This is a genomic window from Pseudomonas sp. DW-iso17, assembly GCF_058725345.1.
Window position 1 is genome coordinate 230,687 of sequence record NZ_JBZXEA010000032.1, and the last position, 115,343, is coordinate 346,029.

97 protein-coding genes and 1 pseudogene (2 of these 98 running past the window's edge) are annotated in these 115,343 nt (G+C 59.9%); 49 read left to right on the top strand and 49 right to left on the bottom strand.

Annotation, left to right across the window (positions count from 1 at the left end; genetic code table 11):
• Together AC4PS6_RS19215 and AC4PS6_RS19220 are read right to left on the bottom strand one after the other, a co-directional pair.
• On the bottom strand, positions 1-50 hold the beginning of the coding sequence (locus AC4PS6_RS19215) for a hypothetical protein (RefSeq protein WP_336826417.1). It extends 364 nt beyond the left edge of the window; the window shows 50 of its 414 coding nt (coding positions 1-50); its start codon is at positions 48-50; the stop codon falls past the left edge of the window.
• 90 nt (positions 51-140) lie between these two features.
• Positions 141-553: pseudogene (locus AC4PS6_RS19220) on the bottom strand (DUF4822 domain-containing protein).
• A gap of 415 nt (positions 554-968) precedes the next feature.
• Here AC4PS6_RS19220 and AC4PS6_RS19225 point away from each other — a divergent pair.
• Positions 969-2,246, top strand: coding sequence for a serine/threonine transporter (locus AC4PS6_RS19225; RefSeq protein WP_014718329.1), 1,278 nt, complete (start codon positions 969-971; stop codon positions 2,244-2,246).
• A 52-nt stretch (positions 2,247-2,298) separates the two neighbouring features.
• Here the strand turns inward: AC4PS6_RS19225 and AC4PS6_RS19230 are convergent, their stop codons facing one another.
• The 5 genes from AC4PS6_RS19230 to acnB all read right to left on the bottom strand — a co-directional run bounded on the left by AC4PS6_RS19230 (position 2,299) and on the right by acnB (position 8,913).
• The gene (locus tag AC4PS6_RS19230) at positions 2,299-2,877 is read right to left on the bottom strand and encodes an acyl-homoserine-lactone synthase (protein WP_072434521.1); all 579 of its coding nucleotides are present in this window, start codon (positions 2,875-2,877) and stop codon (positions 2,299-2,301) included.
• A 28-nt stretch (positions 2,878-2,905) separates the two neighbouring features.
• Positions 2,906-3,631 carry an autoinducer binding domain-containing protein gene (locus AC4PS6_RS19235; protein ID WP_020301512.1) on the bottom strand — a complete coding sequence of 242 codons (726 nt, stop codon included), beginning with the start codon at positions 3,629-3,631 and terminating at the stop codon, positions 2,906-2,908.
• A 117-nt stretch (positions 3,632-3,748) separates the two neighbouring features.
• Entirely contained in the window at positions 3,749-5,020 is a 1,272-nt protein-coding gene (locus AC4PS6_RS19240; protein WP_336826675.1) for a glycosyltransferase, read from the bottom strand.
• 25 nt (positions 5,021-5,045) lie between these two features.
• The gene (locus tag AC4PS6_RS19245) at positions 5,046-5,939 is read right to left on the bottom strand and encodes an alpha/beta fold hydrolase (protein WP_073453281.1); all 894 of its coding nucleotides are present in this window, start codon (positions 5,937-5,939) and stop codon (positions 5,046-5,048) included.
• 364 nt (positions 5,940-6,303) lie between these two features.
• Positions 6,304-8,913, bottom strand: a complete 2,610-nt coding sequence (gene acnB / locus AC4PS6_RS19250; protein ID WP_003190828.1) for a bifunctional aconitate hydratase 2/2-methylisocitrate dehydratase — start codon at positions 8,911-8,913, stop codon at positions 6,304-6,306.
• Between the two features lie 395 nt (positions 8,914-9,308).
• On the opposite strand from acnB, the gene AC4PS6_RS19255 reads away from it, so the two are divergent.
• Positions 9,309-9,776 carry a DUF1289 domain-containing protein gene (locus AC4PS6_RS19255; protein WP_003190830.1) on the top strand — a complete coding sequence of 156 codons (468 nt, stop codon included), beginning with the start codon at positions 9,309-9,311 and terminating at the stop codon, positions 9,774-9,776.
• A 134-nt stretch (positions 9,777-9,910) separates the two neighbouring features.
• Here AC4PS6_RS19255 and AC4PS6_RS19260 read toward each other — a convergent pair whose 3' ends face one another.
• Positions 9,911-10,774 (bottom strand): universal stress protein, encoded by an 864-nt coding sequence (locus AC4PS6_RS19260; protein ID WP_014718336.1) that lies wholly within the window; start codon positions 10,772-10,774, stop codon positions 9,911-9,913.
• A gap of 149 nt (positions 10,775-10,923) precedes the next feature.
• Here AC4PS6_RS19260 and AC4PS6_RS19265 point away from each other — a divergent pair, with 149 nt between their 5' ends.
• A complete protein-coding gene (locus tag AC4PS6_RS19265) occupies positions 10,924-11,526 on the top strand; it encodes a MiaE family protein (protein ID WP_014718337.1) in 603 nt (200 codons plus the stop codon).
• Here AC4PS6_RS19265 and AC4PS6_RS19270 read toward each other — a convergent pair.
• Positions 11,482-12,681: an MFS transporter gene (locus AC4PS6_RS19270; RefSeq protein ID WP_336826425.1), complete on the bottom strand. Its 1,200-nt coding sequence runs from the start codon at positions 12,679-12,681 to the stop codon at positions 11,482-11,484. The two genes, AC4PS6_RS19265 and AC4PS6_RS19270, sit on opposite strands and share 45 nt — an antisense overlap.
• 157 nt (positions 12,682-12,838) lie before the next feature.
• Between AC4PS6_RS19270 and AC4PS6_RS19275 the strand changes: the two genes are divergently transcribed.
• Both AC4PS6_RS19275 and AC4PS6_RS19280 read left to right on the top strand, forming a co-directional pair.
• Positions 12,839-13,546: a response regulator gene (locus tag AC4PS6_RS19275; protein ID WP_014718339.1), complete on the top strand. Its 708-nt coding sequence runs from the start codon at positions 12,839-12,841 to the stop codon at positions 13,544-13,546.
• A complete protein-coding gene (locus AC4PS6_RS19280) occupies positions 13,547-14,824 on the top strand; it encodes an ATP-binding protein (RefSeq protein ID WP_014718340.1) in 1,278 nt (425 codons plus the stop codon).
• Between the two features lie 136 nt (positions 14,825-14,960).
• Here the strand turns inward: AC4PS6_RS19280 and AC4PS6_RS19285 are convergent, their stop codons facing one another.
• From AC4PS6_RS19285 to AC4PS6_RS19295, 3 genes are all read right to left on the bottom strand, one after another.
• Positions 14,961-15,752 carry a MipA/OmpV family protein gene (locus tag AC4PS6_RS19285; RefSeq protein ID WP_069868452.1) on the bottom strand — a complete coding sequence of 264 codons (792 nt, stop codon included), beginning with the start codon at positions 15,750-15,752 and terminating at the stop codon, positions 14,961-14,963.
• 16 nt (positions 15,753-15,768) lie between these two features.
• A complete protein-coding gene (locus AC4PS6_RS19290) occupies positions 15,769-17,592 on the bottom strand; it encodes a serine hydrolase domain-containing protein (protein WP_020301506.1) in 1,824 nt (607 codons plus the stop codon).
• A gap of 116 nt (positions 17,593-17,708) precedes the next feature.
• Complete coding sequence (locus AC4PS6_RS19295; RefSeq protein ID WP_492180920.1) at positions 17,709-18,608, bottom strand: LysR family transcriptional regulator; 900 nt, start codon at positions 18,606-18,608, stop codon at positions 17,709-17,711.
• A gap of 284 nt (positions 18,609-18,892) precedes the next feature.
• Between AC4PS6_RS19295 and AC4PS6_RS19300 the strand changes: the two genes are divergently transcribed.
• The 8 genes from AC4PS6_RS19300 to dctM all read left to right on the top strand — a co-directional run bounded on the left by AC4PS6_RS19300 (position 18,893) and on the right by dctM (position 27,613).
• Positions 18,893-19,711: an HTD2 family dehydratase gene (locus AC4PS6_RS19300; protein WP_336826431.1), complete on the top strand. Its 819-nt coding sequence runs from the start codon at positions 18,893-18,895 to the stop codon at positions 19,709-19,711.
• Positions 19,712-19,739: 28 nt separating this feature from the next.
• Positions 19,740-20,903, top strand: coding sequence for an acyl-CoA dehydrogenase family protein (locus AC4PS6_RS19305; protein WP_020301504.1), 1,164 nt, complete (start codon positions 19,740-19,742; stop codon positions 20,901-20,903).
• 10 nt (positions 20,904-20,913) lie between these two features.
• On the top strand, positions 20,914-22,263 hold the full coding sequence (locus tag AC4PS6_RS19310) for an MmgE/PrpD family protein (RefSeq protein ID WP_019820158.1): 1,350 nt from the start codon (positions 20,914-20,916) through the stop codon (positions 22,261-22,263).
• Positions 22,264-22,273: 10 nt separating this feature from the next.
• On the top strand, positions 22,274-23,467 hold the full coding sequence (locus AC4PS6_RS19315; protein ID WP_130174957.1) for a CaiB/BaiF CoA transferase family protein: 1,194 nt from the start codon (positions 22,274-22,276) through the stop codon (positions 23,465-23,467).
• 14 nt (positions 23,468-23,481) lie between these two features.
• Positions 23,482-24,297, top strand: coding sequence for an HpcH/HpaI aldolase/citrate lyase family protein (locus tag AC4PS6_RS19320; RefSeq protein WP_014718348.1), 816 nt, complete (start codon positions 23,482-23,484; stop codon positions 24,295-24,297).
• A gap of 218 nt (positions 24,298-24,515) precedes the next feature.
• Complete coding sequence (gene dctP, locus AC4PS6_RS19325) at positions 24,516-25,499, top strand: C4-dicarboxylate TRAP substrate-binding protein DctP (RefSeq protein ID WP_014718349.1); 984 nt, start codon at positions 24,516-24,518, stop codon at positions 25,497-25,499.
• A 201-nt stretch (positions 25,500-25,700) separates the two neighbouring features.
• Complete coding sequence (locus AC4PS6_RS19330) at positions 25,701-26,333, top strand: TRAP transporter small permease (RefSeq protein WP_019820154.1); 633 nt, start codon at positions 25,701-25,703, stop codon at positions 26,331-26,333.
• On the top strand, positions 26,333-27,613 hold the full coding sequence (gene dctM / locus AC4PS6_RS19335; RefSeq protein ID WP_014718351.1) for a C4-dicarboxylate TRAP transporter large permease protein DctM: 1,281 nt from the start codon (positions 26,333-26,335) through the stop codon (positions 27,611-27,613). The genes AC4PS6_RS19330 and dctM overlap by 1 nt, the downstream gene beginning before the upstream one ends.
• Positions 27,614-27,660: 47 nt before the next feature.
• Here dctM and AC4PS6_RS19340 read toward each other — a convergent pair whose 3' ends face one another.
• Positions 27,661-29,295, bottom strand: a complete 1,635-nt coding sequence (locus AC4PS6_RS19340) for a methyl-accepting chemotaxis protein (protein ID WP_019820153.1) — start codon at positions 29,293-29,295, stop codon at positions 27,661-27,663.
• 226 nt (positions 29,296-29,521) lie between these two features.
• Between AC4PS6_RS19340 and AC4PS6_RS19345 the strand changes: the two genes are divergently transcribed.
• Both AC4PS6_RS19345 and AC4PS6_RS19350 read left to right on the top strand, forming a co-directional pair.
• Positions 29,522-30,352, top strand: a complete 831-nt coding sequence (locus tag AC4PS6_RS19345; RefSeq protein ID WP_014718352.1) for an undecaprenyl-diphosphate phosphatase — start codon at positions 29,522-29,524, stop codon at positions 30,350-30,352.
• The gene (locus AC4PS6_RS19350; RefSeq protein ID WP_014718353.1) at positions 30,349-30,732 is read left to right on the top strand and encodes a DUF1294 domain-containing protein; all 384 of its coding nucleotides are present in this window, start codon (positions 30,349-30,351) and stop codon (positions 30,730-30,732) included. Before AC4PS6_RS19345 ends, AC4PS6_RS19350 begins: the two co-directional genes overlap by 4 nt.
• On the opposite strand, the gene AC4PS6_RS19355 is transcribed toward AC4PS6_RS19350, so the two are convergent.
• Both AC4PS6_RS19355 and AC4PS6_RS19360 read right to left on the bottom strand, forming a co-directional pair.
• Entirely contained in the window at positions 30,721-31,077 is a 357-nt protein-coding gene (locus AC4PS6_RS19355) for an MmcQ/YjbR family DNA-binding protein (RefSeq protein WP_014718354.1), read from the bottom strand. The genes AC4PS6_RS19350 and AC4PS6_RS19355 overlap by 12 nt on opposite strands.
• Positions 31,074-31,982, bottom strand: a complete 909-nt coding sequence (locus AC4PS6_RS19360; protein WP_014718355.1) for a LysR substrate-binding domain-containing protein — start codon at positions 31,980-31,982, stop codon at positions 31,074-31,076. The genes AC4PS6_RS19355 and AC4PS6_RS19360 overlap by 4 nt, the downstream gene beginning before the upstream one ends.
• A 125-nt stretch (positions 31,983-32,107) precedes the next feature.
• Between AC4PS6_RS19360 and AC4PS6_RS19365 the strand changes: the two genes are divergently transcribed.
• Positions 32,108-32,719 carry an FMN-dependent NADH-azoreductase gene (locus tag AC4PS6_RS19365; protein ID WP_336826439.1) on the top strand — a complete coding sequence of 204 codons (612 nt, stop codon included), beginning with the start codon at positions 32,108-32,110 and terminating at the stop codon, positions 32,717-32,719.
• 191 nt (positions 32,720-32,910) lie between these two features.
• Positions 32,911-33,948: an alpha/beta hydrolase gene (locus AC4PS6_RS19370; RefSeq protein ID WP_122301297.1), complete on the top strand. Its 1,038-nt coding sequence runs from the start codon at positions 32,911-32,913 to the stop codon at positions 33,946-33,948.
• On the opposite strand, the gene AC4PS6_RS19375 is transcribed toward AC4PS6_RS19370, so the two are convergent.
• The 4 genes from AC4PS6_RS19375 to AC4PS6_RS19390 all read right to left on the bottom strand — a co-directional run bounded on the left by AC4PS6_RS19375 (position 33,942) and on the right by AC4PS6_RS19390 (position 39,178).
• A complete protein-coding gene (locus AC4PS6_RS19375) occupies positions 33,942-35,114 on the bottom strand; it encodes an MFS transporter (RefSeq protein WP_336826444.1) in 1,173 nt (390 codons plus the stop codon). The two genes, AC4PS6_RS19370 and AC4PS6_RS19375, sit on opposite strands and share 7 nt — an antisense overlap.
• A 419-nt stretch (positions 35,115-35,533) precedes the next feature.
• Entirely contained in the window at positions 35,534-37,120 is a 1,587-nt protein-coding gene (locus AC4PS6_RS19380; RefSeq protein WP_003191057.1) for an ABC-F family ATPase, read from the bottom strand.
• A 142-nt stretch (positions 37,121-37,262) separates the two neighbouring features.
• Complete coding sequence (locus AC4PS6_RS19385; RefSeq protein ID WP_336826446.1) at positions 37,263-38,501, bottom strand: MFS transporter; 1,239 nt, start codon at positions 38,499-38,501, stop codon at positions 37,263-37,265.
• 290 nt (positions 38,502-38,791) lie between these two features.
• A complete protein-coding gene (locus AC4PS6_RS19390; protein WP_019820134.1) occupies positions 38,792-39,178 on the bottom strand; it encodes a TIGR03067 domain-containing protein in 387 nt (128 codons plus the stop codon).
• A 340-nt stretch (positions 39,179-39,518) separates the two neighbouring features.
• Here AC4PS6_RS19390 and AC4PS6_RS19395 point away from each other — a divergent pair, with 340 nt between their 5' ends.
• On the top strand, positions 39,519-40,844 hold the full coding sequence (locus tag AC4PS6_RS19395; RefSeq protein WP_014718361.1) for a Wzz/FepE/Etk N-terminal domain-containing protein: 1,326 nt from the start codon (positions 39,519-39,521) through the stop codon (positions 40,842-40,844).
• A gap of 263 nt (positions 40,845-41,107) precedes the next feature.
• Positions 41,108-42,007 (top strand): lipid A hydroxylase LpxO, encoded by a 900-nt coding sequence (gene lpxO / locus AC4PS6_RS19400; RefSeq protein ID WP_014718362.1) that lies wholly within the window; start codon positions 41,108-41,110, stop codon positions 42,005-42,007.
• A gap of 18 nt (positions 42,008-42,025) precedes the next feature.
• Here lpxO and ligD read toward each other — a convergent pair whose 3' ends face one another.
• Both ligD and ku read right to left on the bottom strand, forming a co-directional pair.
• Entirely contained in the window at positions 42,026-44,545 is a 2,520-nt protein-coding gene (gene ligD, locus AC4PS6_RS19405; protein WP_336826449.1) for a DNA ligase D, read from the bottom strand.
• 24 nt (positions 44,546-44,569) lie between these two features.
• A complete protein-coding gene (gene ku / locus AC4PS6_RS19410) occupies positions 44,570-45,409 on the bottom strand; it encodes a non-homologous end joining protein Ku (RefSeq protein ID WP_014718364.1) in 840 nt (279 codons plus the stop codon).
• Positions 45,410-45,594: 185 nt separating this feature from the next.
• Here ku and AC4PS6_RS19415 point away from each other — a divergent pair, with 185 nt between their 5' ends.
• On the top strand, positions 45,595-45,903 hold the full coding sequence (locus AC4PS6_RS19415; RefSeq protein ID WP_014718365.1) for a hypothetical protein: 309 nt from the start codon (positions 45,595-45,597) through the stop codon (positions 45,901-45,903).
• A 12-nt stretch (positions 45,904-45,915) separates the two neighbouring features.
• Positions 45,916-47,073 (top strand): PQQ-dependent sugar dehydrogenase, encoded by a 1,158-nt coding sequence (locus tag AC4PS6_RS19420; protein WP_014718366.1) that lies wholly within the window; start codon positions 45,916-45,918, stop codon positions 47,071-47,073.
• 176 nt (positions 47,074-47,249) lie between these two features.
• On the opposite strand, the gene AC4PS6_RS19425 is transcribed toward AC4PS6_RS19420, so the two are convergent.
• The gene (locus tag AC4PS6_RS19425) at positions 47,250-47,729 is read right to left on the bottom strand and encodes a nuclear transport factor 2 family protein (RefSeq protein ID WP_019820128.1); all 480 of its coding nucleotides are present in this window, start codon (positions 47,727-47,729) and stop codon (positions 47,250-47,252) included.
• 54 nt (positions 47,730-47,783) lie between these two features.
• A complete protein-coding gene (locus AC4PS6_RS19430; RefSeq protein WP_014718368.1) occupies positions 47,784-48,347 on the bottom strand; it encodes a TetR/AcrR family transcriptional regulator in 564 nt (187 codons plus the stop codon).
• A gap of 123 nt (positions 48,348-48,470) precedes the next feature.
• On the opposite strand from AC4PS6_RS19430, the gene pssA reads away from it, so the two are divergent.
• Complete coding sequence (pssA, locus tag AC4PS6_RS19435; RefSeq protein WP_019820125.1) at positions 48,471-49,814, top strand: CDP-diacylglycerol--serine O-phosphatidyltransferase; 1,344 nt, start codon at positions 48,471-48,473, stop codon at positions 49,812-49,814.
• Between the two features lie 71 nt (positions 49,815-49,885).
• Here pssA and efeO (AC4PS6_RS19440) read toward each other — a convergent pair whose 3' ends face one another.
• From efeO (AC4PS6_RS19440) to efeU, 4 genes are read right to left on the bottom strand one after another with little or no spacing between them, the layout of a single operon-like run.
• A complete protein-coding gene (efeO, locus tag AC4PS6_RS19440; protein ID WP_198833154.1) occupies positions 49,886-50,701 on the bottom strand; it encodes an iron uptake system protein EfeO in 816 nt (271 codons plus the stop codon).
• Between the two features lie 25 nt (positions 50,702-50,726).
• Positions 50,727-52,031: an iron uptake transporter deferrochelatase/peroxidase subunit gene (gene efeB / locus AC4PS6_RS19445; protein ID WP_060766477.1), complete on the bottom strand. Its 1,305-nt coding sequence runs from the start codon at positions 52,029-52,031 to the stop codon at positions 50,727-50,729.
• A gap of 14 nt (positions 52,032-52,045) precedes the next feature.
• On the bottom strand, positions 52,046-53,248 hold the full coding sequence (efeO, locus tag AC4PS6_RS19450) for an iron uptake system protein EfeO (protein WP_073453303.1): 1,203 nt from the start codon (positions 53,246-53,248) through the stop codon (positions 52,046-52,048).
• 10 nt (positions 53,249-53,258) lie between these two features.
• Positions 53,259-54,104 (bottom strand): iron uptake transporter permease EfeU, encoded by an 846-nt coding sequence (gene efeU, locus AC4PS6_RS19455; protein ID WP_014718373.1) that lies wholly within the window; start codon positions 54,102-54,104, stop codon positions 53,259-53,261.
• A 168-nt stretch (positions 54,105-54,272) separates the two neighbouring features.
• On the opposite strand from efeU, the gene AC4PS6_RS19460 reads away from it, so the two are divergent.
• Positions 54,273-55,289, top strand: coding sequence for an AraC family transcriptional regulator (locus AC4PS6_RS19460; protein ID WP_019820116.1), 1,017 nt, complete (start codon positions 54,273-54,275; stop codon positions 55,287-55,289).
• 86 nt (positions 55,290-55,375) lie between these two features.
• Here AC4PS6_RS19460 and AC4PS6_RS19465 read toward each other — a convergent pair whose 3' ends face one another.
• Genes AC4PS6_RS19465 through mexE form a run of 3 tightly spaced genes read right to left on the bottom strand, consistent with a single transcriptional unit; the run spans position 55,376 to position 61,224 of the window.
• A complete protein-coding gene (locus tag AC4PS6_RS19465; RefSeq protein ID WP_336826459.1) occupies positions 55,376-56,791 on the bottom strand; it encodes an efflux transporter outer membrane subunit in 1,416 nt (471 codons plus the stop codon).
• Positions 56,788-59,967 carry an efflux RND transporter permease subunit gene (locus AC4PS6_RS19470; protein ID WP_003191086.1) on the bottom strand — a complete coding sequence of 1,060 codons (3,180 nt, stop codon included), beginning with the start codon at positions 59,965-59,967 and terminating at the stop codon, positions 56,788-56,790. The genes AC4PS6_RS19465 and AC4PS6_RS19470 overlap by 4 nt, the downstream gene beginning before the upstream one ends.
• Before the next feature lie 15 nt (positions 59,968-59,982).
• Positions 59,983-61,224, bottom strand: coding sequence for a multidrug efflux RND transporter periplasmic adaptor subunit MexE (mexE, locus tag AC4PS6_RS19475; protein WP_492180923.1), 1,242 nt, complete (start codon positions 61,222-61,224; stop codon positions 59,983-59,985).
• 388 nt (positions 61,225-61,612) lie between these two features.
• Between mexE and AC4PS6_RS19480 the strand changes: the two genes are divergently transcribed.
• Positions 61,613-62,068: a hypothetical protein gene (locus AC4PS6_RS19480; RefSeq protein ID WP_019820112.1), complete on the top strand. Its 456-nt coding sequence runs from the start codon at positions 61,613-61,615 to the stop codon at positions 62,066-62,068.
• 2 nt (positions 62,069-62,070) lie between these two features.
• Here the strand turns inward: AC4PS6_RS19480 and AC4PS6_RS19485 are convergent, their stop codons facing one another.
• From AC4PS6_RS19485 to AC4PS6_RS19540, 12 genes are all read right to left on the bottom strand, one after another.
• The gene (locus AC4PS6_RS19485) at positions 62,071-62,967 is read right to left on the bottom strand and encodes a LysR substrate-binding domain-containing protein (protein ID WP_019820111.1); all 897 of its coding nucleotides are present in this window, start codon (positions 62,965-62,967) and stop codon (positions 62,071-62,073) included.
• An 87-nt stretch (positions 62,968-63,054) separates the two neighbouring features.
• On the bottom strand, positions 63,055-64,398 hold the full coding sequence (locus AC4PS6_RS19490) for a TolC family outer membrane protein (protein WP_014718378.1): 1,344 nt from the start codon (positions 64,396-64,398) through the stop codon (positions 63,055-63,057).
• Positions 64,399-64,420: 22 nt separating this feature from the next.
• Positions 64,421-65,938 carry a DHA2 family efflux MFS transporter permease subunit gene (locus AC4PS6_RS19495; RefSeq protein WP_060766467.1) on the bottom strand — a complete coding sequence of 506 codons (1,518 nt, stop codon included), beginning with the start codon at positions 65,936-65,938 and terminating at the stop codon, positions 64,421-64,423.
• On the bottom strand, positions 65,935-67,002 hold the full coding sequence (locus tag AC4PS6_RS19500) for an HlyD family secretion protein (protein ID WP_014718380.1): 1,068 nt from the start codon (positions 67,000-67,002) through the stop codon (positions 65,935-65,937). Before AC4PS6_RS19500 ends, AC4PS6_RS19495 begins: the two co-directional genes overlap by 4 nt.
• Positions 67,003-67,031: 29 nt before the next feature.
• Entirely contained in the window at positions 67,032-67,847 is an 816-nt protein-coding gene (locus AC4PS6_RS19505) for a DUF3050 domain-containing protein (protein ID WP_103451302.1), read from the bottom strand.
• A 46-nt stretch (positions 67,848-67,893) separates the two neighbouring features.
• Positions 67,894-68,853, bottom strand: coding sequence for a fatty acid desaturase family protein (locus tag AC4PS6_RS19510; protein WP_014718382.1), 960 nt, complete (start codon positions 68,851-68,853; stop codon positions 67,894-67,896).
• 10 nt (positions 68,854-68,863) lie between these two features.
• A complete protein-coding gene (locus tag AC4PS6_RS19515) occupies positions 68,864-69,691 on the bottom strand; it encodes an SDR family NAD(P)-dependent oxidoreductase (RefSeq protein ID WP_014718383.1) in 828 nt (275 codons plus the stop codon).
• Positions 69,688-70,830: an acyl-CoA dehydrogenase family protein gene (locus AC4PS6_RS19520; RefSeq protein ID WP_336826469.1), complete on the bottom strand. Its 1,143-nt coding sequence runs from the start codon at positions 70,828-70,830 to the stop codon at positions 69,688-69,690. Before AC4PS6_RS19520 ends, AC4PS6_RS19515 begins: the two co-directional genes overlap by 4 nt.
• A gap of 3 nt (positions 70,831-70,833) precedes the next feature.
• On the bottom strand, positions 70,834-71,277 hold the full coding sequence (locus AC4PS6_RS19525) for a type II toxin-antitoxin system RatA family toxin (RefSeq protein WP_019820107.1): 444 nt from the start codon (positions 71,275-71,277) through the stop codon (positions 70,834-70,836).
• 15 nt (positions 71,278-71,292) lie between these two features.
• Positions 71,293-72,552 carry an aspartate aminotransferase family protein gene (locus AC4PS6_RS19530; RefSeq protein WP_019820106.1) on the bottom strand — a complete coding sequence of 420 codons (1,260 nt, stop codon included), beginning with the start codon at positions 72,550-72,552 and terminating at the stop codon, positions 71,293-71,295.
• Positions 72,549-73,613 carry an SDR family oxidoreductase gene (locus AC4PS6_RS19535; RefSeq protein WP_336826472.1) on the bottom strand — a complete coding sequence of 355 codons (1,065 nt, stop codon included), beginning with the start codon at positions 73,611-73,613 and terminating at the stop codon, positions 72,549-72,551. Before AC4PS6_RS19535 ends, AC4PS6_RS19530 begins: the two co-directional genes overlap by 4 nt.
• 182 nt (positions 73,614-73,795) lie before the next feature.
• A complete protein-coding gene (locus tag AC4PS6_RS19540; RefSeq protein ID WP_019820103.1) occupies positions 73,796-74,524 on the bottom strand; it encodes an AraC family transcriptional regulator in 729 nt (242 codons plus the stop codon).
• Positions 74,525-74,738: 214 nt separating this feature from the next.
• Between AC4PS6_RS19540 and AC4PS6_RS19545 the strand changes: the two genes are divergently transcribed.
• From AC4PS6_RS19545 to AC4PS6_RS19555, 3 genes are all read left to right on the top strand, one after another.
• Positions 74,739-74,915 (top strand): DUF3606 domain-containing protein, encoded by a 177-nt coding sequence (locus tag AC4PS6_RS19545; protein WP_005788478.1) that lies wholly within the window; start codon positions 74,739-74,741, stop codon positions 74,913-74,915.
• A gap of 204 nt (positions 74,916-75,119) precedes the next feature.
• Entirely contained in the window at positions 75,120-76,112 is a 993-nt protein-coding gene (locus tag AC4PS6_RS19550) for a DUF2971 domain-containing protein (protein WP_336826475.1), read from the top strand.
• Between the two features lie 286 nt (positions 76,113-76,398).
• Positions 76,399-77,352, top strand: coding sequence for a hypothetical protein (locus AC4PS6_RS19555; protein WP_102666173.1), 954 nt, complete (start codon positions 76,399-76,401; stop codon positions 77,350-77,352).
• A 259-nt stretch (positions 77,353-77,611) separates the two neighbouring features.
• Here the strand turns inward: AC4PS6_RS19555 and AC4PS6_RS19560 are convergent, their stop codons facing one another.
• Positions 77,612-77,968: a type II toxin-antitoxin system RelE/ParE family toxin gene (locus tag AC4PS6_RS19560; protein WP_102666174.1), complete on the bottom strand. Its 357-nt coding sequence runs from the start codon at positions 77,966-77,968 to the stop codon at positions 77,612-77,614.
• A 2-nt stretch (positions 77,969-77,970) separates the two neighbouring features.
• Positions 77,971-78,261, bottom strand: coding sequence for a type II toxin-antitoxin system ParD family antitoxin (locus AC4PS6_RS19565; protein WP_032891975.1), 291 nt, complete (start codon positions 78,259-78,261; stop codon positions 77,971-77,973).
• A gap of 302 nt (positions 78,262-78,563) precedes the next feature.
• On the opposite strand from AC4PS6_RS19565, the gene AC4PS6_RS19570 reads away from it, so the two are divergent.
• The gene (locus tag AC4PS6_RS19570; protein WP_166406210.1) at positions 78,564-79,547 is read left to right on the top strand and encodes a 5'-nucleotidase; all 984 of its coding nucleotides are present in this window, start codon (positions 78,564-78,566) and stop codon (positions 79,545-79,547) included.
• Positions 79,548-79,860: 313 nt separating this feature from the next.
• Here AC4PS6_RS19570 and AC4PS6_RS19575 read toward each other — a convergent pair whose 3' ends face one another.
• The gene (locus AC4PS6_RS19575) at positions 79,861-80,178 is read right to left on the bottom strand and encodes a hypothetical protein (protein ID WP_166406193.1); all 318 of its coding nucleotides are present in this window, start codon (positions 80,176-80,178) and stop codon (positions 79,861-79,863) included.
• A 232-nt stretch (positions 80,179-80,410) separates the two neighbouring features.
• On the opposite strand from AC4PS6_RS19575, the gene AC4PS6_RS19580 reads away from it, so the two are divergent.
• The 3 genes from AC4PS6_RS19580 to AC4PS6_RS19590 are packed head-to-tail and all read left to right on the top strand — an operon-like array spanning position 80,411 to position 87,598.
• Positions 80,411-85,567 carry an AAA domain-containing protein gene (locus AC4PS6_RS19580; RefSeq protein ID WP_492180927.1) on the top strand — a complete coding sequence of 1,719 codons (5,157 nt, stop codon included), beginning with the start codon at positions 80,411-80,413 and terminating at the stop codon, positions 85,565-85,567.
• A complete protein-coding gene (locus AC4PS6_RS19585; RefSeq protein ID WP_336826484.1) occupies positions 85,509-86,582 on the top strand; it encodes a hypothetical protein in 1,074 nt (357 codons plus the stop codon). The genes AC4PS6_RS19580 and AC4PS6_RS19585 overlap by 59 nt, the downstream gene beginning before the upstream one ends.
• A complete protein-coding gene (locus AC4PS6_RS19590) occupies positions 86,579-87,598 on the top strand; it encodes a hypothetical protein (RefSeq protein ID WP_336826486.1) in 1,020 nt (339 codons plus the stop codon). Before AC4PS6_RS19585 ends, AC4PS6_RS19590 begins: the two co-directional genes overlap by 4 nt.
• Positions 87,599-87,925: 327 nt before the next feature.
• Here the strand turns inward: AC4PS6_RS19590 and AC4PS6_RS19595 are convergent, their stop codons facing one another.
• Positions 87,926-88,840, bottom strand: coding sequence for a LysR family transcriptional regulator (locus AC4PS6_RS19595; protein WP_032903409.1), 915 nt, complete (start codon positions 88,838-88,840; stop codon positions 87,926-87,928).
• A 268-nt stretch (positions 88,841-89,108) separates the two neighbouring features.
• Between AC4PS6_RS19595 and AC4PS6_RS19600 the strand changes: the two genes are divergently transcribed.
• The 4 genes from AC4PS6_RS19600 (at position 89,109) to pgm (ending at position 96,162) form a co-directional block, all read left to right on the top strand.
• Positions 89,109-90,131 (top strand): zinc-dependent alcohol dehydrogenase family protein, encoded by a 1,023-nt coding sequence (locus AC4PS6_RS19600; protein ID WP_014718390.1) that lies wholly within the window; start codon positions 89,109-89,111, stop codon positions 90,129-90,131.
• Between the two features lie 705 nt (positions 90,132-90,836).
• Positions 90,837-92,261 carry a hypothetical protein gene (locus AC4PS6_RS19605; protein WP_172832665.1) on the top strand — a complete coding sequence of 475 codons (1,425 nt, stop codon included), beginning with the start codon at positions 90,837-90,839 and terminating at the stop codon, positions 92,259-92,261.
• Between the two features lie 36 nt (positions 92,262-92,297).
• Positions 92,298-93,701: an aminotransferase-like domain-containing protein gene (locus AC4PS6_RS19610; protein ID WP_198833145.1), complete on the top strand. Its 1,404-nt coding sequence runs from the start codon at positions 92,298-92,300 to the stop codon at positions 93,699-93,701.
• Positions 93,702-94,518: 817 nt separating this feature from the next.
• Complete coding sequence (gene pgm / locus AC4PS6_RS19615; RefSeq protein WP_336826490.1) at positions 94,519-96,162, top strand: phosphoglucomutase (alpha-D-glucose-1,6-bisphosphate-dependent); 1,644 nt, start codon at positions 94,519-94,521, stop codon at positions 96,160-96,162.
• A gap of 72 nt (positions 96,163-96,234) precedes the next feature.
• On the opposite strand, the gene AC4PS6_RS19620 is transcribed toward pgm, so the two are convergent.
• Positions 96,235-96,930: a pirin family protein gene (locus tag AC4PS6_RS19620; protein ID WP_014718393.1), complete on the bottom strand. Its 696-nt coding sequence runs from the start codon at positions 96,928-96,930 to the stop codon at positions 96,235-96,237.
• Positions 96,931-97,147: 217 nt separating this feature from the next.
• On the opposite strand from AC4PS6_RS19620, the gene AC4PS6_RS19625 reads away from it, so the two are divergent.
• Complete coding sequence (locus AC4PS6_RS19625; RefSeq protein ID WP_032903413.1) at positions 97,148-99,610, top strand: UvrD-helicase domain-containing protein; 2,463 nt, start codon at positions 97,148-97,150, stop codon at positions 99,608-99,610.
• Positions 99,611-99,874: 264 nt separating this feature from the next.
• Here AC4PS6_RS19625 and AC4PS6_RS19630 read toward each other — a convergent pair whose 3' ends face one another.
• On the bottom strand, positions 99,875-100,147 hold the full coding sequence (locus tag AC4PS6_RS19630) for a DUF1652 domain-containing protein (RefSeq protein ID WP_014718395.1): 273 nt from the start codon (positions 100,145-100,147) through the stop codon (positions 99,875-99,877).
• Between the two features lie 257 nt (positions 100,148-100,404).
• On the opposite strand from AC4PS6_RS19630, the gene AC4PS6_RS19635 reads away from it, so the two are divergent.
• The 5 genes from AC4PS6_RS19635 (at position 100,405) to AC4PS6_RS19655 (ending at position 104,835) form a co-directional block, all read left to right on the top strand.
• The gene (locus AC4PS6_RS19635; RefSeq protein ID WP_198833142.1) at positions 100,405-101,214 is read left to right on the top strand and encodes a helix-turn-helix domain-containing protein; all 810 of its coding nucleotides are present in this window, start codon (positions 100,405-100,407) and stop codon (positions 101,212-101,214) included.
• A 49-nt stretch (positions 101,215-101,263) separates the two neighbouring features.
• Complete coding sequence (locus AC4PS6_RS19640; protein ID WP_020301485.1) at positions 101,264-102,670, top strand: NAD(P)/FAD-dependent oxidoreductase; 1,407 nt, start codon at positions 101,264-101,266, stop codon at positions 102,668-102,670.
• Between the two features lie 26 nt (positions 102,671-102,696).
• Entirely contained in the window at positions 102,697-103,038 is a 342-nt protein-coding gene (locus tag AC4PS6_RS19645; RefSeq protein ID WP_336826495.1) for a cupin domain-containing protein, read from the top strand.
• A gap of 60 nt (positions 103,039-103,098) precedes the next feature.
• Positions 103,099-104,178, top strand: a complete 1,080-nt coding sequence (locus AC4PS6_RS19650; RefSeq protein ID WP_014718399.1) for a polyamine ABC transporter substrate-binding protein — start codon at positions 103,099-103,101, stop codon at positions 104,176-104,178.
• Between the two features lie 189 nt (positions 104,179-104,367).
• Entirely contained in the window at positions 104,368-104,835 is a 468-nt protein-coding gene (locus tag AC4PS6_RS19655) for a M10 family metallopeptidase C-terminal domain-containing protein (protein WP_014718400.1), read from the top strand.
• A 2-nt stretch (positions 104,836-104,837) separates the two neighbouring features.
• On the opposite strand, the gene AC4PS6_RS19660 is transcribed toward AC4PS6_RS19655, so the two are convergent.
• Positions 104,838-105,623, bottom strand: coding sequence for a helix-turn-helix transcriptional regulator (locus AC4PS6_RS19660; protein WP_014718401.1), 786 nt, complete (start codon positions 105,621-105,623; stop codon positions 104,838-104,840).
• Positions 105,624-105,822: 199 nt separating this feature from the next.
• Between AC4PS6_RS19660 and AC4PS6_RS19665 the strand changes: the two genes are divergently transcribed.
• The 8 genes from AC4PS6_RS19665 to eprS form a co-directional block, all read left to right on the top strand.
• Positions 105,823-107,187: an APC family permease gene (locus AC4PS6_RS19665; protein ID WP_014718402.1), complete on the top strand. Its 1,365-nt coding sequence runs from the start codon at positions 105,823-105,825 to the stop codon at positions 107,185-107,187.
• A 9-nt stretch (positions 107,188-107,196) separates the two neighbouring features.
• Positions 107,197-108,300 (top strand): DmpA family aminopeptidase, encoded by a 1,104-nt coding sequence (locus tag AC4PS6_RS19670; RefSeq protein WP_032903421.1) that lies wholly within the window; start codon positions 107,197-107,199, stop codon positions 108,298-108,300.
• Positions 108,301-108,669: 369 nt separating this feature from the next.
• Positions 108,670-110,103, top strand: a complete 1,434-nt coding sequence (locus AC4PS6_RS19675; RefSeq protein ID WP_336826501.1) for a serralysin family metalloprotease — start codon at positions 108,670-108,672, stop codon at positions 110,101-110,103.
• A gap of 48 nt (positions 110,104-110,151) precedes the next feature.
• Positions 110,152-110,520, top strand: coding sequence for an AprI/Inh family metalloprotease inhibitor (locus AC4PS6_RS19680; protein WP_014718405.1), 369 nt, complete (start codon positions 110,152-110,154; stop codon positions 110,518-110,520).
• 100 nt (positions 110,521-110,620) lie between these two features.
• Positions 110,621-112,372: a type I secretion system permease/ATPase gene (locus AC4PS6_RS19685; protein WP_014718406.1), complete on the top strand. Its 1,752-nt coding sequence runs from the start codon at positions 110,621-110,623 to the stop codon at positions 112,370-112,372.
• Complete coding sequence (locus AC4PS6_RS19690) at positions 112,369-113,682, top strand: HlyD family type I secretion periplasmic adaptor subunit (RefSeq protein WP_014718407.1); 1,314 nt, start codon at positions 112,369-112,371, stop codon at positions 113,680-113,682. The genes AC4PS6_RS19685 and AC4PS6_RS19690 overlap by 4 nt, the downstream gene beginning before the upstream one ends.
• Before the next feature lie 2 nt (positions 113,683-113,684).
• On the top strand, positions 113,685-115,025 hold the full coding sequence (locus tag AC4PS6_RS19695) for a TolC family outer membrane protein (RefSeq protein ID WP_003191155.1): 1,341 nt from the start codon (positions 113,685-113,687) through the stop codon (positions 115,023-115,025).
• Positions 115,026-115,167: 142 nt separating this feature from the next.
• A protein-coding gene (gene eprS / locus AC4PS6_RS19700) for an autotransporter serine peptidase EprS (protein WP_038450070.1) crosses the window boundary here: on the top strand, positions 115,168-115,343 show its 5' portion. The gene runs 2,782 nt beyond the window's last position; the window shows 176 of its 2,958 coding nt (coding positions 1-176); the start codon lies at positions 115,168-115,170; its stop codon lies off the right edge, out of view.

Genomic DNA, 115,343 nt, shown 5'->3' on the forward strand with positions numbered 1-115,343 from the left:
TGTACCGTGGTTGCGCTGGGCAACAGTACGGCTACCAGCAGTGCAGGCATGAATAGATATCTGAATGAAGCGTATGGATTCATCACAAGTGCCTCGTTTGTTATTGGTTTTTTATGGCTGGATATAAATAGGGTGTTTAACTAGTTTGACATCTGAGTCTTTATTGGTCCCGTGTAAGGCGCATGTACCACATAGATTCTAACGGGAGGGTTGGTCGCTACCATGTCGCGAGGGACTTCACGAGAATAGGTGAATTCGGTGTTGTCCAATTTTTCCAGCCTTCTGACGATGGTGCGATGCGGGCCAAGGTCGGGCATCAGGATGTGGGTCTGCTTGTCGCCAGTGACCAGGAAATAACCGCCCCCGCCACGCCGGGGTATTTGGCCTTGACGTCGTTTTCTGGCTCGCCCTCTATATAAACCTTGGTGGTCAACCATTGAGGCGAAGAGGCCAGGGCACGAACATCAGCCTCAACCGGTTTCGCGTAACTTGACGGCGCGCCTAATAAACCCGCGAAAAACAGGCCGGTAAAAGCAAGGGTGAATCTTCGCATTATCAAACTCCTTACTGGTTGGTTAAGTGTTGTTATCGTCTTTGTCGGTCAGTGCGCGAAGATATTAGTGTGTGAATTTACGCGTGCTCAATAGCTATGTATGGTCCTGTAACAGTTGAGGGGTTGTATGACTAAGAATATGATTTTGAAGCGGGCTGCTTCTGAACTTGTTGTCGGACTCTTCTCGCAATAGGTGGCCTATTAAAACTTAGACGTAATGTTTGTACGACGTTTCAGCCATCCAAAACCTTCACGGGGGCGGCCACTTGACCAGCTGCTCCGCCTAACCATTCCTCAGCTAAGTCTTTGCTTCTCCAAGAGAATCCCGGACAATCCGGCCCTTGTTTCGGCCAGGGCGCTGCCTGTCAGGTTTTTCTGACTCGTGCTGGCCGTGTGAATGCGGAGATCCCACCGGATGAATGATCAGGCCAATAGCGTCGACGAACGCTATGCAACGACACCTGCAACGCTCACAAGCTGGAGCCGCCAGGACACTACCTGGATGCTCGGGCTATTCGGTACCGCCATTGGCGCCGGTACTTTGTTCCTGCCTATCAACGCGGGCCTGGGGGGCTTCTGGCCGCTGGTGATCCTGGCGTTGCTGGCCTTCCCGATGACGTTCTTTGCCCATCGCGGGCTGACCCGTTTCGTGCTGTCCGGCCGTGAAGGTTCCGACATTACCGACGTGGTTGAAGAGCATTTCGGTATCAAGGCCGGTGCACTGATCACCTTGTTGTACTTCTTTGCGATCTTCCCGATCCTGCTGATCTACAGCGTGGCGCTGACCAATACCGTCAGCAGCTTCATGGAGCACCAGCTGCATATCCTGCCGCCGCCCCGGGCCATCCTGGCGTTTGTGTTGATCTTGGGTCTGCTGGCCGTGGTGCGTTGCGGTGAGCAAGTGATCGTCAAGGCCATGAGCTTGATGGTGTACCCGTTTATTGTGGCCTTGCTGTTCCTGGCGGTGTACCTGGTACCGCACTGGAATGGCGGCATTCTCAGCACCGCCAGCGAAGTGCCGGCACCCTCGGCGCTGCTCAACACGCTGTGGCTGGCGATTCCGGTGATGGTGTTCTCGTTCAACCATTCACCGATCATCTCGGCCTTCGCGGTGGACCAGAAGCGCCAGTACGGCGCACACGCCGACGAGCGCAGCTCGCAGATCCTGTCCCGCGCGCACTTGCTGATGGTGGCGATGGTGCTGTTCTTCGTGTTCAGTTGCGTGCTGACCCTGTCGCCCGCGCAGTTGGCCGAAGCGAAAGCGCAGAACCTGTCGATCCTGTCGTACCTGGCCAACCACTTCGATAACCCGACGATTGCCTTTGCCGCACCGTTGATTGCGTTCGTGGCGATTGCCAAGTCGTTCCTGGGCCACTACATCGGCGCCAGCGAGGGCCTCAAGGGCCTGGTGGTCAAGACTGGCCGCCGCCCGGCACCCAAGACCCTGGACCGCATGACCGCCGCCTTCATGTTGGTGGTGTGCTGGATCGTCGCCACGCTCAACCCGAGCATCCTTGGCATGATCGAGACCCTGGGCGGGCCGATCATCGCGTCGATACTGTTCCTGATGCCGATGTACGCGATCCGCAAGGTCCCGGCCATGGCCAAGTACCGGGGGCAGGCCTCGAATGTGTTCGTGACGCTGGTCGGTCTGGTGGCCATTTCCTCACTGATTTACTCGCTGATTCCCTGAGGCGTTCGCAGCCGATGCCCCGGCTTTAAGCACAGGTGGGGATCACCCATCGCTAGGCAACGGCCGACTCTGCGTGTAACGCGATTTGGCCGTTTTTCTGCCAGGCCGGAAAACTCAGCGCTACCACATGGTCTTTATTCACGCGTTGCGGAGAACCGAGGCGGCTCAACTGCACGCCATGCCTGAGAAAATAACGTTCCAGCGCGGGTGTGGTCACCGCCACTACCCGATTGGCGCCCTGGCTCCAGGCATGGTTCAGGCTGTTCCACCAGACGCGCATCGGTAAGGTGCCTTCCTCCAGCGCGCGCGCGGCAAAACGCGACACCTCCCAGGTGTCGCTGCTTCGCGGGGTTGGCTGGTCGCACAGAAAACCGAACACTTGCGCCAGCAGATAAGGTTGCGTGGTCGGCAAGAGCCGCGCGCAACCGCAGACTTGGTGCTCGGCATCCAGGGCGAGGATATGACGAGCATCCGCGTGGTCGAACTGGTCGAATTCGCGTTGGGGCCGGGCGTGCGTGGAATTCAGTTGCCAGCCCAATTGCTGGATGAAAACTTCGTGTCGGTAGCGGCCCAGGTCGTCCTCAAGCGTTGCAGACAGTTCATGGTGACGACGGGTGATGATGCTGATCATTGGACGTCCTTATCGCAATTGTCGGGCCCTAGATAAGGCCCTGTGCAGCGGCGTAGGCTGCCGCCAGTGTTTTGTTGCCAGCCCCGAATTTCTTCTGAATGGCTTTGAGGTGAAAGTTTACGGTGTTGACGGAAATAGTGAGGATCAGCGCGATTTCTCCTGAACTCTTGCCGTCGGCGGTCCACTGCAGGATCTCCCGCTCACGCCGGCTCAGGCAGACCAATTGGTGGGCGCGTTCGCTATAAGCCAGGTCTGTCAGGCGCAGTGTCACCCGTTCAAGGATGCAGCGCAGGCGCACTTGAATTTCGTTGTTTTCAGCCTGCGAAATAATGTCTTGGCGCCGAGCCACGGACAGTACCCGCAGTGAACGGTCGTGGCTTCGAATCGGCAGTGTGGCGCCGATGCACAAGCCCCAGTCCCGAGCTTCCTGCCACAGCGTGCGGCTGTTATCAAACAGTGCGTCGTTCCATACCACCATCTCGGTAGAGCGCAAGCCACTAAGGATTGACGGATCGACAGCCGCGTAGTTTTGCTTCTCGTAATGTGCCAGCCAGCTTGCGGGGTAGGACCCGCATATCTCGGTTCTGGGGCGTGTAAAAGGGGTCAGGTGACGTACGCCATAGGCGTAGTACTCGAACCCCAGTTGCAACACTTCACGCTCCAGAAGCGCTAACACTTGAGTCTCATCCTGTTGCTTGCACATCTCGATGCGTAAGCAATCCCACCAACGAATGAGGTCGTTTTCCTTCTCCATGGACAGTCGCCTCGATTACTGCATTCTTGGCAATCTAGCCCACAAGCTATTTCTGTCAAACTTTGCCGAGGCTTCCCGACCGCTCTGGCACGGTGCTTACACTTGGACGTTCGTGGTTTATGAGGCCTGGCGCAGGCGAGGCATTGAATGCCGCGCGTGGCACTGCTCAATGGCGTTGACCGCTGTTTCACAAGAGGCAGCGTCGCAGGGCATCAGGCTGCTCGCTCGACGACAGGCCGTTTGCAGCCGGCTGTCGTGCAAGAGCGTTGTGATCGCATCGTCCAGGTCCTGTTTGTTTAACGGTAGGGCAAGGCGTATGCCGCATCCCATGCGCACCAGGCGTTCGGCGTTATCGAACTGGTCATGAGCGATAGGCAGCACAATCTGCGCAATGCCGGCCGCCAGCGCCTGGCTCATGGCGCCAATGCCGCCGGGGTGGACCAGACCGGCCGCGTGGGGCAACAGCGAACTCATCGGCAAAAACGGGCGCTGTATCACGGTGGGCGGCAGGTCCGTGAAGAGCGGTCGATCACCGGTCAGAAAAATGCCGCGGGCACCGACCCTGTGCAGCGCTGCCAGGGCGAAACGATAAAACTGCTGGTCAAAGTGCTCAGTGGAGCCTTGAGTGAAGACAATAGGGGGCGCTCCGGTAACCAGAAAGGCTCGTGTGGGCTCATCGAGCCCAGGGGCGCCACCGTCGAACAGAGGGAAACCGGCCATGTGCAAAGGCTGTGGCCAGTCTTTCTGTGCGGGGGCGAACCATTCGGGGAACAGGCATATCACCCCTTGGGGCGCATGCATCCATTGACTGAAGATGTTCTTCACCACGCCTGGTAGCCCATGTTTGTGGCGTAGTGCGTTGATTTGGGGAGCACAGGTACGGTCCAGGCTCAGGTATTCGATCCCGCGCCAGAGCAGCTTGCGCAGAGTCAATGGCAAGCGCCGCGACACATTGAAGGTGGGGTGCACGGGCGGCAAATGTGCAGAAAGCAACGTGGATGGCGACACTTGGACGGACAGATAAGGGATGCCGTATTTTTCATGGGCGATACGTGCACCCAAGGCCCATAGTGAGCCGACAACCACCGTATCGTCGGTATTGTGAGTGGTTACATAGTCGTAGACGGGTTCCAGCAGGCCGGCGATGGCTTGCCACAATACGGCGAATGAGGTCTTCGGGTCCCACAATAGGGGATCGCCCATGGCGGCGCTGTAGGTCGCCTCATCGCATAACGGCACGAAGTTCAGCCCCTGCGCCTCAATGGCGCGCTGAAACGTCGGCATGCTGCACAAGGTGACCTGATGACCGCGCACAGTCAGGGCAGCCCCCAGGCCGATAAAGGGAAAAACGTCACCGGCCGAGCCGATGGCAACCATGATTACTCGCATCATCCACGTCCTTGTTGAAAAGTATTTAGGCAAAGCTCAGCCGCGCTCGTTGAGCCGACTGCTCGCAAAACGCCCCTGGCTGGGCATCGCATGCCCTCAGCAAATGCCCGAGCAACGCGCGGTGCACGCCGTTGGCCGCGGCCTTGGACTCCAGGTCCAGAAAATGTCCGCTGCTCTGGGCAATGGAGAAGCTGCAATCGCGGATGTACTGCTTGAAGGACTGCACGTCCATGGCGCTGGTGTATTCGTCCCAGGCGCCATTCAGGAAGTGCACATGACTGTCAATGTTCGAGAGTTGCGGCAAGTAGGCCCCTTCATTGAGCTTGAGTGCCTGTTCGATATGGAAGCGCGCTTGATGCTGCTCGGCGTTGATCAACTGCGCCATATGCTGTTGATTGGCGGTCTTGAGTCGAGCCGGGAGATGCTTGCCCAGCGTCTGGTTGAGCAAATGGCCGATCCCTGCGTTGTCATCCCGGGCCATGAGTGCCTGCGCCCCGCTGACGTAATCGAGCATCGGCGCGTTGAGGCCAGGCGCAAACGACATCACCACTGAGCTTTCAACGCTGTCTGGATTTTTGGCAAGTGCCAGCAGGGTGGACAGGCCACCCCAGGACACGGAAACCAAGTGGTGAATGTTGAAGCGCTCGATCAATGCCAGCAGGATCTGGACTTCGTCGTCCTTGGTCACCAGGCACCGGTCAGGGTTGTGAGCGCGGGAGTTTCCAGCGAACGGCAAGTCAAACAGCACCACGTTGAAGTGTTCGGCCAGGCATTTACTGGTACGGGCAAAGGCCGACGTCGTGGCCATGGCGCCGTTGACCAACAGGACGTTCTTTCTATCAGGCGCATCGCCGATGTGTTCCACCGACACCGAATAATGCTTGAAGATTTTCTTGATCACATATTGGCTACGCGACATAACACACCTCCAGTCAGCACAAAAAACAGGCGAGAGCGCCCCTGGCACCGGGCTTGGGTGTCGAGGGCAGGGTTTGTTTTTTTTATTAAGGGGTACGGCTTACAGCGCGAAGTACATCCAGAGCTGGTGGGTTCCGTGATACAGGCGTCAGGGTGTAGAGAGTTTTAGCCTTCAAGGCGTAGAGGGACAACTACCTGATCTGGTAGGTCGTCGTGCAAAGGTTGTCGGCGGCCAGTACTTTTCAGTCTGATACAACTCTTTAAGGGGGAGCGGGAGCCTGGATTGACATCCGTTACCCTTTTGGCGCACGCAAAAAAACGCCGCGTACCTTGCGATACGCGGCGCCTTTCACATCAACACACCGTTAGGCTTGAATCACCGGGATGTTGGCGCTTGCTGCGATCTTGCGGAACTCAGCGATCTGGTCGAAGTTCAGGTAGCGGTAGACGTCACTGGCCATGGTGTCCAGTTTCGCTGCGTAGCCCATGTACTCTTCGACGGTCGGCAGGCGACCCAGAGTGGAGGCGACTGCCGCCAGCTCAGCCGATGCCAGGTAGACGTTTGCACCATCACCCAGGCGGTTCGGGAAGTTACGGGTCGAGGTCGACACGACGGTGGAGTTCGGCTCAACGCGTGCCTGGTTACCCATGCACAGCGAGCAGCCTGGCATTTCCATACGTGCGCCAGCCTTGCCGTAGATGCCGTAGTAGCCTTCTTCGGTCAGTTGGTGCGCGTCCATCTTGGTCGGCGGCGACAGCCACAGACGGGTAGGCAGCTGGCCCTTGACCTGCTCCAGCAGCTTACCGGCAGCGCGGAAGTGGCCGATGTTGGTCATGCACGAACCGATGAACACTTCGTCGATCTTCTCGCCAGCGACGCTGGACAGCAGACGGGCGTCGTCCGGGTCGTTTGGCGCGCAGAGGATCGGCTCGTTGATTTCCGACAGATCGATTTCGATGATTTCGGCGTATTCGGCGTCGGCATCGGCTTCCATCAACTCCGGGTTGGCAACCCAGGCTTCCATCGCTTGGGCGCGACGTTCCAGGGTGCGTGCATCGCCGTAGCCTTCGCCGATCATCCAGCGCAGCAGGGTGATGTTGGAGTTCAGGTACTCGGTGACGGACTCTTTGGACAGCTTGATGGTGCAACCGGCAGCCGAACGTTCAGCCGAGGCGTCGGACAGCTCGAAAGCCTGTTCCAGCGTCAGGTCGTTCAGGCCTTCGATTTCCAGGATGCGGCCAGAGAAGGCGTTCTTCTTGCCTTTCTTCTCTACGGTCAGCAGGCCAGCCTGGATCGCGTAGTAAGGAATGGCATGCACCAGGTCTCGCAGGGTGATGCCAGGTTTCATCTTGCCTTTGAAGCGCACCAGAATCGATTCCGGCATGTCCAGCGGCATGACGCCGGTGGCGGCGGCAAACGCGACCAGGCCAGAACCGGCTGGGAACGAGATGCCCATCGGGAAACGGGTGTGGGAGTCACCACCGGTACCGACGGTGTCCGGCAGCAGCATGCGGTTCAGCCAACTGTGGATGATGCCGTCGCCTGGACGCAGCGATACACCGCCACGGGTCATGATGAAGTCAGGCAGGGTGTGGTGGGTGGTCACGTCGATCGGCTTGGGGTAAGCCGCGGTGTGGCAGAAGGACTGCATCACCAGGTCGGTCGAGAAGCCCAGGCACGCCAGGTCTTTGAGTTCATCACGGGTCATTGGGCCGGTGGTGTCCTGGGACCCCACGGTGGTCATCTTCGGCTCGCAGTAGGTGCCTGGACGAACGCCTTTGCCTTCTGGCAGGCCACAGGCCTTGCCGACCATTTTCTGCGCCAGGGTGAAGCCCTTGCCGGTGTCGACAGGCGCTTCAGGCAGCTTGAACAGGTCGGTAGGGCCCAGGCCCAGCTCAGCGCGTGCCTTGTCGGTCAGGCCACGGCCGATGATCAGCGGGATACGGCCGCCGGCGCGAACTTCGTCCAACAGCACCGGGGTCTTCATTTCGAAGGTGGTCAGGACTTCGTCGGTGCCGTGCTTGCAGACTTTGCCAGCATGCGGGTACAGGTCGATCACGTCGCCCATGTTCATGTTGGTAACGTCGAATTCGATTGGCAGTGCGCCAGCATCTTCCATGGTGTTGTAGAAGATCGGAGCGATCTTGCTGCCGAAGCAGAAACCGCCAGCACGCTTGTTCGGCACGTAAGGCACGTCGTCACCGAAGAACCACAATACCGAGTTGGTTGCCGACTTACGCGACGAACCGGTACCGACCACGTCACCGACGTAGGCGATCGGGAAGCCTTGGCCGCGCATCTCTTCGATCTGCTTCATCGGGCCGGTCTTGCCTTGCTCGTCCGGCACGATGCCTTCACGCGCCATTTTCAGCATGGCCAGGGCGTGCAGCGGAATGTCAGGGCGGGACCAGGCATCAGGCGCAGGCGACAGGTCGTCGGTGTTGGTTTCGCCGGTGACCTTGAAGACGCGCAGGCTGATCTTGTCGGCCAGGGTAGGGCGGTTGCGGAACCACTCGCCGTCAGCCCAGGACTGGATCACGCCTTTGGCGTGCTCGTTGCCGTTGCGGGCTTTTTCGGCGACGTCGTGGAACGCATCGAACATCAGCAGGGTGTGCTTGAGTTGGGCGGCCGCGACGGGTGCCAGTTCGGCGTCGTCCAGCAGCTCGACCAACGTCACGATGTTGTAGCCGCCTTGCATGGTGCCGAGCAGTTCAACAGCGCGTTTCTTGTCGATCAGGGGGGAAGTGGCTTCGCCCTTGGCCAGGGCAGACAGGAAACCGGCCTTGACGTAAGCGGCTTCGTCAACGCCTGGTGGAATGCGGTTGGTGATCAGGTCAACGAGGAATTCTTCTTCGCCAGCCGGAGGATTTTTCAGCAGCTCGACCAGGCCTGCGGTTTGTTCGGCGTTAAGCGGCTGGGGAACGATACCCAGTGCTGCACGCTCTTCGATATGTTTGCGGTAGGCTTCAAGCACAGTTATTACCCTCATCAGTGGTCCCACGGGACGCTCATCCAGAAATGAACGGCACGCATGCGCTCGGGGGCTTTTTGGGCCGCAAAGCCAGCGCTGCCGGCATTCCTTACAGAAGCTGCTTTCAAAGTTTTACGCCTGCAGAACGGAGCTGATGAGGGTTGGCGCGGGCTCTGACCTACCGGGTCGAACCTGCGCCAACACCGTTCTGAAGGAACGACTGTGCTCGTGACGCTTTGAAAACAGCTTCCAGCGGATTATTGGCGCCTTACAAGGCCGGGTGATTCTACGGCAAAAAAAATCTAAAGGTAAGTTGCCTACTCAAGTTTGCTGGGTGATCAACCTTAGACAAAGGGCTAACATGGCGCACTGTTTCGCTGATTTGCGTGTTGCTGCCCATGCCCAACCAAACCATCAAGACCCCCTGCGTCGGCCTGTGCTCTACGGTCTACGGCGATCTCGTGTGCCGTGGATGCAAGCGCTTTCACCATGAAGTGATCCAGTGGAACGGCTATAACGAAGAAGAAAAGCGTGCGGTCTGGCTCAGGCTTGAGCAGCTGTTGGTGCAGGTCATGGCCGGCAAAGTGGAGGTTTTCGACCCCAAGACACTGCGCGGGCAGTTGGAGCAACGCAAGATTCGCTTTGTGCCACACCAGTCCGAGTATTGTTGGGCCTACCAGTTGATCGCCCGTGGGGCCCGGGTGATCAATAACCTGGAGGCGTACGGCATGGTGCTGTTGCCGGAGTTTCGCGACTGGGCGCTGCCTGAACTGCGCGATGCCATTGATCGCGAGTTCTTTATCCTGTCCGAGGCGCATTACCAGCGCTATATCGCGCCTGGGTTCTTGAAAGATGCGCTGGGTTAATTGACTGGCGAGGTCAATGTGGGAGCTGGCTTGCCTGCGATAGCGGTGTATCAGGAGCAAATGCGCCAGCTGACCCACCGCAATCGCAGGCAAGCCAGCTCCCACATTTGATCCACATTGCCTGAAGGTCGGTGTCAGGGCTTGGTCGCCAGCTCTTGCAGATGGTCCATGAGCGTCTGCGGTTTAAGCACCAGCACATCGCTTTGCACCGCATCCAGCACCACCTCCGCCGTATTGCCGATCAACGCGCCGGAAATCCCCGTGCGTGCCACCGTGCCGATAATGGTCACCGCCGCCTGCAAGCGATGGGCAATATGGGGGATCAGCACATCGGCGGGGCCTTCCTCGATATGCAGGTGCCTGTCGTCCACGTCGAACTCGGCCTGGAAGGCCTTGCATTGCTCGCGATAGCGCGCCTCGATGGTTTCCTTGAGCTGAAAGGTCGGGTCTGCCGCCGACAGCATGGGCGAGGGGTGAGCACTGATCACATGCAACTGCGCTTTGGCGAGGCTGGCGATATCAAAGCCATGGTCGATGATCGAATTATGCAGCGAGCGGTGTTCGCCGTCGGCGTTGCCCACATCGATGGCCGCCAGGATCACGCCGCCTGCCCAAGGGGTGGCGGTCTTGACCAGCAACACCGGCGTCGGGCAATAGCGCAGCAACTTCCAGTCCGCCGGGGTCAGCAGGGCTTTTTTCAGAGGGTTGTCGGGGAAGTGCTGTTTGATCACCAGGCCACAGCCTTCGGCTTGCTGCACATCGATGATGGTTTCATGCAGGCTGTCGTTCCAGGCCTGCTCGGTGGTGACGCTGTAGCCGTCTTCTTTCAAGCCTTCCTTGAGCAGGCTCAGCAGCGCCGAATGCTCGTGCTTCTTGTCACAGACCAGCAAGTGCAGGTGCGCGTCGGTCACTTTGGCAATCAGCTTGGCACGCTTGAGGGCCAGGCTTTCCGAATGCTCGGGTTCGATGACCACCAGGATGCTGCGGATGGCTTGCATGGTCGGGATCTCCAAAAGGGCGGGCGTTGGATAACTATAGTTGCTGGCCGGCAGCCGTCATGTTGATACACATCAAGGCCGGTGGCTGGTGGTCTGCGACGGGGTCGGTATAATCGGCGCCCTTTTGTGATCCTTTGCCCGTGAGCCCGATGAACCTGCCCGAAATCCATGAATTCCTCGGCTGCCGCACCCCCGATGCCTGGGTCCAGGCCGCGTTGGCCGATCAGGAAACCCTGCTGATCGACCACAAGAACTGCGAATTCAAAGCCGCCAGCACCGCCTTGAGCCTGATGGCCAAGTACTACGGCCACGTTGACCTGATCAACATGATGTCGCGCCTGGCCCGCGAAGAGTTGGTGCACCACGAGCAGGTCATGCGCCTGATGAAAAAGCGCAAGGTCGAACTGCGTCAACTGCACGCCGGCCGTTATGCCTCGGGTTTGCGCAAGGTGGTGCGCAGCCATGAGCCGGTCAAGCTGGTAGACACCCTGGTGGTGGGCGCCTTTATCGAAGCACGCAGTTGCGAGCGTTTCGAAGCGCTGGTGCCGCATTTGGACGAAGAACTCGGCAAGTTCTACTTCGGCTTGCTCAAAAGCGAGGCGCGGCACTTCCAGGGTTACTTGAAGCTGGCTTACCAGTACGGCGACGCCAAGGACATCGCCCAGGTGATCGACCGGGTGCGAGCCACCGAGCAAGACCTGATCGAATCACCCGACGTCGAGTTCCGCTTTCACAGTGGCGTGCCAGCCTGAGGCCACGGCCACACCGATCAACGCGGTGATCCCCGCCAGCAGCAGGATCACCGTTGGCGTGCCAAAGGGTGCTGCCAGCACGGCAATCATCAAGCCCGCCAAGGGCTGGGCCAGGTTGTTGAGCAAGGTCATCACACCGACTGTCTTGCCGAAGTCCTGCACCGGAATCACCCGTTGTCGGGTGCTGCGCAGGTACACGTTGAACATCTTGTCAAAGCCGGTCAGCAGCAGGAACCCCACCGCGTAGGCCCACACGCCGGGGCTGAGCGCTGTGATCAGCGCGCCGACGGTGATCATCGAGTACGACAACCCGCCCAGTACCTTCAGCTTCAGTGATGAATGCGCCAGGTAGAACAGAATCGCGATGGTCACCAGCGCCCCGGCGGCTTGCAGCAGGGCATAGGTGTCTTTGCCCGCTGCGTAGTGGCCGGTGACCATGGCAGCCGAGGTGGCCAGCGTCACGCCGACTATCAGGTTCACGCCGACCGCCAGGACGATGATGCGCTTCAACTCCACCCGGTTGAGGATGTGGCCAAAAGCGGTGCGCAGGGGTTGCAGCCAGTTACCCGGCTGTTGTTCATGGATGTGCAGGTCCACCGTGGTGTGGCGCTGCCAGATCAGCATCGCCAGGTCCGCCAGCACAAACAGCACGGCGACCCCCAGCACCACCCAAGGCCACGCCCAGACTTCCAGCATCAGCGCCGCCACCAATGGCCCGAGCACCAGCCCGCTCTGGTCGGCGATCTGCGAATAGGACAAGGTCTTGGCGTAGGTGTAATGCTCGAAGATATGCGGCATCACCACTTCCCGCGCCATGATGCCCTGGGTGGTCAACACGCCGCACAACGCGGACAGCATGACCAGCCACTCAATACCGTCGAACAGCCCATACAGCGCCATCGCCACCACGCAGGCCACGGCCCGATACACCTGGCTGATATGCAGGATACGCACCGGTGAAAACCTGTCGCACAATGCCCCGCACACCGGAAAAGCCAGGTAGCGCGGCAGTGACTCGACAAAAAACGCCAGCCCCGCCCACGACACGCTTTGAGTGGTCTGGAATACGATCAGGGGCACGATAAACAGCAAAACCTGGTCGGCCAGCCGTGAAAGGAACAGCGAAATGAAGAACGCCAGGTAATCCTTGCGCATAGAACTCCCTGTCAATGGCGTTAAAAAGTGCAGGCTATTTGTTAAAAACTCTTAAAAGCATGAAGCTTCGTCGCTGTGGACTGGTCAGCCACCTCTGTCGGCCAGCTTGCCACCTATAATGGCCCCATTTCAATCCGCGCATCCACACTGAGAACTTATGGAAAACCTGGGTCTGGGCAAGGTCTTGCTCGTTGAGGACGATGAAAAGCTGGCAGGGCTGGTCTCGCATTTTCTGTCGCAGCATGGTTTCGAGGTACGGGTGGTGTACCGGGGTGATGAAGCCTTGGCGGCGTTCCTGGATTTCAAGCCGAAGATCGTCGTACTCGATCTGATGCTGCCGGGTCAGAGCGGGCTGCATGTCTGCCGCGAGATTCGCAACGTGTCGGACACGCCCATCGTGATCCTCACCGCCAAGGAAGATGACCTGGACCATATCCTTGGCCTTGAGTCCGGTGCTGACGACTACGTGATCAAGCCGATCAAACCGCCGGTGTTGTTGGCGCGCCTGCGTGCGCTGCAGCGCCGTCAAGTGCCCGAGCCCACCGTGCGCGGTGCCCTGGAATTTGGCCGCTTGTCGATTGATCGCAGTTGCCGGGTGGTCCGCCTGGGCGGCGAGACCATTGACCTCACCACCATGGAATTCGAGTTGCTGTGGTTGCTGGCCAGCAGCGCGGGCAAGATTCTCTCTCGCGACGACATCCTCAACCGCATGCGCGGCATCGCTTTTGACGGCCTGAACCGCAGCGTAGACGTGTACATCAGCAAACTGCGCGGCAAGCTCAATGACAACCCCCGCGAGCCGGTGTGCATCAAGACCATCTGGGGCAAGGGCTACCTGTTCAATCCGTTCGCGTGGGAGGTGTAGATGCTGCGCTTGTATCTGCGCCTCTATCTGATTCTCGCGCTCGGTCTGGCCGGGTCGATCTGGTTGGTCAACTACGGCCTGGACGCCTACATGCCCGAGTCCAACGAAACCTATAACCGTGAAGCCCTGCGCGGCCCGGCCTGGGCCCTGGTGGAGCAACTGCGCCCCGTGCAGGCAGAGGCACGCCAGGCACGCCTGGACGAGCTGCAACCGCATTACGGCTTGCGGCTCAAATTGGTGCAGCGCGACACCCAGGATTTGAGCGAACGGGAACAGAAACTCCTGGCGGCTGACCAGGTGGTGGTGCGCGAAGACTTCATGAAATTTCTCGCGCCTATCGACGACGGCCCGCAACTGCTCGAAATCAGATTGCCGGAAGAACCCAAGTGGTTATACCTGTGGGCCTATGGCTTCCTGGGCGTGAGCCTGGCCATCGTCCTGTATTTCTGGGTGCGTCCACACTGGCGCGACCTGGAGCACATCCGCCTGGCAGCGCAACGTTTCGGTGACAATGACCTGGGCTCGCGCATCTTGCTGCCGAGTCGCTCCACCGTGCGCTCGCTGGCCGGGCACTTCAACCAGATGGCCGAGCGCATCGAAGGTTTGATCGCCAACCAGCGCGAACTCACCAACGCGGTCTCCCACGAATTGCGCACGCCGATTGCGCGGCTGTCATTCGAGCTGGACCAGCTCAGGCAGCAGAGTGACCCACGGCAAAGCCGAGCGTTGATCAACGACATGTACGCCGACCTCGGTGAACTGGAAGAAATGGTCTCCGAGCTGTTGACCTATGCCAGCCTTGAGCCAGGCGCTACCCAGGTCACCCGCGAGCAAATCGAGGCCCACAGTTGGCTCGACAGTGTGATCGGCAGCGTGGCCCTGGAGGCCGAAGCAGAAGGGGTGCAGTTGTCGTTGCGCACCTGCGAGGTGGACGTTATCCAGATCGAGCCACGCTTTATGGCGCGGGCCGTGATCAACCTGCTGCGCAACGCGATTCGTTATGCCGATCGTCGCGTGGAAGTGTCGCTGGTCAAGTTTGGCAGCGGTTACGAAGTGCGGGTCAACGACGATGGGCCGGGGGTACCGCTGGAGGGTCGCACCAAGATATTCGAACCCTTCCTGCGCCTTGACGCCAGCCGCGACCGCCGCACAGGCGGATTTGGCCTGGGCCTGGCGCTGGTCAAGCGTGTCAGCCAGTGGCATGGCGGGCAGGTGGAAGTGCAGGATTCGGAGTGGGGCGGGGCGTCGTTTCGAATGACGTGGGCCTATGCAGAGTAAGGCGGCTTGCCCCATGCCATCCTGTAGGAGCGAGCTTGCTCGCGAAGAACCTCAACGATAACGCGTGTTTTCTGGATAAACGCGGCGCCTGCGAGTTTTTCGCGAGCAAGCTCGCTCCTACAGAGGGCAAGTCAGATCAGAAGGTGTACTGCAGCTCCCCCAACACCGACGCCTGCAGCCGCTGCTCCACAATCGGGCTCTTGCCTGCTTCATTCGCCAGGTATTGCACATCGAGCAAGGTCGAGAACTGCGTGTGTTCGTTGATCGGCACGCTCCATGAGAGGTTCATGCCATTGCTGATATTGCCGGCACTTGCCTTGTATTCCTTGAAGCGGCTGCGGGTGGCCTGGTCGGCAGTCACGCCGTACCAGGTTTGCAGGTAGTTGCGGTCACCGAAGTGGCTGTTGATGGCGGCATCGACGGAGCCGTAGCGGCCTTCATAGAGATGGGTACCCAGGCTCAACTCCAGGTGGGTAAAAGCCTTGCCGGTTTCCTTGTGTTTATCTTCTTCAAGCGCATGTTCCAGGGTGGCGCCGATGATCACACCGCCGAGGTTGTAGGCGGTACTTACCCCCAATTGCGGACGTGACTTGATCTCGCCCATGCCTTTGAGGCGTTTGGAGCCGGCATGCATGCTTTCATTTTTATCCTTGCGCGAATCGCTTGCGCCAACGTATGCGCTGAAGCTCAGGGCATTGCCTTCGTAACCCCAGCCCAAGCCCGTATCAGTGTCGAGGAAGACGCCCCAGGGGCTGATGATTTTGCCGCCGAGCACAGGCGCCGTCATACGTTCGTCGCTGCCACTGTAGCGGGGTGCGTTGGCCATGCCGGCCTTGAGGCTGTATTGCCAGTCTTCGGCAAGCGCCGTATCGGCGGCGGCGAGCAGGCACAGTGAGGTCAATGACAGGCACAGGTTTTTTGAGTGCATCAGGGTGTTTTCCTGGTTAGAGGTTCAAGGGTGTGTGGGGTGAATGGGTGCGTTTGAACGAGTAGCCCGAAGCACTCAGGCCGTTGACCTGGCGGCTGACGGTATCGCCCAGGCCGTAGCCGTTGCCGGCCAGCACCGCATGGGCGTTGTCGATGGGCAGCAGGATGTAGTCGGTCAGCGGCTCGCCGTTTAATTGGCCGCGAATCACCAGGAAACCGTCCTCCTGGCGCACGCTGATGCCACTCAATGGCGCGTCGGGTTCATGGCTGCTGAGCACCTGGTAGGTGCCGACCGTGTTGGCCCACGCGGCGGACAAGGGCGGCGGCTCGATGCGCTCGCCGATGGCAATGCGTTGGCCGTGGCTGCGGGCGGTGAGCATTTGGCGGCCTTGTACCGTGAGCACATCCAGCTGCACGCGGCCCAACTCGCCGAGGTCCTTGCGCCAGAACCCCAGTATCTTTTTCTGCGCCCGCAGCCAGCCTTGCTCATCACGCAATAGCTGGAAATCGTAGCCGGCCAGTTCACCGCTCAAACGGGCATGCTCATCCCTGATGCGGAACACGCCCCAGGCGGTCGCGTAGAAGCCGGCCAGGCGCTTGCGATCCACCGCCGCCGGTACATGGCGCAGCTTGAGGCCGTGGCTGGGGGCCTGGCAGTCGTCGGCGCATACGGGCTTGCCGGTCTGAGCCTGGAGCATCAGGCGCAGGCTGTCGGTGGTCAGCGACACCACCATGTCTTCGGCGTTGCTGTCGTTGGCCATGATGACCACGGCCAGTTGCTGATCCGGCAGCAGGGTCAACTGGGCCACGAAGTCGTCGCCGCCACCGCTGTGCTGGTAGGTGCGCACACCGGGGCCGATGGGCTCGTCACCACAGGGCGCCAAGAACCAGCCCAAGCCCATCTGGCAGTCGAAATCCAAGGCGTTGCCGGTGTTTTGCTGGGTAAACATGGCATCGATAGAAGCGCTGCCGAGGATCTGACTGCCCTTGTAGGTGCCCTTGGCAAACAGCATGCGCACGTAGCGGCTGAGGTCTTTGGGGCTGGTCCACAGGCCACCGGCGGCGAGGTCACGCACCTGGGGGTCGGTGCTGGCCTTGCCATCCTCGTAGCCGTGGGCGCGATAGCTCATTTGCGCACCGGTACCCAGGAAACTGGACTGGTTCATTCGCAAGGGTGTGAGCAGGCTGCTTTGTAACTGGGCTTCGAAGCTTTTGCCGCTGCTACGCTCAATGGCGGCGCCCACCAAGGCATAGCCAAGGTTGGAATACGCCACCTGGGAGCCCGGTAGGCTGCTCAGCCACACACCCGACACACGCATCGGCATTTGCCCCATGGCATAGGTGCTGCGCAGGTCGCGCAGGTGCTCGCTGGGCAAACCGGATTGATGGCTGAGCAAGCGCCGCAAGGTGATCGCTCGATCCGCCTCGGCCTGGTCGCTGTGAAAGCGGGAGCGTACGTAGAACTCACGCAGGGTCTGCTGGATCGGCGCATCCAGCGCCAGGTGTTGCTGCTCCACCAGTTGCAGCGCCGCCGTGGCGGTCAGCAGCTTGGAGATGCCACCGGCGCGAAACGCGGTATTGGGCGTGACCGGCACCCCCAGGTCTTTGTCAGCCAGGCCAAAGCCGCGGGCCCAGATCAGCTCCTGGCCATTGACCAGGGCAATCGACAATCCCGCCACATTGTCCCGCGCCATCTCCTGGGGAATGCGGGTTTGCAGGTAGCGGATGATTGCGCCGTAATCACCTTTTTGAATCGGCGGCGGGGCAGGCGGTTGCGAGTGGCAACCGATACTGCCCAACAGGCAACCCAATAGCGGAATACCGCGCAGTCTGCGAAACATCAAGAGCACCCGAATGATGATTTGGATGCTGGAATGCTAGGGCGGCGGGTGCTGAGAATCTTTGAGTGCTTTGTCGGGAAACTGTCAAAGACTGTTAACGGCCGCTTATAAAAACATCAGGATTTGCCCAGGGGGGCAGGCATCAACGTGGCGATCAGGGCGCGTATGGTCCCCGGCAGCGCTTCCAGCTCGCGTACCAGGATGCTGCGCTCGCGAATCGCCCAGGGCTCGTCCAGTTTCACCGTCACCAGCTGCATGATGCGGCTGTGACGCAGGGCGGCGGACTCTGGAATGATGCCAATGCCCACGCCGGCCTCGACCATCCGGCAGATCGCCTCGAAGCTCGAGACCTGGATACGCAGCGACAATTGCTTGCCCAGACGCTCGACGTGTTCACGCAGGAAACTCAACAGCGTGCTGCCTTCATGCAGGCCGATATGCTGATACGCCAGGGTCTGCTCGAGGGTGACCGAAGGCAGTTCGGCCAAGGCATGCCCGACGGGCACCATCAGCACCAGTTCATCGGTGCTGAAATGCAACACTTGCAGGCCGGAGGCTTCCACGGGGCCGGCGATGATACCCATGTCACTGGTGCCATCGAGCACCCCGCGCACGATGTCTCGTGACAGGCGTTCCTGCAGGTCGACGGTGACGCCCGGGCGCTGTGACAGAAAGCCTGCCAGGACTTCCGGCAAAAACTCGGTGACCGCCGTGGTGTTGGCGAAGATACGGATATGCCCGGCCGAATCCACGCCGTATTGGGTGAACTCGCTTTTGAGGTAATCCACCTGGCGCATGATCAACCGCGCATGGTGTAACAGGCGCTCGCCTGCCGGAGTGATTTCCACGCCCCGGCTGTCGCGGTACAACAGGCGCGTGTCGAGCTGTCCTTCCAGGGCCTTGATCCGCGCACTGGCGGCAGCCGGCGACAGGAAGGCGCGCTTGGCACCCTGAGTGAGGCTGGGGGATTCGGCGATATGGATAAACAGGCGCAGGTCGGCGAGATCGAAGTGCATGCAAAACTCCCGGACAACAGGTTTCCTGTGGGAGCGGGCTTGCTGTGGCGAGGGAGCTTGCTCCCGCTCGACAGCGCAGCTGGAGCCGGCTTTTTTGGGGGCGCTACGCACCCCAGCGCAAGCAAGCTTGCTCGCCACAGCAAGCCAGCTCCCACATTGGTTCACGGTGTGGCTGTAAGCGTTCAGCATAACCGAACGCTGGTTTATTGAAATGCAAATTCTCAGAACGGGCTGGCCCTTGCATGATCCTCGGCAGACACCCACTGCCTGAGGACCTGCACCCGATGAGCGCCACTGATTGGATCGGCCGAAGTGAGACCGCCTACGACCACCTGAGCCATAACCTGCTCAAGCGCATCGCCGCCACATTAGGTGAAGAGGTGCCTGCCGACGGCGACGCTGTGCCTGCGTTGTGGCAATGGTGCTTTTTCCAGGACCCGCTGCCGGAGGTGGCGTTGGGCAGCGACGGCCACCCGGCACGCGGCGGGTTTCTGCCGCCGGCCGATAACCGCAATCGCATGTGGGCCGGTGGGCGTCTTGAATTTCTGCACCCACTGCGGGCTGGCGAGGCGGCTACGCGCGTGTCGACCATCACCCAGGTCGAAGAAAAGACCGGGCGCACCGGCTCACTGCTATTTGTCACCGTGCGTCATGACTACTCCCAGGAAGGGCGCCTGGCCATCCGCGAGGAGCAGGACATCGTCTACCGCGAACCCACGCCACCCAAGCCTGGCAGCGGCGACGCGCTGGCCCGGGCCGAATGGACAGAGGCCGTCGAGCCGACGCCGACCCTGTTGTTCCGCTACAGCGCCGTCACGTTCAACGGCCACCGCATCCACTACGACTACCCCTATGTCACCGGCACCGAAGGCTATGCCGGCCTGGTGGTGCATGGCCCGCTGATCGCCACCTTGAACCTGCGTGCGTTCTGCCGAGCGCACCCTGAGGCGACCTTGCGCCGCTTTGCCTATCGCGGCGTGCGCCCACTGATTGCGCCACAGCCTTTTCAGGTCGGCGGGCGCATCACCGCCACCGGCGTCGCAGAACTCTGGGCTGGCGACACTGAAGGCCTGGCGCAGACCGCCCAAGTGCATTTCGAATAACCCGATAACAACAGGCGGAGAGCCGTAAATGAATGCCCATGACAACGAAGAACTCAATGCGATCCGCGACGGCGTGCGCGCCTTGTGCGCCGAGTTCGATGCCGCTTACTGGCGCAAGATCGATGAAGAAAAAGGCTTCCCCGAAGCCTTCGTCAAGGCCCTGACCGACGCCGGTTGGCTGTCGGCAATGATCCCCGAGGAATACGGCGGTTCCGGCCTGGGCCTGGCCGAAGCCTCGGTGATCCTTGAGGAAGTCAACCGCTGCGGCGGCAACTCGGGCACCGTGCACGGCCAGATGTACAACATGTTCACCCTGCTGCGTCATGGCAGCGAGGCGCAAAAACGCTACTACCTGCCCAAGCTGGCCAGCGGTGAATTGCGCTTGCAGTCGATGGCCGTCACCGAACCCACTACCGGCACCGACACCACCAAGATCATGACCACGGCGATCAAGCGCGGCGACAAGTACGTGATCAACGGCCAGAAAGTCTGGATCTCACGGGTACAGCATTCCGACCTGATGATTCTGCTGGCACGCACCACGTCCTTGGCCGACGTAAAGAAAAAATCCGAAGGCATGTCGATCTTCCTGGTGGACCTGCGCCAGGCCATCGGTAACGGCCTGACCGTGCAGCCCATCGCCAATATGGTCAACCATGAGACCAACGAGCTGTTCTTCGACAACCTGGAGCTGCCCCTGGACAGCCTGATTGGCGAGGAGGGCAAGGGCTTCAAATACATCCTTGATGGCCTGAATGCCGAGCGCACGCTGATTGCCGCCGAGTGCATCGGTGACGGCCGCTGGTTCATCGAAAAGGCCAGCGCCTATGCCCGCGACCGTGTGGTGTTTGGCCGGCCCATCGGGCAGAACCAGGGTGTGCAGTTCCCGATTGCCGAGGCGCATATCGAGATCGAAGCGGCCGACCTGATGCGCTGGCGTGCCTGTGAGGAATACGACAGCGGCAAGAACGCCGGGGCCAGTGCCAACATGGCCAAGTACCTGGCGGCCAAGGCGTCCTGGGAAGCGGCCAATGCCTGCCTGCAAACCCACGGCGGCTTCGGCTTTGCCTGCGAGTACGACGTGGAGCGCAAATTCCGCGAGACCCGCCTGTACCAGGTGGCGCCGATCTCCACCAACCTGATCCTGTCCTACGTGGCCGAGCATTTGCTCGAACTGCCACGCAGCTTCTGAGGGCCTGAGCATGAGCCCTACCCAAGCCCTTTGCCGGTTCCTGGCCGAGCTGACGTACTCACAATTGCCCGAGCCCGTGCTGGCGCGCACCGAAGAACTGTACCTGGATTGGCTCGCATCCGCCTTGGCCAGCCAAGGCGCGCACCCGATCCCCCTGTTTGAACGCTACGCGCAGAAGATGGGCCCGAGCAGCGGCCCGGCCCAGGTGATCGTCAACGGCACCGGCACCAGCGCGTATTTTGCCGCACTGGTCAACGCCGCTTCCTCACATCTGGTGGAGCAGGATGACCTGCACAACAGCTCCGTGCTGCACCCGGCCACCGTGGTGTTTCCCGCTGCATTGGCGGCTGCCCAGGACCTCGGCAAGTCTGGCCGTGAGCTGTTGCTGGCTTCTGTAGCCGGCTATGAGGCGGGGATTCGCATCGGTGAGTTCATGGGCCGCTCCCACTACCGCATCTTCCACACCACGGCCACGGTCGGCACCCTGGCGGCGGCGGTCGCGGTGGGCAAGTTGCTCGACTTCAACGAAGAACAATTCATCAACCTGCTCGGCAGCGCCGGCACCCAGGCTGCCGGGCTGTGGGAGTTTCTGCGCGATGCCGCCGACTCCAAGCAACTGCACACGGCCAAGGCGGCGGCGGACGGCTTGCTGGCGGCTTACCTTACGGCCGATGGGCTGACCGGCGCGCGCAATATCCTTGAAGGTGAGCAAGGTTTGGCGGCCGGGATGTCCAGTGATGCCCAACCGGGCAAATTGTCTTCCGAGCTGGGCAGCCGTTGGGCGCTGGTGGAAACCTCGTTCAAATTCCACGCCTCCTGTCGCCACACCCATCCTGCTGCCGATGCGCTGCTGGACGTGATGCAGCGTGAAGGCCTGAGCGCTGCGCAGATCTCCCAGGTGCAAACCCACGTGCACCAAGGCGCCATTGACGTACTCGGCCGAGTGACGGTGCCGACCACCGTGCACCAGGCCAAATTTTCCATGGGCACGGTGCTTGGGCTGATCGCTGTGCATGGCAAAGCCGGTTTGCCTGAATTCCATGAGCTGGCGTTGACCGATCCTGCGGTCGCGGCGTTTCGCGACAAGGTCTGCATGAGCCTGGACCCCGAAGTCGACAACGCCTACCCGCAACGCTGGCTGGGCCGCGTTACCGTCACCACCACCGATGGCCGCACGCTGCACGGTGCCATTGATGAACCCAAGGGCGACCCGGGCAACACCCTGAGCCGTGCCGAGCTGGCGGACAAGTTCCAGCGCCTGGCCGACTTCAGCGGCGCCCGCACCCCGGCCCAGGCCAACCGCCTGATCGAGCAGGTGTGGAACCTGCGAACTACCGCGTCCATGGCCCATTGGCTTTGAGGGATTTGTCATGACTGAACAACGACCGCTGGACGGCATCACCGTCGTCAGCCTGGAACACGCGATTGCCGCGCCGTTCTGTACACGCCAACTGGCCGACCTCGGTGCCCGGGTCATCAAGGTAGAGCGCCCCGGCACCGGCGATTTCGCCCGTGGCTATGACGAGCGGGTGCGTGGCCTGGCGTCACATTTCGTCTGGACCAACCGCTCCAAGGAAAGCCTGACCCTGGACCTCAAGCAGGACGAGGCGGGCGCCATTCTGGATGCGCTGCTGGCCGATGCCGATGTGCTGGTGCAGAACCTTGCCCCCGGCGCGGCGGCGCGCATGGGCTTATCGTTCGAGGCGCTGCACGTACGTTTTCCACGCCTGATCGTCTGCGATATTTCCGGCTATGGCGAAGGCGGGCCCTACGAGAAAAAGAAAGCCTACGACCTGCTGATCCAGAGCGAAGGCGGCTTCCTCTCGGTGACCGGTGGCCCAGGTGAAGAGCAGATGGCCAAGGCCGGTTGCTCCATCGCGGATATCTCCGCCGGCATGTACGCCTACAGCGGCATTCTGTCGGCGCTGCTGCTACGCGGCAAAACCGGCCAGGGCAGCCGCATCGATGTAAGCATGCTCGAAAGCCTGGTGGAGTGGATGGGCTACCCGATGTATTACGCCTTCGACGGCGCGGCGCCGCCACCGCGTGCGGGTGCCGCGCATTCGACGATTTACCCCTACGGGCCGTTTCCCACCGGGGGCGGCGGCACCGTGATGCTTGGCTTGCAGAACGAGCGCGAATGGGCGGCGTTCTGCGACAAAGTGCTGCTCACCCCGGCGCTGGCCATGGACGAACGCTTCAGCGCCAATTTCAAGCGCTCGGCCAACCGCGAGGTGCTGCGCCAGATCATCGTGGAGCGCTTTGCCCAACTGGGCGTCGAGGCGGTGATCCAGCGCCTGGAAGACGCGCAAATTGCCAGCGCCCGGGTCAACGATATGCAAGGCGTGTGGGACCACCCGCAACTCAAGGCCCGCGACAGCTGGCGCGACGTCGACAGCCCGGCGGGGCCGTTGCCGTCGCTGCTGCCACCGGCCCGTAACGCCGCGTTTACCCCGCGCATGGACGGCGTGCCAGCGCTGGGGCAACACAGCCAAGGCATCCTCGATCAGCTGGGTTACTCCGTTGAGGCCATTAACCACCTGCGCGAGCGCGGCGTTATCTAATCAGGAATCAAGTGATGCCAAAGCCTTTAGTACGTTCTGCGCTGTTTGTGCCGGGCAGCCGCCCGGAGCGGTTTGCCAAGGCCCTGGCCAGCGGCGCCGACGCAGTGATTGTGGATTTTGAAGACGCGGTGGAAGAACCGCTCAAACGTCAGGCCCGGGATAATCTGGGAGCATTCCTGTGCGCCCATCCCGAGGCCCAGGTATGGGTGCGCATCAACGCGCCGCAACATGCCGAACATTTTGAGGACGTGGCCTTCTGCAAGGCCCATGCAAATGTCGCCGGGGTATTGCTGCCCAAGGTCGAAAGCGCGGCCCAGGTGGCTGTGGTGGCCGCTACCGGCAAGGCTATCTGGCCGATTATCGAAAGCGCACGCGGTTTGCTGGCACTGGCGCAGATTGCCCAGGCGCCCCAGGTAGAGCGCCTGTCGTTCGGTGGCTTGGACCTGGCGCTGGACCTGAACCTGAGCAGTCATTCCCGTGCCGCCGAATTGGCCCTCGACCAGGCGCGCCTGGCGTTGATCGTGCATTCGCGCGCGGCGGGCCTGGCGGCGCCGCTGGACGGCGTGCACCCGGCCATCGACGACCCCGAAGGCCTGCACCGCTCGATCCGGCACGCTTATGAAATGGGCTTTGCCGGGGCATTGTGCATTCACCCCAAGCAAGTCGCGGTGATCCATGCCGCGCTGGCGCCGAGCGCTGAAGAGCTGGCCTGGGCCAGGCGGGTGGTGGAGGCGGGTGCTGATGGGGCAGGGGCTTATCAGATTGATGGGCAGATGGTGGATGCGCCGGTACTGCTGCGCGCGCAACGGCTGCTGGCCGCGCAACTGTAACTGACAAAACCGGGAACGAAGTGTGGGAGCTGGCTTGCCTGCGATAGCGGCAGAACAGTCAATGTCTGTGTTGCCTGACACACCGCTATCGCAGGCAAGCCAGCTCCCACACTGGGCGCGTTCGGCCAGGCCGAACGCAGGTATCTAAAATTCGAAATTCTCGACACGCGTTACATCAGGCACCTTGCCTTAAACACAACAATAAGAAGGTGATTCCCATGCTCAAGCTTTCCCGGGCGCTGCTGTGCGCCGCCACCTTGTTTACCGCTGGCCTGGCCCAGGCGGCAGACCCGATTGTGATCAAGTTCGCCCACGTGGTGGCCGAAAACACCCCCAAAGGCCAGGGCGCGCTGCTGTTCAAAAAACTTGCTGAAGAGCGCCTGCCCGGCAAGGTCAAGGTTGAGGTGTACCCGAACTCGTCGCTGTTTGGCGATGGCAAGGAAATGGAAGCATTGCTGTTGGGTGACGTGCAAATGCTGGCGCCGTCCCTGGCCAAATTCGAGCACTACACCAAGCAAGTGCAGATCTACGACCTGCCGTTCCTGTTCAACGACCTGGCCGCCGTCGACCGTTTCCAGGCCGCTCAGGGCAAGCAACTGCTGACCTCGATGCAGGATAAGAACATCCTCGGCCTGGCCTATTGGCACAACGGCCTCAAGCAACTCTCCGCCAACAAGGCCCTGCATGAACCCAAGGACGCCCGTGGCCTGAAGTTCCGCGTGCAGGCCTCCAGTGTGCTCGAAGAACAGTTCAAGGCGATCCGCGCCAACCCGCGCAAGATGAGCTTTGCCGAGGTTTACCAGGGCCTGCAGACCGGTACCGTGAATGGCACCGAGAATACCTGGTCGAACTATGAAAGCCAGAAGGTCAATGAAGTGCAGAAGTACTTCACCGAGTCCAACCATGGCCTGATCGACTACATGGTGATCACCAACGCGAAGTTCTGGAATGGCCTGGCGCCGGATGTGCGCAGCACCCTGGAACAGATCATGGCCGAGGTCACCGTGGAGGTGAACAAGCAGGCCGAAGCGCTGAACCAGTCGGCCAAGCAGAAGATCGTCGACGCCAAGACCAGCGAAATCATCGAACTGACCCCCGAGCAACGTGCGCTGTGGCGCGAAGCCATGCGCCCGGTGTGGCAGAAGTTCGAAGGCGAGATTGGGGCTGACCTGATCAAGGCGGCGGACGCTTCCAACCAGTAAACCTCTGTGGGAGCGGGCTTGCCCGCGACTGATCGTTCCCACGCTCCGCGTGGTAATGCATCCCGTGACGCTCCGCGTCGCCTTACGCACGGCGTGATACAGGACGTGGAACGTCCGGGGCGGCATTACCACGCGGAGCGTGGGAACGATCTAGCAGGTTGACCTGGCTTTTTACCTATCTCTGCCACGCGAGGTTTTGCCATGCAAACGCTAAGGCGCGTCTGGGAGCACCTGGAGGAAGGCTTCATTGCTTTCCTGCTGGCCGCCATGACCCTGGTGACATTCGTCTACGTCATGCTCAACAACGTCTACACCCTGTTTTTTGCCCTGGCCGACAAATGGGCCTGGAGCAGCGCCTTCTTCAATGCCCTGGGCGACGGCACCATGGCCTGGGCCCAAGAGATGACCTGGAGTGTGGCGCTGACCAAGGCCATGTTCGGCTGGTTGATTTTCTTCGGCATTTCCTACGGGGTGCGCACCGCTGGCCACCTGGGCGTGGACGCGCTGGTGCGGCTGACCCGGCGCCCGGTGCAACGCCTGCTCGGCATGCTCGCCTGCCTGTGCTGCCTGGCCTATGCCGGGCTGTTCATGGTGGCCAGCTACAAGTGGGTGAGTGCGGTGATGACCGCGCATATCGGCGCCGAAGACCTCGACCAGTTCGGCATCGATGTCGGCGACATCGTGGTGATCGTGCCCATTGGCTTTGCCTTGGTCTTGATCCGCTACCTGGAAATTTTCTACCGCATCTTTACCCACCGCCAGGTCGGGTTGGGCCTGGCCGACGAGGCCGGCGAGGCCAGCAAGTTGGCCGGCAGCCATGAGGAGCGTCACTGATGGCCGTGCTCTGTCTGTTTCTCCTGTTGTTCGTGTTCATGTTTCTGGGCGTGCCAATTGCGATTGCCCTGGGGTTGTCCGGTGCGGTGTCGATCCTGATGTTCAGCCAGGACTCTGTGAGTTCCCTGGCGATCAAACTGTTTGAAACCAGCGACGCCTATACCTTTCTGGCGATTCCGTTTTTCCTGTTATCCGGCGCCTTCATGACCACCGGCGGCGTGGCCCAGCGGCTGATCGACTTTGCCAACGCCTGTGTCGGGCATATCCGCGGTGGCCTGGCGATTGCGGCGGTGCTGGCGTGCATGCTGTTTGCGGCGCTGTCCGGCTCATCACCGGCCACGGTGGCAGCGGTGGGCTCGATTGCCGTGGCGGGCATGGTGCGTTCCGGTTACCCCAAGGAGTTTGGGGCGGGCATCATCTGCAACGCCGGGACCTTGGGCATTCTGATTCCGCCGTCGATCGTGATGGTGGTGTATTCGGCGGCGACCGAAACCTCAGTAGGCAAATTGTTCATGGCCGGGGTGATTCCGGGCTTGCTGCTGGGCCTGATGTTGATGGTCGCGATCTACATCGTCGCCCGTATCAAGAAGCTGCCGGCGCAACCCCGGGCGACATTCCGTGAGTGGCTGAGTTGTGCACGCCGAGCGTTCTGGGGGCTGTTGCTGCTGGTGATCATCCTCGGCGGCATTTACAGCGGCATGTTCACCCCGACCGAAGCGGCGGCAGTGGCAGCCGTGTATTCAGCATTCGTCGCGCTGTTCGTCTACAAGGACATGAAGCTGCGCGACTGCCCCAAGGTGCTGCTGGAGTCGGGGCGCTTGTCGATCATGCTGATGTTCATCATCGCCAACGCCATGCTGTTTGCCCACGTGCTGACCACCGAACAGATCCCCCAGCAAATTACCGCGTGGGTAATCTCGGAAGGGCTGACGCCGATTGGCTTTTTGATCATGGTCAACGTGGTGCTGCTGATTGCCGGCAGCTTTATGGAGCCTTCGGCCATTGTGCTGATCCTGGCGCCGATCTTTTTCCCGATTGCGATGAAGCTCGGGATTGACCCGATTCATCTGGGGATTGTGATGGTGGTGAACATGGAAATCGGCCTGGTGCACCCGCCGGTGGGGCTGAACCTGTTCGTGACCTCGGCGGTGACGGGGCTGACTCTAGGGCAGACCATTCGCGCCGCGATGCCGTGGCTGATGATTCTGTTGGTGTTCCTGATCATGGTCACCTACCTGCCGTTCATTTCCCTCGCGCTGCCGCAGTGGCTGGGGATGTGAGGCCGCTAGACGGTGGGAGAGGGCAGCCCTCCCACCGCTGAGGGATGTCAAACCTTGAACTGACGCAAAAGCCCATCAAGCTGTTCACTCAAGCCACGCAACTGTGCACTCGCCACGCTCGATTGCTCCGCCGCCAGCGCGGTGCTGTGGGACAGCCCGGCCGCTTGGGTGACGTTCTGGTTGATGTCTTCCACTACGTGGGCCTGTTGCAGGGTGGCGCTGGCGATCGAGGCGTTCAGGCCGTTGAGGTTGTGCAGCGCCTGGCCGATGGCGGTGAGGCTTGCGCCCGCCTGGCCGGCTTGTTCGATGGTCAGTTGCGAGGCGCTGTGGCTGTCGCTGATGACCTTGACCGCCGCTTCGGAGTGGCCTTGCAGGCGCTCGATCATCACCTGGATCTCGGCGGTGGATTTCTGCGTGCGTTGGGCCAGCAGGCGCACCTCATCAGCGACCACCGCGAACCCACGGCCTTGCTCCCCGGCACGGGCGGCTTCGATGGCGGCGTTGAGGGCGAGCAGGTTGGTCTGGTCGGCGATGGAGCGGATCACCTCCAGTACCCCGCCGATCTGCGTGCTCTCGCTGGAGAGCGTGCGGATCACCTCCACGGCCTGGCTGATAGTGGTGGAGAGCTGGTCGATCTGCTGCAAGCTGCCGTCGATATTGACCTGGCCCTGTTGTGCCTGGGCCTGGGCATCGCGCATTTCGCTGGCGGCGTGCTCGGCATTCTTGGCCACGTCCTGCACGCCGTAGGTGACTTCGTTGATGGCGGTGGCCACCAGTTCCATCTGCTGGGACTGCTGCTGGCTGCGGTCGTGGGCCTGGCTGGCGTTGTGGCCCAGCTCGCTGGACGACTGGCCCAGGGCGTTTGCGCACACCTGCAACTGGCCGACCACCTGGCGCAGCTTGGCGGTGAAGCTATTGAAGTGCTGGGCCAGTTGCGTCAATTCGTCACGGCCGTGGGTATCGAGGCTGTGGGTCAGGTCACTTTCGCCACTGGCAATATTGCCCATGGCATTCACCGCGGCCTGCAACGGCTGCACGATGCTGCGGGCAATCAGCACCACCAGCACGGCCATCATCAGCGCAATGCCCAGGCCAATGGCCGAGGCTTTCCACACCTGGCCCCTGAATTCGGCCTGCACATCGTCCACGTAGACCCCGGAGCCGATAATCCAGCCCCAGGGTTCGAACAGTTGGATGTACGAGGTTTTCTCTACCGGCGCTTCGGCGCCGGGCTTCGGCCAGCGGTAGTTGACGATGCCGGCGCCCTTGGCCTTGGCCAGGCTCACGAATTCGTTGAACACGGCGAAACCGTCCGGGTCGCGAATCGCCGAAAGGTTCTGGCCGTCGAGCTTGGGGTTGGCCGCGTGCATGATCATCACGGGGGTGAGGTCGTTGATCCAGAAGTAGTCATCGTGGTCATAACGCAGCCCGCGCACCGCGCTCAGGGCCTGTTGTTGCGCGGCGTCGCGAGTCAGTACGCCGGTTTTTTCCAGGCTCTGGTAATAGCTGAGTACGCCACTGGCGGTCTGCACCACGTGCTGGGTCTGCTGGCGCTTGGCCTGGTAGAGGTCGCCGTGGATCTGGTTGAGCATTAACAGCCCCAAGGCCAGCAGCATCAACACGGCGACTATCAGGATCAGCCAAAGGCGGCGGCTGATCGACATGCTGCGCAAACTGTTCATCGTCCTGTCACTCCCTGCTCTTTATAATTGTGGTGCTGCTTCGAGATTTCCGGCGTGTCTGATAGGCTTTCGGCCCGGAATCGAAAAACCTGAGTACTGCCTGATTTTTCACGGAATTTTTGCAGACCGGCGTTGAGAATCAACTGCGGGCGCTTGTGTGCGCTCGTCGTCAGTGAACTTAAAAAAGACTAAGAGGCATGCCACGCGCATGACCTTTGGAGACAGCATGGATTTTTGGACCGCCATACAGGCATTGATTCTCGGCATCGTCGAGGGGCTTACGGAGTTCTTGCCGATCTCCAGCACTGGCCACCAGATCATCGTCGCCGACCTGATCAATTTTGGCGGCGAGCGTTTCGAAGCCTTCAACATCATCATCCAGCTGGGCGCGATCCTGGCGGTAGTCTGGGAGTTTCGGCGCAAGATCTTTGACGTGGTCATCGGCCTACCGACCCAGCCCAAGGCCCGGCGCTTTACCGTCAACCTGATCATCGCCGTGTTGCCGGCGGTGGTATTGGGGGTGATTTTTGCCGACCTGATCAAGCACTACCTGTTTAACCCGATCACTGTAGCGACTGCCCTGGTAGTGGGTGGCGTGATCATGTTGTGGGCCGAGCGCCGCCAACATGCAGTGCGGGCTGAAACCGTCGACGACATCACCTGGAAAGACGCCCTCAAGGTCGGCCTGGCCCAGTGCCTGGCGATGATCCCGGGCACTTCGCGCTCCGGTGCAACGATCATCGGCGGCCTGTTGTTCGGCCTGTCGCGCAAGACGGCCACCGAATTTTCATTCTTCCTGGCCATGCCGACAATGGTTGGGGCGGCGGTGTACTCGGGTTACAAGTACCGCGATCTGTTCCAGCCGGCGGATTTTCCAGTGTTCGCCATTGGTTTTGTCACCTCGTTCATCTTCGCGATGATTGCGGTCAAGGGCTTGCTCAAATTCATCGCCAGCCACAGCTACGCGGTGTTTGCCTGGTACCGGATTGCCTTTGGCCTGGTCATCCTGGCGACCTGGCAGTTCGGCTGGATCGACTGGACTGCGGTCAAGCCATGACTATCCAGCACCCACGCCTGAAGGCGCTGATCTTTGTACTGCTGTGTGCCGCGCCGCTGCTGGGCTCGGCCTTGCTGTGGTATCGCGGCGAAACGGCGATTCCGTTGATGGCCTACGGCGTGGTCAGTGTGGTGGCGTTCTTTCTTTATTGGAGCGACAAGCGCAAGGCGCAGACCGAAGGCTGGCGCACCCCGGAAAACATCCTGCATGCGGTGGAGCTGGCGGGCGGTTGGCCGGGGGCGTTGATTGCCCAGCAGGTGTTCCGGCACAAGACGCGCAAGGTGTCTTACCAGGTGCTGTTCTGGGTGATTGTGCTGTTGCACCAGGTGTTCTGGCTGGACCAGCTGTTTCTTGGCGGCACCTTGCTGTCAATCCTCTAGCCACAAGCCAATCTGTGTGCGCTTGGGCAGCTTGCTCACCACCAACTGGTGGGAGCGCTGCAACAAGCCACGCAGTTCCTCTGCGCCCAAAGGATAGGGCGTGTTCATGATGACCCACTGCGCCCTCGCCAGGTAAGGCGCCGGGTGAATGCCCGGGCGGTCGACGTGACCCAGGAACAGTTCTTTGTCGACCTTGAAGGCCAGCGACTCACCGCGCAGGTTCTGCAAGGCGAACATCTTGTTGCCAGCAACCGAGAACACCCGCACGCCGCCCCATTTATAGTCTTCCCGTGCGCCTGGCAGGCTCAGGCAAAAACGTGCGACTTGTTCTTCCGTCATGCTCATAACAGCCGATCTCCACAGCCTTTGAAGCCTTCTTCCAGGTAGTCGATCCAGGCCCGGATGGCCGGCAGCACGCCGCGCCGGTGCGGGTAGACCGCTTGCAGCCAGCCGCCTGGTAATGACCATTGCGGCAGCAGTTGCACCAGGCGGCCGCTGGCCAGTTCTTCTTCGCAGTACATCATTGGCAGCACCGTAAAACCCACGCCCATCATTGCGCTGGCCTTGCGCACGATAAAGTCTTCGATGCCCAGGCGCGCCTCCATCACTAGCTCGTGCATGTTGCCCTGAGGGTCGATGATGCGTTGGTGCACCATTCGGTCCGCCTCGAGTGCGCCAAGGATTGGCAACTGCTTGAGGTCTTCCAGGGTTTCGACCCGCCGCTCACGCATGAAAACGGGGCTGGCCACCAGCACGGTATGCGCCTGGCGCAGGCGTTTGGTGACCAGTAACGGGTCTTCGTCGCCCAGTTCGCGTACGCGCAGCGCTACATCAATGCCTTCGGCTACCAGGTCGACGCGGCGATTCACCAGGGTCATGTCCAACTGCACCAACGGGTGCGCGGCCAGAAAACCGGCTACCAGCTCTGGCAGAATTTGCTGGGCCAGCCCCACCGGGCAACTGACTCGCAGCCGCCCACGCGGCTCGCTGGACATGCTGGCTACGGCCTCGTCGGCCATTTCCGCCTCCAACAGCATGGCTTGGCAGTGGCGCAAGTAGCGCTCGCCCACGGCGGTGAGCGTCAGTTGCCGGGTGGTGCGTTGCAGCAGGCGTGCACCCAGGCGGTCTTCCAGCTCGGCAATGCGCCGCGACAGCCTGGATTTGGGAATCCCGAGTAGCCGGCCAGCCGCAGCAAAACCGCCGGCTTCGACGACTTTGGCGAAATAGTAGAGGTCGTTGAGGTCTTGCATGGTGGGCCTATCGTCCTGTCAGTGGGACAAACTATCGCATTTCAGGCGGCTTATCGACCATTGGTTTCATGCGTAGCATCACCACCATCTGATCGCCACTGTCGATCCCACCTCGGAGATCCATCATGAAACTCTTGCACATCGATTCCAGCATCCTCGGCGACAACTCGGCCTCCCGCCAGCTCAGCGCGGGTGTGGTCAAGGCATGGCAAGCCGCCCAACCGGGCGTGGAAGTGACTTACCGTGACCTCGCCAGCGAAGGCATCAACCATTTCTCCGGCGCTACCCTTGGCGCATTGGGCACTGCCGCTGAACTGCGTGATGCGGCGCAAAAGCACGAGGCTGAACTGAGTGCATCGTCCCTGGCTGAGTTCCTCGCCGCCGATGCCGTGGTAGTCGGTGCGCCGATGTACAATTTCACCATCCCCACCCAGTTGAAAGCCTGGATCGACCGCATCGCGGTAGCCGGCCAGACCTTCCGCTACACCGAAGCCGGCCCTGAAGGCCTGTGCGGCGACAAGAAAGTCATTATTGTTTCCACCGCCGGTGGCCTGCATGCCGACCAGGCCTCGGGCGCTGCCCACGAAGGCTACTTGAAGCTGCTGTTCGGTTTCCTGGGCATCACCGACATCGAGATCGTGCGCGCTGAAGGCCTGGCCTACGGTGACGAAGTGCGCAGCAAAGCCATGAGCGACGCCAACGTGCGCATCAACGAGCAACTGTTCGCCGCTGCGTAAGGCTTATGTAAATGTGCCCTGTCCTCGGTTTCATTCTGAAACCGAGCGCCTAAACTCTGTATTCTGATCGCCTGAACGCGAGCGGAGTACGGAGTTTTTTCGTTGTGGCCCAGGTTATGCAGACATCCATTCGATACCCTGGACTTTTTATTCGACAGGCCGGTTCTTATGCAGCAAAGGTGGACATCCCCATGATGCGTCTTTGTGCTGTTTTGGTTCTTTCGCTGTTGGGCGGCGTGGTTTCAGTGCACGCCGCACCGGCACCGCACCCCCATTGGAGTGTGGGGTTTCATCGCATGAGTGTGCTCGACCCGCTGGATTCGCAGCCGATGAAGGCCATCGCGTTTTACCCCTCCACCGATACCGAACGCACCACGCCGCTGGGCGCCTATCAGGTCGCGGCCAGTGAAGATGCCAAGGTTGCTATCGGCCGTTTTCCGATGCTGATGCTGTCCCACGGCAACACCGGCACGCCCCTGGCCCTGCACGACCTGGCTACGTCACTGGTGCGTAAGGGGTTCGTAGTGGTGGCGGTCCTGCATCCCGGCGACAACTATAAGGACCACAGCCGCCTGGGCACCGTGAGTAATCTGTATGGCCGGCCGATCCAGATATCCCAGGCGATCACCGCCACCCTGGCCGATCCGATGCTGTCGCCCTTTGTCGATGTCGATCAGATCGGCGTCATCGGTTATTCCGCCGGTGGCGAAACGGCATTGATCCTGGCGGGCGCCAAGCCGGATTTCGAACGCCTGCGCCGCTACTGCCAAGAGCGCCCCGAAGACCGCGACGCGTGCACCACCAAGGGCGAGTTGGTGGTCGATCGCGACGACTTGCAACCCCAGGCTGACCCGCGTATCCATGCTTTGATGCTGATGGCGCCGCTGAGCTTGATGTTCGGCCGCCACACTCTGGCGGATGTGCATGTGCCGGTGCTGCTCTACAGTGGCGATGGCGACCAGTTGGTGGCAGTGGACAAAAACGCCGCCGCCCTGGCGCGCAAACTGCCAGAGCCGCCGGACTTCAAGCTGTTGGCCGGGGCAGGGCACTTTGTATTCATGGCCCCGTGCGACAGTGATCAGCTGGCGACAATGCCAGGCATCTGCACCGATGCCGATGGTGTCGACCGTGAAGGGATTCACCGCGATATGGTCTCCGAGGCCGGGCGCTTTTTCAGTCGCACCCTCGGTGAGGCAACGCGTGCCGGCCTGCAGACGGCTGATCAGTAGGCGCGGCGCCTGAGCAGTACGGTCAGGCCGAGCGCGCTGACCGACAGCAACGCGGCGCAGAAGAATATCCAGCCGTAGCCAAGATTCAACGCCACGGCGCCCATCAACGGCCCGGCGATCGCCAGGGCCAGGTCGAAAAACACCGCATACGCACTCAGCCCCGCGCCGCGGCTGCTGTCCGGCACTTGCTTGATAGCTTCCACACCGAGCGCCGGGTAAACCAGCGATAAACCAAAACCGGTCAACCCGGCGCCGATCAAGGCCACGCCGGTAGACGGTGCCAGCCACAACAGCGTCAGGCCCAGGGTTTCAATGAGCATGCAGGCGATGGCGGCGGTGAACCCGCCAAACCGGCTGATGGCTGAGATAAACACCAGGCGCGAGAGAATAAAGCACACACCAAATACCGTCAGGCAATACGCCGCACCGGCCCAGCCACGACTCAGGTAATACAGGGTGATAAAGGTCGTCAGCGTGCCGTAGCCAATCGAGGCCAGGCACAGGCTGGCGCCGAACGGCGCGATACGTCCAAACACAGCCCAGAACGGCAGCCGTTCGCCGCGTACCACCGGCACCGAGGGTTTATTGCGGATCAGCACCAGGCCCAACGCCGCCAGCACCGCCAGGGCAAGGCCGAGGCTGGCGTAGCCATAATCAGCCACCATCACCACGCCAAGTGGCGCACCAATGGCAATGGCGCCATAGGAGGCGATGCCATTCCAGGAAATCGAGCGTGCGGTGTGTTCGGCGCCCACTGCGCCCATGCACCAACTGATGGTCCCCACGCCAATCAGGCCCTGGGCCACCCCGAGCAACAGGCGACCGGCGATCAGAATACCCAGGCTCAAGCTCGGCAGGCTGTCCAGCAGCGTGGCGATAAAGGTCAGCACACCGCTGATCAGAATACCGGCCAGGCCCAGCACGATCGCGCGTTTGGTGCCGACGTTATCCGACATTCGCCCGGCCATCGGGCGGCTGAGCAGCGTGGCGAGGTACTGCGAACCGATGGTCACCCCGGCCACCACGGCGCTGAAGCCCAGTTGCTCGTGCACATAGCCTGGAATCACCGCTATCGGCAGGCCGATGCAGATAAAGGCTATGAAGGTGTAGAACACGATGGAAACGATCTGCAGGGTGATCGACAGGGAGGAGGGGGCGGCAGGCATGAATACTCAATCGCTGGCGGTCGGTGAAGCATCATGGCATATCCCGCACGACTGTAGGAGCGAGGGGACGCCTACAAAGGCCCCTGGGGGAGCGCGCTTGCCCGCGAAGGTGGTGTGTCAGTCACTGAATCTGTAGCTGAACTACCGCTATCGCAGGCAAGCCAGCTCCCACACGGGTTATGTATTGCCTATAAAATCAGCGCCTGGCACCGATTCCCTGTGGGAGCGGGCTTGCCCGCGAAGGCTGCCTGTCAGTCACTGCATCTTTAACTGAACCACCGCTATCGCGGGCAAGCCAGCTCCCACACTGGTTATGCATGGCCCATAAAATCAGCGCCCGGCACAGTGCGGATGCAAAAAGCCCTGTCACAGGGACAGGGCTTTTTTTGCAGCTTGTAGCTTGCAGCTCAGTGCTGCTCTTAGAACACCACACCCTGGCTACGCAGGTAGTCGTCATAGGTGCCGCTGAAGTCGATCACGCCGCTAGGGCTCAACTCGATAATGCGGGTGGCCAGGGACGATACGAACTCACGGTCATGGCTGACGAAGATCAGCGTGCCCGGGTAGTTCTCCAGCGCCAGGTTCAGCGCTTCGATGGATTCCATGTCCAGGTGGTTGGTCGGTTCGTCCATGATCAACACGTTCGGCTTTTGCAGGATCAGCTTGCCGAACAGCATGCGACCTTGTTCACCACCGGAGATCACTTTGACCGACTTCTGGATCTCGTCGTTGGAGAACAACATACGGCCCAGGGTGCCGCGAATCATTTGCTCGCCTTGGGTCCACTGGCCCATCCAGTCGAACAGGCTCACGTCGTCTTCGAAGTCGTGGGCGTGGTCCTGGGCGTAGTAGCCCAGCTCGGCGGCGTCGGTCCACTTGATGCTACCGGCGTCCGGGGTCAGTTCGTTGACCAGGGTGCGCAGCAGGGTGGTCTTGCCGATACCGTTGGGGCCGATGATCGCCACGCGCTCGCCCGCTTCAACCTGGAAGCTGAAGTCCTTGAACAACGGCTTGCCGTCGAAACCTTTGGCCATTTTTTCGACCATGACCGCCTGGCGGTGCAGCTTTTTGTTCTGCTCGAAACGGATGAACGGGCTCACACGGCTCGACGGCTTGACTTCGGCCAGCTGGATCTTGTCGATCGCCTTGGCACGGGAGGTCGCCTGCTTGGCTTTCGAGGCGTTGGCCGAGAAGCGGCTGACGAAGGATTGCAGTTCGGAAATCTGCGCTTTCTTCTTGGCGTTGTCCGACAGCAATTGCTCGCGGGACTGGGTCGCCACGGTCATGTACTCGTCGTAGTTGCCCGGGAACAGGCGCAGCTCGCCGTAGTCCAGGTCAGCCATGTGGGTGCACACGCTGTTCAGGAAGTGACGGTCGTGAGAGATGATGATCATCAGGCTGGAGCGCTGGGTCAGGATGTTTTCCAGCCAGCGGATGGTGTTGATGTCCAAGTGGTTGGTCGGTTCGTCGAGCAACAGCACTTCCGGGTCGGAGAACAGCGCCTGGGCCAACAATACGCGCAGCTTCCAGCCGGGGGACACTTCACTCATCGGGCCGAAGTGCTGTTCCAGGGGAATACCCAGGCCCAGCAGCAACTCGCCGGCGCGGGATTCGGCGGTGTAGCCGTCCATCTCGGCGAACTCGGTTTCCAGCTCGGCCACGGCCATGCCATCTTCTTCGCTCATTTCCGGCAGCGAGTAGATGCGGTCGCGCTCGGCCTTGACCTTCCACAGCTCCTCGTGGCCCATGATCACGGTGTCGAGCACGGTGAATTCTTCGTAGGCGAACTGGTCCTGGCGCAGTTTACCCAGGCGCACATTCGGCTCGAGCATGACCTGCCCGCCGGACGGGTCGAGGTCGCCACCGAGGATTTTCATGAAGGTCGACTTGCCGCAACCGTTGGCACCGATCAAACCATAGCGGTTGCCGGCGCCGAACTTGACCGAGACGTTCTCGAAGAGCGGCTTGGCGCCGAACTGCATGGTGATGTTAGCTGTGGAGATCAATTACTTTACCTATCAATGGGTTGCGAGCGTGACGGCAGGTGCCTTCAGGCATGCGTCAACAGCGACATCAAGGCGCGAAACCCGGTCGCTGAACACAAAATTTGGAATGTGTGTTGGAATTTGGCGCGCATTGTCGCATATGTCAGGCGACAGTTGTATGGCGAGCGAAGGATGGTTTTGCCAAGGTCTCCGGCATCGCCAGCCACAACAGCATCAAGGCAGCGGCTGCAACTGCCGCCAACGTCAGGAACGCCGCGTTGTAGCCAGCCTGCTGCACCACGAAACCGGCCAGGCTGCTACTGAGCGCCGCGCCGAGGCCAAATACGGTGGAGAGGGCGCCCAGGCTGACGTTGAAGCGCCCGGTGCCTTGGGTCAGGTCTTTGACGATCACCGGGAACAGGGCGCCGAAAATGCCGGCACCGATACCGTCGAGCATCTGCACGGCTACCAACCAATATGGGTCGCTGGATAGGGTATAGAGCACGCCACGCAACGGCAGTATCAGGAAACCGGCAAGCAGCAGTGGCTTGCGCCCCCAGATATCGGCCTTGAGCCCGACCAGCCAGGCCATCGGCACCATCACCAACTGTGCGGCGACAATGCAGGCTGAAGTCAGCGGGGTAGCCATCTGCAGATTGATCTGCGCCAGTTTCTGACTGACCAACGGCAGCATCGCGGCGTTGGCCAGGTGAAACAGTGCGCAGCAGATGGCGAACAGTAGCAGCGGTTGGTTGGTGAGCAGCGCGTTAAGCCCCGAGGGCTGTTCGTGGTCGGTGTGATGGGCCGGATCAAAACCACGGGCGACCTCATGGTCAATCGCCTTGGCCGGCACGCAACTGACCGCAATGACACTGGCGACGGCCATGAACGCCATCAGGTAGAACACCACCACCGGCCCGAACAGGTAGGCCAGCCCGCCGGCCAGCAATGCGGCCACGGCATTGCCGGCATGGTTGAAAGTCTCGTTGCGCCCGGTACGCCGGGTGAAGGCACGCGACCCGGTGATTCCCAGCGAAATGGCGGAAATTGCCGGGGCAAAGACAGAGGCAGCTACGGCGCTGGCAGCTTGGGTCAGCGCCACCCAGCCAAATGAACTGACGAAGGGCAGCATCAGGCAACTGCCCGTCACCAACAGCGCGGCCAGGGCGACCACCGCACGTTTGCTGCGAGTGCGGTCGATCAACGCACCCGCGGGGCCTTGGGTCAGCAAGGCAGCGATGCCTGCCAGGGTCATGACCACGCCAATGCTGGCCGGCTCCCATTGATGCACGGCCAGCAGGTAGATCGCCAGGTACGGTCCGAGACCGTCGCGCACATCGGCGAGAAAGAAGTTCAGGCTGTCCAGGGATAAAGCGATGCGCAGGTCTGAATGACGGGCCACGATGCGACCTTCAAGAGCGGCGTTCAGGGGCTGAACACGCGTTGGGTTAATGACCGGTGGGCTGGGTGATAAGTTTCGCGGTGAACGAGGGTTTCAGCACGCAAAAAAAAGCCCGCGAGGAGAGGGCGGGCCAAGGGATTCACTGGAGTAGGTAGGCTTCACCCTATAGATGGAAAAGTGAAGACCTTGTGAAAATGCCGTGATCAAATCGGATGGTCACGTCACCGCCTATCTCCCTGACGCCCCGCGTTCCAACATGTGGGAGCAGGCAAGCCAGCTCCCACATTTGATCAAGATCGCCGCACAAAGGTGCGCATGGTTTGCCCAGGGCCGGTGCTGAACACGGTGGGCCTGGGCATGCCTTCATCCGCTGCGATAAATACGAAATCATCGCCGTCGAGCCGGTAACTGGCGGGGAGTTGCTTGCCTGCATCATCGCCCATGTCGTCCGTCCAGGTAATGCTTTTGGGCGTGGTACTGGCGTCCAGTACGAAGCGTCCTGCCAATAATACTTCGCCACTGACCGTGGTCACTTCGAAGCGATCCCCCGCAATTGTCGTCGTTGCTCCCGGCGCGCTGTGGGCATCCACGGGGTTAAGCACGCCACTGTCTTCAAGGGCTGTTTGTTCCCAAGTGCCTTGCAGTGCGCGAAAGTCCGAAGCGGAAAGGGGTGACATGCAAACTCCTTATTGCTGTTCAAAAAAATGTTCAATTGTATTGAGGCTGACACTGTTCCGCCTGTAGGCGAAATTTTTTTCTTTATAAGACAGCTATTTGACAGCTTTTTCATGTTGTATTGACTACGCTTGCAACCAGATCAGTCTGACATGGCTGTGTCATTTGGCTTACTCACCGAAATGAAACCGAAATAATCCCTAAGTTTGTGGGATATTTCAGGGGACTGAGTGGTCACATCGCCATTGGTCTGCCGTATCCAGGGCGTTGTCCCTGATTTTTGAAGTCTTTTAGACTTCTGAGAATGATGGCCTTTTAGTATTATTTTAAGGTGTTCTTATTTTGAATCGTACTTCCCCGCTTCCGCCTTCCGCAGCGTCTGATGAAATTGATTTATTTGAATTGTTTCACGCCATCTGGCGACAAAAAAAGCTGGTGATCGGGTGTACGCTTCTGGCCGGGGTATTAGGCGCAGGTTATGCCTTCCTGGCACCCAAGACCTATGAAGTCAGCAGTGTGTTGCGGCCTGCTGCAATCAACGAGCTAGACGCCTTGAACCGTTCGGAAGTGTATAAGTTGCCGCCTGCCGATGCGCTGCTCAAAGTGGGCGCGCAGTTGGACTCTTATGATGCACGCCTGGGGTTCTTCAAGGATCATGAGGAGTTGTTCAAGGCGTTCAAGAAACCGGGGCAAACCCTTGAGCAGAGCTTTGAGGCGTTCAACCGCAATTCGGTCAATCTGATTTTGCCTGACCCCAAGAAATCCGATTCGTTGAGCAGCTATATCCGTCTGGAACTGCAATACCCGACCGACGTCGATGGTGTTGCGATCCTCAACGGTTTTGTGGACTACGCCATTGCCGCCGAGCGTCAGCAAGTGGGTGCTGACCTCAAGGTGATCGTCAATAACCGCTTGAGCGAGCTCAAGGGCAAGATCGACGCCGCCCGCGCCAACTACGATACCGATAAAGAATCGAAAATCGCCAAGCTGCTGGAAGCGGACCGGCTCAAGCGTGCCCAACTGCAGGATGAACTCAGCGCCCTGCGCCTGCAGATGAAGATGGAACGCACCAACCGCCTCGCCGAGTTGGCCGAAGCCATCAGCATTGCCAAGTCCATGGGCATTCGTACACCGACAACGCCGTCCTCAATGGCCGACTCCACCCGCACGGGTTCGAGCCAGGTCATGCGGACCGAGGTGAACAACCAGAAGATCCCGCTGTATTTCATGGGGACCGAGGCGTTGGAAGCCGAACGCGCTGCATTGCAGCAGCGTACCAGCGACGATTTCACCAACCCGCGCATTGCCGAGATCGGCAAAGAGCTGCAACTGCTGGAAAGCAACCGCGAGGTTGAGGTGCTGCGCAAGCGTGGCAATGAAGACATCTTCTTGCAGGACGTCGAGCCGCTTCGCGCTGAAGTCGCCAGGTTGCGTGGTTTGAATATCGATATGAGCAACCTCAAGCTGGTGACGATTGACCGTCGAGCCCAGGAGCCTCTGTCGCCGATCAAGCCGAAAAAACCGCTGGTTATCGCGTTGAGCCTTGTTGGCGGCCTGTTGCTGGGCCTGATGATTGCGCTGATCCGCTACTTCGTTCGCAGCCGCACTCAGGCCGTGCCCTATACGGCATTAGGGGATCGCCGCGAGGGTAACGACTCGCCGCTGTAACCCTTCCAGCGCCCTCAAACAGGCAGGCTCAAGGGCCTGCCTGCTCCTACCCCCAGCACACTCAGTAGACAGCTTTTCACAATTCTTAGTTAACCTTTGGTTACAAAGTGTGGCTAAATAACTGCCAATGGTCGCACGCAGGCGGTTATCCGCCGGCCGTGTCACCTGTATGTGAATTGTGATTTCAGGTGCTGCTTATCCATCCTCGGCCGTTGTGGGCCCGCAGGAGCAGCCTGTTCTCTCCCTGACGTGTGACGAATCCCTTGAAACTCATCATTGTTGCTCTCTACGTTGCTTCCATTGCGTATGTACACCTGCGCGGTCGGGTGCGACACAAGCTGGGTCGCCAGCTTAGCGATCACTCGACGTTCCTGGCGCCGATCAACTGTTTCCTGTACCTGTTCTCCAAGCAGCCCAGCCGTCCCTACCTCTCGCCCAGCGACTTTCCAGACCTGAGCCCATTGCAGGAGCACTGGGAAGAGATCCGCGAAGAAGGCCAGAATCTGATGCGGGCGGGTGAGATCAAACGCTCGGAGCAATACAACGACGTAGGGTTCAACTCGTTTTTCAAGACCGGCTGGAAGCGGTTCTACCTCAAGTGGTACGGCGACAGTCACCCCTCGGCGATGAAGCTGTGCCCACGCACCACCGAGCTGGTGCAAAGCATCGGCTCGATCAAGGCGGCCATGTTCGCCGAGCTGCCACCGGGCTCCAAGCTGGTACGTCACCGTGACCCGTATGCGGGCTCGTACCGCTATCACCTGGGGCTGGATACCCCTAACGATCCAGGTTGCTACATCAATGTGGATGGCGAAAGCTATTACTGGCGCGATGGCGAGCCGGTGATGTTCGACGAGACCTACATTCACTACGCGGAAAACACCACCCAACAGAACCGCATCATTCTGTTCTGTGATATCGAACGGCCGATGAAGTACCGCTGGGCAGCTGCGTTCAACCGCTGGTTCAGCCGCAATGTGATGGCGGCCGCAGGTTCGCCCAACGATGAGGGTGACAAGACCGGCGGCCTCAACCGTGCCTTTACCCGTCTGTACAAGATTCGCCTGCGTGGCAAAGAGCTCAAGAAGCGCAATCGCACGCGCTACTACCTGGAAAAGTGGGCGATCTTTGCCGGTCTGGCGCTGATCTTCATTCTTATCTGACCTGGCTCAAGGCGCGGATCACCCAGGGGGTTGCGCGCCCAGCTTGTCCCACATCTTTTTGCTGATCTTCTGTCGATTGGCATACCCCGCCCAGGGGTCATCCTTCAACGTTTGCAGCCGCTGATGCAGGTTCGCCACTGTCCACTGTTGGGCGCCGCGTAATCCTTTCAACTCCTCTCGACTCACCGGCACCGACACTGGCAGGCCCGGGCGGGCCCGCACGGAATACGCCGCTACGGTACTGGCGCCACGGGCGTTGCGCAGGTAATCGATAAAGATCTTGCCGACGCGGTTCTTGGGGCCACTGGTGGCGGTAAAGCGTTCGGGCAGTTGCCGGGTCATGAATTGCGCAATGGCTTTGGCGAACGCCTTCACGGTGTCCCAGCCGTCGCGCCGGGCCAACGGCACGATCAAGTGCAGGCCCTTGCCGCCGCTGGTTTTGACGAAAGCTTGCAAGCCCAGCTCATCGAGTACCGACAGGGTCAGTTGGGCCGCTTCCAGCATGGCTTTCCAGGGCAGGGCCGGGTCCGGGTCGAGATCGAGAACAAACAGGTCAGGCGTTTCAATCTTGTCTGCAGTGGCGCCCCAGGTGTGAAATTCGACGGTACCCATTTGCACCGCGCCGACCAGGGCCTCCACGCTGTCTATTTCCATCAGGCGCGCATGGCCTGGGTCCAGCGCCTGGTCCAATTGCTTGATGTGGGGGATGGCCATACGCTCTGAGTGCTTCTGGAAGAACTGCTCACCTTCGATCCCTTCAGGCGCCCGCAGCAATGACACGGCACGTGCGCGCAGGAAGGGCAGGATCCATTCGCTGATATCGGTGTAGAACTGCGCGAGCTGCTGTTTTTGCGTGCTGCTGTGCTTGTCGATAATGCGCTCGGGGTGAGTGATTTTCACGCTCTTCACCGTTGCCTGCGCTTTACCGGCTTTCGACGTTTCGGGTGCCTTGACCGACTTGGCCGCGCGCGGCTGTTCATGAATGATCTGCGAGGCTGGCTTGTCGGTGCGCAGGCCCACAAACGCGGCTTGGCGCACCACGCCTTCGCGGGTCCATTCGGCAAATTGCACCTCGCCGACCAGGCTCGGCTCAACCCAATGCACGCCACGGGCCTGGGCACTGGTCAATGGTTTTTGCAGGGGCGAGTCCTTGCGCTCAAGCGGGGTGAGCTTGGCATAGATACTTTTCAGCGCCGCTTGATCAAAGCCCGTGCCCACCCGCCCGGCATATACCAGGCCGGTGTCATCGTTGACCGCCAACAGCAGCGCCCCAAAGCCGCTGCGCGAACCTTGGGGGCGGGTGTAGCCGACAATCACGAACTCTTGGCGCAGGCGGCATTTGAGCTTGATCCAGTCGGCACTGCGCCGCGACACGTAGGGGCTGCCGGCGCGCTTGCCGATCACGCCTTCGAGCGCCAGGTCACAGGCGCTCTCGAAAATATCGCGCTGGCTGGCGGCAAAGGCTTCGGAGAAGCGCAGCAGTTTGCTTCGGCTGGCGGACAGCGCAGATTTAAGCGCAGCCCGACGCTCTTCGACCGGGTCTTCACGCTGGTCGCGACCGTTCAAAAACGGTGCGTCGAACAGGTAATAGACAATGTCCAGACTGCGGCCGATATCGAACGCGTTTTGCAGCGCCTGGAAATCCGGCAGCCCGTCGCCATTGAGGCTGACCACTTCGCCATCCAGCCAACTGTCCTTGAGCTTGAGGGCTTGCAAGGCTTTGCACTGACGTGGCAGGCGTTCGGTCCAGTCGTGGCCGTTACGGGTGAACAGGCGCACTTCGCCGTCGCGAATGCGCGCCATGATGCGGTAGCCGTCGAACTTGATCTCGTAGCGCCAATCACCTTCGGGCGCCCGGTCCACCAAGGTTGCCAATTGGGGGGCAAACTCATCCGGCAGGGCAGCGATGCGCTTGGGCGTTTTGGCTTTTGGCGCGGCCTTGGATTTGGCCTTGGCCTTTGCCTTTGGCTTACCCACCACCGCATCGCTGAGCACGCTGGCGGGCTCGGCCTGGACGATATCGAACTCAGCGGCCGGGCGCGCCTGCTGATCGTTTTCCTTGATCAACAGCCATTGCTCCTTGTCGCCGCTGCCCTTGAGCCGGGTGCGTACCAGCGCCCAGTCACCGGAGAGTTTTTCACCGACCAGGGTGAATTTGAGCTTGCCCGCCGCGTAGGCTTTGCGCGGGTCATCGTGGGGCTGCCAAATGCCTCGGTCCCATACGATCACATCCCCCGCACCGTATTGGCCGGCGGGAATGCTGCCCTCGAAACTGCCATAGCTCAGTGGGTGGTCTTCAACATGCACCGCCAGGCGTTTTTGGCTCGGGTCCAGGCTTGGGCCCTTGGGCACCGCCCAGCTCAGCAGCACGCCATCGAGTTCCAGGCGAAAGTCGTAGTGCAGGTTGCGCGCATCGTGCTTTTGAATCACGAAGCTGAGGGCCGAGACGTTGCGTTTGCTGGCGGGTGAGCTGCCGGCGGGTTCGGCGGTGATCTTGAAATCGCGCTTGCGATTGTACTCACTCAGGGGCTTTGCCATGTCATTCTCCCGTCAATGGCAGGCTCAAGAGGCCTTGTTATTGGACTTTTTCGCGGTGCTTTTTTTCGCCGCAGGTTTACCCGCCAGGCTGCGTTTGAGCAGTTCGGTCAGGTCGATGACATCCGCGGATTTTCGCTCTTCGCCGCCTTCGACCGTTTCCACATCTTCGATCTTGCCGGCCTTGGCCTTCTTCGCCACCAGCGCCCTGATCTTGTCCTGGAAGCTGTCACGGTATTCATCGGGCTGCCAATCGGCGCTCATGTCTTCCACCAGGCGCTTGGCCATGTCCAATTCACCTTTGGCCAGGGTCGGCTTTGTCACATCGCTGCCCAGTTCCAACTCATCCAGGCTGCGCACTTCAGCGGGCCAGCGCAGCATGACCAGCACCAGAGCCGATTCCAGCGGCATCAACGCGGCCAGGTGTTGCTTGGTGTGCAGTACCACATTGGCCAGGGCCACCTTGCCGGTTTTTTTCAGCGCTTCGCGCAGCAGTGCATAGACCTTGCCGCCGCGTTTATCCGGAGCGAGGAAGTAGGGCGTGTCGATGTTTTGCAGGGGGATCTGGTCGCTGGCGACGAAGGCGATGATTTCGATGGTCTGGGTGGACTTGGGGTGGGCCGAGCGAATTTCGTCTTCGCTGAGCACCACGTAGCGTCCTTTTTCAAAGGCCACGCCCTTGACGATATTTTCCTTGGTGACTTCCTTGCCGGTGGTTTTGTTGATGCGCTTATAGCCCACCGGGTCCATGCTGCGCTTGTCCAACCAGTCAAAGTCGACGCCTTGTGAAGAGGTCGCCGAAACCAGCGATACCGGGATGTGAACCAAGCCGAAACTGATGGCGCCTTTCCAGATTGCCCGTGGCATAGGTGTGATTCCTCAACGAAGAGCCTGTGTGCTGGTGACTCACAGGGCAGGGCAAAAGTTTCGGCGGATAGATGCTCGGACAGATCGTGTTACACCTGATGAGAAACTATTTAGTGTCACAACGCGAACCCGCGGCGTAGCGTGTTATCGAAAGCACGTAGTACTTGGCATAGAGAGGTTTGGCCATGAACCGTTGTGTACGTCATCTCGCAGCACTGGCGCTGGGCCTGGCCCTTGCGCCATTGGCCCAGGCGCAAAACCTGCCGGGGCGTAGCGACCACGGCCCTATTCACCGGGCCAACCCCAATAGCATGCAGGGCACCCAGCCCAATGCACCGGCTGTTCGCAGTATCCAGCCCGTCCCGGCCAACCCGCGGCCAACGCTGGAAAACGGTGGCATCGGCAACCGCTACCCCAAGCAGGAGGCGGCCCCCAGCCGCCCGGCCACCGCACCCAAAGCGCCCACCTATGATGCCAACGGCAATCGCCGCTGAGGATTTCGCCTTATGTTTGTACGTAAAACCCTGCTAGCCGCCCTGTGCGCCACCGCGTTGCTGCCGTTGAGCGCGGCGTATGCCGTCGATAGCCAACAGTTCCCCACTGAGCAAGGCAGCATCACCGCCACGCCGGTCGCCAAGGGCCTGGACCATCCATGGGCGCTGGCGTTTTTGCCGGACCAGCAAGGTTTCCTGGTGACCGAGTTACCTGGGCACCTGCGGTTTGTCAGCCCGGACGGCAAGCTGTCTGCGCCCTTGAAGGGCGTGCCGCAGGTATGGGCCAAAGGGCAGGGCGGGTTGCTGGATGTGGTGCTGTCGCCAGACTTCAAGCAGGACCGCCTGGTGTACCTGTCGTACGCCGAAGGCGGTGGCGAGGGTGGCAAGGCCGGCACAGCCGTAGGGCGTGGTCGCTTGGCCGCTGACTTGAGCGGCTTGGAGGACTTCAAGGTGATCCTGCGCCAGGAGCCCAAGCTGTCTACCGGCAACCACTTCGGCTCGCGCCTGGCCTTCGACCGTGATGGCTACCTGTTCGTGACTCTTGGAGAGAACAACGACCGCCCCACGGCCCAGGATTTGGACAAGTTGCAAGGCAAAGTGGTGCGCATCTACCCGGATGGGCGCGTGCCGGATGACAACCCTTTCGTCGGTCAACCCGGCGTGCGTCCCGAGATCTGGTCCTATGGGCAGCGTAACCCGCAAGGGCTGGCCTTGAATCCCTGGAGCGGCACGATCTGGGAAAATGAACACGGGCCCCGTGGCGGTGATGAAGTCAATATCATCGAGCGCGGCAAGAACTACGGCTGGCCGTTGGCAACCCATGGCATCAACTATTCCCTGCTGCCGATTCCCGAAGCCAAGGGCAAAACGGCAGAGGGCACAGTGGCGCCCCACCATGTGTGGGAGAAGTCGCCGGGTGTCAGTGGCATGGCGTTCTATGACGGCGACCGGTTCAAGGCATGGCAGCACAACCTGTTTGTCGGTGCGCTGGTGAGTCAGGAGCTGATTCGGTTGCAGTTCGAGGGTGACAAAGTGGTCCACGAGGAACGCTTGTTGGGCGAATTGAAAGCGCGGATCCGCGATGTGCGACAGGGGCCGGATGGGTTTCTGTATGTGCTGACCGATGAGGATGATGGTGTGTTGTATCGCGTTGGGCTGAATCAGGACTAAACGTGTGGGAGGGGGCTGGCAGCAGACGCAGATCCAATTGACGCCCCGCGATCCAAGTGTGGGAGCTGGCTTGCCTGCGAAGGCGGTGTGTCAGGCGCTGAATCTGTTACTGCACGACCGCTTTCGCGGGCAAGCCAGCTCCCACATTGGATCTCATTCGGTCTGCAGAGTCGGGGTTATAGCCCCAGCTCTGACAGGCCGGGATGCGCATCCGGGCGCCGCCCCAGCGGCCAATGGAACTTGCGCTCGCTCTCCTTGATTGGCATATCGTTGATGCAGGCAAAGCGGTTGGCCATCAAGCCGTTCTCGTCGAACTCCCAGTTTTCGTTGCCGTACGAGCGAAACCAGTTACCCGAATCATCGTGCCATTCATAGGCATAGCGCACGGCGATGCGGTTATCAGTAAAGGCCCACAATTCCTTGATCAGACGATAATCCAGCTCCTTGGCCCATTTGCGGGTCAGGAACTGCTTGGCTTCTTCGCGGTTATGGGCAAATTCGGCGCGGTTACGCCAGTTCGTGTCCAGGGTGTAGGCCAGGGATACACGTTGCGGGTCGCGGGAGTTCCAGCCATCTTCGGCCAGGCGGACTTTTTCGATGGCAGAGGTGCGGGTAAACGGCGGCAGGGGCGGGCGGACTTCTTCTTGGGCTGACATGGGCGACTCCTCAATGCAATAAAGGTTGGGTCGAAAGTTGCCTGGGCTGTGGGTTCAAAGTTGCAGTAAGGTCCGCGCCATGCATTGCGCATTATCGGCAGCTGTTGAATCACCCATGACCAGGGCAACGGTAATGGCGCCATCGATCAGGATCAGCAGTTGCGCGGCCTGCTGCTCCGGGTCGGGGGTGCCATGTGCTTGGCACAGTTCAAGTGCGTACTCGAACAGTTTGCGTTTATGGGCCTTGGCCAGCAGGCGCACCGGGTTTTGGGCATCGCCGGTTTCACCGCTGGTGTTGATAAAGGCGCAACCGCGAAAGTCTGCCGAGCCGAACCAGCGCTTGAGCGCGCTGAACAGCCCCAGCAGGCGTTCGCCGCTGTCGTCGCTGCGTTCCACTTCGCTGCGCAGCCATTGCATCCAGCGCTCGTCGCGGCGTTGCAAGGCGGCCACCACCAACTCATCTTTGTTGGCGAAGTAGCGATAGATACTTTTTCTCGACACGCCAGCGGTTTTTACCAGTAAGTCCATACCGGTGGCAGCGATGCCGTGGCGATAGATCAACTTCTCGGTGACGTCGAGAATAATGTCGCGGGTTTCATTCTGGGTTATATCGTTCATGTCGAGTACAGTAGAACGACCGTTCTTCATGGTCAACAGTCTTTTTCGATTGCCCGTTGCGAGACCTGAGCAGCCTCATGGTGTAAGCTTTGAACCTCTTCGGATTCGACCATTGCGAGCCCTATGCCGTCGTTCTTCAAACGCTCCCTGTTGCCCAAGCTGCGCGGTTTTCCGTTGTCCAACGAGGCCCTTGAGGTGCTGCCAAGCGCCGACGCCTACCGTCGCTGCCTGCTGGAGAAAATCGCCCAGGCCACGCGGCGTATCTACATCGTTGCCTTGTACTTGCAGCAGGACGAGGCGGGGCAGGAAATCTACGACGCGCTACACGCCGCCAAGGCCGCACGGCCCGAACTGGACATCGTGGTGATGGTGGATTGGCTGCGCGCCCAGCGCGGGCTGATCGGCGCAGGCAAGCAACCGGGCAACAGCGCCTGGTACCAGGCCATGACCCAGCGCCACGCCACCGAAGTGCCGGTGTACGGCGTGCCGGTGCAAACCCGCGAGCTGTTCGGCGTGTTGCACCTCAAGGGTTTCGTGATCGATGACAGCGTGCTGTACAGCGGCGCCAGCCTGAACAATGTGTACCTGCACAAGTTCGACAAATACCGCTTCGACCGTTATCACCTGATCCATAGCCAACCCTTGGCCGATTCGATGCAGCACCTGGTGGAACACGGCCTGGTGGCGTCCAAGGCCGTGCATCGCCTGGACCTGCCAAACCCGCCCACCACTCGCAGCCTGCGCAACGACATCGGCGACCTGCGCAGCCGTCTCAAGCATGCGACCTACGACACCACAGCCGGGCAGTTGCCCAATGGCCATCTGTCGGTCAGCCCCTTGCTGGGCGTCGGCAAGAACAACCCGTTGAGCCGGGTGATCCTCGAACTCATCGCCAGCGCCCAGCAGCAACTGACCATCTGCACGCCGTATTTCAACCTGCCATTGCCGGTAACCCGCGAGATCAACCGTGCCCTGGCACGCGGTGTGAAGATCGACATCGTGGTGGGCGACAAGACCGCCAACGACTTCTATATTCCGCCCACTGAACCCTTCAAGGTGATTGCGGCGTTGCCGTACCTGTACGAGATCAGCCTGCGGCGCTTTGCCAAACGGCACCAGCCGATGATCAACAGCGGCCAGTTGAACCTGCACCTATGGCGCGACGGCGATAACACCTATCACCTCAAGGGCATGTGGGTGGATGAGCGCTACACCTTGCTCACCGGCAACAACCTCAACCCGCGGGCGTTTCGCCTCGACCTGGAAAACGGCTTGCTGATCGACGACCCTCAAGGCCAATGGCTAGGGCCGCGAGGCGCTGAGCTTGCGAATATTTTCCAACACACCACGCGTATCCAGGGTTACCAGCAATTGCAGACGCTGGTGGATTACCCGCCCGCTGTCGGCAAGTTCCTGCGGCGTGTCAGCCGGGTGCGGATCGAGCGCTTGCTTTACCGCATTCTCTAACTGAGCAACGTGCCGGCAAAAAAACACCCAGGCCCCTCGACAGGGACTGGGTGTTTTTTTGTGCGCGGCAGTTAGTTCAAACCCAACTTGCCGCGCAGGGTCGAGAGGTCTTCGGCCAGGGTGTTGACCGGGCCGACCAGGGCCTTGCGGTCGTTGTCCTTGACCTTGTCATAGGTCTCGAAGCCGCCATCCTTGGTTTTGTACTTGGCCAGGATCTTGTCGACGCTGGCAAAGTTCTTGTCGACTTTTGCCAGGAAGGCCTGGTCCTGCTGCCCGATCTGGCCACGGAACAGGTCAACGATTTTCTTCGCGCCGTCGATGTTGCCCTGGAAGTCGTACAGGTCGGTGTGGCTGTAGCGGTCTTCTTCACCGGAGATCTTGGTGGCCGCGACTTCTTCAAGCAACGCAGCGGCACCACCGACGACTTTTTCCGGCGGGAAGGTCAGGCTGTCGACGCGGGTCTTGAGGTCATTCACGTCCGCGTTGAGCTTGGCCGTCAGTGCTTGCAGGCCCTGGGTCGAGTTCTGCGAGAACAGCGCGTATTCGATCCGGTGAAAGCCCGTGAAGTCTTCGGCCGTCACGCCTTTTTCATGGTCGTCGACACGCGAATCGATGGACGCGTCGAGGTCGCTGAACAGCTCGGCGATCGGCTCAATGGACTCATAGTGCACGCGGGTTGGCGCATAGAGTTTCTTGGCCGTGGCCAGGTCGCCTTTATTGATAGCGTTGGTGAACGCCTGGGTCTGGGTGACCAGTTCGCCGATTTCTTCGGTGACGTAGATCTTGTAATCCGACACCGGGCCCACCAGGTCCAACGGCGCAGTAGCGGCGAAGCTTGCCAGTGGCGAAAGGCTGAGTAACAACAACGCAATAGACGACTTCTTCATGGGAGACATTCCGCTCTGGTGTGTTTTAGGTCTTGGCAGGAGTTTGAGAGTGCGTTGCCGCGAGCAGCGTGCGCCCGATGAAATCCTTGGGGCCGGTGACCCCTGGCAAGGTGAAGAAATACCCGCCACCCACGGGCTTGAGGTACTCCTCCAGCGGCTCGCCGTTGAGCCGGGTTTGCACGCTGATAAAGCCTTTCTCCAGGTCAGCCTGGTAGCAGATGAACAACAAGCCCATGTCCAGTTGACCATTTTTGTTGACGCCGTTGGAGTAGTTGAACGGCCGCCGCAGGATCAGGTTGGCCTGGGTCTGCGGGGTGCGCGGGTTGGCCAGGCGGATGTGGGCATCGAGCTTGGTCAACTTGCCTTCAGGGTCCTTGCTGTAGTCCGGGACCTGGGTTTCATGCTGGCCATCCATGGGCGCGCCCGTGGGTTTGACGCGGCCGATGATGCTTTCCTGTTCTTGCAACGGGGTGCGATCCCAGCGCTCGACAAAGTTACGGATGATGCGCACGGCCTGGTAACTGCCATGGGCGGCCCAGGCCGGTTCGTCGCTGGTGGGCTGTACCCAGACGATCTGGTCCATGGCCTTGTCATCGTTGGAGTCGGGGTTGGCCGAGCCATCGCGAAAGCCCAGGAAATTGCGCGCACTCTGCGCCGGCTCACCGGGTTTGGTCGGTGCCTGGGGCGGCACGCTGCCTTCTTGCTTCCAGCGCACCAGCAGCAGGTCGGGCAGGTTTTTGACGATGTCGCGCAGCGCGTGGATATTGGTGTCTGGCGTATTGGAGCTGAACTGCAGGCTCAGGTCGCCGTGGCACTGCGCCGGTTCCAGCGCATCGTTGGGAAAACCGACCATGCGGCTCAGGCGCTTGGGTTTGGCCGCCGCGAGGCCGAAGCGTTCGTCGAACAACGACTCGCCGACCGATACGGTAATGGTCAGGTTATCCGGCGTGACCACCGGGCCAAGGATGCCGGAATCGGTAGGCGGCAATTTCGGGTCGACCTGGGGCACGGTGCCGCCGGTCATCAGGAACGCGATGCGCTCGTTGAGGGTGCGGAACAGGCGTTCCAGGTCTTCGCGGTCGCTGGCCAGTACATCGAACGCCACGACCATGCCGCAGGCCGGGCGCGGGGTGACGATGCCGCTTTGGTGCTTGCCGAAAAACGCTTGGTGGTCCTGGGTCTTGTCGCTACGCGGGGCCGTGGTGACTTGCTCGGCCGCTGCCGCCATCGCCGGGCAGCTCAGGCTGCTGCCGGCAATCGCAGCGCCGGTGGCCGCCATGCCCAACAGGACGCGGCGACGTTGGAGGTCAAACTGTTCTGTATCACTCATGTATGCGGTCGTCTTCACTGCAGGCCGGAAAGGCCAAGGGCGGGGTCGATTCCATCGAGTGCAACGGCCAGTGCCTTGGCCTTATCGGCGATCTGCTTGCGCTGATCGGCTGTAACCTTGTCGTAGGTTGGGTAGCGGTCATTCACCTTGAGCCCCTCGAGTTCGGTGTCGAAGGCGTTGAGCGCGCTGTCGATAGTGGGCAACAGGTCGGCGGCGGACTTGCCCAGCAACGGGCGCATCAGGTCGACCACTTTGCGGGCCACCTCAAGATTGGCGGCAAAGCCGTTCAAGTCGATGTGGCTGTAGCGTTCCTCTTCACCGCTCGCCGCGCGAACGTCTGCCAGGCTGTCGAGGTTGCGTACCACAATGCTCACCAGTTGCTCTGGTGGCAGGGACTGGGCCAGTAACTGTTGCTTGAGCGTGGTGACGTCGGTAACCAGGCGTTGGGCGACCGGCGCCAGGCCATCAAGGCTGTGTTGCTGGAACAGGCTGTATTCGAGGCGATGGAAGCCGCTGAAGGCGGGGTCTTGCTCGCGCTTTTCAAAGTAATCGGCGCGGGCGTTGATCGCGTTATCCAATTCGGCCAGGCGCTGGGACGCCGGCGCCAGGCGCTGGTACGCCTCACGGGCCGGCACATACATGGCCTGCGCCTGGGCCAGATCACCGGCGGCGATGGCCTGTTGCAGGGCCGTCACCGCCTTGACCAGCGCACCGCCTTGGCCGCTCAGGTACACGCGAAACTCCGACAACGGGCCAATAAAGGCCACCATCGACGGCTTGGCCTTGGCCTGGGCGTCAGACTCTGCCGTGGGCGTGACATGCAAGGTGCCGCGCGGGTTGCTCAACAGGCCACAGGTAATGGCGTAGTCACCGGGCAACAGGTTGGCATTGATCACCTGGCTCAGGCCCGGGGCAATATTCTCCCGTTCTTCGACCACCAGCACGCCGTCGAGGATTTCCCACTCCACCGCACGGTCGGAGCGGTTGATGATACGAAAGCTTGCGCGCCCGGCCGGCACGGTGAGAGCGTTGGGCTCGCAGGCGTGACTGTGAATCGTGACCGCGATTTCATTGTGGTTGGTCTGGCGCTTGGTCGCGGCCAATTGCGAGGCGTAGTAGAACAGGCCACCGGCGGCGATCATCACCACCACCGAGCCGGCCACGCCCCAGCGCAAGGCGCGGGATGGCGGGGCCGATTGAGGGGTTGGGTTGGACAAGAGACGGTCCTTACTGGCTGGAAACGGAAGAGGTATTGGCAACGGGCTGGGTAGGGGCCGAGGGCAGGAAGAACATCACCAGGGCCACCACCAGGTAAATCAGATAGGCGCCCAGGGTGCTGACGGTCGGCGCCTCCTGGTAACCGAACATGCCGGCCAGTACCGAGCCGAGCGGGCTGTCCATGGGTAATGCAGCGCTGAAATCGAACAGCACGGTCTGCCAGTGGTTCCACACGCCGGCCTCGTGCAGGGCCTGCACCGAGTTGGCGAGAATGCCGGCCGCAACCACCAGGATGAACAGGCCAGTCCAGCGGAAAAATGCACCGAGGTTCAGGCGCATGCTGCCGGAATAAATCAGCAAGCCGACGACAATGGCCAGGACCAGGCCGAGCAGGGCGCCTATCGGAGCGCCTGGGCCTTCACTCTGCTGAAACACCGCCAACAGGAAGAACACCGTCTCCAGTCCTTCGCGGGCCACGGCAAAAAACACCATGGCGATCAGGGCAAACACCTGGTGCCTGGAGCCGGCCAACGCATGGTCGAGAGATTCATGCAGCGAGTGTTTAATCGAGCGCGCCACTTTGCGCATCCAGAACACCATGGAACTGAGAATACCCACGGCGACCAGGCCGACGACACCTTCAAACAATTCCTGCTGCTTTTGCGGGAACTCCGCACTGACCAATTCCAGGCCGCCGCCCACCAGCAGCGCCAGCGCGGCCGCCAGGAACACGCCGATCCACACTGCAGGCATCCACTGGCCACGCCCGGTCTGTTGCAGGTAACTGGCGATAATGCCAACGATCAATGCCGCTTCAATGCCTTCGCGCAGCATGATTAAAAAAGGAACGAGCATCGGGCACCCGGGCGCAACTAGTTAGGGAGCTAAGTTGTAACATAATGATACTCATTGCTAAACAAGAAATATTGACCTTTGCTGAACGTGGGCTGAACAGTGGTGGCGAAGCGCAACCGCCTTTATGATGCGGGGCAATCAGACCGCAGCCGGATAGCTCAACGCCCCATGTCGGAAAAAGACACCATCTCCATCCACCTCGTGCGCGAAGCGCTGTTGCAGAGTTGCGCGCCGGGAGCGGCCACCGTTGAGGCATTGAGCAAAGTCGGCATTGATCCGGCGTTGCTTGAGCAGCCCGACGCTCGCGTGGCGGCCACGGCCTATGCACGCCTGTGGCGCTTGCTGGCGCGGCGCAGGGACGATGAGTTCTTTGGCATGGACCCGCGCAAGCTCAAGTCCGGCAGCTTGGCGTTCCTGTGTCGCGCCGCCGTGGCGCAACCCAGCCTGGCAGCGGGCCTGGAAACCGGCCTGGGGTTTCTGTCGTTGATGCTGGAGCACATGCCAGCCCAGCTGGTGCGTCAACAGAGCCTGGCGGAAATCGTCCTGCTCGAACCTGAGCATGATCCCAAGCGTGCGTTTACCTACTTCACCTATTGGATGATCGTCCACGGCGTCGCCTGCTGGCTGGCAGGGCGGCGCATTCCGATCCTCGCCATCGAGTTGCGTTGCGCGCAGCCGGACTTCTGTGACGATTATCAGGTGATGTTTTCTGACAACCTGCGCTTTGATCGGCCACGCACCCGCATGATTTTTTCTGCCGACTGCCTGGACCTGCCGATCAAGCGCAGCCCGCAGGAGCTCCAACGTTTCCTGGCTCATGCACCGGCTAACATCCTGGTGAAATACCGCGACCCGGAAAGCCTCGCCACGCGCATCAAGCACGACTTGCGGCAGATGCCCCCCGACACCTGGCCGGAAACCGAGGGGCTTGCCGCCAGGTTGTGTATTTCTGCGTCCACACTACGCCGTCGCTTGGCGGAAGAGGGGCAGACCTATCAGGGCCTCAAGGACAGCGTGCGCAAGGAACTGGCGATTGTGTGGTTGGCCGAGCCGCAGATCAGTTTTGCCGAGATCGCCACGCGGCTGGGGTTTGCCGATGCGAGTTCGTTCTACAAGGCCTTTCGTAAGTGGGTGGGATCGAATCCGGGGCATTACCGTAGCCTGATTCTGGGTGAGGCCAGCTAAATCCCACACGAAAAAAAGCCCCGCGACCGAATGGGCCGCAGGGCTAAAAATTGGCTGGATGCGACCAACCAAAGGAGCTCTTTACCTCACTGGTTGCTGGCGACCACCGTATCCGGCTGCCAGCCACCACCCAAGGCCTTGTAGATCGCCACGATGCCGCGATACAGATCCACTTCGGCCTGGGCCTGGGCGTCTTCGGCGGCCAGGCGTTCGCGCTGGGCGTCGAGCAGTACCAGGAAGTCCACGGTGCCTTCGCGATAGCGGATCGCCGCGAGGTCGGCGGCGGCGCGGCTGGATTCGCTTTGGCGGATCAGCGAGACCAGGCGTTGCTGGCGCTTGCCGTAATCGCTGAAGGCGTTCTCGGACTCTTCCAATGCCAGCAACACTTGCTGTTCATAGGTCGCCAACGCGCCATCGGCTTCGGCATTCGCGCCACGCAGACGCGCACGCACGCTGCCCAGGTCAAACGCGGCCCACGTGATGCTCGGGCCCAGGGACCAGGCATTCGCCGCGGCGGAGCCGATCTGCGAACCGCGCCCGGCGGTGAACCCGAGGAAACCGCTGAGGCTCACCCGTGGGAACAGGTCGGCCTTGGCCACGCCGATACGTGCGGTGGCGGCGGCCAGTTTGCGTTCGGCGCTGAGGATGTCCGGGCGTCGTTGCAGCAGTTGCCCCGGGTCGCCAATCGGCAACGCCTTGGCAATCGCTGGCAGGTCTTTCGGGCTCAGGTCCACGCTCAGTTTGTCGGGGCGCTGGCCGAGGAGGGTGGCGATGCGGTTGCGCTCGCGCACTTGTTCGGCCTGCAGTTGCGGCACGCTGGCTTCAACTGCTGCCAGGCGCGCGTCGGCACGTTCCACGTCGAGCTGATCACCGACGCCGGCATCACGCAGGCTGACGGTGATGGTGCGCGATTCCTGCTGGTTCTTCAGGTTGTCCAGGGCAATGCGTTCACGCAGTTGCGCTCCACGCAGTTGACCGTAGGCATCCACCAGTTCGGCAATCATGGTGACTTGCAGTTGGTACAGGTCGGCTTCGGCCACCTGTTGGTCGGCGTCGCTGGCTTCCAGGTTGCGGCGGATGCGCCCGAACAAATCCACTTCCCAGGCCATGTCCAGGCCCAGGTCGTAGCGCTCGCTGTTGACACGCTTGGTGGTCTGCCCGGGAATCTGGCCCTTGCCCACATCGCTGCTGGCGCGAGAGGTGACCACCGGCATGATGTCGTTGGCCGCGTCATCACGGATAGCCCGTGCCGCCCGCAGGCGGGCAAAGGCTACGCGCAAATCACGGTTGCCGCTCAGCGACTGGGTTACCAGCTGGTTGAGCGTGGGGTCTTCGAACTGCTGCCACCAGATGCCTTCGTACTTGGCATGGTCGTAGCTTTTGCTGTCGGCGGCGGCCGTGATATTGGCCGCCTCCAGTGGCTGGGTCTTGTAGTCCGGGCCTACGGCACAGGCGGCGAGCGCCAGCACCAACAGGCTCGGCAGGAATACTTTCACACTCATTGCTGTGTCTCCAGCTTCAAGGCCTTGGCCGCTTTGCGCGCTTCACTGCGCTCGACATAGCGACGGATCAGTACGTAGAACACTGGTGTCAGCAACAGACCGAAGAAGGTCACACCGATCATCCCGGAGAACACCGCCACGCCCATGGCATGGCGCATCTCGGCGCCGGCACCGCTGGAGAGCACCAACGGCACCACACCCATGATGAACGCGAACGAGGTCATCAGGATCGGCCGCAGACGCAGGCGGCAGGCTTCCAGTACTGCGGCGAGCGGGTCGAGGCCTTCCTGCTGTTTATCCTTGGCGAACTCGACGATCAGAATCGCGTTCTTGCACGCCAGGCCCACCAGTACGATCAGGCCGATCTGGGTGAAGATGTTGTTGTCGCCGCCCGAGATGATCACCCCGGTAATGGCCGACAGCAGTGTCATCGGTACGATCAGGATCACCGCCAGCGGCAGGCTCCAGCTTTCGTATTGGGCGGCGAGCACCAGGAACGCCAGCAGTACGCAGAGCGGGAATACGAACAGCGCGGTATTGCCCGAGAGGATTTGCTGATAGGTCAGGTCGGTCCACTCGTAGGTCATGCCGTTGGGCAGTTCATCTTTGAGCAGCTTTTCAATCGCGGCCTGGGCCTGGCCAGAGCTGTAGCCCGGCGCGGCGTTGCCGTTGATTTCTGCGGTGATGAAGCCGTTGTAGTGCATCACACGGTCCGGGCCCGAGGTGTCGCTGACCTTGATAAAGGTCGCCAGCGGGATCATCTCGCCTCTGTTATTGCGCACTTTCAATTGGCCGATCTGGTCGGAGTCCTGGCGGAACTGCTGCTCGGCCTGCACGTTGACCTGATAGGTACGCCCGAAACGGTTGAAGTCGTTGGCATACAACGAACCCAGGTAGACCTGCAGGGTGTCGAAGATGTCGCTGATCGCCACGCCGTGAGTCTTGGCCTTTTCGCGGTCGATGGCCGCGTCCACTTGCGGCACGTTCACCGTGTAGCTGGTGAACAGGCCGAACAGTTCAGGCACGCTGTGACTCTTGGCAATCACGTTCTGCACTTCTTTGTACAGCTCGTCATAGCCGAGGTTGCCACGGTCTTCGATCTGCAGGCGGAAGCCCCCGATGGTGCCCAGGCCTTGTACCGGCGGCGGCGGGAAGATCGCCATGTAGGCCTCTTCGATATTGGCGTATTGGCCGTTCAGTGCACCAGCAATCGCACCGGCGGACATGCTCGGGTCTTTACGCTCATCGAACGGCTTCAAGGTCACGAACACGATGCCGCTGTTCGGGCTGTTGGTGAACCCGTTGATCGACAGGCCCGGGAAGGCAATCGCAGCTTCCACGCCGGGTTGTTTCAGGGCGATCTCCGACATGCGCTTCATCACGTTTTCGGTGCGGTCCAGGCTTGCGGCGTCGGGCAGTTGGGCGAAGGCCACCAGGTATTGCTTGTCCTGGGCCGGTACGAAACCGGTCGGCGTGTGGGCAAACCCGAAGAACGTCAGCACCATCAAACCTGCGTAGACGAACAAAGCGATACCGCTGCCGCGAATCACTCGGCGTACGGTGCCTACGTAGCCATGGCTGGCCTTTTCGAAAAAGCGGTTGAAGGGACGGAACAGCCAGCCCCCGAAGACCTTGTCGAGGAACTTGGAGAAACGGTCCTTCGGCGCGTCGTGACCGCGCAGCAGCACAGCGGCCAGGGCAGGGGACAGGGTCAGGGAGTTGAACGCCGAGATCACGGTTGAGATCGCGATGGTCAAGGCGAACTGCTTGTAGAACTGCCCGGTCAAGCCACTGATAAAGGCGGCCGGAATGAACACCGCACACAGCACCAGCGCCGTGGCGATGATGGGGCCGGTCACTTCACTCATGGCTTTTTCGGTCGCCGGGAACGGCTCAAGCCCCAACTCGATATTACGCTCGACGTTTTCCACCACCACGATGGCGTCGTCCACCACAATACCGATCGCCAGCACCAGGCCAAACAATGACAGGGCATTGAGTGAGAACCCGAACAGGTGCATCACCGCAAAGGTACCGATCAATGAAACCGGCACCGCCACCAAGGGGATGATCGAGGCGCGCCAGGTCTGCAGGAACAGGATCACCACCAGCACCACAAGGATCAGTGCTTCAAACAGGGTATGCACCACCGCTTCGATGGAGCCGCGTACAAAGATGGTCGGGTCATAGGCGATGCGATAATCCATGCCCGCCGGAAAGCTCTTTTTCAGCTCGGCCATCTTGCTGCGCACATCGTTGGAGATGTCGATGGCATTGGAGCCGGGACGCTGGAAAATCGGAATCGCAACGGCGGGCTGGTTATCGATCAGCGAGCGCAGCGCGTATTGGCTGGAGCCCAGTTCGACCCTGGCGATGTCCTTGAGGCGCGTGATTTCACCGTTGGCGCCGGCGCGAATCACGATGTTCTCGAACTCTTCTTCGGTGACCAGGCGGCCCTGGGTATTGACCGACAACTGGAAGCTGGTGTCACTCGGCGCAGGCTGGGCGCCCAGGGCACCGGCTGCCACCTGGCGGTTCTGCTCGCGGATCGCCGTGACCACATCGGTGGCGGTCAGGTTGCGCGAAGCGGTTTTGTTCGGGTCCAGCCAGACGCGCAGGGAGTAGTCGCCCATGCCGAACAACTGCACGTCACCGACGCCGCCCAGGCGGGCCAGTTCATCCTTGATATTGAGGATCGCGTAGTTGGACAGGTACAGCATGTCATAACGCTGATCCGGGGAGGTCAAGTGCACCACCATGGTCAGGTCGGGAGAGGCCTTGTCCACGGTAATACCGATGCGTGTCACTTCCTCCGGCAGCTTGGGCTGGGTACGCGTCACACGGTTTTGCACCTGCACCTGCGCGTTGTCCAGGTCGGTGCCCAGGGCGAAGGTGATGGTCAGGGTCAGCTTGCCGTCGGCGGTGGATTGCGAGGACATGTACAGCATGTTCTCAACGCCAGTGATGGCTTGCTCCAACGGCGCGGCCACGGTTTCACCGATGACTTTGGGGTTGGCGCCCGGGAAGTTGGCGCGCACCACCACGGTCGGCGGTACCACTTCCGGGTATTCGCTGATCGGCAGTTGGAACAGCGAGATTGCACCGGCAATCAGGATCAACAGCGACAGCACCGCTGCGAAGATCGGCCGTGAAATGAAGAACTTGGAAAAATTCATCTTGAGTCGTATCCCTTAACCGCGTGGAGTCGCGACGCTTGCGAGCTTGGGCGCGGGTTTTTCCGGCGCCACTTGCTCCAGGTTGCTGGCTTCAAGCGCTTGTCGTTGTTGGGCCAAGGCGGCGAGGGTTTCCTTGCTGGCCATCGGAATGGTTTCCGGCGCCACCGGCGAGCCAGGGCGCACGCGTTGCAGGCCCTTGACGATCACGGTGTCATCCTTGGTCAGGCCGCTGCGCACGATGCGCAAGCCTTCGATTTTCGGCCCCAGTTCCACCGCGCGATAAGCCGGCTTGTCGCCGTCCATCACCAGCACGAATTTCTTGCCCAGGTCGGTGCCGACGGCTTCGTCATTGATCAACACCGCCGAATAGGTGCCGCTGCCGACCAGCTTCAAACGCGCATACAGGCCAGGGGTGTATTCGCCCTTGCTGTTGTCGAACACCGCGCGGCCACGGATGGTGCCGGTGGCCGGGTTGACCTGGTTGTCGACGAAGTTCATCTGGCCCAGGTGCGGGTTGCCGGTTTCGTTGGACAGGCCCAGATACACCGGGGTGGTGGCGCCACGCCGGCCTTCACGGGCCAGTTCGGTGTACTTGAGGAATACACGCTCATCGGCGTCGAAGTAGGCGTAAACCTTGTCGGTGGAGACCACGCTGGTCAGCGCGGTGGTATCGGCGGTCACCAGGTTGCCGGCGGTGATTTCGGCACGGCTGACGCGGCCACTGATAGGCGAAGTGACACGGGTAAAGCTCAAGTTCAGGCGTGCCAGGTCCAACTGCGCCTGGATCGCGGCCATGGCGGCGCGGGCTTCCTGGGCGGCGGTGGTGCGCGAGTCGGCCAGTTCGGCAGAGATCGCATTGCTCTGGCGCAGGCGCTCGCCACGTTGCGCTTCGTTTTCACTGCGAGTGGCGGCGGCTTTAGTCTGCGCAAGCTGGGCTTCGAGGCGGCGCACTTCGGCCTGGAATGGGCGAGGGTCGATCTGGAACAGCAGGTCGCCTTTCTTCACCAGCGCGCCTTCGGTGAACGCCACCTGGTCAATCTGGCCGGACACCCGCGGACGAATCTGCACGGTTTCCGGCGCTTCAAGGCGCCCGGTGAACTCGTCCCACTCGTTGACCGGTTGTTCCAGCACCTTGGCCACGCTGACCTTGGCTGGGGGCATGGCGGCCGCTTGTTCGGGAGACTTGCCGCACGCGCTGATCACCACCACGGCCAAGATCGCCAAGGGGAAGCGCAAAAGTTTGAGTGACTGTTCCATGAGGTGCATCCGCCAATGTATTTGAGATGGGCGGATCATGCGCGGGGAGGTGCTAGGTCACGAATCGAATGAAGCAAAGGTAACTATCATTCGGAATGATATAAGCGCGGAGTCAGCCCTCTAGCATGGGGCTTTTGTTAGGGAGCTATCAATGTGATTGATGACAAAAGACTGTTGCAGCGAATGCATGGATGCAGCCCGAGTAGGTATCGATGGGCAGTGGTGTCGCTGATTCGGCCAGAAGCTAATGCGCATCACATGGCACAGATGTCAACTGAGAAGTCTGACAGTAGTTTGATTAATGGCGTTTGCGTAGGCTGATATTCATGCCCGGAGGGCTCTCGAAATGCCGAGCGTAGATTAATCAATCAGTTCAAGGAATTGAGCCATGAATAACACTAAACCCAGCGAGTCTTCTGGCGCAGCGAAGAATTCAAAGGTCGGCGCTGATTATTTTAACTTCATGTTTGCTCCTCCCTTTCCTATGGTAGAGGAATTTTGGAGGGCATTAGAGTTCCGCTATTATGAGTCGGACGATGGCGTTCTTATTCTTCGTGGGAGCCTTAATGAAGAGGAGACGGGGCGATTTGAGCTGCTCACCTTCAAGATGCCGCCACCTATAAAAGATGGCGAGCATGACGTAAGCAGGGATGAGGCAGGTGTTAATGCTACTTTTGCTTTACCGTCGCTCATCAAGGCGGACAGTGGGAAATTGAATATAAAAAGATTCAAGGACGGTGACAAAGATACCATCCAGGCTCAATTTTACCTGGCATTTGAATATGACAGTGTGGTCTATGATGTAGCCGGCCTAGCTTTGGTTCATGCAACGGCGGCTAGTTAAGATCACGGCGCCTCGAACGCATCGCCCAGAAAGTCGATCAAGGACCGCACCGACGGCATCAGCCCGCGCCTGGAGGGGAACACGGCGGTGATCACGCCTTCAGCGGGTTGCCATTCAGGCAATACGGCAATCAGGCGGCCATCGGCCAACTCGTCTTTCACGACGACTTGGGGCAGGTTGGCGATGCCCACGCCCGCCAGTGCTGCATTTTTCAGGGTCGACATGTCATCACTGACCAGGCGCGGCGTGTGCGCGACCTGGGCCGTCGCGCCGTCCGGCCCGGTCAGGTCCCACAGGTATTGAAGCAACGGGTTGCCCCAATGGATAGTCGCCAGCCCGGCAAGGTCAGCCGGTAGCGAGGGCAGGGGAGCGTCCTGCAAAAAAGTCGCGCTCGCCACCAGTACCTGAGGACTTTTAGCCAGTACCTTCATGACCAGCTCACTGCTTTCCAGCGGTGGGAAACACAGGTTCAAGGCCATGTCATAGCCTTCGCTGATGATGTCGACCTTGCGGTTGAAGCTCTTCACGTTCAGTTCGACGCTGGCGCATTGCGCCATGAATTGGGCGAGCATCGGCGCCACCCAGTAGTTGAGCAATGCGGTGGTGCAGCTCAGGCGGATCACGCCCCGCGGCTCTGATTTGTTGAAGGCAATCACATCTTCTGCTGACTCGGCTTCGGCAATCATCGCCACGCAATGGCGGTAATAGGCATGGCCGATATCGGTCACCTGGAATTGGCGCGTCGAACGCTGTATCAGCCGTGCCCCCAGCCTGGCTTCAAGCTGGCTGACCCTGCGGCTCAAGGTCGATTTGGGCAGGTTCAACGCTCGACCCGCCGCCGCAAACCCGCCGTGCTCGACCACCTTGGCGTAGAGGAAGAGTTCGTTGAGGTCGAACATGGGCAGTGTTCCATTTTTGAGATGCCCAAGCTTAATCCAAATCAGCCCTCACGTTGAGCGAATGTCAGCGCATTACTGATCAGTGCGTCAGTTCAGCGTATGACTGATATCCCGCAGGCGCGCGTCGCTCAGGTTGCCGGTGGATGCCAACAGGTGCAACTGGGCCATCAGGATCGCATAACGTTGTTGGGCCAGGCGTTGCTGGGTATCGGTGACTTTTTGTTGGGCATCCAGCACGTCGGTGTTGATGCGGGAACCGGCTTCGAAGCCGTGGGTCACGGCGGCAAGGTTGATCTGGCTAGAGTTCAAGGCCTGCTTGAGTGCCTGGTATTGGCTCATGCCGTTGGTGACTTGCAGGTAAGCCTGGCGCGCCTTCAGCCCGGCGTTGCGACGTGCATCTTCGACTTCGTCCGCCGCCTTGCTTTGCAGTGCATGGGCTTCGCGCACGCGACTGCTGGTGCGGCCACCGCTGTAGAGAGGAACGCTCAGTTTGACCCCGACCACGGTCTGGTTATAGCGGTTTTCCGGCAACGTCACATCGTAGACATCACCGCCGACAGAGGCGAAGCGGCCATGGGCGGCGATCAGATCCAGGGTCGGCAAATGGCCGGCCCGTTCCTTGTCGATGTCCATTTCGGCCAGGCGCTGGGCAATCTGCGCCGCCTGTACGGCAAGGTTGCCTTGTTGCGCGGTCGTGGCCCAATCATCGATGGCAGCGGGCACCGGGGCACTGAACTGTGGCTCTTTGCCTGACCACGGGCCTGCCTGTGCGGCAGTTAATTGGGTGAGCGTTTCGTTGGCAATGTCCAGTGCGCCACGGGCCGCCACCTGTTCGGCGAATGCCTGGTCGTACTTGGCCTGCACCTGGGCGAGCGCATTAGCGGTGGTGGCGCCGTCGGCCAGCAGTCGCTGGCTGCGCGTCTGGCTCTCGCGCAAGGTTTGTAGCTGTTGTGTGCGGGTGTTCAACAGTTCCTGATTGAGCAGTACGTCGAAATAAGCGCGGGCGACGCGCAGCATCAGCGCTTGGCGCGCCTGTTCGGTGTGCAGTTCACTGGCGCTGATCAACAGTTTGCTTTGGTCGTGTGCGATCACATTCTGCCAACGCAGCAGCGGCTGTGTGAGGACCACGGCGTAGGCGTTGGTGTTATTGCGATTGCGATGATAGTCGGAGGAATCCTCGGCATCGACCCAGGCCGCGCCGCCGGTGACAGACAGGTCCGGTAGCAGGTTGGCACGGCTTTGCGGTTCCTTTTCTGCCGTGGCCAATTGCTGGGCCTGGGCGGCGGCGAACTGCATGTCGTGGGTCAACGCCTTCTGGTACAGCTGGTACAAGTCATCTGCCAACACCTGAGTGGGCGCGCAGGCGAGTGCCAGCCAATACAGCGGCATGAGCAGCGGGGTGGTGTTCAGATGCAGGCCTGGAATACGCAAGGGGTGTGCTCCACTGAAAGATTTATCGACTGATGTGGCTTTTGCGCATCATCAGCACCATGGGAATCCCGATGGCCATCACCGCTCCCAAGGTGCCGAACAGCATGCTGAACGCCAGCATTTGCCCTTGTTCGCGTGCTTGCAGGTAAGGCATCAGGGCCAGGGCTTGTTGATGGCTCGCCAGGCCCAGGGAAAGAAACAACGGGTCGGTTTCCACACCTCCCCAACCACTGGCCACCAGGCTCGATTCGGTGACATGCTCGGAGAGCAGGCGGTAGCGTTCCCAGGAGAACCGTGTGAGCAAGGTGGCTGCGATGGCGATGCCCACGCTGCCCCCCAACTGGCGCATCAGGTTGAGTACGCCTGAGGCGCCGGAGATCAATGTCAGCGGCAGGCGACGCATCGCCAGGTTGGTCAACGGCACGAAGATCATGCCCAGGCCCAGGCCGCGGATCACCAAGGGCCAGTACAGCGAGTCGGGGTTACTGTCGAGGGTGAACTGGGTGTGCAGGAACATCGCATAGCAGTACATGACAATGCCCAGGGTGACGAACACACGCTCGTCGATCTTGTTTTCCTGGGACAGCTTGCCGATCACCAAGGTGCTGATGGCGCTGGCCACCGCCCCGGGGAAAATCACCAACCCGCTCTGGTAAGCGCTCTGCGCCAGCAGGGTCTGCAAGAACAGCGGCACCATGAACAACGTGCTGTACAGCCCGAAGCCCACGCAGAAGGCGCAGATGCACCCCATCAGGAACTCGCGGTTCTGGAACAGCGCGACGTTGACGATCGGGTTGGCCACACGCCGCTCCCACCAGAAGAAACCCACCAGGCTGAAGCTGCTGAGCAACAGGCAGGCCACGGTCCAGTTGGACGCCATCCAGTCCCAGTGCTCGCCGCGCTCCAGCAGGATCTGCAGGCTGCCCACGCCCAGCGCCAGCAAACAAAAGCCGCTGTAGTCGACACTGGAAGGTTTTTGTTCGTTGGGCGAGTCGTTGATGCACAGCCAGCACAACAACAAGGCCACGGCACCGATCGGCAAGTTGATCAAGAAGATCCAATGCCACGACAACGTGTCGATCAGGTAGCCGCCGACGGTCGGACCCAAGGTGGGCCCCATCATCACGCCCACGCCGTAAAGCGCCATGCCGCTGCTGACCTTTTCCTTGGGGAACACGTCGTAGATGATTGCCTGGGAAATCCCCAGCAACCCGCCGCCCGCCAGGCCTTGCAGCACCCGGAACGCGACCAGTTGCCAAAGTTCGGCAGACATCGCGCAACCCAACGATGCCAGCACGAACAGCGCGGTAGAGACCAGGTAATAAGTCCGCCGGCCGAACCACGCCGACAGCCAGCCACTGACCGGCAGAATCACCACGTTGGCCACCACATAACCGGTGGAGACCCAGGAGATTTCATCCACCGACGCCCCGTAGGTGCCCATCAGGCTGGGAATCGCTACGTTGACGATGGTGACATCGAGCAGCTCCATCATCGACACCAGCGTGACGGTCAGCGCAATCAGATAAGGCGACTTCATAGCGTGTGGCCGGCGTCGTCAGGTGCGGCCACTTCGACAAACGCGCTCATGCCCGGGCTCAACAGCGGCTTGTAGTCATCCGGCACATCGTGGAGCGCGATGCGCACCTGCACGCGCTGCACCACCTTGGTGAAGTTGCCCGTGGCATTCTCCTGGGGCAACAATGAGAACTTGGCTCCGGTGGCCGGTGCCAGGCTTTCGACGACGCCGTCGAAGGCGTGCCCGGGGAAGGCGTCCACGGTGACACGGGCAGTCTGGCCCACGCGCACGCGGCCCACCTGGGTCTCCTTGAAGTTGGCGGTAATCCACAGTGCGTCGGTGGCGATCAGGCTCATGAGCTTTTGGCCAGCGACCACAAACTGGCCGGGTTCCACCTCTTTTTTCGAGACAATGCTGCGCATCGGCGCGGTCTGGCGGGTGTCGTTGAGCTGGATCCTGGATTGTTCCAGCTCCGCTTGCGCGGCCGCGATCCGATAGTCCTGCACCTTGAGTTCGGCTTTGTTGGCCAAGGTACTTTGAGCGGCGGCCTGGGCGTTGCTGCGCGCCACTCCCTGGGCGTGGCTGAGGGCGTCGAAACGCGCCTTGGCCACTTCCAGGTCCTGGGTGCTCAGCACGCCTTGGGCGCCGAGGCGACGGGCACGCTGGTAGTCGTTGCGCGCTTGCTCAAGGTTGGCGCTTGCTTGAGCCAGGGCCGCCTGCGCGGCCTCGCGCATGGCCACCGCGCCGAGCACCTGACTGTCCAGCGCGCCCGGCACGCCTGCGCGCCCGGCGGCGGCGAGCAATGCTTGCCACTGTGCTTCGCGCTGCTGCAACTGATAGCGGTACTCGCTGTCGCGGATCTGAAACAGCAGGTCGCCGCTTTGTACCCTGACGTTGTCCACCACCGGCACACTGATCACCACGCCCGAAAGCTTGGCCCGTACCGGGATGATCACCCCGTCGAGTTCGGCGTTGTCGGTACTCACGTAAGTGCTGGAATACTGCCAGCGCTGCCAGCCCAGAATCAGCAACCCGCCGACCACGACGCCACACAGCGTCAGTTTTATCAACTTGCCTTTGGTCATGTGGTACTCCCTGTCGATGCGCGTTGAGGTCAAGCAGGCTCAGAAACGGTGTGGACCTCCCGCGCAGGACGGCTCACCGTCGGCTGAGCCTTGTCCAGCAGGAACTGATGCACGCCATTCCACAGGTCAATCCGTGAGTTGATTGCGGTTTTCGCACTCTCGACCATGTGCAGGTGTTGCGCGGGGCTGGTGACGATTTCGGCGATGATGCGTTTGGCCGCCGGGCCGTGATCGTCACCATCCATCTCGATGTGGCGCTTCAAGTAATACGTGAGCATCGGTACATCGCGTTCACTGACCGACCATTGCGACAGCAGGCGACCAAACATGTCGGGGATAATGTCTTCACGCCCGAAGAAGAAGTACGCCAGGACCGCTTCGGTGCTGCCGTGTTGTGCAACATCGAGGGTCTGGCACATGAACACTTTGGCGGCCGTCGGAATCTGCGCGTCGTTGAGCGCCTTAGCCAGAGGCACCTTGGCCTGGATGGCGGCCAGGAAGCAGCGGAATACGCTGCTGTCGGCGCCGATTTCATCCATGGCGGCGAGGTACAGGTCCAGGTGGCTGATAAAACCGCCCGCGGGGTGCTCGTCGGTCTCTTCACCCACCACGATTTCGTTGATCAGGCGCGCGGCGGTGATGTGGACCGGCGGTACCCAGGGCAACTCCACGCACGTGAGGTCGCGCTGGATACGCTTGAGCAAGGTCATGAAGTCCCAGACGGCGAACACGTGAAACTCCATCAGGGTGCGTACATCTTCTACGCTGCGGATACTGCCGAACAGTGGGTGACTGAACAGCTGTTCGCGCTCGGTTTCAATGTGGCTGTCGATATCAAAAGGCATGCGTGCTCCTGCGGCCTGAAGGGTCAGGCCCAAAATCCATCGGAAATTAAGGGTGTGTGTCGTTTACCGTGTTTGTACGATAAGGATGGCGACCGGTGGCGTACCGGAAGGAGCGCACAAAGTGCTTTTCCAGCAGGTATTGCCGGCTTTCGTACCATCCCGCTTCCAGCAGTTGACGGTGTACCTTGGGCAGTCGCCAGCAAGGCACCGCGGGGTAAAAATGATGTTCCAGGTGAAAGTTCGAGCCCGCGTGCAGCCAGGTGTTGAGGCGCGAAGTGCGTGAACGCGCTGGCGGCAACAGATGGCCTGTGTCGAAAGCATGTTCCTGATAAGCGTTGACCGCCGACAGCAGGAACGCCACCGCCAGGCTCAAGGAAAACCCCAACAACAGGCCGTCGACTAGCCAGATAGCCAGCCCATACAGGCTGAGCCATACAACCTGGCAGGCGATATTGCAGCGGGCCAGCCATTGCACTTGCGCCGAACTCAACGGCAGCGCCGAAGGATTGACCAATGGCCCGAACGCCAGGCGCCAGGTGGTCTGCAGATAACGCAGGGTGGCAATCAAGCGCGACAGGGTGATGCGGCTCGCCAGTGTGTGATAACGCGAAAAGAGCTGGTAGTCCGGGTCTTTCGCGCTGTTGCTGTACCGGTGGTGTTGCCAATGGTCGACGAAGTAACCGGTCACACAGAACCCCGGCAGCAGCGAACTGGTAGCAATGCCCAGGTAGCAACTGCGCATGGGGTTCGCGCTCAGGTTGAAGTGGAAGCCTTCATGCCCAAGGATCGCTTGCAGAAATAACCCATATCCCGCCAATACCACCAATGGCAAACACACCAGCGTCCACAGGGTGGAGGCTGTGTTGGCCACCCACACAAACAGCGCGAGTGGCAGCAGGTACAGGCTCAAGGTGTAGGCGATGATCAGCAAGGATTCCCTCGATCGGGCCTTGAACAAGGCACGGTCGAGACGGACCTGGGGCTTGGGGTGTAAATGGCTGGCCATTGGCGAGGGCTTACTCGATCAGTTCAGGGTTGAGCACCAGATGACCGCCACGCGTGAGCGTACGCAGGCGCATGGCGATAAAGGCATCGACCACGCTCGGCACGCTGCGCGCGGTGTACATGGCCAGCGTGCCCATGAACGTCAGCCCCCGGTTGCGCAGGCCATTTTTCTGGCAGGCGCGCACCAGGCCGTTCGCGGCGGCATCCAGTTTTTCTTCCAGGGACAGCAGGGTCTTGTCACCCCACTTGAAGGTCACCAGGCGTTTGACCGACAGGCCCACACGCTGCGCGGGCAAGTGGATCGCCGTGTCGATGAACCCCGGGTACACCGTGACCACGTCAAGCTCCCCGCGATACTGCATGCGCAGCACATCCGAATAAGCGCTCAGCGCCCGTTTGCTCGCAGCATAGGCGGCCACGTAGGGCGCATTCACCAGCGCGAACAATGAGGACACGTTGACCACTTTTCCGCGCTTTCGCAGTAGCCCCGGCAGGAACCCCGAAGTCAGTTGCCAAGGCGCGAACAGGTTGACGTCCACTGCGCGGGTCACCTCATCGGTGACCCCGGTTTCGCCGCGTTCCAGTGTCAGGGTGCCGGCGTTATTGACCAGAATGTCGATGTCGCCGAAATCGGTGCTGATAGCGCTGATCACGTTGGCCACGGCGTGGCGGTCACACAGGTCGACTTGATAAAACGCGTCCAGCAGGCCGCTGTCTTGCGGTGCGAGGATATCGAGGCCAATCACGGTGGCGCCCAGTCGCTTGAGCTTGCTGGCCGCGGCGAAACCCAGGCCGCGCGCGGTACCGGTGATAACAATGGTTTTTCCGAGCAGGTTCATGAGTGCGCTCCGGTCATGCTGAAGGTTGATGCGGACAGGTAGGTGTCAAGGTTGGTCGCCATCGAGATCCTGGCCGGTGGATGAAATTGCAAGCCGCGGCAGGCCATCAGTCCGTTGGAACTCAGGTTGCTGGTGATGAACGCCATCCCGCCCAACATGGCGTGGGCCTGGTCGGAGAGCTGGGCAAGCCGTTGCTCGATGCCATAACGCACCAGCAGCAGACGGGCCAACACGTTAGGCAAGTCCTGTGGGTTACGCTCGATATCCAGGGCCGCGCCTTCCAGGGCACTGATCGCCAATTGCAGGTCGGCTGCCAGGTCCACGCGGTGATGCGCGGTCCAGCGAGCGGCGTCTGTGACCGACTCGATCAGGCTGGCGCAGGCACCCACATAAGATGCGCAGATCAACAGTTCGAACCAGATGAAACCCACGGTTTGCACGTCTCCCAGTTGGTGCGTGTAACCGGCGGAAAACACCATGCGCTCGGGCACCAGCACTTCGTTGAGGCGTACTTCGATGCTTTCTGCGCCGGCCAGGGCGCTGTTCTGCCAGAAAGGATTACGGCTGATGCCCGCTGCAGTGGCCGGAATCAATGCGACCATCAGCTCTTCGCCACCAGGGGTTTGGCGGATATAGCTGGCGGTGAGCAAGTCCATCGACTGCCCAAGGCAGCAGGGCTTCTTGCTGCCGCTGAGTAACACCCCGTCTGGGGTGTGCACTGCCTGCATGGCCGAGTCGAGAATGCCCGCTCCGGAGGTGCCCTCGGCAAACCCCGAAGACAGCAGCAAGCGGTTTTGCGCGACGGCGGCCAGCAACAGGCCTTCGGCGCCGCCGCCGTTTTGCGTGAGTGCCAATAGGCTCGCCACGGAAAACTGGTGCATGGTGCTGGCCACCGCCAGCGAGGGCGAGCGGGCGCCCAGGGCGATCTGCACATGCACCGCGTCAAGGATGTTCGCGCCCAGCCCGCCGGCTTCACGGTTGACCAGCAGACCTACCGGGCCATGTTGCTTGAACAGGGCGATGACCTCGCTCTGTGGCGCTTCGCGCTGGGCACTCGGAATGGCCGCCAAACGCTCGTCAAAACCCGGGGCGTAGCGTTCAAGCAAATCGCGTGAGCGATCGAGTAACGACAGTGACATGGTTCAGGCCTTCAAGTAGCTCGCCGGAAACAGGCCGGTGATGATCGAGTGGATGTTGTCCCGGATAGCTTGTTTAGCCACAGGGTCGAGCATGTCCGCGAGCATCGGCAGGCCCAGGTCGAAGCGTGATTTAAAGGTGATGATCGCGTCTTTGCCATCCGGCAAGACGTGCCAGGTGCCGGAGAAGTGATCGACGTCGCCGGCCATCTGCTCGAAATGAATCTCTCGGGTGTCGGCATTGAAGGTGTCACGCTCCTGCCACTTGAGAATGCCGCTGTGGAAGTTGACCTCCCAGGACGTGAACGACACCTGGTCGCTGACCTTGTTGATGCTGATATTGCGCACCGATTCGCAGAGCTCGACGTAGTTGCTGAAATCGCTGATCACCGCAAATACTTCATCAGCGCAGGCATGGGGGATATGGGCCTGCACGTTGACTTCTTGCATGGGGGAAAACTCCATTTAAAGGGATGGCATCGAAGTGGTCAGCGCCTGGGCGAAGCCTTCGATCAGCCAGTTGCAATCCTGGGCCGTCAGCAGTGGCGACGGCGTGAGCCTTAGCACCCGGTGGTCATTGAGCGAGTGGCACACAATGATGCGTTGCTCGATCAGCGCCATGACCATGTTGGCGGCGATTGAGGCCTCGGCGAATTCAAAGCCCAGCAGCAAGCCCGCGCTGCGCAGTTGCACGCGTTCGGCCAAGTCCTGTTGCTGCAACAGCGCGCTGAAGCGGGCGTGCAGGTCCTGGCCGAGCAGGCGGGCACGCGTGACCAGGTCTTCTTGCACCATCACTTGCAGCGTGGCCTGCACAGCCGCCATGGCCAGCGGGTTGGCGCCGAAGGTCGAGGTATGGACCGTAGGGTTGCGATTGAACGGCGCGTAGATCTCGGCGCGGGCCACCATGGCGCTCACCGGTACGCAGCCGCCGGACAGGCTTTTACCCACCAGCATGATGTCGGGCACCACCTGTTCCTGATCGCAGCCCCACCAATAGCCGGTGCGACCCAGGCCAGACTGGATTTCGTCGATAATCAGCACGGCGCCATATTGATCGCACAGTTGGCGCACGCGCCTGAGGTAGCCGGATGGCGGCAGGATCACCCCCGCTTCGGCCTGGATCGGTTCGAGGATCACACAAGCCTTGTCCGGCGATGCGCGCAGTTGCTGCTCCAGCGCGACGCTGTCGCCAAACGGCACGAACTCGCTGTTGCTGAGCAACCCGCTGAAAGGCTCTCGGTAGCTCTCGCGGCCAGTGACCGCGAGGGCGCCGAGGGTCTTGCCGTGGAAGCCTCCGAGCGTCGACAGCGTGCGGCGGCAACCGTTGAGGCGGGCGAGTTTCAAGCCGGCTTCGGTGGCCTCGGCGCCCGAGTTGCAAAAAAACACATAGTCCAGGTCACCCGGGCACAGTGCGGCCAGAGCGTGGGCAGCAAAGGCCTGTTGCGGGTTGAGCAACAACTTGCTGGCCAAAGCGTTTTGCTGCAGTTGCCGAGTAACCGCTTCCACGACGACCGGGTGGCCGTGCCCGAGGAAAAACACGCCATAGCCGCCTGCATCCAGGTATTGGCGGCCTTGCTCGTCGTAGATGTAGACGCCACGGCTGGACTGCTCGATTGGCAGGTTCATCAGCGACGCGAGGCGTGCGTAGCCTGAGTTGACGTGCTGGCGCAGGTATTGGTCGACCTGTGCGGCGTCGAGAGTAGGTTCGATAACAGTGTGGTTCATGCCACGCTCGCTTCTGTGGGCGTTGTCACCGGCTGCTTGAGCATGCGCGTCAGAGCCCCCAGCTTGGGCGCCAGGTGGTTGAGCGAGAGCAGCAACTCACGGCTGACGTCGCGTTGGCTGAATGCCGGCTCGCCGAGTAACTGCGGCAATGAAGTGGGCAGTGGCGTGCGCAGGCAGGCATAGCGGCACAACTGGGTGGCACGGGTCAGGGCGGCCTGGATATTGCCGCTCAGCGCCGGTAGAAATACCGGGCGGATCAACCGTTCATAAATGTCCGGCGCCATGCAGCGTGGCCGTGTGAAGGGTTGTTTCTGGGTGTCCATGGACTGGCACATCAGGTCCAGCAGACCCGTCAGATCCAGGGCCTGCGGGCCGCTTGTGAGAAAATAATCGTCGCCGATCAAACGCTGGTGCAGCGTGTTGGCGATCGCTCGCGCCGCGACGTCACGGGCGATCAGGTCGACATAGCCAGCAGGCGGGCAGGGCACGATGGGCAGCACGCCAGACATCATCAGCCCCATGGTCATATGGAAACCCTGGAAGTTGGGCATATGCCCGGTGCTGGCGTCGCCAATAATGATGGACGGACGAAAGATCGACACGTCGATGCCGGCCGAGCGCACCAGGGTTTCGGCCTGGCGCTTGGCGACTTCGTAAGGCGTTTCTGCTTGTACGCCTTCGTAATAGTCGCAGGGGTGAGTAAAGGCGGTGCTGATGTGATACAGCGGCACCTTGGCTTGCTGCACAAAGGCCACGACGTTTTCGGTGCCGAGGTAGTTAACCGAAAAAATCTGGTCGATATCACCGTCCAGTCGCGTCACCGCCGCGGCGTGGATCACCCAGTCGACACGCTCAACCAGCGCCGCATAAACGTCGCTGGCCAGGCCCAGGTCAGCGCTGCAAATATCACCCTTGAGCACTTCCACTCGGGGATCGCGGATACGGCTTTTGCGCGCCAGGCAGACCAAGTGAAAGTCCTCTGCCAGGCAGTCGATCAGTGACTCACCGAGCACCCCTGAGCCTCCAGTGAGAAGGACGGTTAATTTTTGCTGTGCTGACATGTAGGGCGCATCCTGCGGATTCATCGAAAGAATTCATGGTGCGTTTCGCCGAATCGCAGGCACAGGTGCCCCGGGCGAACACTCTTCTATTCACTTTCGGTGGCGCTGAGGTGCTCTGGGAGCCGGTGCTCAGCGCTTAACGTGGTCGCGAATAAGATGCGATTGATATTGGCGTTTTGATATCAGCGCGTCTTGAACGAAACGCTTGTCTTACGCAAAACCTCGGCGGCGGTGCGCGGCGTCATGCCAATCATGCGGCGCATCATGCGAGCCAGATGCGCCTGGTCGGAGAAGCCGCCGTCGGCAGCGGCGTCCGACAACGTCGACCCACCGGCGAGGGATTTGGAGGCGCGCTCCAATTTGTTCCAGATGATCCATTGGGAGAGGGAAACACCCATCTGGTGGGTGGCGACGCAGCGCAAGCGCGGGCTGGACAACCCCACCGCTTGGGCTGCGCGACTGACGCAACCAGGGCCGTCGCGGTCAAGGCGCAAAATATTCAGCGCTTTGTAGAGCCTGTGGTCGATCGGCGGGGTAATTGCCAGCAGCCGCGAGAGGGCGTCGACAAAGTGCGACAGGGACGTGCTACGGCGAAAACACTCCAGCAGTTCGTCACTGGCCAGGGCGATGCCATCGTCTTGCAGCAACGCATTGAGCGCACGGCCCAACGCCGTGTCCGGGCTGACATACAAAAATGCCACCGGATGACTTTCGGCCACGGCACGGTGTTCGACGTTGGGACCGATGATCACGCCTGCCGCACGGATCACTTTTCCCGGCAGCTCCAGGGTGGCGGGTTGGCCTACGCCGATGCACAGTTGGATGGCGACATGGGAGTGAGCAGTGTTTTGATCCGCACGGCCAATGTAACCGGCCCATGAGTCGCCAAAAGTAACGCTGCCATCCCACATTTGAAGTCTTCCTTGACGTGTTGGGTGATTGTTCGACGCGTGCAGGGTAGGCCTGCGAAGGGCTGGATTCAAGCGTCACGCGCGGTGCCCTGCGCTTTTAGGATCTCAAGCATCCGATGAACCTAAAATCGCTCAGGCCGGCCTTGAAAATCTATCGTCGCGAACCGATGATAAGAAAATGGCAATTCGCCATCAATGATCAAGGATAGTCATCATGTCGGATAACAAACACATCACCCACCCTGCGGATGCCAAGCGGATCGACGTCAATGATCCAGACGAGATCAGAAACTGGTGTGCTTCGTTCAAATGCACAGAAACGCAGCTCAAGAACGCGGTTGCGGCGGTCGGCACGTGGTCGCACCACGTACGAGACTATTTGAACAAGTAAAAGAACGGGCGAGCCCGAGCAAGGCTCGCCATCTTTTCGTTGCACAGTGAGTGCATATCAAGCCAACGGTTGCCTCACAGCGCAAACCCTTTCCTCGCTTTCACTTTGCATGGACATCACTGCATCAACGCCTATGCGCTTGAAGTTCCGGTTAGGTCGTTGAAAAGTTACCGTAGTGTAAATTCCTATAGAGGGTGCCCCTCCGTGGTATCAGTAAATAAATCAACCCGCCCAACAACACTCTATCGATATCGCCCACTGGGTTCAGACCTAGTCAAAAGAGAGCTGGACGCTATCTTCAGCAGCTATTTGTATGCTCCCCGCTTTGATCAAATGAATGATCCAATGGAGGCGATGATCGAGTACCCTGCTGAAGATCGATTCGCGTTCTTGATGCCAAAAGATTTTTTAGAGTTTTCAAAGAAAACGCTCAGCGGCACGGCTGCGACCGCAAAAAAATCAAGCTTAATATCCATGTCAAGCACCCATTTGGATTACCCCCTGTGGGCGTACTATGCAAGCAATTTTGCAGGCTTTTGTCTGCAGTTTGATACGCAGGAATTAGCCCTCGGCGATCTGCAAGAAACCCCACTGCTGCCTGTTGTATATGACTCAAGCGCTCCTCCTCAGTTGACATTTGAACTGATTGCCATTTCTGAAACAATGGATTTGATCACTAAACGATTAATGCAAAAGAGACAGGAGTGGCAGCATGAAAAAGAGTGGCGGTATCTTGCTGGAAAAGAGGGCCGAAAGCTTTATACCGATCCTGCACTGAAACGAATTTACCTAGGGCCGCGCATTACGCAAAAAACGAAGGCTCGGATTCTTCATAAGATGAAGAATCGCCCAGTGGAAATTTACCAAGGCTCTGTGCAGGGCCTCGAGGTTGAGTTCAAGTGCATCCAGGAAAGCGCTCCCTGGAGTGAGTGCGAAAGAACCGGAGCCGGTAAATTCGACCCCCAATTAATCCGTTCATGCGAGGATGAGTTGCGTGCTGTTCTTGGTGATAAATTCAATGTTCTTGAGAAAAAATGTCGGGAACTCAGCGAACATCCAAACCTAGAACAGATAGATGAAATCCGTGTGACCGATGGAAAAACCATCGTCTGCGTAACCGGAACATATCGCTTAAGAGGCGGGCATGATGTCTCTGCCAGCCACTGGTTTGATGCAGATATGAATCGACTGCCTTAAGCACGAAACCCGCGCCTCAAGGCTGCACATTTATTGGGGCGCGGTGAGTCAGAGTAGGGCTAACATGCGCGGATGAGACTGCTCCTAGCTGCGTTAGCCAGATATCAGGGGCTACCGAGAAAATCTGTTTAGGTTCGCAATTTATTCCGCATCCGAGCCATCTAAAAAACTGCTCTAACAGGTTTAGCAAGGGGCTACAGGGCGGCTCAGGATGGATAATAGCGCTTAAAGCGGTGGAGCATATGCGAAACCCCGATGGACTAATATTTAAGAAAGGAGAAATATGATGTCAGAGCTTGGAAGGCTAAAAGCTAAATTTAAAGCTATGAGCTGGTCAGGGCGTTTCTATAGTCTTTCTTGCGGGGTTACAGTGCTGGGAGTACTGTTGTCAGCGGTAATGGGTGTTGCAATATTAAATAATGCCATTTTGATTGCCTCTCTAGGGTTTGTTGTTGGTTTTATGTTTGTATGTTTGCGCATCTATCTCTGGTTTATCTCTGTGTGGGATAAGCCGTTTGGTAAAACCCCTATTGTCCTGCTGCACCTGTTAGTATTGCTGATGTCAACCGTCATTTCAAGATTGATTGTGGCGGAAGCCTTGGGTGTGCCACCGCAATCATTTGATATTACGGTCGGCTTTCTAGTGCTTGTCTTTTATATGCCTGCATGGCTGCTCTTGGGAGCCTTTATATTTACGCTGCTTGGTGGCCTTCTTTTAATCGGTGTCGGGCTGGGAGCGTTGCTTTTATTTCCTCTGTCTATTATTGCAAATCTGTTGAATGCTTTTAATCTGCAGCCGTACCTGCGCAATGCATGGAGTAAAGTAGCGCCAGCCAGGCTCAGCTTTATCGATGTACAGGGGCATTCGGTGGGCGCACTGTTGAGCGGTGTCATTCTGATTAACCTATATGGAACGCTCGTTTCTGATGCCCAGCCGTGGGTTTACTCCTCGGTCAGACTGATAGCGTTTCTTAGTGACTTTCAGCCTGCCGTCAACTATCCCGGCATACAAGCGGGTGAACGTGCCCATCCGTTAGATAACGGTTTCATCGCCATAGCCAAGGAATTGGCTGATAAGAGTATTGAAATCGAAGTAAAAAAACAGATTGAAGACTTCGAGCATCCGCAAAGCCACCCTGTCACCATTTCCATTCCTTCGATGAAACAGCTGACTGATCCCTTTATCCATCGCGTGGAGGACTATTTAACCACATCGCCTAGGCCCGGACGGCCCGGCTGACCGTTAGACGACGTTAAAGCTGACACGGATCTTGTCTGCCAGCACCATTAACAGGCCGGCGTAACATGATTAGCAAAGGCTATCCGGATGCCCAAAAGCATTTTGACTGGGCTCTAGGACAATGTTTTCAGGTCGATAACACGTTTGTTTGCCCCCACTTTTGCCCCCATTCATACCGAGTGTGCGAGTGATCGCAAGTGGCGATCTCCGACGGACTTCGCTATTCCTGGCCAGTTAAGCCGTTGGGCCAGGTCGCTGATCAGTCGTTAGGCAAGTGCAACTGCACTTCCATGGCGTCATGAAGGAGTCTGACGACCTCGATCACGTCGTCGTTTGTCACACGATAGAACACGATATGGCGTGGGCTTTTGACTGTTCCATGGGGGTGTTTGGTCTGCTGGCGTGAATAGATGAGGTGATAGCTGCGAAGGCCCGGTGCAAGTTCATCGCGGTCGTGGCTGCCAATGGGATAAGGCGTGTCGGCAAGCGCTTGCAGCGCCGCGAGGATCAGCGCCTGGTAGCGCTGGCGTGCTTGATCGCCGAACTGCGTCTGGGAGAGCCTAAGGATGTCGACAATGTCGGCACGAGCCGCGTTGGAGATCCTATACTGCGGCATGCTCAGTGTTTCTCTCTCGCTGGGAGGGTTGCCTCCAGGCTCAAGCTCTCGAGGTAGTGCTCCAGATCACCCTCGTTCACCTGAGTAAAGCGCCCGTGCTCAAGATCCATGATGCCGATCGAGGTCGCCTGACGCAGTGCCTCAATTTTGGCGGTGTCTTCGGCGACGCGCTGCTCCAATAAACGTAAACCTTCTCGCATCACTTCGCTGGCATTCTGATAACGGCCGGACTGCACCAAGTCATGGATAACCTGTTCCTGGTGAGGGGTGAGCACAACGTTTCGCGTCGCCATAACTAGCTCCAGTTCTGTGCAAACAGGTACTTTTGATGTTGGCATATTATGCCAATTTCGCTCAGGAGAATAGCTTGGGGCCGACATCCGGCGATCAGGTGACGGCTGACTCGGCGCCAATCAGCAAGGTTCAAAGTCATCCTTCCATAATGAAAGCAACCGGCAGATTGATTTGAAGATTGATATGCCTGACTGTGCGTGGGAGGAGGCGTGCGATGTGTGCTTCTCGATCCGCCCTGAAATCGATCGGCATGTTCGATGCCCATCAATATTTGCGTTTAGAGGCATCAAGAGAGGTTCCAATGCCCTACGAGTTAGAAAATCGCCTAGTGATCGGCGTCGCTTCCAGCGCTGTGTTTGATTTGCTGGCATCGGACGCAGTGTTTCAGAGTCAGGGGGAGGAGGAATACCGCAAGTTTCAGCAAAAAAATCTTCACGTCCCGCTTCCTAAGGGGATAGCGTTCCCCTTCATCAAGCGCTTGCTGTCAGTGAATGACCTGAGCGTCGATCCTACGGATCCGCTCGTCGAGGTGATACTTCTTTCGCGCAATGATCCCGACACTGGGCTGCGCGTACTGAAGACTATCGAGCACTACGGGCTTGGGATGACAAGGGCGATTTTCATGCAGGGAAAATCTCCTTATGAATACATACCAGCACTGAATATCGCTTTATTTTTGTCGGGTGACAAAAAAGACGTGGAAGCGGCTATCAGGGCCGGGTATCCGGCTGGCCAAGTTCTCGATTCAAAATTTGAAGACGACGAGACTGATAAAACCCTACGCATCGCATTCGACTTTGACGGCGTGCTCGCTGGCGATGAGTCCGAAACAATCATGCAGGCCTCTGGATTGTCTGAATTCCATGCGCACGAAGTGAAGAATGTCATGCAGCCCCATAACCCTGGGCCGCTGAAGGAATTCATGGTGCGGATATCCAAAATCCAGTCGGTCGAGGAGAAGCACAAAAAGCTCAATCCTGAATACGAAAACCGCATACGCGTCTCGATCGTCACAGCCCGCAATGCTCCGTCTCATGAGCGTGCGATGAATACACTCAAGAGTTGGGGGGTCATGGCCAATGACGCATTCTTCCTAGGCGGCATCGAGAAAGGAAAAATTTTAGGTGTATTGAAACCACACATCTTTTTCGATGACCAATCAGGGCACCTTAGATCGACTAGCGCAGTTGCTCCATCCGTGCACATTCCTTTCGGTATCACCAACAATGTCGCTACTGTGGATGCGCTAGAGCCTGAAGCGGATCAGGTCCAGCAGGTGGTGTAACACGGTGGCTTGAGCGCGTAGTGCCACAGGAATTCGTATCGGTTCTGTGCTTGAACTGGCCTAATGATCCCGGACACCTCTTACGGGCGATATGATTCGCCCAATCAGGAGGTTTGCAAGAGCGATAGACCTACACCCGCGAGTTCAAGCAACGTGCTGCAAGCATGGTGCTTGATGATAGCTGCTCAGTTCCGACGTCTGTGCATCTATGGACGTTGGGCCTACGGCTCTGCGCCGCTGGAGTGGTCAGGTCCAATCGTTGTGTAGATACCTATGCCGATCAATGGGCCGATCAATGGGTTAAAACACGTGGCTACCAGCCACCGGGAAACCATTGCCGGGCGAGCTGCACCGTTACGCGCAAGGTGTGCTGGCTTTGTTCGCACGCAAGCGCCTGTTCTTCAGGCGACGCCGGTTTGCTCCACTTTGGCAGGGTTGCCAAGCGCTGTGCATAGCTAGCTTTAAACGCAGGGCTGGCCTCGCCAGTCAGCCGCATCGCTTTAGCATAGTCCGCCTCGAGATCGTCGGGGAGCGAACCACAGGCCAGTTTGGCTTGCTGATAGCGCACGGCATACATGAAGCCATCGGTGGGGGGGGCGTCGTAGGAGTAGAGGGAGGGTTCTGCGGCCATGGCAGTACCGGTGAAGAATAGCGCGATGAGGAGGGGGCGTCCGTGCATGGGCGGGAAAGTCTCGGGTGATTGACAGTGCGTTTGACCTAAACACGTGTTGTATAGCATTGAACAGGTCACTCGTTAACTATACGTACCCGGCTTGAATTGCAGTGATCAAGGCAAGCGGCCATCATTGTTGGCCGCTACGAGCCATTCTTCGTATGCCGTTCGGATTTAAAGGGTGTAAGAAATGTTTAGGCGTCTCATGGACTTGAGCAAGCGGTTGCGCAAGGATTTTGCTGCTGTAGCGGTCTCCAAGGAACAGGTTCTGCACTCGATGGAGGTGGACCCTCAGGCAGGACCCGTCGGGAGTTTGCCCGCGAATGTGCTGGACTACTGGCACAGAGCGTTGATTGCCGATGATTTGGGTGGCCTCCAAGCCACCGATGTCCGCATCCCGGTGACAAATTTCGCGGGGCTGGCCTGGCCCAACTTCAATCTCGGTTTCGGCAAGCGTCGGGCGCTGGCACTGGGCATTCTCACTGAGCGTGCCGCAGAGGCCCGGCGAAAACAGCAGGCGCAGGCGCTTGAGGCCTCAGAGGACGACGCAGAGGGTGCGCAGGAGGCGGACGAGCCGGATGACGATCCGCGTATTCCTATGGCGCTGGTGTTCCATCAAACCACCTCATCAAGCGAAGAGGTCCAGGTCACGTGGCCCGACCCGGATAAAAAGCCTGCGCCGGGCGCGAAAAAAAACCGCCTCAAGCCCGACCGGCTGAATATCGCGTTCTGGTTTCCTTTCGACCTGAACGACAAAAACCAAATATGCCTACCACGCGACCCCAACGATTGCCGGCCGCGTGTGGTCCGCCAATGGCTTGAACCGCAGCCATTGATGGCGGCCAACGACCTGCCGCCGGCCATTGGCCACTTCGATTGCTATCGCGACGAGCTCAAGCTATTTCTCGCGACGTTGAGCCAAAGCGCCAATTTGAGCAGTTATATCGACGCCTGTTTTGCCTTGTTCGCCCGCGTTCAAGCGGATGGGGTTGAGACGGGAATGGCGCCGATCACGGGGCAATGGGTTGCGGTGCCGCGACAGCCTGGCTATGCAACACGTGCGCTCGCCAACGTGTATGAAGCGATCCCCAATGCGCCGTCCATCGGCGCACTGGAGCAGCTTATAGGCGCCGGACGACACCGTTCGGCTGTCCAGGCAGGCGGCATGGCAGCGCCGCAGGTGACGATGCGGCACGTGGCCATGGTCGATAAGGCCACACACCTCGACAAGCCAGACGTCAATCGCGGCGCAGACCCTTTGAACGAATCGCAGCGCCGCGCATTGCACGCCCTCGGCCGGTTGGGTGAGCAGGTCGGGGTGGTTGCAGTCAGTGGGCCGCCGGGCACAGGGAAGACGGCCATGCTGCGTGCGATGATCGCCAACCAATGGGTGTTGGCGGCTTACGATAACCGCAAACATTGCCCCGTCACGTTTGTGTGCGGGGCGACCAACCAGAGTGTCGAGAATGTGATGGGCACGTTCAATGGTGCCGTAGGCAGGAAGCATGCCCTGGCACGTCGTTGGTTGGACCCTACGGGCAAGCCACTATTGGGTTTCACCGCCAGCGCACCGTCCAAGGCCAAGGGGAAAACCCATCGCAGCAAGTTCACCACGCTTGAAATCCGGCAAAAGCAGTTGCGCATCTTGGGCGTCGGGACCTCCAGCCTCAAGCAATCATACGAAGATGGTGTTGCGGCAGCCCTTGCTTTGGCGCGGCACTTTGAAAATGCCTTCCGCGAGCTGCCAGAGTTGTTCAATGCGTTGTTTAGCGTTGAGCAGAAACATCAGGTCAGTGATGCCACGCGTTTTATCTATCTCATGCAGAAGAGTGCTTCGACAACGCCTACGGCGTCGACCCTCTGCGAGCACTTGAACACGCTGACCCAGGTATTGCACAGTGGGTTGGCCTCGGCAATCGAGCGTCAGGCTGACATCGACGCGTTGATCGAGCCCGGTGAATTGGCTGCGCGCTTTCCCAGTGAGGCATGGGCATCTTCCTGGGCCATCGACATCGTCGCGGATTTGCGCGTGGCCGCAACCCCCGAGGCGCGCCAGGCGCAGCAGCAGAAATTGCTGGACGTGGTGTGGCGGCCGATTATTTTCCAGTTGGCCGCGCGTTACTGGGAGACGCGTTGGCTGGCCAGTGTGATCGCAACCCCCGAGCCTGGCAGCCGAAGGAACGCACTCAGGCACGCAGCCATGCTGTTTCCGTGCATTGTCGCCACCTTGCATAGCGCTCCACGGTTACTGGGAGAGGGCCGTAGGCCGCTGTTCGCGTTCCTGGATTTGTTGATTATCGATGAGGCGGGGCAGGCTGCGCCGGAGCTGGGTGTGCCGGTGCTTAGCCTGGCTAAAAAAGCCGTGGTGGTCGGCGATATGAAGCAGCTCTCCCCCGTGTCTTCGGTAACACCCGAGGTCGATACGCGCCAGGTGCAGGACCGTTGGGCCGATCCGTCGTCTTTGGGCGCCTTGCTCGTGCGTGGCGCGGACTCCGCCACGGGTTCAATCATGAAGCTTGCCGCAACCGGGGCATCGTTTGCCGAGGCCATGCCGGACGGACGGCTACGGGACGGGCTGCTCCTGCGGGAGCACTACCGTTGTGCAGAGTCGATCATCAATGTGTGTATTGATTTGCTGTACCACGATCACGACCGTGATGCCGAGGGCAGTTTGCTCTGCAAAGAGTTGGAGCCCAAAGTGCCTAACCCGCTGGCAGGGCTGTTCGCGGATGCCGAGTTGCCCTTGCTCGAGGGCGAAGCTGAAATGCAGTTGCGCAAACGCATGAAGGCAACGTTCCCGCTACCGCCGCTCGGGTTCTATCAGACCGGTGGCCCGAACGATGAGCCCTGCAAAGGCGACTCATGGTCCAACCCTGGAGAAGCCAAGGCCATCGTGGACTGGCTTAAAGAGCACGGACCGCGCCTGGCGAAGTGGGCCGCCAGGCTCGAAGGCCACCCGGAGCAGCCGATAGGGTTGGAAAAACTTGTCGCGGTCGTCACGCCATTTCGAGGCCAGGTCGAAGCGATAAAGCGTCGGGTGCGCGAAGAACTCGATCCTGATGACGCTGACCTGAGTGAGCGTTTGACCATCGGCACGGTTCATACCCTTCAAGGAGCGGAGAAACCTGTGGTGTTATTCAGTGCCGTGAATCGGGAAAGCCGCGCCAGCCGTCGAACTGATACCAATCATCGTGAGCGGGTGTTTATCGATCGTGACGATGGGCGCCTGCTCAACGTAGCGATCAGTCGTGCGCAGAAAAGCTTCATTATGTTTGGCCATTCCGATCTGTTTTTTTCCCAGCAGGCGATGGACCCGAACAATGATTTGCCTTCGGCTGTGGTAGGACGATGCTTGGCCGGTGTGCGTGAGCCAGTGCATGAGCGGCTCACCTGCGCCCCGCGGGTGCCAGCGTGCAAGCTCGGTCCCGCTACGCTTATGGTTGTCGAATCCTTGCACAAGGCGAAAATCATTCAAGAACTGGTACCTGGCGGTACTCAGGTGTTCGGCTGTGGCGGTCATATTCGTGATCTCCCAGGCCCCGGTGCGATCAGTTGGCGTGATGGGCTCAAACCGCACTGGCAATTGAGCGAGCGCGAGGGCAGTGACCTGGCGGCGTCCCTACGCAATACCGGCAGCCGTTTACTGCAATGCACTGAACTGGTGTTGGGGACGGACGATGATGCCCAAGGCGAAGCGATCGCCTGGCACATGATCCAAGTACTCAAGGAAGCACCGTGGTTCATGCATATCCAGAGGGTGCGCCGGGTAAGGTTTCATGCATTGACCACCCCCGAAATGGCCCGATCATTTGAGGAGGGTCGGTGTGTACAGGTCGAGGGCGCTACCGCCGACGAGCGAGCTGGCAGCGCTTGCCGGGCCTTGAATATGGGCTTGGCATATGGAGCCATTGCCCAGCGGGTGCTGGACAACCTCATCGGCTCGGTCTACATGCGTCACGGTATTGTCGGAGGCGGACGGGTCAAGGGGCCCTTGCTCAGGGTACTGGCGGGCCATGGTGACTCCCCAGGGTTGCCCGGTAAACGGTTGGGTGTCGCGATAAACCTGAAAGTGAACGATACCCTCGTGCCGGCTCGCTTGATGGTGCGGCGCGGCAGCGAAGCCTGGCGCGCGTGGGGCAGTGACCGCACAGAGAACGTTCATACCTTGATCGGCCAACTGAGCGACGCGGTGGTTTCATCGACACCTTGCCTGCTCGAGCATGAGGACTTGCTGCTGGCACCTGCTCAAAGCCTGGGCACTAACCTGGTCCTGCAAGAGGCGTTCAGGCGATTTGGCTGGATGCCGTCGAGCACCATGAGCACGTTGCAAAAACTGTATGAGATGCGCGAGGGGCAGGACGAGCCCGAGTCAGCACCGAACGACAATGGTTGGGCTGCATTGGATGCGCAGGGGCGCCTGTTCCTGACCGAGTCCGGACGGCGCCAGGCAGATAAGGTGCTGAACAACCCTTGGCTGAACACAATCAGCGCCAATGCGCTGTTGATGGCCTTTGATGATGCGCTGACTCACCTGTCCCAATTGCCCGATGCAGGGGAGGCGGACTACCTTGCGTTCGTGCACACCTGGGCGGCGCAGTTTGATGATCAGTGCGGCGCGCATCCGGTTGCGGGCCCTTATGCACCAACGGTCGATGCACAAGGCGCTGAGGTCGCACTGTTTTCCCTGCAGCCCGCCGTCGAGCTGAATACGTGGCGCGCGCCTGCCGGTTCTCCTCCACCCGCTGTGGCCGAGCAGCACGACGATGATCCCGTGCCTGGCGCGCAAACCCACCCGGTTTCGGGCGGCGGCCGCAGCGGTGCCCACGGAGCACTGGTGCCTCTGGACATCAGCCTGGAGGGCGACAGCCCCAAGATGGCCGCGCTTACCCCGAGGCAGCGGCAACTTTACGACCTGATGTCCAAACTGATGTTGGCCTCTTCCCTGCGAGATGGACAGTTTCAGACTGTACGCCGGATTTACCCTCTGACGTGGCCGGGTAAACCGGCTATCCGGCAGGTTGAAATTGGTGTCGAGGTGATAACAGGCAAACCGGGCCGCTACCCAGGTTGGTTTGCGCTGGACCCCGATGGCCTGCACCAGCACACGCGCAATTGGGCGTCGGCAGAGATGGAAGCAGTGCTCGATGAGCAAAGCCCTCGCTTGCAAGTGATAGTGCAAGACCACGGCATGCGCACCCGCTCGCTGCTTGAGCCGACAGTCGATCATTTATTGGCGTGGATGCAAGCGCGTGGACATGGTAGGCCCTCGACATTCGGCAAGCACATCGATGATCTGGTACGTGGCAATACGTCGACCACGCGCGCGGAGGGCACTGCCGATGAATAGCAGTTTTGCCGCCATGGCCCTGATGCGAAACGCTTATGAGGCCGCGTTGCGCGACCCCTCGGACGCCGTTGCCCAAGCAGCGTTCGTCGCTGCGCACCAAGCGCAACAGCATACGTTCGTTGACTCATTCGACGTCGCGGGCATTACCTACCCGCGTACTGATGGGCACACACTGAGTGAGCGTGAAGCGCGCGAGGTGATTTCCAGAATCCTGTCCAACCCGGCGTACAGCGTATCGGACCTGCGGCCCAGCGTCATTGAAGCGGCCTACCCGCTACAGGCAGACGTGCTGCGTGCGGAAATCGAAGCCACGGTCGCGTTGGCCAATAAAATCAATGGGCTCGAATGGCGCACCGATGCGCTCGATGCGAGCACCAAGCAAGCGATGCGTGAACTGCTACGCATGCCCACCTTGGCGGGCGGCTACAAAATAATTTCCCAGGTCAAGTCCGCGGCCAACGCCCAGGTGTTGAATATCTATCGTGGCTACGATGCCGATCACTTGATCCCCGACAAGGCACTGCGAGGGTCACTGCACAGGGGGCAGTCTTTAAGCCTTGACCAGAGCTACGCGACGTTTATGCAGGATTCACAGAACAGAGGATCGCAGCATAAATTTGTGACGGACGCCCAGAAACACACACGCAAACGGCTGCGCGGCGATCCGACACTGCCCGCGAAAAACCCAACGACTGGCGAGTACCTGGAGCATGTGCTTGAGTGGATGACCCATGTCTACACCACCGCGGATCTGGGGGTGGATGTGGCCGTCAGGAACAGTGGCCTTGCCAACTCGGATGAATTCAAACGTTTCAACGTCAAAGGTTTTGCCTTGGCGCAGGCAGGGTTCATGACGTGGAATGAACGCAAAAGTGTCGGCCGCGCTGTCGCCATGGTGCTCCTGATTGAGGCGCGTGAGTTCTACACGGCGGCCGGCTGGCCAATGGACAGGGAGTTGCCTTTGTTCTACGACGTACCTTCTACAGTGACCCAACAACCGGTGCCTGTGACATGAGCGACAACATAAACCCATCACCCGCCCATGGCGCCCGGCGCTACCAGCTTGCCGACCTGACAATGGCCGCCGGGGTGCCCTGGTTTGCCGTGCACGTGTCGGACGAAAGCGGTCATACATCGTCCTGGATTATCAGGGGGGAACTGGGCGGTGAGCATTTACGCCTGCAACCACAGGTTTGGGTTCCAGATGCCATCCAGGCCATCGTCAGTGATAGCGACGGCCAAGTCTGGGCGATCACTAGCGAAGATGAGCTGATCACCAACACCAGCCTTGGACAGGTGGCTGGATGGCGGCAGGTTACGCCCCATCCACAGCTCAACGCGCGCGATAAGTGGTACTCCCGCACACTGGGTTATGTGACCACGGATGGCCAGAACGTCGAGCTTGCTGAATGCCTGTGTTGGGCGAACGATGGCTTGTTGATCGGTACGTTCAGCCGCCGGTTGTATCGTTGGACATCGGGCGATGTTGCTCGCCTTGAACACGACGATCATGTTGTCGGAACGCTGGGTGGTGTCAACAACATGGTCCAGACGCAAGACGCAATATACGCGCTGGGGTATGCGGGCCTGATCCTGCGTCGGCCGGTGGGCGAGACTTGGCAGCGAATTGATGGACCATGGCCGACTGAGGCCGGCGCGTTCATCAATATGATTGCCGGTGTCGAAGGTCCTAGAGGGGAATTGTGGGCCATTGTGGCGGGCGGTTCGGTCGTCAGCGTTGCGGGTGACGTGACCCGCACCATTGCACAAATACCCGGTGAGCCTCTGGGCATCACCCGGTTCCAGCGCCAGTGGTTCGTGTCGACCCTCGACGGTTGCTACGAACTACCGGGGGATGGTGACACGCTCCTGATCAAGCGCGATATTTTGATGGGTAAATCGATTGATGCCGGGAACTGCCTGATTGCCGTAGATGCCGAGCCACAACACGCCGATCATGCACAGGTCCACCTGTGGTTGCGCACCAGAAACCGCGATGCTTGGCTGCGCCCAATCATTTGCCGGGCCTGATTGAGGCGTTAAGGCGCAAGCGCGAGGGGATACGGGCTTGCTTTCGAGGCGCAAGCCCGTGGTTTAACCTTGAGCTAGCCGGTTGCAGGTTATTCACTTTGCTGCTTATCGGCCATCCCAACCTGGGTAGCACCCAGCCCAGGCCATCGATACACCCGGCCAAGTGATGGATGAGCCCATCGAAGGCATAAGGGGGGCTGCGGTCCTTTTGGACGCGTTTCAGTGGCAGTACGACCCGGCTGATGTAGCAATCCACTGGAAGTGAATGGAGCTCCATGGTTTGTGGAAAGGCAGAAATGATCAGCCGAACAGCCTGCCAGACGACGCCTAAAGACTGTCAGGGTCGCCAAAAAACATCTGAATCCGCGACCTCAACCACCGCTCCCCCGGGTCATTATCCTGCGAACCCCGCCAAGCCATATGCAGCTCAAACGAGCGCACCGGCAACGGCGGGTCTTCGGCACGCAACCCACCCGCCGAGGTCAGCGCTTCCGCTGCATAATCCGGCACGGTGGCCAGAATGTCCGTACCTGCCAGCAAGGTACCCAAGCCATTGAACTGCGGCACCGCGAGCACAACGTGGCGCTTGCGGCCGAGTTTTTCCAGCTCTTCATCGATAAACCCGCTCAAGTCGCCGGCAAAGGACACCAGCGCGTGGGGCCGTGAGCAGAAGTCATCCAGGCTCAGCGAGCCCGGTACGCTGTCGGCGCGCAGCAGTTTGGGCAGGCTGCGGCGCAGTACCTTGCGTTTGGCGTTGGCGGGCAGGTCGGCGGTGTAGCTGACGCCGATGGAGATTTCGCCGGAGGCGAGCAGGCTGGGCATCAGGATGTAGTTGACGCGGCGTACCACCAGCACGATGCCGGGGGCTTCGGAACGCAGGCGTTTGAGCAGTTGCGGGAGCAGGGCGAATTCCACGTCGTCGGACAGGCCAATGCGAAACACGGCGGTGCTGGTGGCCGGGTCGAATTCGGCGGCGCGGCTGACGGCGGTGGAGATCGAGTCCAGGGCCGGGGAGAGCAGGGCGAAGATTTCCACGGCGCGGGCCGAGGGTTCCATGCTGCGCCCGGTGCGCACGAACAGGGGGTCATCGAACAACCCGCGCAGGCGTGACAACGCTGCGCTGATGGCCGGCTGGCCGAGGAACAATTTCTCGGCGGCGCGGGTCACACTGCGCTCATGCATCAAGGTTTCGAATACGATCAAGAGGTTAAGGTCGACACGACGCAGGTCGTTACGGTTCATCTTGTGTCCTGGAAGAGTCAGCAAACTTGATGTGAGCGGTCATGTAGCAACCCCTGAGGTTCGATTCAGAGGGATGACCGGCATGAATCTTACGGGGAAAGGCTGGTACTCTGCACCGGCTAATTGATTTTTCCTACGATAGTTGAGGGGTGTTCCTCCTTCGCGGAATCAATGACAGGCATGTCGACTATTAATGGTGACCGGTGGTCTTACCCCCAAAGCCCAGATAAAGTTCATGGCATTAGAGGTTACTTTGACGAGGTTTGCGATGTCCCGCACGATCCGTTTTCACAAGTTTGGTCCGGCCGAGGTGCTCAAATGCGAAGAGCATGCGGCCGCGCAGCCCGCACCGGGCGAAGTGCAGGTGCGTGTCGACGCGATCGGCATCAGTTGGTACGACATCCTGTGGCGCCAGAACCTGGCGTCTTCCCATGCACGCCTGCCTTCTGGCCTGGGCCATGAGATGGCCGGGGTTGTGGTTGCCCTCGGCGACGGCGTGGATGACTTGGCGGTGGGCGATAAAGTGGCCAGTTTTCCGGCCGAAAGCCCCAATGATTACCCGGTGTATGGCGAGCAGATCGTCCTGCCCCGTTCGGCCCTGACCCGTTATCCGGATGTTTTGAGTCCGATTGAAGCGAGCGTGCACTACACGCCACTGCTGATTGCGTACTTTGCCTACATGGACCTGGCGCGGGTCAAACCCGGCCAGTTCGCTTTGGTGACCGATGCCAGCCACTGTGCCGGCCCTTCGTTTGTGCAGTTGGGCAAGGCCCTGGGTGTGCGGGTGATTGCCGCCACCAAAGACAGTGCTGAACGTGAATACCTGCTGTCCCTCGGGGCAGAAAAAGTCATCGTGACCGAAGAACAAGACCTGCTGATGCAGATCAACAAGTTCACCGACAACCGGGGCGTCGACGTAGTGTTTGATGGCCTGGGTGGCCCGCAGATGTCGCTGCTCGGAGACGTCCTGGCGCCGCGCGGCAGCCTGGTGCTGTATGGCCTGCAAGGTGGCAACCAGACGCCATTCCCGGCCTGTGCGGCGTTCCAGAAGAACATTCAGTTCTTTGTGCACTGTATCGGCAACTTCACCGGCAAGCCGGAGTTGGGCATTATCCAGGATCACGTGGCGTTGCAGCGCGCGTTGCGCGATATCAACCAGCTGACAGCCGACCGGGTGCTTGTCCCACTGAAGACTACGGTATTTCCATTCAGTCAGTTCGTCGAAGCGCACCGATACATGGACGAATGCCCGTGCCGCGAACGGGTGGCGTTGCAGGTTGAAGCTGTTTGAGCTGTAGGAGTATTCGCAAATGAATACGCTGGCGCCTGAGCTGATGAGGCAAATGCGCCATTTGACAGGGCTTAACCCGCACCGGGGTTGAGCCGCCGCAGGGGCGTTCTGCCCCGTAAACAATACTGTTATTGCCTTGCGCCGCCCTGAAATCCAGTGCGGCGCTTGTGTGTGGGCGTCATTTAAGTTGGGCAGGCACGTCATCTGAGCTGCTTTTTGACGCTGTTCTGTATCTGTTAATCATTATTTGAGTGCCGATAATTGAGTCTTCATTGTCATCTCAAGGATTGAGCCATGATTGATTACACGGCAGTTGCGTCACGCACCTTCAGAACTAACGAGGCTCGGATTGTTTTTCCCGGCAAGTGCAAAACGAATACCCTTTTGCTTTACGCGTACCCAAGGTGCGCAGGTGATTAATATTTGTCGGACAATTCTCTAATTGCTTAGTTAAAACAGTGTAGGACGTTGTCGGAACATTCCTAAGGCTAATAGCTATTTCGCTAGAGCCCGCGCAGGCGCTGGATTCTCCGGCGGGGTGGCCATAGGCCCCCTCAATGCTCTCACCTGCGCTTTTGTTGCAAGGTGCTAATGTTGACTCAAACTTGTGCTGCGCACTGGATGACAAGCCTACAGATGTAATAAGTCGAGCAACGCTGTTTGGTAGTTGCTTGAAACTGATATTTCAACTCGGGTAGTAGAACGATGAGCACTATTCATGAACAAGCCATGAGCTATGTTTACCAGCAAGTTCTGCAACGTTTAATCGGGCACTTTACGCGTGCCGAACGAACGTCACTTCAATTGCTCGTTCAGCGCATCGTGGTGGCCGCAGGCGGCATGGAACAAGTGGGCAATTACAAAGTACTGATCGCCCACGGTGGCGGCGAAGTGAGCAGCTACACCCTCGCGTTGCTGCGTGCGGCGCAACTGACCATTGCCGGCCGCTCGCCCAAGACTTTTCAGATACGGGTGGCAACATTGCGGCATGCGGGTATGACTCAAGCAACGCTCGACTGCCTGAATCAGGGCTACGCAGCGCTGTTCTTCCATGACGACCCACGGGTAGAGCTGTTGATGGTGGAAAACCATGAGGTGCTGCCGTTCAACCATCAGCGCCCGGCGTCCAGTGCCGCTCGGGAAATCAGCCAGCGTAACAAACTGATGATTGGGCACCTGACGTCCGGCGATATCCGCGCCGCCCTGTGCGATGACACGCTCCTGGCCCTGGGCGATTTCTACCAGCGGGTCGCTACCTGGAACGGCGGCGTGCATGCCCTGGTCAGCGGTGATTCAGTGCGCAAGCAAAGCCAATACATCGCGTGGCTGAAAAAAAATGCGCTGGCGACCGGCCTTGCATTTGCGCCCGGCAAGCCATCGTCGCTCAATGGGTGGTTTGCACGCATGGAGGAATGGAGCGTGGGGTGCTACCGCGACCTCTATGGCGAGCACTATGCCGGCAACGAAAGTCCGGGCCGGGGCGGGCATCGTCATTTGGCCTATATCGGCATCGCTGATCTGCTCAAGGACGCCGATGTCGCCCATGCGCCACTGCTCACCGGGTTCCTCGCCTACAAACGGGACCCGTTCGAGTTCCATTTCAGCCATCCCGCCTATCCCAACCCATTGCTCATGGCGCATTTGCACGGCGTGCAGGCCCAGTGTCTGCGTGAGCTGTCCTACGAACATGGCGTCGCGGGGTTTGTTCGGCGTGCGGCAGACTTCCTGCACCGCAGGCAAGTACCGGTCGCGCTGATCAAAGAAGCGTCAGGGCCAGAGGGGCAGTTGCTGTCCACCGCCTACATTCAGGAGTTCTCCGGCCTGGACGACAGCCAGTTGACGTGCCTGTTGTTTGCGCCCTTCGTTCAACATGGCGAACGGTTGGAGAGCTTCTTGCGTCAATGCCATCCCGGCATGCTGGTGGCACTTCCTGAACTGCACAAGGCACTACAGGGCAAACCCGCTGCGGACATCCTGCACCAGTGGCTAGTGGATACCAGTGGGCTGCCGCTGCCGCTGTTGCAGCACCTGTATCGTAAGCGCCCGCTGCTGGGAGGGCGCGGCATGCGGGTATGCAAACAAACGCTGGCGCGGCCCAAGGTGCGCATCGCCCAAGTGTCGGGGCGTTAGCAGCGTGTATTCGCCAATCAAAGCCGGTGATCAACAATGAACCTTCGGGGGGAGCGGCAAGTAGACTTTGCCTATCAGGCGGTGTACCGCTACATGATCAATCTGATCAACGAAGTCAGCCGGGAAACGCCAGTGAAACTGCCTTCCCTGCGGCAGTTATCGACGCGCATGAATGTGTCGATCTCGACGATTCAGTACGCCTATTCGTTGCTGGAAAAGGAAGGACGAGTGTACTCGGTGGCCAAGTCCGGCTACTTCGCCTGGCCCGTGGCTGCAAACGCGCCCCTTATGGCAGGTACAGACTTGCTCGAGCGTTTGTACACGGCCGCCCGGCGCCCGGCGATGGTGGTGCTCAGTGGCGATGAACCGGCGCTGTTGGGGTCGCTGGATGGCGCGTTGCTGGCGCTGGAGCGTCAACTGGTACGCCGGTATCCCCATCACCTGCAACCTTCGCAACCCTGTGGTGTGTGGGAGTTGCGCGCCGCCTTGGCCGCACGCTATACCTCGTCGCCCACCCGTTGTTGGCAAGCGGATGAGGTGTATGTGGGGGCCGACCTTCAAGGCGTATTGGACATCCTGATTGATGCCCTGGGCCTTAAAGGCACCGTGGTGGTGGTTGAATCTCCCTGCGATTACCTGGTGTTGCGCCTGCTACAGGCCGCAGGTGTGCGGGTCATTGAATGGCCTTGGCGCGCCGACGGCCGCCCCGATTTGGCCACTTTTGAGCACCTGCTGCGCCATGAGCCGGTGCACTTGGTGCTGCTCTCGTCCGTGGTCAGCATGCCCTCGGGGAACGCCATGACCGAGCCCGAGCGGCTGCACGTAGCGCGTCTGCTAGACCAGCACGGCTGCTGGTTGCTGGAGAACGATACCTTTGGTGACCTGAGCTTTGCGCCGCCCGGATCGGCCTTGCGCGGCCTGGTCAACCCAGAGCGGCTGATTGTGTTTTCTTCGTTCGAAAAGGTGTTGGGCCCGGAGGCGCCCTTTGGTTACCTGCTGGCGCAGCAGATGAGCAGTGAATTGCAGCGCCAATTCCTGCTGCGTTCGTTTCGACTGTCCGCTATCCGACAACGCGCCATTGCCCGGCTTTATGAAAGTGGGCGGTTTGACCTGCACCTGCAGACGCTGCGTCAGCGCCTCCACGAGCAGGCCCATGCCATGAGTCACCGCTTGGATGTGCGTCTGCAAGGGCGGGTGTATTACCGCATGCCCGTGGCCGGGGCGAGTTTCTGGTTGCAGTCGACGGCGCCGGTGGACATGCGCCTGGTGTTTCAGCGCATGCTCGCCCAGCAGGTGGTGATTGCCCCGGGCGAGTTGTTCAGCCTCAGTGGTTTGCACCACCAGCATATGCGCTTGAGCCATACCTTCAGTGGCCACCCCAACCTGGACATCGCCCTGGATACGCTGGCGCAGTCACTACGGCAGGCGCAGACTGAGTAGGAGCGAGCTTGCTCGCGAAAAACGACAACGATAACGCGCGCTGCCTGAATAGACGCGGCGCCTGTGCGTTTTTCGCGAGCAAGCTCGCTCCTACAACTATCCAATGTGGGAGCTGGCTTGAACTGCGATAGGCATAGGTATCTATACAATTTTGTAGGTTGTAGCAGCCAACGGTAACCACGATGCGAAGCGAGCCGCTCTTGATCTGCTTTTGATCTTTATCTCAGGCGCCCCGTTAAACCACGCTGGCCGGAATTCGACAGGGATTTGGGGGGTAAACCGGCAGGGATGCCGGTTTAGCCGCCCCGCGCCATGGATGGCGCGTGGCGGCGGCCCCCCAAATCACTGGCGGATTACGGGCACACCGAGCCTAAGCGAGGTGCCGAGTGGTGGGGCAAGAGCGTTTTGCTTACTTTTGCGCTTTTCAAAAGTGAGCCGCCGTCAGGGCGGAACCCTAAGTAGCCTTAACCGCAGGAATGGATATGTACACGGTCCAACTGTGTTGACTGTCAGGCCGCCTTCGCAGGCAAGCCAGCTCCCACATTGAGATCTCGGCGCGTCAGTTAGATCAGCGCCGTCTGCAGGGCCGTCACGGGAGCAAGCTCCCTCGCCACAGGTCCAGCGTCGCACCAAAATTGTGTAGATACCGATGCAGCGATAGGGGGCTGACGGCCAATCAGGCTGTCAGGCCGAGTGCATATCCTCACCTCAATTATCCGAAATTTCTCTTCAGGCTGTCGGATCGATACCGTCGCGCAGTAGTCCAAGTCCCAGTAAACTGTCATTTTTTCCGAATCCTTCTTTTCGAGGTTTATGCATGACTATCAGTCCTTTTGCGGGCAAACCGGCGCCAGCCCAGTTGCTGGTGGATATCCCGCGACTGGTCACGGCCTACTACACCGGCCAGCCTGATGCAGCGATCTCCACTCAGCGTGTGGCTTTTGGTACTTCCGGGCACCGCGGTAGCTCGTTTGAACTGAGTTTCAACGAGTGGCATGTGCTGGCTATCAGCCAGGCCATCTGCCTGTACCGCGAAGCGCAGGGCATCACTGGCCCTTTGTTTGTCGGCCTGGATACCCATGCATTGTCGACGCCAGCCGGTGCCAGCGCCTTGGAAGTACTGGCGGCCAACGGCGTGCATGTGATGCTGGCCGAGGGCGACGAGTACACGCCGACGCCGGCGATTTCCCACGCCATCATCTGCTACAACCGCGGCCGTACCAGCGGCCTGGCGGACGGCATTGTGATTACACCGTCCCACAATCCGCCGCAAAGTGGCGGCTACAAGTACAACCCGCCTAACGGTGGCCCGGCTGATACTCATGTCACCAAGTGGATCGAAGCCAAGGCCAACGAACTGCTCGCCAACAAGCTGGCCGGGGTCAAGCGCATCACTCACGCCCAGGCGCTCAAGGCCGACACCACCCATCGCCATGACTACCTCAACAGCTATGTGGCCGACCTGATCAATGTGATCGACATGGACGCGATCCGCAGCGCCGACCTGCGCTTGGGCGTGGACCCACTGGGCGGAGCAGGGGTGCGCTACTGGTCGGCGATTGCCGAGCACTACCGCTTGAACCTGGAGGTGGTGAATACCGAGGTCGACGCAACCTTCCGCTTCATGAGCGTCGACTGGGACGGCCAGATTCGCATGGACCCGTCTTCCAGCTACGCCATGCAAAGTCTGATCGGGCTCAAGGAGCGTTTCGACGTTGCCTTCGCCTGCGACCCGGACCACGACCGCCACGGCATTGTCACGCCTTCCGGAGGTTTACTGGCGCCCAACAACTACCTGGCGGTGTCCATCGACTACCTGTTCCAGAACCGTCCGGACTGGCGCGCCGATGCAGCCGTAGGCAAGACCGTGGTGAGCAGCGGCCTGATCGACCGCGTCGCAGCGCGTATTGGTCGCCGCCTGTACGAAGTGCCAGTGGGCTTCAAATGGTTTGCCGATGGCTTGTTTGAAGGGTCGTTGGGGTTTGGCGGCGAAGAAAGCGCCGGTGCCTCGTTCCTGCGCAAGGACGGCAGCGTGTGGAGCACCGACAAGGACGGCCTTATCCCGGCCTTACTGGCCGCCGAAATGACCTCGCGCAAAGGCCAGGACCCCAGCCAGATCTACCGCGGCCTGACCAATGCCCTCGGTGAGCCGTTCGCTATCCGTGTGGATGCCAAAGCCACTCCAGCGCAAAAAGCCCTACTGGGCAAACTGTCGCCGGAGCAGGTCACGTCCACGCAATTGGCCGGGGAGACCATTCAGCAGATCCTCAGCCATGCGCCGGGCAACAACCAGGCGATTGGCGGCTTGAAAGTCATGACCGAAAACGGCTGGTTTGCCGCACGGCCCTCGGGCACTGAGGACATCTACAAGATCTACGCCGAGAGTTTCGTTGGCGAAGAGCACCTCAAGCAACTGGTGGAGGAGGCGCAGGTGTTGGTTGATGGTGCAATCAGCCAATAACTGACACTCATGCGGTAGAAGTGTGGGAGGGAGCAAGCCGCCTCCCACATTAGATAGCAACGAGAGTTGAGATCAGGCCAGGTCCACCAGCACGATTTCGCTGTCCTCAATCGCCGTTACCCGCAATACCTGTTCATCCTCAACCGCCACACCATCTCGCGCCTTTGCCTGCACGCCATTGACGTCAATCACGCCCGTGGCGGGCACCAGGTACGCCCGGCGGCCACTGTCCAGCCGGTACTCCGCACTTTCTCCAGCTTTCAGGTTAGCTGCCACCAAGCGTGCATCCGCACGAATTCGCAAGCTTTCACTGTCGCCAGCCTTGCCGCTGGCCAGGGTTACAAAGCCCTCGCGGTTGCCCTGTGGAAACGGTTTGGCGCCCCAGGACGGCGGCAAGCCAGCCTCATTGGGAATGATCCAGATCTGAAAGATCTTGGTTGGCGTAGCCTCCAGGTTGTACTCGCTGTGGGCAATGCCGGTGCCTGCGCTCATTACTTGCACGTCGCCGGCTTCGGTGCGGCCTTTGTTACCCAGGTTGTCGGCATGGCTGATGGCCCCTTCGCGCACATAGGTGATGATTTCCATGTCGCGGTGCGGGTGCTGGGGAAAGCCGCTGCCGGGGGCGATGATGTCGTCGTTCCATACCCGCAAGTTGCCCCAGTGCATGCGCTGGGGGTCGTGGTATTCGGCAAAGGAAAAGTGGTGATGAGCGTCAAGCCAGCCATGGTGGGCGCCGCCCAGTGTGTTGAAAGGTCGAAGTTCAAGCATGATCGTCTCCTGTTGATGAACCTATCATCCAGCAGCGCATGATCGAGAAAAAGCGTAAAAAATGCCTGTTTATGATTCATTTATTCGATGTTTAACCCCGGTGTTCACTTTCACTTCATCGCCTAACTGCATGACAACAAAGCATTTGGCTGGAACTGAGCGGCGTTTCCGGCGACCATGACGGCTTGGTCAAAACAAGCTCACCGCAGGAGTCCGCGTGTCGCAACAACAGCCTGATCTACCCCCCGAACTGCGCCCCTTGGCTGAAATGCCGTTGTTGAAGCGGCTTGCCGCGCGCCTGTTCGGCCATGGCCTCACCCGTTTGCGTGCGCAGCATCGATTTTCCTGGTTGCATGGCCAGGCCGACGGCTTTCGCAGTGGGCATGAGGCGGGCGTTGAGTACGGTTACCGTGAGGGTAGGGCTGATGGCATCGAGGAGGGCCGACAAGTCCTGCTGATTCGTGACTTTCGCCCCGATGAGCACCGTGCGCCAGGCATAGATGACAGCCTGTTCGACGATTGGCGATTGCCGCTCACCGCAGAGGTGAAGAAGCGCATGAAGGCCGATGTCGCGCGCCTGCTGCCAGCCCATGCGCAGCCAAGCGCGGCGCAATGGAAGATGATCTTCAGCGACACCCCCTCGACCTCAGTGATTGCGGGGGCCGGCGCTGGCAAGTCGACGTCCCTGGTGCTGCGCATCCTGCTGCTCAGCCATTACCTGGGCTTTGAACTGAGTTCGATGACTGTGGTGACGTTCACCCGCGAGTCGCGCAAGGACTTTATCAACAAACTCATGGAAATTCTCAACCTGTGGGGCCAACCCCTTGGCAGCAAGGAAGCCCAGGCGCTGGTGCGCACCTTTCATTCGCGCATCCTGCCGATGGTGCGCAGCCTGCCGGGTTTTGAGCGGCTGCAGGCCTTTGAGAACCTCAGCGGTGGTTTTGAAGACGCCGACAGCAACGCCTTCGACCTGCGTATCAGTGACGCCCAGCGCCAGCAGATGAACGCTTGTTATCACCGCTTGTATGGCCGCCATCAGCGTTTTCGCGAGTTGATTGCACCCTTGGCCCGCCATAGCCTTCAGCTCAAGGAGCTGGAGCGCGATCATCCTGACGTGCAAAAGCGTATGGCCGTGACTGAATTGGCCGCCAAGCGCGATGAAGAACTCTGTGATGTGATTGAGGACCTGTGGTTTCGCGCCGGTGCCTGGCCGATCAAAGGTATCGAACCCAGCCGTCAGACCTTTGAAATCAACGGCGCGCGATTTCATTGCCACGGCTACATCCCGGAGCTGGACGCCTGGGTGGTACTGGGGTTCGATGGGCGTGAAAACCCGCAGATCAGTCGGCCGAGTTCGAAACTCTCGGTGCGTGCAGAATGGGCAGTAAAGCGCACGTTGTTTCAAGCTTTCTGTAATAAGCCACTGATATGGCTGGATAATTACGAATCTTCAAAGCGCCTTTTGAGCAGTCTGGGCGGCGATGCCACGGCCGGGCCAGGCTTCGATTACAAGGTTAAAGGCGAACTCGCCTCGGCGCCCCTGTTGGACAGTTTTGTCATGGCAGCCGGGTTTATCGAGAACCTCGGCCTGGATGTCCCCACGGCGGTTGGCCAGATGAGTTTTGCCAAGGACGACCCGGATCGGCTGTTCTTCGAGGCCCTGAGCATTTTCTGGAAGGCGCTGGAAGATCACCTGCTGGAACAATCGCCGCCGATCATGACCTACAACCGGATGTTCTCGCTGTTTGGCGAAAACACCCCGGAGAACCTCAAGCTGCTGAGTGATCCCTTGTTGCGGCCGATGTCGCACTTGATGATCGATGAATTCCAGGACGTATCGCCGCAGATCGTGTCCTGGATCCGCGCCAGCCTGCGCGAAATCCGCAGCCGTGGGCCGGCCATGCACGTCGGGCGCGCAGCCCAACGCTCATCCTTGCTGTGCGTGGGGGATGACTGGCAATCCATCTATGGCTGGCGCGGCAGCTCGCCCAAGTACTTCATGGAGTTCAACAAGGAGTTTGTTTCGCCCAGCACCACCCGCGTGATGCTGGGCGAGAACTACCGCAGCCACCAGCACATCATCGACGCTGCCGAACATATCGTCCGTAGCGCGCCGGCCATCCCGGGCAAGAAGGCCAAGGCCAGTGGCGAGCCCAAGGTATTGGTGCCCGTCACGGTGTTGGAGCGTGACGACGCGGCACTGGGGCAGCGGTTGCTCGAGCACTATCAGCGGGGCGATTCGATCCTGATGCTTTATCGAAAAAGTAGCGATAAGTTATTGATTCAAGAGCATATTCAGTCTGTAGTTAATGTGGATTCTAGCTCGGCGCCTCAGGCGCGCAGGCTTAAACAGCTGACTTATCACAGTGCCAAGGGCTTGCAGGCGGATGCGGTGTTCTTGCTGGGCGATTGTCAGCATGTCACCAGCTCGCCGTACAAGAATCAGGTCTATCGCATGGCGGGCTTGGGTAAGGATGGCGACAGTGAGCCTTATGACAATGCCCAGAGAGACGAGGTGTTGCGCCTGGCCTATGTGGGGATCACCCGGGCGGTCAGCCATTGCTATTGGTATGTGGAGAAGCCGGAAGGCCAAGGCGTGAATGTGCCCAGGGCGTCTGAGCGGGTGGATGGCAGGAAGGTGTTTTTTGATGATCAGCGTGCGCCGAAGGGGGCTGGCTGACCTGCGATAAGAGCCCGACAGCCGACGCGTCTCTACCTGACAACACGGGATCGAACATGTGGGAGCTGGCTTGCCTGCGATGGCGGCCTGACAGCAGACGCCTATCTACCTGACACTCCACGATCCAACTGTGAGAGCGGGCTTGCTCGCGAAGGCGGCCTGACAGGCGACACAGTTGGAACGGGGCGCCTGAGATCAAAAGCAGATCAAGAGCGACTCGCTTCGCATCGTGGTTACCGTCAGAGTGGGGCGGTTAGCCCCGCCTCACGCCCGCAACGAAACCGGCGGCACGAAACTCTCCAATTCATCCTCCACGGCCTCGATGATGCGCTCCACATCAGCCGCGTTCATCACCGTAGCGCACGGAATCCCCGCGATAGCGATCAACGTCTCGCCGCTGGCCCGGTCGAACAGGCGGGCGATCATGCTGCCGGGGGCGTCCATGCTGCCCTCGAAGCCCATGGGGTGAAAATGCCAGCGCATCAGCTGGCAGGCGTTGGGAAATGTCACTTTGTTCATGTTGCCCACCTTGTTCATTGAGCGCTTCCTTTAGCTCGCGGCAGGGGCCAGGACCTTCGCTGGTCATGACATCTAGGGCTTAAAAATAGCATTCGTTCGCAACTGCAAGGTGACTTTTTTGCGCCCGTTCGGCGGTTCTTTCGCCTGGTTTTGATATAGATCATGTCCTACAGAGGAATAGGCAAAAGGCCATTAGTCAGGCGCTCGATTTGACCATTGAAGGGGCGGGAAAACTTCGGCACTCTCAAACATTTTCTCCCGTCGTAGAGCCCAATATGCCCGACATCGCCCCAGACGATGAGTGCCAGAATTCCCACGCTACCGGCCAGTTGGTGCTGCGCCATCACCTGTGCTGGCGTCATCGCGATCTGGACGGGGTGATGGCTTACTACCATCCCGAGATCCAGTACCACGATTTTTTCCAGAACCGTGTGGTGGGCTATGCCGAGTTGCGCGAGTACTTGCAAGCCAGCATGCCCCGTGAGGCGGATGAGGCCATTGAACACACTGACCGCATCCGCGCCGATGGCGATACGGCGTTTATCCAGTACCGCATCACCTTGCGTGGCGGCCAGGGCCTGGTGTCGTTTCGTACCAGTGAGGCCATTACGGTGCGCGACGGGTTGATCTGGCGGGTGAATGAATATGCGTCCTTGGTGCACGAGCAACCCGCCCAGGCCCTGCGCCCTACGGTCAGCCGCCTGGGCCTGTCGCCCCAGCAGTTGGGTTATATGGCCAATGACCTGCAACAATTTTTTGAGCGTCAGCAGCCGTATCTGGACCCGGAGCTGGATCTGCAGCGGGTCGCCAAGGCCTGTGGCTACAGTCGCAACCAGATGTCCTACCTGCTGAACCAAGTGCTGGGGCAGAGCTTCTATCGCTACGTCAACCAAGCGCGACTCCAGCATTTACTGGCCGCGCTGGATCACGCCACCGCGCCGGTCAAAGTTGATGAGTTGGCCTTTGCGGCCGGTTTCAATTCACTCTCGGCGTTTTACAGCGCTTTTCGCCAGCACACCGGGCAATCGCCCAAGGCGTACCTCAAACAAATTTCCCTGCGTGCACGCGCGCAAGACAGCCCCTGACACTGCACTCTAGGATCGGCCCTATCGAACCGAGGTAGGGGAAGCTGGCATGCCGGCATGGCGCAATATCAGTTTATGGATGGACCAGTTGGACGACCCGCTGTTAGCGCGTCCATCGCTGGAGCACGACCTGGACGTCAATGTGGCGATTATCGGCGCCGGCTACACCGGCCTGTGGACCGCCTATTACCTGAAGCGCCAGGCCCCCGAGCTGAAAATCGCGATCATCGAGGCACAGACCGCTGGGTTTGGCGCATCCGGTCGCAATGGTGGCTGGTTGATGGGCAACCTCTTGGGGGAAGACCGACTGCTGGCTGAGCTTGCCCCTCAGCACCGGCGCGCTTCGTTTGACCTGCTGCACGGTATCCCTGATGAAGTGGCCCAGGTGCTGGCCCGCGAAGGCATTGACTGCGACTACCGCAAAGGCGGCGCCTTGTATTGCGCCGCACGCTACCCCGAGCAGGAAGTCAGCCTGCGCCGCTATCTGGACAAGCTGTACGCCCAGGGCCTCACCGAAGACGACTACCGCTGGCTCAGCCCGCAGCAATTGGCCGAGCAGGTCCGCATTGCCAAGCCTTATGGCGGCATCTATGCCCCCCACGTCGCGACGATCAACCCGGCAAAGCTGGTGCGTGGCCTGGCGCGGGCGGTTGAGAACCTGGGCGTGACCATTTACGAAAACAGCCCCGTGACCCATTGGCAGTCCGGCGGCCTGCGCACCGCCAAGGCCAGCGTGCGCGCCGCCTGGGTGGTGCCTGCTGTCGAGGGTTACGCCAATACCTTGCCCCCATTGGGCCGCTACCAGTTACCGGTGCAGAGTTTGATCGTCGCCACCGAACCGCTGCCGGCCAGCACCTGGGCAGACATCGGGCTCAGTCAGGGTCAGGCCTTTGGCGAGAGCAGCCGACAGGTCACCTACGGCCAGCGTACGGCCGACAATCGTCTGGTCTTCGGCGCCCGTGGTGGCTATCAATTTGCCGGCAAGTTGCGGCACAACTTCGACCTGACCGACAGCGAAGTGGAGTTGCGTCGCTACCTGTTTGGCGAACTCTTCCCACAGCTGAAAAAGGCCAGGATTACCCATTCCTGGGGCGGCAACCTCGGCATGTCGCGCCGTTTTCGTCCGCACATGCTCTGTGACCACGCCACGGGCATCGCACTGTCCGGCGGCTATGGCGGGGAGGGCGTGGGCGCCACCCACCTCGGCGGCCGCACCCTGGCCGATTTGATCCTCGGCCGCGACACCTTGCTGACCCAACAACCCTGGGTGATTCGCGAAGGCGGCCTCAAAGCACTCAAGGCCTGGGAGCCGGAGCCGTGCCGCTGGCTGGGTTACAACGCGATCATTCGTAGTTTTGTCCATGAAGACCAGGTCTTGGCCAACTCCAACACTGCGCCCTGGCGCCGCAAGCTGGCAACCGGCGTTGCCGGTTTCATGGAAGGCTTCATGCACTGACTCGTTCCACCCACAGGGGAAAACCCATGAGCATCATGCAATTCAAAGACACGCTGAACACCCCACTGCCAGATTCATCACCGGTGGCGGTGCCCCTGGGCGCGCCCATCGCCGTGGCCTCCACCTTGAGCGTGGAGCGCAACGATGGCGTCGAGACCGGCATCTGGGCCTGCACCCCGGGGCGCTGGCGTCGGCAGATCACGTCCCAGGAGTTTTGCCATTTCATCCAGGGGCGCTGCACCTTCACGCCCGACGACGGGGAAACCCTGCACATACAAGCCGGTGACGCACTGATGTTGCCAGCCAATAGCACCGGTATCTGGGATATCCAGGAAACCGTGCGCAAGACCTATGTCCTGATTCTGTAACGCTTTGATCCTTGATCGCCTGCCATAAAAACAGCCCTAAAACCGCCAGGAAATCGAACCATGAAAGCCATTGCCCTGTTGCCCTTGATGTTGGTGGCCTCTATCAGCCAGGCCGCCGAGACCGTGAAGATCTATAACTGGTCGGACTACATCGCGCCGGACACCACCAGGAATTTCCAGAAAGACACTGGCATCGGTTTCACCTATGACGTGTACGACAGCAACGAAACCCTCGACGGCAAGCTGATGACCGGTAAATCGGGCTATGACGTGGTGTTCCCCTCCAACCATTTCATGGCGCGACAGATCCAGGGCGGCGCCCTGAAAAAACTCGACAGGAGCCAGTTGCCCAACTGGAAAAATCTCAACCCCGTGCTGCTCAAGGCCCTGGAAGACAACGACCCCGGCAATGCCCACGGCTTCCCGTATCTGTGGGGCAGCACCGGTATCGGCTACAACATCGACAAGGTCAAGGCGGTACTCGGCGACAACGCCCCGGTGGATTCCTGGGACTTGATCTTCAAACCGGAAAACATGGCCAAGCTGCAAAAATGCGGCGTCGCCATTCTCGACAACGGCCCCGAACTGCTGCCAGCCGCGCTGAATTACCTGGGCTTGCCGCACCACAGCAAAAAAGCCGAAGACTACAAGAAGGCCGAGGCCTTGCTGATGAAAGTGCGACCTTACGTGGCGTATTTCCATTCCTCGAAATACACCGCCGATCTGGCCAATGGTGACATCTGTGTCGCCGTCGGTTTCTCCGGCGACATCCTGCAGGCCGAAAGCCGCGCCAAAGAAGCCAAAAACGGCGTGAATATCGGCTACAACATTCCCAAGGAAGGCGCGGCAATCTGGTTCGACATGGTCGCCATGCCTGTCGACGCACCGAATGACAAAGCCGGCTATGCGTTCATGAACTACCTGCTGCGCCCGGACGTGATGGCGAGTATCACCAACTACGTGCATTACGCTAACGGCAACGCGGCGGCCGACAGCCTGGTAGACCCGGCGATCAAGGCCGATACCAAGGTGTATCCAAGTGCGGAAATGATGGGCAAGTTATTTGCACTGCAAGCCATGCCGTTGAACATCGACCGGGTGCGTACTCGGGTTTGGAATACCATTCGTACGGGGCGTTAAATAACAGGAAAACAGCGCCACCAGGAAGGCCGATAAGTCATCGGTACTGGGTGGAATAAATAATCACGTCATAGTTAAGACATGTGATGTCAATTATTTGGAGTGGAAAGTGTTATTGCCTGCGTGAGAGATTTCAATCCGCAACGCGTAACACTTTCACATACACTCATGATCTGACAGGTGACTTATATGTCTTCCATACAAAGCCTTCCCACTGGCGGCACTTGGACCCAACCGGAAAACAGCCCGCCCACCTTACGCGGCACAGACCAGCGTGAGCGCCTCGAAGCCAGGCGTGGCGAGCCCTCGGTCCTCATCGGCGGTGGCGGTGGCGACCAGCTGGTGGGGCGCCAGGGTGAAAACACATTCAAATATGAAAAAAGTACCGACTCCCTTAGCGATGACCCTGACACCCTGTTGAATTTCAACCCCAAGGAGGATGAAATCGATGTGGCCGGGGTATTAAAAGACCACAACATCTCAGCTATTAATATTCAGCCAGGCCCGCCCGTGGAAGTGGGGGATGTGCAACTGACTCATGAGTTTGGCGTGAGCACTTTGACTATCAAGGTCAACCCTGAAGGGCCGAACTTTTCTATACGCGTTGATGGCGTAAATCTTTTGCCGCAGCATATTAATTTCTTTCATTCGGACTAAGCCTATGGATTCTCCAAGTCATGCCCCAACGACTGAATGAATAACGAAAACAACTCGGGTTGCGACGAAATGTCCAGCTTGGCGTACAAATGCCTGCGGTGCACCTTGACGGTGTCCGGCGAGATCTTCAGGCGTTCGGCCATGGCCTTGGAGGAGAACCCCCGCAACACCAGCCGGGCGATTTCCAGTTCGCGGTCCGACAGTACACCGCTGCCGAAATGACTCAGGGCATCGCGAATCTGGCTGTCCATGGCCGGTGCCCGCTCGGTGCTTTGCTGCCAATGCTGCTGCATGAGCGGCAACACCCAGGCCGACAGCGTGGTCAACAGCCCGGTTTCTTCAAAGCTGAAGCGCCGTTGCATGCCCAGTGACAACGACAGGGTGCCGGCGCCAGGCAATTGCAGGATCAATTGCACTTCGTCTTCCAGCACATTGTCATGGAAATAATTGAGGAAGTACTCACTCTGGCGAAAATGGTCCGGCGCCACTTCCTCCAGGCGGTATACGCCGCTGGCGTAGTTTTCGCGGCAGGCCTGGTAAAACGGGTCGAGCAGGTACAAGCCGTTGAGGTACACCAGCATCGACGCCGGCTTGCTGCTGGGCTGGGCGTCGTACTCTTCCAGGGCCTGGGGCGGGCCATCCAGCGGATAGAAAATCGCCAGGGCATTATCGAAGGGCAGGCATTGGTGCAATAACAGCACCAATTGCTTCCAGAACCGCTCCGTGCCGATCTGAGACAGGGTGCGGCCCAACCCCGCGTGCATACCGATTTCCCGGAACAGGTTCATCTCAACATCCCCACCCTCAAATGATCAGCCAAGGGTTAGGCTTCTGGGGGGCACCGTCAAGGGGAGTACGCCAATAGGGGAATTGGCCGACAGCCCCGCCAGCCGATAACGTCGTCACTGTCCAACGGGAAGCATATCCCGAGGAAAAATCATGTTTCGTTTCTGCCTCACACCAAAAACAACGACAGAGGATAACGATATGAGTGCTTCCCCCGCGCCCGATGGCGTGCTCAAGCCCACCCTGAGCGTCTTCGATGTAGTGGCCATTACCGTTTCAGCGGTAACGCCGGCCAGTTCCGTCTTCGTGATCGCCCCGTTTGCCATCCAGCAGGCGGGCAGTGGCGTGTTCCTGGCATTCGTGATGGCGGCGTTGCTCGCGTTGATGTTTGCCTTCTGTTACGCCGAGCTCGGCCGCGCCCATAACAGCGCCGGTGGCGAGTACGTGTATGCCAAGCGTGTGTTTGGTGGCATGGCCGGTTATGCCACCTTCCTGACAGTGCTGGTGATGTTGTTGTTTATCCCGCCGGTATTGGCGACCGGTGCGGCGACTTATCTGAATAACGCTCTGGGCACGACATTCGACGCGCAAACTGTCGCTCTGGTGATCGTGGTATGCAGCTACGCCCTGGGCATCCTCAATATCAAGCTCAACGCCTGGATCACCGGCACCTGCCTGCTGTTGGAAGTGGCGGCGTTACTGGTGATTGTGGTGATCGGCTTCGGTAATCCGGTGCAGCCGGCCAGTGTGTTGCTGCAGCCGCAGATCGTCGAAAACGGCGTGTTGCACCTGGCGCCCTGGGCGCTGGTGATCGGCGCCGTCGGCATCGGCCTGTTCTCGTTCAACGGCTACGGCCCGGCGGTGTTGCTGGCCGAAGACATGAAGTGCGGCGGCAAGGGCGTGCACAAGGCGGTGCTCTGGTCGTTGGGGTTGGTGGTGGTGATTGAGTTGGTGCCGATCACCGCGCTGTTGATCGGCGCGCCGTCCCTGAGCGAGATGATCAGCAGCCCCGACCCGATCGGCTACCTGTTGACCAGCCATGGCAATGAAACCCTGTCGCGGTTGGTGAGCGCCGGGATCTTCCTGTCGGTGTTCAACGCCATCGTTGCCATCGTGATCCAGATTGGCCGGGTGGTGTTCAGCAGCGGCCGCGATGCGTTGTGGACGCCTGGCATCAACAAGCTGTTCACGCGTATTCACCCGCGCTGGGACTCACCGTGGCTGGCGACGCTGTTCCTGGCGATACCCTCGGCGCTGTTGAGCTTCAGTTCTAACCTGGCCGACCTGACCTCATTCAGCGTGCTGCTGATCATGCTGGTGTACCTGGTGGTGGCGCTGAGCGCGCTGATGAGCCGGGTGCTGTTGCGTGATCGCGAGCATCCCTATCGCATGCCGTTATGGCCGCTGCCGGCATTGCTGGCGGTACTGGGTGCCGGTTACCTGCTGGTCACCTTGATCCTGGAGGCCTCGGTACGCGACATCATGATCATCATCGGCTTGCTGGCCCTGTCGGTGATTTTGTATTGCATCAGTGGCCGGTTGAGTCCGGCGTTTCAGAAATTGTAAGGAGTGGGTATGCGTGCACGTCAATTGGGCATCACGTTGGGGCTGGGCATGCCCGGCGAATTGAATGCCATCACCGATGTTCCCGGGGTTCGCGTCGGTCATGCCACGCTCAAGGCACAGGTCGACGGCAAGCAGGTGCGCACCGGCGTTACGCTGATCCAGCCGCGTGCCGGGGAAGCGCGACATCAACCGTGTTTTGCCGGCTATCACGTGCTCAACGGCAATGGCGACGCCACGGGGCTTGAATGGATCAGCGAGGCGGGGCTGCTGACCACGCCGATGGCCATTACCAACACCCACAGTATCGGGGTGGTGCGCGACAGCCTGATCGCCCTGGAGCGCGAGCGTCTGGCGGACCCGGCGGTGTACTGGTGCATGCCGGTGGTCATGGAAACTTATGACGGCCTGCTCAACGACATCTGGGGCCAGCATGTTCGCCCTGAGCATGTGCGCCAGGCCCTGGACCAGGCTGAAAGCGGCCCGGTGCAGGAAGGCGCGGTAGGCGGTGGCACCGGCATGATTTGCCACGAGTTCAAGGGCGGCATCGGCACTGCGTCACGGCGCTTGCCAACGGAGCAGGGCGGCTGGACCGTGGGCGTACTGGTGCAGGCCAACCATGGCAAGCGCCAGGAGCTGCGGGTCGATGGTTACCCGGTGGGCCGTCATTTGACGGACATTGCTTCGCCCTTTGCCGAGCGTGGCACTCCCGGCATGGGCTCCATAGTGGTGATCATCGCCACGGACGCCCCCTTGCTGCCGCACCAATGCCAGCGCCTGGCACAGCGCGCGTCCATTGGCATTGCGCGCACCGGTGGCGGCACCGAGGATTCCAGCGGCGACCTGTTCCTGGCGTTTGCCACCGGTAACCGTGATTTGCCGCCGGCCGACTATGGGCGCAAGGACCTGCCGCTCAGCACCGGCTTGCAGATGGTCAACAACGACCATATTTCGCCGCTGTTCAGCGCGGCGGCAGAGGCGGTGGAGGAGGCGATCATCAATGCCATTCTGGCAGGTGAAGACATGACCACCCAAGACGGCGTCACGGTGCCGGGCCTGGCTGGCGAAACCCTCTTGGCAGCCATGCAACAGTGTGGCTGGAGTATGTCCCGGTAATGGGGGACAGCGCACTTTAATAGTGCGAATAGTGGCTCTTTAATGTTGCTAATGACACCGTGACAATATATTGGATCCATTAATCAAGTGGGCCGCTCACTTAGAGTGGCTTTACTTGTATTTAATATTTAAATAGTGGTGTGCGCCGATTCGGCCACACAAACGCAACGGCCCCCAATAAACACTGCGTGCGACTTCTTCAACTTGAACCTGCGTCACAAGTGTGCGATGGAAATAGATGTAGACGAAAGATTTCAAGTTGTGTCAGTTTTCTTACGCCTTCAAAAGAGGTGAGTGATAGGACTATCCTCGCCCGCGAGGTTCCTATCGAACAAAGACTGATGCACTTGCAAACAAGGAAGTACGTTTATGTCAAAAGTAAAAGACAAAGCTATTGTATCTGCCGCGCAAGCCAGCACTGCTTACTCGCAAATCGATAGCTTCAGCCATTTGTATGACCGTGGCGGCAACCTCACGGTCAATGGCAAACCGTCCTACACCGTAGACCAGGCAGCGACCCAGCTGCTGCGGGATGGTGCTGCGTACCGGGACTTTGATGGCAACGGCAAGATCGATCTGACCTACACCTTCCTCACCTCGGCTACCCAGAGCACCATGAACAAACATGGCATCTCGGGGTTCAGCCAATTCAACACCCAGCAGAAAGCACAGGCCGCACTGGCCATGCAATCCTGGGCGGATGTCGCCAACGTGACCTTTACTGAAAAGGCTTCCGGCGGTGACGGCCACATGACCTTCGGCAACTACAGCAGCGGCCAGGACGGCGCCGCGGCTTTCGCTTACCTGCCCGGCACCGGTGCGGGCTACGATGGCACCTCGTGGTACCTGACCAACAACAGCTACACGCCGAACAAGACCCCGGACCTGAACAACTATGGCCGGCAGACCCTGACCCACGAAATCGGCCACACCCTGGGCCTGGCTCACCCTGGCGACTACAACGCCGGGAACGGCAACCCGACCTATAACGACGCCACCTATGGACAGGACACGCGTGGCTATAGCCTCATGAGTTACTGGAGCGAGAGCAACACCAACCAGAACTTCAGCAAAGGCGGTGTCGAGGCTTACGCTTCCGGCCCGCTGATCGACGACATCGCCGCGATCCAGAAGCTCTACGGTGCCAACCTCAGCACCCGCGCCACGGACACCACCTACGGGTTCAACTCCAACACCGGGCGTGATTTCCTCAGCGCCAGTTCCAATGCCGACAAGCTGGTGTTCTCGGTATGGGACGGTGGCGGCAACGACACCCTGGACTTCTCCGGTTTTACCCAGAACCAGAAGATCAACCTCACTGCCACCTCGTTCTCTGATGTGGGCGGCCTGGTGGGCAATGTATCCATCGCCAAGGGCGTCACCATCGAGAACGCGTTCGGCGGTTCGGGCAACGACCTGATCATTGGTAACCAAGTCGCCAACACCATCAAGAGCGGGGCCGGCAACGACCTCATCTACGGCGGCGGCGGTGCGGACCAGCTGTGGGGCGGCACTGGCAGCGACACTTTCGTGTACGGTGCCAGTTCCGACTCCAGGCCAGGGGCTGCGGACAAGATCTTCGACTTCACCTCCGGTTCGGACAAGATCGACCTGTCCGGTATCACTAAGGGTGCGGGCGTGACCTTCGTCAACGCCTTTACCGGGCATGCCGGCGATGCTGTACTGACCTATGCCTCAGGTACCAACCTGGGCACCTTGGCGGTGGACTTCTCCGGGCACGGCGTGGCGGATTTCCTCGTCACCACCGTTGGCCAGGCGGCTGCCAGTGACATCGTAGCCTGATGTAAAGCGCGCGGTGCTTCGGCGCCGCGCTCCAGGCCGGAGTTGGATATGCCACGTTTTTCCCATTTGATCGCCTGTGTTGTGCAGGTGTTGTTCGTGTCGGCAGGAGCCCACGCAATGGCTAGCAGTCTTGTATTACCCACCTCCGCGCAGCTTGCCGGGCAGTGGGAGCTGAAGCAGCAGGATCAGGTGTGCGCGCTCAAGTTAGTGGAGCAAGCCAACGCGCTGGAGGGCGATATCGCCTGTGCCGAGCAATGGCTGGGCGACAAGCCGCTGACGTGGTCGCCCACCCCGGATGGTATTTGGCTGTTTAACGCTGAAGGCTCAGGGATCACCCATTTGAATCGCCAGAAAGAGGGCGACTATCAAGCCCGCACTAAAGCGGGTGAAGTTGTAAGGCTGCAACGAAAACTTTAATTAAAAGTTATAAGCATATAACTCGATTTGTTAGGCGGCCGTACCCTACTTGGTAGGGGTGACCCTTTTGCGTAATTCGCTGCAAGGAAAAACAATTAATATGGCGAAGTCCCATGGGGTGGCGCCCTTATTCAGGGCGTTGGGTGAATACAAGAGTATTTTGATCAGCGTTGGCTGTTTCACGGCATTGATTAACCTATTAATGCTGGTGCCCTCGATTTACATGCTGCAAGTGTATGACCGGGTGTTGTCCTCCCAGAATGAAACCACCCTGGTGATGTTGACGCTGATGGTCGTGGGCTTCTTTGCGTTTATCGGCCTGCTGGAAGTGGTGCGCAGCTTTATCGTGATCCGCATTGGCAGCCAGTTGGAGCGACGTTTCAACTTGCGCGTGTACAAAGCCGCGTTCGAACGCAACCTGCAGCGCGGCCAAGGGCACGCCGGGCAATCCTTGGGCGACTTGACCGCTCTGCGCCAATTCATCACGGGGCCAGCGCTGTTCGCGTTTTTCGATGCGCCCTGGTTCCCGATCTACCTGTTCGTGATTTTCCTGTTCAATGTGTGGCTCGGCGTGCTGGCCACGGCCGGCGCGGTGCTGTTGATTGGCCTGGCGTGCCTTAACGAATACCTGACCAAAAAGCCATTGGGCGAGGCCAGCGGTTATTCGCAGCAGTCCACCCAACTGGCCACCAGCCATTTGCACAACGCCGAAACCATCCAGGCCATGGGCATGCTCGGTGCGCTGCGCCAACGCTGGTTTGGCGTGCATTCGCAGTTCCTGGGCTTGCAGAACCAGGCCAGCGACACCGGTTCGATCATCACCTCCTTAAGCAAATCCTTGCGCCTGTGCCTGCAATCTTTGGTGCTGGGCCTGGGCGCCTACCTGGTGATCAAGGGCGACATGACCGCCGGCATGATGATCGCAGGCTCCATCTTGATGGGCCGCGTACTCAGCCCCATCGACCAACTGATTGCAGTGTGGAAGCAATGGAGTTCGGCCAAGCTGGCCTATCAGCGCCTCGACGAACTGCTGCGCGAATTCCCGCCAGAGGTCGAGCACATGGCCTTGCCTGCGCCCAACGGCCAAGTCAGTTTCGAACAGGTCAGCGCCGGCCCGCCGGGGCGGCGCATGGCGACCCTGCATCAGGTCAGCTTTAACCTGGCTGCCGGTGAAGTGCTGGGCGTGCTCGGCGCGTCCGGTTCCGGTAAGTCCACCCTGGCTCGCGTGCTGGTGGGCGTGTGGCCAACCCTGGCCGGTACCGTACGCCTGGACGGCGCGGATATTCACCGCTGGAACCGCGACGACCTCGGCCCGCATATCGGCTATTTGCCCCAGGACATCGAGCTGTTTAGTGGCAGCATCGCCGACAACATCGCGCGCTTTCGCGAGGCCGACCCGGAACTGGTGGTCAAGGCCGCGCAACAGGCCGGCGTGCATGAACTGATCCTGCGCCTGCCCCAAGGCTACGACACCGTGCTGGGCGACAACGGCGGTGGCTTGTCCGGCGGCCAGAAACAACGCGTGGCCCTGGCCCGCGCCCTGTACGGCGGGCCGCGCCTGATCGTGCTGGACGAACCCAACTCCAACCTCGACACCGTCGGCGAAGCCGCATTGGCCAGCGCCATCATGCAGATGAAAGCCCAGGGCAGCAGCGTGGTGCTGGTCACCCATCGTTCCTCGGCATTGGCCCAGGCCGATAAGTTGCTAGTGCTCGGCGAAGGCCAACTGCAAGCGTTCGGGCCCAGTCAGGAGGTGCTGCGGGCGTTGTCCGGGCAGCAGGAAGCGCCGAAAGAAAAAACCGGTGTCAGCTTCAGCCGTCACTACCAGGCCGGAAGGAATCCAGGCGCATGAGCAGCCTTACTGTTGAACCTCAAATCAAAGAACGCGATGCCGGCTTTTTCGTAAAAATGGGCTGGGTGATGACCATTGTCGGTGCCGGTGGGTTTTTCCTCTGGGCCAGCCTCGCACCGTTGGACCAAGGCATTCCGGTCCAAGGCACCGTGGTGGTGTCTGGCAAGCGCAAGGCGGTACAAACCTTCAGCCCCGGCGTGGTCAGCCGCATCCTGGTGAAAGAGGGCGAGTTGGTCAAGCAAGGCCAGCCGCTGTTTCGTCTCGACCAGACCCAGAACCAGGCCGATGTGCAATCGCTGCAAGCCCAGTACCGCATGGCCTGGGCCAGCGTGGCGCGCTGGCAGAGCGAGCGTGACAACCTCTCCAGCATCACCTTTCCTGCAGAACTGAGTGCCAACCCCGATCCGGCCTTGATGCTGGTGCTAGAAGGTCAGCGCCAACTGTTCAGCAGCCGTCGCGACGCGTTTGCCCGTGAACAAGCCGGGATCCGCGCCAGCATCGAGGGCGCCAACTCTCAGCTAAGTGGTATGCGCCGTGCCCGCAGTGACTTGACCGCCCAGGCCCAATCTCTGCGCGCGCAACTGAGCAACCTGCAACCCTTGGCCGACAACGGCTACATCCCGCGCAACCGCCTGATGGACTACCAGCGCCAGTTATCCCAGGTGCAGCAGGACCTGGCGCAAAACGCCGGTGAAAGCGGCCGGATAGAGCAGGGCATTGTTGAGTCGCGGCTCAAATTGCAGCAGCACAGCGAGGAATATCAAAAAGAGGTGCGCAGCCAATTGGCCGACGCGCAACTGCGCAGCCTGACTCTTGAACAGCAACTGACCTCCGCCGGCTTCAACCTGCAACACAGCGAGATCAACGCGCCGGCCGATGGCATCGCGGTCAACCTCAGCGTGCACACCGAAGGCGCCGTGGTGCGTGCCGGTGAAACCCTGTTGGAGATCGTGCCCCAGGGCACACGCCTGGAAGTGGAAGGGCACCTGCCGGTGCATTTGGTGGACAAGGTCGGCACACACTTGCCTGTCGACATCCTCTTCACCGCCTTCAACCAAAGCCGCACGCCACGGGTGCCGGGCGAAGTCAGCCTGATCTCCGCCGACCAGATGCTCGATGAAAAGACCGGTGCGCCGTACTACGTGCTGCGCACCAGCGTCAGCGAGGCGGCGATGGAAAAACTCAACGGCCTGGTGATCAAGCCCGGCATGCCCGCCGAGATGTTCGTGCGCACCGGCGAGCGTTCACTGCTCAACTATCTGTTCAAGCCGCTGCTGGACCGCGCCGGCTCTGCGTTGACTGAGGAATGAGCATGAAGCCAGTGTTCATTTCGCTGTTGCTGGTGTGTGGCAGTGCCCAGGCCGCGATGGGGCCCTTCGATGTGTACGAGCAGGCGCTGCGCAACGACCCGGTGTTCCTCGGCGCCATCAAGGAGCGCGACGCCGGCCTGGAAAACCGCACCATTGGCCGTGCCGGCTTGCTGCCGCGGCTGTCCTACAACTACAACAAGGGCCGCAACAATTCCGAAGCGCACCTGCCCGACGGGCGCGGCGGTAGTTACCGCGACGACCGTAACTACAACAGCTATGGCTCGACCTTCAGCCTGCAACAGCCGTTGTTCGACTACGAAGCCTATGCCAACTACCGCAAGGGCGTGGCCCAGGCGCTGTTCGCCGATGAAAGCTTTCGCGACAAGAGCCAGGCGTTGCTGGTGCGGGTGTTGAGCTATTACACCCAGGCGCTCTTTGCCCAGGACCAGATCGACATCGCCAGGGCCAAGAAGAAGGCGTTCGAACAACAGTTCCAGCAGAACCGGCATTTGTTCCAGCAAGGCGAGGGCACCCGCACCGATATCCTTGAAGCCGAGTCGCGCTACGAGTTGGCCACCGCCGAAGAGATCCAGGCCCTGGATGAGCAGGACGCCTCGCTCCGGGAGTTGGGCGCATTGATCGGTGTGCAAAGCGTCAACATCAACGACCTGGCACCGCTGAACCAGAGCTTTGCCGCGTTCACCCTGACCCCGGCCAACTACGACACCTGGCATGAGTTGGCGCTGACCAACAACCCTGTGCTGGCTTCGCAGCGCCAGTCCCTGGAAGTGGCGCGCTATGAAGTGGAACGCAACCGTGCCGGGCATTTGCCCAGAATCACCGCGTATGCCACCTCGCGCAAGCAGGAGTCCGACAGCGGCAACACCTATAACCAGCGCTACGACACCAACACCATCGGCGTCGAAGTGAGCATGCCGCTGTATGCCGGTGGCGGTATCTCGGCCTCCACCCGCCAGGCCAGCCGCGCGATGGAGCAGGCGGAGTACGAGTTGGAAGGCAAGACCCGGGAAACCCTGATCGAATTGCGTCGCCAGTTCAGTGCGTGCCTGTCGGGCGTGAGTAAGTTGCGCGCCTATCAGAAAGCGCTGGCATCCGCCGAGGCGCTGGTGGTGTCGACCAAGCAGAGCATTCTCGGCGGAGAGCGCGTCAACCTCGATGCCTTGAACGCCGAACAGCAGCTGTACAGCACCCGCCGCGACCTGGCCCAGGCGCGTTATGACTACTTGATGGCCTGGACCAAATTGCACTACTACGCGGGCAACTTGCGTGACACCGACTTGGCCAAAGTGGACGAAGCCTTCGGCCCGGATGGAAAACTGTAGGAGCGCGTATTTTGTGGCGAGGGAGCTTGCTCCCGCTCGACAGCGAAGCTGGAGCCGGCTTTTTTAGGGAGCGCTTCGCACTCCAGCGGGAGCAAGCTCCCTCGCCACAGGGCAGGGAATAACAATAATAGGGAGTGTGCACATGATCACCGATTCACCACGTTTCAAACCCTTCACCGCAGGTTCCTTGCTCTTGCTGTCCGTTGCGGCACAGGCGCAATACACCGAGACCGGCCAACCGGGTAACCCCGCCAGTTGGCGCTCCGCCGAGTACCAGAGCGACTGGGGCCTGGGCCGCATGAAGGCCGATGAAGCCTA

What these genes read in the sequence shown, in the direction of transcription:
- AC4PS6_RS19465 (WP_336826459.1), bottom strand. Translation starts at nt 56,791, where the DNA reads ATGAGTGTGAAAGTATTCCTGCCGAGCCTGTTGGTGCTGGCGCTCGCC.
- AC4PS6_RS19315 (WP_130174957.1), top strand. Translation starts at nt 22,274, where the DNA reads ATGACTGAACAACGACCGCTGGACGGCATCACCGTCGTCAGCCTGGAA.
- AC4PS6_RS19585 (WP_336826484.1), top strand. Translation starts at nt 85,509, where the DNA reads ATGATCTGGTACGTGGCAATACGTCGACCACGCGCGCGGAGGGCACTG.
- AC4PS6_RS19495 (WP_060766467.1), bottom strand. Translation starts at nt 65,938, where the DNA reads ATGAAGTCGCCTTATCTGATTGCGCTGACCGTCACGCTGGTGTCGATG.
- AC4PS6_RS19330 (WP_019820154.1), top strand. Translation starts at nt 25,701, where the DNA reads ATGCAAACGCTAAGGCGCGTCTGGGAGCACCTGGAGGAAGGCTTCATT.
- pgm (WP_336826490.1), top strand. Translation starts at nt 94,519, where the DNA reads ATGACTATCAGTCCTTTTGCGGGCAAACCGGCGCCAGCCCAGTTGCTG.
- ligD (WP_336826449.1), bottom strand. Translation starts at nt 44,545, where the DNA reads ATGGCAAAGCCCCTGAGTGAGTACAATCGCAAGCGCGATTTCAAGATC.
- AC4PS6_RS19375 (WP_336826444.1), bottom strand. Translation starts at nt 35,114, where the DNA reads ATGCCTGCCGCCCCCTCCTCCCTGTCGATCACCCTGCAGATCGTTTCC.
- ku (WP_014718364.1), bottom strand. Translation starts at nt 45,409, where the DNA reads ATGCCACGGGCAATCTGGAAAGGCGCCATCAGTTTCGGCTTGGTTCAC.
- AC4PS6_RS19555 (WP_102666173.1), top strand. Translation starts at nt 76,399, where the DNA reads ATGTCAGAGCTTGGAAGGCTAAAAGCTAAATTTAAAGCTATGAGCTGG.
- AC4PS6_RS19540 (WP_019820103.1), bottom strand. Translation starts at nt 74,524, where the DNA reads ATGTGGGATGGCAGCGTTACTTTTGGCGACTCATGGGCCGGTTACATT.
- AC4PS6_RS19470 (WP_003191086.1), bottom strand. Translation starts at nt 59,967, where the DNA reads ATGAATTTTTCCAAGTTCTTCATTTCACGGCCGATCTTCGCAGCGGTG.
- AC4PS6_RS19270 (WP_336826425.1), bottom strand. Translation starts at nt 12,681, where the DNA reads ATGCGCAAGGATTACCTGGCGTTCTTCATTTCGCTGTTCCTTTCACGG.
- AC4PS6_RS19500 (WP_014718380.1), bottom strand. Translation starts at nt 67,002, where the DNA reads ATGACCAAAGGCAAGTTGATAAAACTGACGCTGTGTGGCGTCGTGGTC.
- AC4PS6_RS19430 (WP_014718368.1), bottom strand. Translation starts at nt 48,347, where the DNA reads ATGAACGATATAACCCAGAATGAAACCCGCGACATTATTCTCGACGTC.
- mexE (WP_492180923.1), bottom strand. Translation starts at nt 61,224, where the DNA reads ATGGAACAGTCACTCAAACTTTTGCGCTTCCCCTTGGCGATCTTGGCC.
- AC4PS6_RS19660 (WP_014718401.1), bottom strand. Translation starts at nt 105,623, where the DNA reads ATGAACCTGTTCCGGGAAATCGGTATGCACGCGGGGTTGGGCCGCACC.
- AC4PS6_RS19665 (WP_014718402.1), top strand. Translation starts at nt 105,823, where the DNA reads ATGAGTGCTTCCCCCGCGCCCGATGGCGTGCTCAAGCCCACCCTGAGC.
- AC4PS6_RS19230 (WP_072434521.1), bottom strand. Translation starts at nt 2,877, where the DNA reads ATGATCAGCATCATCACCCGTCGTCACCATGAACTGTCTGCAACGCTT.
- efeU (WP_014718373.1), bottom strand. Translation starts at nt 54,104, where the DNA reads ATGCTCGTTCCTTTTTTAATCATGCTGCGCGAAGGCATTGAAGCGGCA.
- AC4PS6_RS19620 (WP_014718393.1), bottom strand. Translation starts at nt 96,930, where the DNA reads ATGCTTGAACTTCGACCTTTCAACACACTGGGCGGCGCCCACCATGGC.
- AC4PS6_RS19610 (WP_198833145.1), top strand. Translation starts at nt 92,298, where the DNA reads ATGAACCTTCGGGGGGAGCGGCAAGTAGACTTTGCCTATCAGGCGGTG.
- AC4PS6_RS19415 (WP_014718365.1), top strand. Translation starts at nt 45,595, where the DNA reads ATGAACCGTTGTGTACGTCATCTCGCAGCACTGGCGCTGGGCCTGGCC.
- AC4PS6_RS19390 (WP_019820134.1), bottom strand. Translation starts at nt 39,178, where the DNA reads ATGTCACCCCTTTCCGCTTCGGACTTTCGCGCACTGCAAGGCACTTGG.
- pssA (WP_019820125.1), top strand. Translation starts at nt 48,471, where the DNA reads ATGCCGTCGTTCTTCAAACGCTCCCTGTTGCCCAAGCTGCGCGGTTTT.
- AC4PS6_RS19605 (WP_172832665.1), top strand. Translation starts at nt 90,837, where the DNA reads ATGAGCACTATTCATGAACAAGCCATGAGCTATGTTTACCAGCAAGTT.
- AC4PS6_RS19425 (WP_019820128.1), bottom strand. Translation starts at nt 47,729, where the DNA reads ATGTCAGCCCAAGAAGAAGTCCGCCCGCCCCTGCCGCCGTTTACCCGC.
- AC4PS6_RS19675 (WP_336826501.1), top strand. Translation starts at nt 108,670, where the DNA reads ATGTCAAAAGTAAAAGACAAAGCTATTGTATCTGCCGCGCAAGCCAGC.
- AC4PS6_RS19480 (WP_019820112.1), top strand. Translation starts at nt 61,613, where the DNA reads ATGAATAACACTAAACCCAGCGAGTCTTCTGGCGCAGCGAAGAATTCA.
- AC4PS6_RS19520 (WP_336826469.1), bottom strand. Translation starts at nt 70,830, where the DNA reads ATGTCACTGTCGTTACTCGATCGCTCACGCGATTTGCTTGAACGCTAC.
- AC4PS6_RS19575 (WP_166406193.1), bottom strand. Translation starts at nt 80,178, where the DNA reads ATGGCCGCAGAACCCTCCCTCTACTCCTACGACGCCCCCCCCACCGAT.
- AC4PS6_RS19580 (WP_492180927.1), top strand. Translation starts at nt 80,411, where the DNA reads ATGTTTAGGCGTCTCATGGACTTGAGCAAGCGGTTGCGCAAGGATTTT.
- efeB (WP_060766477.1), bottom strand. Translation starts at nt 52,031, where the DNA reads ATGAGTGATACAGAACAGTTTGACCTCCAACGTCGCCGCGTCCTGTTG.
- dctM (WP_014718351.1), top strand. Translation starts at nt 26,333, where the DNA reads ATGGCCGTGCTCTGTCTGTTTCTCCTGTTGTTCGTGTTCATGTTTCTG.
- AC4PS6_RS19260 (WP_014718336.1), bottom strand. Translation starts at nt 10,774, where the DNA reads ATGCAAGCCATCCGCAGCATCCTGGTGGTCATCGAACCCGAGCATTCG.
- AC4PS6_RS19515 (WP_014718383.1), bottom strand. Translation starts at nt 69,691, where the DNA reads ATGAACCTGCTCGGAAAAACCATTGTTATCACCGGTACCGCGCGCGGC.
- AC4PS6_RS19265 (WP_014718337.1), top strand. Translation starts at nt 10,924, where the DNA reads ATGAACCTGCCCGAAATCCATGAATTCCTCGGCTGCCGCACCCCCGAT.
- AC4PS6_RS19505 (WP_103451302.1), bottom strand. Translation starts at nt 67,847, where the DNA reads ATGCCTTTTGATATCGACAGCCACATTGAAACCGAGCGCGAACAGCTG.
- AC4PS6_RS19235 (WP_020301512.1), bottom strand. Translation starts at nt 3,631, where the DNA reads ATGGAGAAGGAAAACGACCTCATTCGTTGGTGGGATTGCTTACGCATC.
- AC4PS6_RS19510 (WP_014718382.1), bottom strand. Translation starts at nt 68,853, where the DNA reads ATGGCCAGCCATTTACACCCCAAGCCCCAGGTCCGTCTCGACCGTGCC.
- AC4PS6_RS19310 (WP_019820158.1), top strand. Translation starts at nt 20,914, where the DNA reads ATGAGCCCTACCCAAGCCCTTTGCCGGTTCCTGGCCGAGCTGACGTAC.
- AC4PS6_RS19485 (WP_019820111.1), bottom strand. Translation starts at nt 62,967, where the DNA reads ATGTTCGACCTCAACGAACTCTTCCTCTACGCCAAGGTGGTCGAGCAC.
- AC4PS6_RS19305 (WP_020301504.1), top strand. Translation starts at nt 19,740, where the DNA reads ATGAATGCCCATGACAACGAAGAACTCAATGCGATCCGCGACGGCGTG.
- AC4PS6_RS19225 (WP_014718329.1), top strand. Translation starts at nt 969, where the DNA reads ATGAATGATCAGGCCAATAGCGTCGACGAACGCTATGCAACGACACCT.
- AC4PS6_RS19365 (WP_336826439.1), top strand. Translation starts at nt 32,108, where the DNA reads ATGAAACTCTTGCACATCGATTCCAGCATCCTCGGCGACAACTCGGCC.
- AC4PS6_RS19240 (WP_336826675.1), bottom strand. Translation starts at nt 5,020, where the DNA reads ATGCGAGTAATCATGGTTGCCATCGGCTCGGCCGGTGACGTTTTTCCC.
- AC4PS6_RS19355 (WP_014718354.1), bottom strand. Translation starts at nt 31,077, where the DNA reads ATGAGCATGACGGAAGAACAAGTCGCACGTTTTTGCCTGAGCCTGCCA.
- efeO (WP_198833154.1), bottom strand. Translation starts at nt 50,701, where the DNA reads ATGAAGAAGTCGTCTATTGCGTTGTTGTTACTCAGCCTTTCGCCACTG.
- AC4PS6_RS19645 (WP_336826495.1), top strand. Translation starts at nt 102,697, where the DNA reads ATGAGCATCATGCAATTCAAAGACACGCTGAACACCCCACTGCCAGAT.
- AC4PS6_RS19290 (WP_020301506.1), bottom strand. Translation starts at nt 17,592, where the DNA reads ATGTTTCGCAGACTGCGCGGTATTCCGCTATTGGGTTGCCTGTTGGGC.
- AC4PS6_RS19535 (WP_336826472.1), bottom strand. Translation starts at nt 73,613, where the DNA reads ATGTCAGCACAGCAAAAATTAACCGTCCTTCTCACTGGAGGCTCAGGG.
- AC4PS6_RS19595 (WP_032903409.1), bottom strand. Translation starts at nt 88,840, where the DNA reads ATGAACCGTAACGACCTGCGTCGTGTCGACCTTAACCTCTTGATCGTA.
- AC4PS6_RS19560 (WP_102666174.1), bottom strand. Translation starts at nt 77,968, where the DNA reads ATGCCGCAGTATAGGATCTCCAACGCGGCTCGTGCCGACATTGTCGAC.
- AC4PS6_RS19670 (WP_032903421.1), top strand. Translation starts at nt 107,197, where the DNA reads ATGCGTGCACGTCAATTGGGCATCACGTTGGGGCTGGGCATGCCCGGC.
- AC4PS6_RS19350 (WP_014718353.1), top strand. Translation starts at nt 30,349, where the DNA reads ATGACTATCCAGCACCCACGCCTGAAGGCGCTGATCTTTGTACTGCTG.
- AC4PS6_RS19640 (WP_020301485.1), top strand. Translation starts at nt 101,264, where the DNA reads ATGCCGGCATGGCGCAATATCAGTTTATGGATGGACCAGTTGGACGAC.
- AC4PS6_RS19530 (WP_019820106.1), bottom strand. Translation starts at nt 72,552, where the DNA reads ATGAACCACACTGTTATCGAACCTACTCTCGACGCCGCACAGGTCGAC.
- dctP (WP_014718349.1), top strand. Translation starts at nt 24,516, where the DNA reads ATGCTCAAGCTTTCCCGGGCGCTGCTGTGCGCCGCCACCTTGTTTACC.
- AC4PS6_RS19275 (WP_014718339.1), top strand. Translation starts at nt 12,839, where the DNA reads ATGGAAAACCTGGGTCTGGGCAAGGTCTTGCTCGTTGAGGACGATGAA.
- AC4PS6_RS19565 (WP_032891975.1), bottom strand. Translation starts at nt 78,261, where the DNA reads ATGGCGACGCGAAACGTTGTGCTCACCCCTCACCAGGAACAGGTTATC.
- AC4PS6_RS19420 (WP_014718366.1), top strand. Translation starts at nt 45,916, where the DNA reads ATGTTTGTACGTAAAACCCTGCTAGCCGCCCTGTGCGCCACCGCGTTG.
- AC4PS6_RS19590 (WP_336826486.1), top strand. Translation starts at nt 86,579, where the DNA reads ATGAGCGACAACATAAACCCATCACCCGCCCATGGCGCCCGGCGCTAC.
- AC4PS6_RS19635 (WP_198833142.1), top strand. Translation starts at nt 100,405, where the DNA reads ATGCCCGACATCGCCCCAGACGATGAGTGCCAGAATTCCCACGCTACC.
- AC4PS6_RS19340 (WP_019820153.1), bottom strand. Translation starts at nt 29,295, where the DNA reads ATGAACAGTTTGCGCAGCATGTCGATCAGCCGCCGCCTTTGGCTGATC.
- AC4PS6_RS19545 (WP_005788478.1), top strand. Translation starts at nt 74,739, where the DNA reads ATGTCGGATAACAAACACATCACCCACCCTGCGGATGCCAAGCGGATC.
- AC4PS6_RS19685 (WP_014718406.1), top strand. Translation starts at nt 110,621, where the DNA reads ATGGCGAAGTCCCATGGGGTGGCGCCCTTATTCAGGGCGTTGGGTGAA.
- AC4PS6_RS19300 (WP_336826431.1), top strand. Translation starts at nt 18,893, where the DNA reads ATGAGCGCCACTGATTGGATCGGCCGAAGTGAGACCGCCTACGACCAC.
- AC4PS6_RS19360 (WP_014718355.1), bottom strand. Translation starts at nt 31,982, where the DNA reads ATGCAAGACCTCAACGACCTCTACTATTTCGCCAAAGTCGTCGAAGCC.
- AC4PS6_RS19525 (WP_019820107.1), bottom strand. Translation starts at nt 71,277, where the DNA reads ATGCAAGAAGTCAACGTGCAGGCCCATATCCCCCATGCCTGCGCTGAT.
- AC4PS6_RS19370 (WP_122301297.1), top strand. Translation starts at nt 32,911, where the DNA reads ATGATGCGTCTTTGTGCTGTTTTGGTTCTTTCGCTGTTGGGCGGCGTG.
- AC4PS6_RS19280 (WP_014718340.1), top strand. Translation starts at nt 13,547, where the DNA reads ATGCTGCGCTTGTATCTGCGCCTCTATCTGATTCTCGCGCTCGGTCTG.
- AC4PS6_RS19320 (WP_014718348.1), top strand. Translation starts at nt 23,482, where the DNA reads ATGCCAAAGCCTTTAGTACGTTCTGCGCTGTTTGTGCCGGGCAGCCGC.
- AC4PS6_RS19460 (WP_019820116.1), top strand. Translation starts at nt 54,273, where the DNA reads ATGTCGGAAAAAGACACCATCTCCATCCACCTCGTGCGCGAAGCGCTG.
- AC4PS6_RS19630 (WP_014718395.1), bottom strand. Translation starts at nt 100,147, where the DNA reads ATGAACAAGGTGGGCAACATGAACAAAGTGACATTTCCCAACGCCTGC.
- AC4PS6_RS19295 (WP_492180920.1), bottom strand. Translation starts at nt 18,608, where the DNA reads ATGCACTTCGATCTCGCCGACCTGCGCCTGTTTATCCATATCGCCGAA.
- AC4PS6_RS19650 (WP_014718399.1), top strand. Translation starts at nt 103,099, where the DNA reads ATGAAAGCCATTGCCCTGTTGCCCTTGATGTTGGTGGCCTCTATCAGC.
- AC4PS6_RS19680 (WP_014718405.1), top strand. Translation starts at nt 110,152, where the DNA reads ATGCCACGTTTTTCCCATTTGATCGCCTGTGTTGTGCAGGTGTTGTTC.
- AC4PS6_RS19690 (WP_014718407.1), top strand. Translation starts at nt 112,369, where the DNA reads ATGAGCAGCCTTACTGTTGAACCTCAAATCAAAGAACGCGATGCCGGC.
- AC4PS6_RS19600 (WP_014718390.1), top strand. Translation starts at nt 89,109, where the DNA reads ATGTCCCGCACGATCCGTTTTCACAAGTTTGGTCCGGCCGAGGTGCTC.
- AC4PS6_RS19255 (WP_003190830.1), top strand. Translation starts at nt 9,309, where the DNA reads ATGCCCAACCAAACCATCAAGACCCCCTGCGTCGGCCTGTGCTCTACG.
- AC4PS6_RS19695 (WP_003191155.1), top strand. Translation starts at nt 113,685, where the DNA reads ATGAAGCCAGTGTTCATTTCGCTGTTGCTGGTGTGTGGCAGTGCCCAG.
- AC4PS6_RS19655 (WP_014718400.1), top strand. Translation starts at nt 104,368, where the DNA reads ATGTCTTCCATACAAAGCCTTCCCACTGGCGGCACTTGGACCCAACCG.
- AC4PS6_RS19245 (WP_073453281.1), bottom strand. Translation starts at nt 5,939, where the DNA reads ATGTCGCGTAGCCAATATGTGATCAAGAAAATCTTCAAGCATTATTCG.
- AC4PS6_RS19570 (WP_166406210.1), top strand. Translation starts at nt 78,564, where the DNA reads ATGCCCTACGAGTTAGAAAATCGCCTAGTGATCGGCGTCGCTTCCAGC.
- AC4PS6_RS19285 (WP_069868452.1), bottom strand. Translation starts at nt 15,752, where the DNA reads ATGCACTCAAAAAACCTGTGCCTGTCATTGACCTCACTGTGCCTGCTC.
- AC4PS6_RS19345 (WP_014718352.1), top strand. Translation starts at nt 29,522, where the DNA reads ATGGATTTTTGGACCGCCATACAGGCATTGATTCTCGGCATCGTCGAG.